This is a genomic window from Paenibacillus sp. FSL L8-0502 (assembly GCF_038593055.1).
Lineage (GTDB): Bacteria > Bacillota > Bacilli > Paenibacillales > Paenibacillaceae > Paenibacillus > Paenibacillus polymyxa_D.
Map to the genome: position 1 here is coordinate 4498504 of NZ_CP151958.1, position 115343 is coordinate 4613846.

113 protein-coding genes, 1 pseudogene and 2 riboswitches (2 of these 116 only partly in view) are annotated in these 115343 nt (G+C 46.4%); of the genes and pseudogenes, 35 read left to right on the top strand and 79 right to left on the bottom strand.

The features are described 5' to 3' along the window. The 13 genes from wecB to NSQ57_RS19665 all read right to left on the bottom strand — a co-directional run. A protein-coding gene (wecB, locus tag NSQ57_RS19605) for a UDP-N-acetylglucosamine 2-epimerase (non-hydrolyzing) (protein ID WP_340933052.1) crosses the window boundary here: on the bottom strand, positions 1-800 show its 5' portion. 292 nt of this gene lie to the left of the window's left edge; only the first 800 of its 1092 coding nucleotides appear in the window; its start codon is at positions 798-800; its stop codon lies off the left edge, out of view. Between the two features lie 121 nt (positions 801-921). Next, entirely contained in the window at positions 922-2583 is a 1662-nt protein-coding gene (locus NSQ57_RS19610) for a glycosyltransferase (RefSeq protein WP_340933054.1), read from the bottom strand. Between the two features lie 60 nt (positions 2584-2643). Continuing rightward, positions 2644-3777, bottom strand: coding sequence for a glycosyltransferase (locus tag NSQ57_RS19615; protein ID WP_029518281.1), 1134 nt, complete (start codon positions 3775-3777; stop codon positions 2644-2646). 33 nt (positions 3778-3810) lie between these two features. Beyond that, positions 3811-4902 (bottom strand): DUF3880 domain-containing protein, encoded by a 1092-nt coding sequence (locus NSQ57_RS19620; protein ID WP_029518280.1) that lies wholly within the window; start codon positions 4900-4902, stop codon positions 3811-3813. 181 nt (positions 4903-5083) lie between these two features. After that, positions 5084-5443: a hypothetical protein gene (locus NSQ57_RS19625; RefSeq protein WP_039272662.1), complete on the bottom strand. Its 360-nt coding sequence runs from the start codon at positions 5441-5443 to the stop codon at positions 5084-5086. Further along, positions 5391-5741, bottom strand: a complete 351-nt coding sequence (locus NSQ57_RS19630; protein ID WP_039272663.1) for a hypothetical protein — start codon at positions 5739-5741, stop codon at positions 5391-5393. Before NSQ57_RS19630 ends, NSQ57_RS19625 begins: the two co-directional genes overlap by 53 nt. After that, positions 5741-6073: a hypothetical protein gene (locus tag NSQ57_RS19635; RefSeq protein ID WP_029518277.1), complete on the bottom strand. Its 333-nt coding sequence runs from the start codon at positions 6071-6073 to the stop codon at positions 5741-5743. Before NSQ57_RS19635 ends, NSQ57_RS19630 begins: the two co-directional genes overlap by 1 nt. A 29-nt stretch (positions 6074-6102) precedes the next feature. Next, positions 6103-6390 carry a nucleoside-diphosphate sugar epimerase gene (locus NSQ57_RS19640; protein ID WP_340933056.1) on the bottom strand — a complete coding sequence of 96 codons (288 nt, stop codon included), beginning with the start codon at positions 6388-6390 and terminating at the stop codon, positions 6103-6105. 118 nt (positions 6391-6508) lie between these two features. After that, positions 6509-7969: a glycosyltransferase gene (locus NSQ57_RS19645; RefSeq protein WP_340933058.1), complete on the bottom strand. Its 1461-nt coding sequence runs from the start codon at positions 7967-7969 to the stop codon at positions 6509-6511. A 72-nt stretch (positions 7970-8041) separates the two neighbouring features. Further along, positions 8042-8773 carry a sugar phosphate nucleotidyltransferase gene (locus tag NSQ57_RS19650; RefSeq protein ID WP_029518275.1) on the bottom strand — a complete coding sequence of 244 codons (732 nt, stop codon included), beginning with the start codon at positions 8771-8773 and terminating at the stop codon, positions 8042-8044. Further along, positions 8770-9570 (bottom strand): glycosyltransferase family 2 protein, encoded by an 801-nt coding sequence (locus tag NSQ57_RS19655; protein WP_342425187.1) that lies wholly within the window; start codon positions 9568-9570, stop codon positions 8770-8772. The genes NSQ57_RS19650 and NSQ57_RS19655 overlap by 4 nt, the downstream gene beginning before the upstream one ends. Continuing rightward, positions 9567-10502: a glycosyltransferase gene (locus NSQ57_RS19660; RefSeq protein ID WP_340886309.1), complete on the bottom strand. Its 936-nt coding sequence runs from the start codon at positions 10500-10502 to the stop codon at positions 9567-9569. The genes NSQ57_RS19655 and NSQ57_RS19660 overlap by 4 nt, the downstream gene beginning before the upstream one ends. Next, positions 10499-11428, bottom strand: a complete 930-nt coding sequence (locus NSQ57_RS19665; protein WP_069012640.1) for a glycosyltransferase — start codon at positions 11426-11428, stop codon at positions 10499-10501. Before NSQ57_RS19665 ends, NSQ57_RS19660 begins: the two co-directional genes overlap by 4 nt. A gap of 559 nt (positions 11429-11987) precedes the next feature. Here NSQ57_RS19665 and NSQ57_RS19670 point away from each other — a divergent pair. Beyond that, on the top strand, positions 11988-13766 hold the full coding sequence (locus NSQ57_RS19670; protein ID WP_340933060.1) for a M4 family metallopeptidase: 1779 nt from the start codon (positions 11988-11990) through the stop codon (positions 13764-13766). Positions 13767-14210: 444 nt separating this feature from the next. Beyond that, entirely contained in the window at positions 14211-16010 is a 1800-nt protein-coding gene (locus NSQ57_RS19675) for a M4 family metallopeptidase (RefSeq protein ID WP_342425188.1), read from the top strand. A 130-nt stretch (positions 16011-16140) separates the two neighbouring features. Here the strand turns inward: NSQ57_RS19675 and NSQ57_RS19680 are convergent, their stop codons facing one another. Both NSQ57_RS19680 and NSQ57_RS19685 read right to left on the bottom strand, forming a co-directional pair. Beyond that, entirely contained in the window at positions 16141-16920 is a 780-nt protein-coding gene (locus NSQ57_RS19680) for a WIAG-tail domain (protein WP_342425189.1), read from the bottom strand. A 113-nt stretch (positions 16921-17033) separates the two neighbouring features. After that, on the bottom strand, positions 17034-18197 hold the full coding sequence (locus NSQ57_RS19685) for a glycosyltransferase family 4 protein (RefSeq protein ID WP_340956725.1): 1164 nt from the start codon (positions 18195-18197) through the stop codon (positions 17034-17036). Positions 18198-18401: 204 nt separating this feature from the next. Here NSQ57_RS19685 and NSQ57_RS19690 point away from each other — a divergent pair, with 204 nt between their 5' ends. Next, positions 18402-19529: a YheC/YheD family protein gene (locus tag NSQ57_RS19690; RefSeq protein WP_029518268.1), complete on the top strand. Its 1128-nt coding sequence runs from the start codon at positions 18402-18404 to the stop codon at positions 19527-19529. Between the two features lie 88 nt (positions 19530-19617). Then, a complete protein-coding gene (gene asd / locus NSQ57_RS19695; RefSeq protein ID WP_029518267.1) occupies positions 19618-20415 on the top strand; it encodes an archaetidylserine decarboxylase in 798 nt (265 codons plus the stop codon). 187 nt (positions 20416-20602) lie between these two features. On the opposite strand, the gene NSQ57_RS19700 is transcribed toward asd, so the two are convergent. Then, entirely contained in the window at positions 20603-21388 is a 786-nt protein-coding gene (locus tag NSQ57_RS19700; RefSeq protein WP_069012637.1) for an AraC family transcriptional regulator, read from the bottom strand. A 180-nt stretch (positions 21389-21568) separates the two neighbouring features. Between NSQ57_RS19700 and NSQ57_RS19705 the strand changes: the two genes are divergently transcribed. Continuing rightward, positions 21569-22867, top strand: coding sequence for an aminotransferase class I/II-fold pyridoxal phosphate-dependent enzyme (locus NSQ57_RS19705; protein ID WP_342425190.1), 1299 nt, complete (start codon positions 21569-21571; stop codon positions 22865-22867). Between the two features lie 101 nt (positions 22868-22968). Here the strand turns inward: NSQ57_RS19705 and NSQ57_RS19710 are convergent, their stop codons facing one another. Beyond that, positions 22969-24246, bottom strand: coding sequence for a HAMP domain-containing sensor histidine kinase (locus tag NSQ57_RS19710; protein ID WP_029518264.1), 1278 nt, complete (start codon positions 24244-24246; stop codon positions 22969-22971). 206 nt (positions 24247-24452) lie between these two features. Between NSQ57_RS19710 and NSQ57_RS19715 the strand changes: the two genes are divergently transcribed. Beyond that, positions 24453-24569, top strand: a complete 117-nt coding sequence (locus tag NSQ57_RS19715; protein ID WP_023990126.1) for a hypothetical protein — start codon at positions 24453-24455, stop codon at positions 24567-24569. 111 nt (positions 24570-24680) lie between these two features. Here NSQ57_RS19715 and NSQ57_RS19720 read toward each other — a convergent pair whose 3' ends face one another. The 5 genes from NSQ57_RS19720 to NSQ57_RS19740 all read right to left on the bottom strand — a co-directional run bounded on the left by NSQ57_RS19720 (position 24681) and on the right by NSQ57_RS19740 (position 29463). Further along, positions 24681-25904, bottom strand: a complete 1224-nt coding sequence (locus tag NSQ57_RS19720) for an ABC transporter permease (protein ID WP_342425191.1) — start codon at positions 25902-25904, stop codon at positions 24681-24683. A gap of 2 nt (positions 25905-25906) precedes the next feature. Next, on the bottom strand, positions 25907-26653 hold the full coding sequence (locus tag NSQ57_RS19725) for an ABC transporter ATP-binding protein (RefSeq protein ID WP_013311782.1): 747 nt from the start codon (positions 26651-26653) through the stop codon (positions 25907-25909). A gap of 18 nt (positions 26654-26671) precedes the next feature. Further along, positions 26672-28063 (bottom strand): DEAD/DEAH box helicase, encoded by a 1392-nt coding sequence (locus tag NSQ57_RS19730; RefSeq protein ID WP_029518262.1) that lies wholly within the window; start codon positions 28061-28063, stop codon positions 26672-26674. 122 nt (positions 28064-28185) lie between these two features. Beyond that, positions 28186-28965, bottom strand: a complete 780-nt coding sequence (locus NSQ57_RS19735; RefSeq protein ID WP_318628014.1) for an SDR family oxidoreductase — start codon at positions 28963-28965, stop codon at positions 28186-28188. 39 nt (positions 28966-29004) lie between these two features. Further along, positions 29005-29463, bottom strand: a complete 459-nt coding sequence (locus NSQ57_RS19740) for a chemotaxis protein CheX (protein ID WP_342425192.1) — start codon at positions 29461-29463, stop codon at positions 29005-29007. A gap of 429 nt (positions 29464-29892) precedes the next feature. Here NSQ57_RS19740 and NSQ57_RS19745 point away from each other — a divergent pair, with 429 nt between their 5' ends. The 3 genes from NSQ57_RS19745 (at position 29893) to NSQ57_RS19755 (ending at position 32561) form a co-directional block, all read left to right on the top strand. Then, a complete protein-coding gene (locus NSQ57_RS19745) occupies positions 29893-30795 on the top strand; it encodes a LysR family transcriptional regulator (protein WP_023990132.1) in 903 nt (300 codons plus the stop codon). A gap of 60 nt (positions 30796-30855) precedes the next feature. Next, complete coding sequence (locus tag NSQ57_RS19750; RefSeq protein ID WP_029518259.1) at positions 30856-31665, top strand: histidinol-phosphatase; 810 nt, start codon at positions 30856-30858, stop codon at positions 31663-31665. Positions 31666-31820: 155 nt separating this feature from the next. Next, positions 31821-32561, top strand: coding sequence for a GTP pyrophosphokinase family protein (locus NSQ57_RS19755; RefSeq protein ID WP_165148567.1), 741 nt, complete (start codon positions 31821-31823; stop codon positions 32559-32561). 37 nt (positions 32562-32598) lie between these two features. Here the strand turns inward: NSQ57_RS19755 and NSQ57_RS19760 are convergent, their stop codons facing one another. Continuing rightward, positions 32599-32871 carry an alpha/beta hydrolase gene (locus NSQ57_RS19760; protein WP_238437842.1) on the bottom strand — a complete coding sequence of 91 codons (273 nt, stop codon included), beginning with the start codon at positions 32869-32871 and terminating at the stop codon, positions 32599-32601. A 264-nt stretch (positions 32872-33135) separates the two neighbouring features. Between NSQ57_RS19760 and NSQ57_RS19765 the strand changes: the two genes are divergently transcribed. Further along, positions 33136-34014 carry an NAD-dependent epimerase/dehydratase family protein gene (locus NSQ57_RS19765; RefSeq protein WP_342425193.1) on the top strand — a complete coding sequence of 293 codons (879 nt, stop codon included), beginning with the start codon at positions 33136-33138 and terminating at the stop codon, positions 34012-34014. Positions 34015-34367: 353 nt separating this feature from the next. Here the strand turns inward: NSQ57_RS19765 and NSQ57_RS19770 are convergent, their stop codons facing one another. The 7 genes from NSQ57_RS19770 to NSQ57_RS19800 all read right to left on the bottom strand — a co-directional run bounded on the left by NSQ57_RS19770 (position 34368) and on the right by NSQ57_RS19800 (position 41163). Further along, entirely contained in the window at positions 34368-34976 is a 609-nt protein-coding gene (locus NSQ57_RS19770; protein ID WP_342425194.1) for a GNAT family N-acetyltransferase, read from the bottom strand. 51 nt (positions 34977-35027) lie between these two features. Beyond that, positions 35028-35768 carry a metallophosphoesterase family protein gene (locus tag NSQ57_RS19775; RefSeq protein ID WP_029518256.1) on the bottom strand — a complete coding sequence of 247 codons (741 nt, stop codon included), beginning with the start codon at positions 35766-35768 and terminating at the stop codon, positions 35028-35030. A gap of 104 nt (positions 35769-35872) precedes the next feature. Then, on the bottom strand, positions 35873-36817 hold the full coding sequence (locus NSQ57_RS19780) for a metallophosphoesterase (protein WP_342425195.1): 945 nt from the start codon (positions 36815-36817) through the stop codon (positions 35873-35875). A gap of 64 nt (positions 36818-36881) precedes the next feature. Next, a complete protein-coding gene (locus NSQ57_RS19785) occupies positions 36882-37691 on the bottom strand; it encodes an AAC(3) family N-acetyltransferase (protein ID WP_069012665.1) in 810 nt (269 codons plus the stop codon). A 171-nt stretch (positions 37692-37862) separates the two neighbouring features. Continuing rightward, positions 37863-38630, bottom strand: a complete 768-nt coding sequence (gene sdhB / locus NSQ57_RS19790; protein WP_039272681.1) for a succinate dehydrogenase iron-sulfur subunit — start codon at positions 38628-38630, stop codon at positions 37863-37865. An 18-nt stretch (positions 38631-38648) separates the two neighbouring features. Then, complete coding sequence (sdhA, locus tag NSQ57_RS19795; RefSeq protein ID WP_039272682.1) at positions 38649-40394, bottom strand: succinate dehydrogenase flavoprotein subunit; 1746 nt, start codon at positions 40392-40394, stop codon at positions 38649-38651. 94 nt (positions 40395-40488) lie between these two features. Further along, positions 40489-41163 (bottom strand): succinate dehydrogenase cytochrome b558 subunit, encoded by a 675-nt coding sequence (locus NSQ57_RS19800; protein ID WP_069012627.1) that lies wholly within the window; start codon positions 41161-41163, stop codon positions 40489-40491. A 226-nt stretch (positions 41164-41389) separates the two neighbouring features. Between NSQ57_RS19800 and NSQ57_RS19805 the strand changes: the two genes are divergently transcribed. After that, on the top strand, positions 41390-42295 hold the full coding sequence (locus tag NSQ57_RS19805; protein WP_341039966.1) for a LysR family transcriptional regulator: 906 nt from the start codon (positions 41390-41392) through the stop codon (positions 42293-42295). A gap of 5 nt (positions 42296-42300) precedes the next feature. Here the strand turns inward: NSQ57_RS19805 and NSQ57_RS19810 are convergent, their stop codons facing one another. Together NSQ57_RS19810 and NSQ57_RS19815 are read right to left on the bottom strand one after the other, a co-directional pair. Next, a complete protein-coding gene (locus tag NSQ57_RS19810; protein WP_023990146.1) occupies positions 42301-42978 on the bottom strand; it encodes a TrkA family potassium uptake protein in 678 nt (225 codons plus the stop codon). 18 nt (positions 42979-42996) lie between these two features. Next, on the bottom strand, positions 42997-44337 hold the full coding sequence (locus NSQ57_RS19815) for a TrkH family potassium uptake protein (protein ID WP_342425196.1): 1341 nt from the start codon (positions 44335-44337) through the stop codon (positions 42997-42999). Between the two features lie 413 nt (positions 44338-44750). After that, positions 44751-44904, bottom strand: a riboswitch (cyclic di-AMP (ydaO/yuaA leader). Positions 44905-45165: 261 nt separating this feature from the next. Between NSQ57_RS19815 and NSQ57_RS19820 the strand changes: the two genes are divergently transcribed. Beyond that, positions 45166-46896, top strand: a complete 1731-nt coding sequence (locus tag NSQ57_RS19820) for a type II CAAX endopeptidase family protein (protein ID WP_342425197.1) — start codon at positions 45166-45168, stop codon at positions 46894-46896. Here NSQ57_RS19820 and uvrC read toward each other — a convergent pair. The 4 genes from uvrC to NSQ57_RS19840 form a co-directional block, all read right to left on the bottom strand. Then, positions 46865-48949 (bottom strand): excinuclease ABC subunit UvrC, encoded by a 2085-nt coding sequence (uvrC, locus tag NSQ57_RS19825; protein ID WP_342425198.1) that lies wholly within the window; start codon positions 48947-48949, stop codon positions 46865-46867. The two genes, NSQ57_RS19820 and uvrC, sit on opposite strands and share 32 nt — an antisense overlap. Before the next feature lie 161 nt (positions 48950-49110). Then, a complete protein-coding gene (gene trxA, locus NSQ57_RS19830; RefSeq protein WP_010347861.1) occupies positions 49111-49428 on the bottom strand; it encodes a thioredoxin in 318 nt (105 codons plus the stop codon). Between the two features lie 125 nt (positions 49429-49553). Beyond that, a complete protein-coding gene (gene dnaI / locus NSQ57_RS19835; protein ID WP_029518246.1) occupies positions 49554-50501 on the bottom strand; it encodes a primosomal protein DnaI in 948 nt (315 codons plus the stop codon). Positions 50502-50554: 53 nt separating this feature from the next. After that, positions 50555-52072, bottom strand: a complete 1518-nt coding sequence (locus NSQ57_RS19840) for a DnaD domain protein (RefSeq protein ID WP_069012623.1) — start codon at positions 52070-52072, stop codon at positions 50555-50557. Positions 52073-52417: 345 nt separating this feature from the next. On the opposite strand from NSQ57_RS19840, the gene hemQ reads away from it, so the two are divergent. After that, positions 52418-53197 (top strand): hydrogen peroxide-dependent heme synthase, encoded by a 780-nt coding sequence (gene hemQ / locus NSQ57_RS19845; RefSeq protein WP_051718004.1) that lies wholly within the window; start codon positions 52418-52420, stop codon positions 53195-53197. 81 nt (positions 53198-53278) lie between these two features. Here hemQ and NSQ57_RS19850 read toward each other — a convergent pair whose 3' ends face one another. The 4 genes from NSQ57_RS19850 to NSQ57_RS19865 all read right to left on the bottom strand — a co-directional run bounded on the left by NSQ57_RS19850 (position 53279) and on the right by NSQ57_RS19865 (position 57725). Next, positions 53279-54445, bottom strand: coding sequence for an ABC transporter permease (locus NSQ57_RS19850; RefSeq protein WP_342425199.1), 1167 nt, complete (start codon positions 54443-54445; stop codon positions 53279-53281). Then, complete coding sequence (locus NSQ57_RS19855) at positions 54442-55779, bottom strand: biotin/lipoyl-binding protein (protein ID WP_340956750.1); 1338 nt, start codon at positions 55777-55779, stop codon at positions 54442-54444. The genes NSQ57_RS19850 and NSQ57_RS19855 overlap by 4 nt, the downstream gene beginning before the upstream one ends. A 114-nt stretch (positions 55780-55893) precedes the next feature. Continuing rightward, positions 55894-56400, bottom strand: coding sequence for a MarR family transcriptional regulator (locus NSQ57_RS19860; RefSeq protein WP_318628002.1), 507 nt, complete (start codon positions 56398-56400; stop codon positions 55894-55896). Positions 56401-56534: 134 nt separating this feature from the next. Then, positions 56535-57725: an NAD(P)/FAD-dependent oxidoreductase gene (locus NSQ57_RS19865; RefSeq protein WP_025724040.1), complete on the bottom strand. Its 1191-nt coding sequence runs from the start codon at positions 57723-57725 to the stop codon at positions 56535-56537. Positions 57726-57956: 231 nt separating this feature from the next. On the opposite strand from NSQ57_RS19865, the gene NSQ57_RS19870 reads away from it, so the two are divergent. Further along, entirely contained in the window at positions 57957-58961 is a 1005-nt protein-coding gene (locus NSQ57_RS19870; protein ID WP_165148522.1) for an NAD(P)/FAD-dependent oxidoreductase, read from the top strand. 160 nt (positions 58962-59121) lie between these two features. On the opposite strand, the gene sda is transcribed toward NSQ57_RS19870, so the two are convergent. Beyond that, entirely contained in the window at positions 59122-59265 is a 144-nt protein-coding gene (sda, locus tag NSQ57_RS19875) for a sporulation histidine kinase inhibitor Sda (protein WP_007431918.1), read from the bottom strand. A 282-nt stretch (positions 59266-59547) separates the two neighbouring features. Continuing rightward, positions 59548-60204: a YheC/YheD family protein gene (locus tag NSQ57_RS19880; protein WP_165148519.1), complete on the bottom strand. Its 657-nt coding sequence runs from the start codon at positions 60202-60204 to the stop codon at positions 59548-59550. 216 nt (positions 60205-60420) lie between these two features. Here NSQ57_RS19880 and NSQ57_RS19885 point away from each other — a divergent pair, with 216 nt between their 5' ends. After that, positions 60421-61956 (top strand): Ppx/GppA phosphatase family protein, encoded by a 1536-nt coding sequence (locus NSQ57_RS19885; protein WP_029518238.1) that lies wholly within the window; start codon positions 60421-60423, stop codon positions 61954-61956. On the opposite strand, the gene ppk1 is transcribed toward NSQ57_RS19885, so the two are convergent. Next, the gene (ppk1, locus tag NSQ57_RS19890; protein ID WP_029518237.1) at positions 61916-64024 is read right to left on the bottom strand and encodes a polyphosphate kinase 1; all 2109 of its coding nucleotides are present in this window, start codon (positions 64022-64024) and stop codon (positions 61916-61918) included. The two genes, NSQ57_RS19885 and ppk1, sit on opposite strands and share 41 nt — an antisense overlap. Before the next feature lie 307 nt (positions 64025-64331). Between ppk1 and NSQ57_RS19895 the strand changes: the two genes are divergently transcribed. From NSQ57_RS19895 to NSQ57_RS19905, 3 genes are all read left to right on the top strand, one after another. Then, positions 64332-64577: a hypothetical protein gene (locus NSQ57_RS19895; RefSeq protein ID WP_029518236.1), complete on the top strand. Its 246-nt coding sequence runs from the start codon at positions 64332-64334 to the stop codon at positions 64575-64577. 200 nt (positions 64578-64777) lie between these two features. Continuing rightward, entirely contained in the window at positions 64778-65440 is a 663-nt protein-coding gene (locus NSQ57_RS19900) for a futalosine hydrolase (protein ID WP_069012617.1), read from the top strand. Further along, entirely contained in the window at positions 65441-66298 is an 858-nt protein-coding gene (locus NSQ57_RS19905) for a 1,4-dihydroxy-6-naphthoate synthase (RefSeq protein ID WP_029518234.1), read from the top strand. It begins immediately after the preceding gene. 156 nt (positions 66299-66454) lie between these two features. Here NSQ57_RS19905 and NSQ57_RS19910 read toward each other — a convergent pair whose 3' ends face one another. The 5 genes from NSQ57_RS19910 to NSQ57_RS19930 form a co-directional block, all read right to left on the bottom strand. Beyond that, positions 66455-66775: a hypothetical protein gene (locus NSQ57_RS19910; RefSeq protein ID WP_023990165.1), complete on the bottom strand. Its 321-nt coding sequence runs from the start codon at positions 66773-66775 to the stop codon at positions 66455-66457. A gap of 314 nt (positions 66776-67089) precedes the next feature. Continuing rightward, on the bottom strand, positions 67090-67380 hold the full coding sequence (locus NSQ57_RS19915; protein WP_069012616.1) for a hypothetical protein: 291 nt from the start codon (positions 67378-67380) through the stop codon (positions 67090-67092). A gap of 18 nt (positions 67381-67398) precedes the next feature. Then, positions 67399-67725, bottom strand: a complete 327-nt coding sequence (locus tag NSQ57_RS19920) for a hypothetical protein (protein ID WP_039272696.1) — start codon at positions 67723-67725, stop codon at positions 67399-67401. A gap of 57 nt (positions 67726-67782) precedes the next feature. Continuing rightward, positions 67783-68397, bottom strand: coding sequence for a hypothetical protein (locus NSQ57_RS19925; RefSeq protein ID WP_069012615.1), 615 nt, complete (start codon positions 68395-68397; stop codon positions 67783-67785). 84 nt (positions 68398-68481) lie between these two features. After that, positions 68482-69411, bottom strand: a complete 930-nt coding sequence (locus NSQ57_RS19930) for a DMT family transporter (RefSeq protein WP_069012614.1) — start codon at positions 69409-69411, stop codon at positions 68482-68484. 149 nt (positions 69412-69560) lie between these two features. On the opposite strand from NSQ57_RS19930, the gene NSQ57_RS19935 reads away from it, so the two are divergent. Continuing rightward, entirely contained in the window at positions 69561-70439 is an 879-nt protein-coding gene (locus NSQ57_RS19935) for a LysR family transcriptional regulator (protein WP_029518230.1), read from the top strand. A gap of 193 nt (positions 70440-70632) precedes the next feature. Beyond that, the gene (locus tag NSQ57_RS19940; RefSeq protein WP_069012613.1) at positions 70633-71340 is read left to right on the top strand and encodes a DUF421 domain-containing protein; all 708 of its coding nucleotides are present in this window, start codon (positions 70633-70635) and stop codon (positions 71338-71340) included. Between the two features lie 20 nt (positions 71341-71360). Here NSQ57_RS19940 and NSQ57_RS19945 read toward each other — a convergent pair whose 3' ends face one another. The 3 genes from NSQ57_RS19945 to NSQ57_RS19955 form a co-directional block, all read right to left on the bottom strand. After that, complete coding sequence (locus NSQ57_RS19945) at positions 71361-71843, bottom strand: ferritin-like domain-containing protein (protein WP_238437843.1); 483 nt, start codon at positions 71841-71843, stop codon at positions 71361-71363. A gap of 95 nt (positions 71844-71938) precedes the next feature. Continuing rightward, a complete protein-coding gene (locus tag NSQ57_RS19950; RefSeq protein WP_342425200.1) occupies positions 71939-73513 on the bottom strand; it encodes a sigma-70 family RNA polymerase sigma factor in 1575 nt (524 codons plus the stop codon). 94 nt (positions 73514-73607) lie between these two features. Beyond that, positions 73608-73973, bottom strand: a complete 366-nt coding sequence (locus NSQ57_RS19955; protein ID WP_165148504.1) for a hypothetical protein — start codon at positions 73971-73973, stop codon at positions 73608-73610. Positions 73974-74234: 261 nt separating this feature from the next. On the opposite strand from NSQ57_RS19955, the gene NSQ57_RS19960 reads away from it, so the two are divergent. Further along, a complete protein-coding gene (locus NSQ57_RS19960; protein ID WP_029518226.1) occupies positions 74235-74435 on the top strand; it encodes a hypothetical protein in 201 nt (66 codons plus the stop codon). Positions 74436-74584: 149 nt separating this feature from the next. Here the strand turns inward: NSQ57_RS19960 and NSQ57_RS19965 are convergent, their stop codons facing one another. Then, a complete protein-coding gene (locus NSQ57_RS19965; RefSeq protein WP_013311832.1) occupies positions 74585-74944 on the bottom strand; it encodes an iron-sulfur cluster assembly accessory protein in 360 nt (119 codons plus the stop codon). 371 nt (positions 74945-75315) lie between these two features. On the opposite strand from NSQ57_RS19965, the gene mqnE reads away from it, so the two are divergent. Next, positions 75316-76422, top strand: a complete 1107-nt coding sequence (mqnE, locus tag NSQ57_RS19970) for an aminofutalosine synthase MqnE (protein WP_029518225.1) — start codon at positions 75316-75318, stop codon at positions 76420-76422. A gap of 204 nt (positions 76423-76626) precedes the next feature. Next, positions 76627-77694 carry an NAD(P)/FAD-dependent oxidoreductase gene (locus NSQ57_RS19975; protein WP_029518224.1) on the top strand — a complete coding sequence of 356 codons (1068 nt, stop codon included), beginning with the start codon at positions 76627-76629 and terminating at the stop codon, positions 77692-77694. 84 nt (positions 77695-77778) lie between these two features. Here NSQ57_RS19975 and NSQ57_RS19980 read toward each other — a convergent pair whose 3' ends face one another. Beyond that, positions 77779-78036, bottom strand: a complete 258-nt coding sequence (locus NSQ57_RS19980; RefSeq protein ID WP_023990179.1) for a YuzB family protein — start codon at positions 78034-78036, stop codon at positions 77779-77781. Between the two features lie 87 nt (positions 78037-78123). Between NSQ57_RS19980 and NSQ57_RS19985 the strand changes: the two genes are divergently transcribed. Continuing rightward, complete coding sequence (locus NSQ57_RS19985) at positions 78124-78369, top strand: NifU family protein (protein WP_013311836.1); 246 nt, start codon at positions 78124-78126, stop codon at positions 78367-78369. A gap of 91 nt (positions 78370-78460) precedes the next feature. On the opposite strand, the gene NSQ57_RS19990 is transcribed toward NSQ57_RS19985, so the two are convergent. The 8 genes from NSQ57_RS19990 to NSQ57_RS20025 form a co-directional block, all read right to left on the bottom strand. Continuing rightward, a complete protein-coding gene (locus NSQ57_RS19990) occupies positions 78461-79225 on the bottom strand; it encodes an SDR family oxidoreductase (protein WP_029518222.1) in 765 nt (254 codons plus the stop codon). 142 nt (positions 79226-79367) lie between these two features. Continuing rightward, on the bottom strand, positions 79368-80210 hold the full coding sequence (locus tag NSQ57_RS19995) for a MetQ/NlpA family ABC transporter substrate-binding protein (protein WP_029518221.1): 843 nt from the start codon (positions 80208-80210) through the stop codon (positions 79368-79370). 74 nt (positions 80211-80284) lie between these two features. Continuing rightward, positions 80285-80953, bottom strand: a complete 669-nt coding sequence (locus NSQ57_RS20000; protein WP_025723588.1) for a methionine ABC transporter permease — start codon at positions 80951-80953, stop codon at positions 80285-80287. Further along, positions 80950-81972, bottom strand: coding sequence for an ATP-binding cassette domain-containing protein (locus NSQ57_RS20005; RefSeq protein WP_340886339.1), 1023 nt, complete (start codon positions 81970-81972; stop codon positions 80950-80952). The genes NSQ57_RS20000 and NSQ57_RS20005 overlap by 4 nt, the downstream gene beginning before the upstream one ends. Positions 81973-82108: 136 nt before the next feature. After that, positions 82109-82248: riboswitch (SAM riboswitch) on the bottom strand. A 125-nt stretch (positions 82249-82373) separates the two neighbouring features. Then, positions 82374-83099, bottom strand: a complete 726-nt coding sequence (locus NSQ57_RS20010) for a Cthe_2314 family HEPN domain-containing protein (RefSeq protein ID WP_069012609.1) — start codon at positions 83097-83099, stop codon at positions 82374-82376. 50 nt (positions 83100-83149) lie between these two features. Then, positions 83150-84916, bottom strand: a complete 1767-nt coding sequence (locus NSQ57_RS20015) for a UbiD family decarboxylase (protein WP_025723591.1) — start codon at positions 84914-84916, stop codon at positions 83150-83152. Between the two features lie 129 nt (positions 84917-85045). After that, complete coding sequence (locus NSQ57_RS20020) at positions 85046-85975, bottom strand: COX15/CtaA family protein (protein ID WP_029518217.1); 930 nt, start codon at positions 85973-85975, stop codon at positions 85046-85048. 219 nt (positions 85976-86194) lie between these two features. Then, on the bottom strand, positions 86195-86539 hold the full coding sequence (locus NSQ57_RS20025; protein ID WP_025723593.1) for a thioredoxin family protein: 345 nt from the start codon (positions 86537-86539) through the stop codon (positions 86195-86197). 236 nt (positions 86540-86775) lie between these two features. Here NSQ57_RS20025 and NSQ57_RS20030 point away from each other — a divergent pair, with 236 nt between their 5' ends. After that, a complete protein-coding gene (locus tag NSQ57_RS20030; protein WP_342425201.1) occupies positions 86776-88065 on the top strand; it encodes a DUF2515 family protein in 1290 nt (429 codons plus the stop codon). A gap of 17 nt (positions 88066-88082) precedes the next feature. Here the strand turns inward: NSQ57_RS20030 and NSQ57_RS20035 are convergent, their stop codons facing one another. The 5 genes from NSQ57_RS20035 to NSQ57_RS20055 all read right to left on the bottom strand — a co-directional run bounded on the left by NSQ57_RS20035 (position 88083) and on the right by NSQ57_RS20055 (position 95790). Next, positions 88083-89717, bottom strand: coding sequence for a polysaccharide biosynthesis protein (locus NSQ57_RS20035; protein ID WP_340886343.1), 1635 nt, complete (start codon positions 89715-89717; stop codon positions 88083-88085). 138 nt (positions 89718-89855) lie between these two features. Beyond that, a complete protein-coding gene (locus NSQ57_RS20040; RefSeq protein WP_250270232.1) occupies positions 89856-90335 on the bottom strand; it encodes a DUF456 family protein in 480 nt (159 codons plus the stop codon). Positions 90336-90386: 51 nt separating this feature from the next. Beyond that, on the bottom strand, positions 90387-91136 hold the full coding sequence (locus tag NSQ57_RS20045) for a Cof-type HAD-IIB family hydrolase (RefSeq protein ID WP_342425202.1): 750 nt from the start codon (positions 91134-91136) through the stop codon (positions 90387-90389). Between the two features lie 82 nt (positions 91137-91218). Continuing rightward, positions 91219-93297 (bottom strand): penicillin-binding transpeptidase domain-containing protein, encoded by a 2079-nt coding sequence (locus NSQ57_RS20050; protein ID WP_342425203.1) that lies wholly within the window; start codon positions 93295-93297, stop codon positions 91219-91221. Between the two features lie 198 nt (positions 93298-93495). After that, positions 93496-95790, bottom strand: coding sequence for a glycoside hydrolase domain-containing protein (locus tag NSQ57_RS20055; RefSeq protein WP_342425204.1), 2295 nt, complete (start codon positions 95788-95790; stop codon positions 93496-93498). 781 nt (positions 95791-96571) lie between these two features. Between NSQ57_RS20055 and NSQ57_RS20060 the strand changes: the two genes are divergently transcribed. Then, entirely contained in the window at positions 96572-96883 is a 312-nt protein-coding gene (locus NSQ57_RS20060) for a hypothetical protein (protein WP_342425205.1), read from the top strand. An 11-nt stretch (positions 96884-96894) separates the two neighbouring features. On the opposite strand, the gene NSQ57_RS20065 is transcribed toward NSQ57_RS20060, so the two are convergent. The 7 genes from NSQ57_RS20065 to NSQ57_RS20095 form a co-directional block, all read right to left on the bottom strand. Next, positions 96895-97062 (bottom strand): hypothetical protein, encoded by a 168-nt coding sequence (locus NSQ57_RS20065; protein WP_342425206.1) that lies wholly within the window; start codon positions 97060-97062, stop codon positions 96895-96897. 22 nt (positions 97063-97084) lie between these two features. Then, positions 97085-97459: a hypothetical protein gene (locus NSQ57_RS20070; RefSeq protein WP_342425207.1), complete on the bottom strand. Its 375-nt coding sequence runs from the start codon at positions 97457-97459 to the stop codon at positions 97085-97087. Between the two features lie 479 nt (positions 97460-97938). After that, positions 97939-98487, bottom strand: coding sequence for a hypothetical protein (locus NSQ57_RS20075; protein ID WP_342425208.1), 549 nt, complete (start codon positions 98485-98487; stop codon positions 97939-97941). Between the two features lie 463 nt (positions 98488-98950). Next, positions 98951-99400: a hypothetical protein gene (locus tag NSQ57_RS20080; protein WP_342425209.1), complete on the bottom strand. Its 450-nt coding sequence runs from the start codon at positions 99398-99400 to the stop codon at positions 98951-98953. A 531-nt stretch (positions 99401-99931) separates the two neighbouring features. Then, positions 99932-101977 (bottom strand): penicillin-binding transpeptidase domain-containing protein, encoded by a 2046-nt coding sequence (locus NSQ57_RS20085; protein WP_342425210.1) that lies wholly within the window; start codon positions 101975-101977, stop codon positions 99932-99934. A gap of 20 nt (positions 101978-101997) precedes the next feature. Further along, positions 101998-103149: a transglutaminase domain-containing protein gene (locus NSQ57_RS20090; RefSeq protein WP_342425211.1), complete on the bottom strand. Its 1152-nt coding sequence runs from the start codon at positions 103147-103149 to the stop codon at positions 101998-102000. Positions 103150-103165: 16 nt separating this feature from the next. Beyond that, positions 103166-103648 carry a hypothetical protein gene (locus NSQ57_RS20095; RefSeq protein ID WP_029518209.1) on the bottom strand — a complete coding sequence of 161 codons (483 nt, stop codon included), beginning with the start codon at positions 103646-103648 and terminating at the stop codon, positions 103166-103168. Between the two features lie 223 nt (positions 103649-103871). Between NSQ57_RS20095 and NSQ57_RS20100 the strand changes: the two genes are divergently transcribed. The 3 genes and pseudogenes from NSQ57_RS20100 to NSQ57_RS20110 all read left to right on the top strand — a co-directional run bounded on the left by NSQ57_RS20100 (position 103872) and on the right by NSQ57_RS20110 (position 105805). After that, positions 103872-105041, top strand: coding sequence for an MFS transporter (locus NSQ57_RS20100; protein WP_029518208.1), 1170 nt, complete (start codon positions 103872-103874; stop codon positions 105039-105041). Between the two features lie 178 nt (positions 105042-105219). After that, positions 105220-105294: pseudogene (locus tag NSQ57_RS20105) on the top strand (sporulation protein YjcZ); the annotation flags it as partial. 166 nt (positions 105295-105460) lie between these two features. Continuing rightward, the gene (locus NSQ57_RS20110) at positions 105461-105805 is read left to right on the top strand and encodes a toprim domain-containing protein (protein WP_029518206.1); all 345 of its coding nucleotides are present in this window, start codon (positions 105461-105463) and stop codon (positions 105803-105805) included. 88 nt (positions 105806-105893) lie between these two features. On the opposite strand, the gene cyoE is transcribed toward NSQ57_RS20110, so the two are convergent. Further along, positions 105894-106838 carry a heme o synthase gene (gene cyoE / locus NSQ57_RS20115; RefSeq protein WP_013311855.1) on the bottom strand — a complete coding sequence of 315 codons (945 nt, stop codon included), beginning with the start codon at positions 106836-106838 and terminating at the stop codon, positions 105894-105896. Between the two features lie 203 nt (positions 106839-107041). On the opposite strand from cyoE, the gene NSQ57_RS20120 reads away from it, so the two are divergent. Next, complete coding sequence (locus NSQ57_RS20120) at positions 107042-108025, top strand: metal-dependent hydrolase (protein WP_039272715.1); 984 nt, start codon at positions 107042-107044, stop codon at positions 108023-108025. Between the two features lie 255 nt (positions 108026-108280). On the opposite strand, the gene NSQ57_RS20125 is transcribed toward NSQ57_RS20120, so the two are convergent. Then, the gene (locus tag NSQ57_RS20125; RefSeq protein WP_013311857.1) at positions 108281-108502 is read right to left on the bottom strand and encodes an alpha/beta-type small acid-soluble spore protein; all 222 of its coding nucleotides are present in this window, start codon (positions 108500-108502) and stop codon (positions 108281-108283) included. A gap of 121 nt (positions 108503-108623) precedes the next feature. Here NSQ57_RS20125 and NSQ57_RS20130 point away from each other — a divergent pair, with 121 nt between their 5' ends. Continuing rightward, positions 108624-108791, top strand: a complete 168-nt coding sequence (locus tag NSQ57_RS20130; RefSeq protein ID WP_007431986.1) for a hypothetical protein — start codon at positions 108624-108626, stop codon at positions 108789-108791. 43 nt (positions 108792-108834) lie between these two features. Here the strand turns inward: NSQ57_RS20130 and trpS are convergent, their stop codons facing one another. Beyond that, a complete protein-coding gene (gene trpS, locus NSQ57_RS20135) occupies positions 108835-109824 on the bottom strand; it encodes a tryptophan--tRNA ligase (RefSeq protein WP_340886354.1) in 990 nt (329 codons plus the stop codon). A 454-nt stretch (positions 109825-110278) separates the two neighbouring features. Between trpS and NSQ57_RS20140 the strand changes: the two genes are divergently transcribed. Both NSQ57_RS20140 and NSQ57_RS20145 read left to right on the top strand, forming a co-directional pair. Beyond that, a complete protein-coding gene (locus tag NSQ57_RS20140; RefSeq protein ID WP_342425212.1) occupies positions 110279-111244 on the top strand; it encodes an aldose 1-epimerase in 966 nt (321 codons plus the stop codon). A gap of 90 nt (positions 111245-111334) precedes the next feature. Beyond that, positions 111335-111571: an alpha/beta-type small acid-soluble spore protein gene (locus NSQ57_RS20145; RefSeq protein ID WP_013311861.1), complete on the top strand. Its 237-nt coding sequence runs from the start codon at positions 111335-111337 to the stop codon at positions 111569-111571. Positions 111572-111715: 144 nt separating this feature from the next. On the opposite strand, the gene NSQ57_RS20150 is transcribed toward NSQ57_RS20145, so the two are convergent. After that, on the bottom strand, positions 111716-112117 hold the full coding sequence (locus NSQ57_RS20150; protein ID WP_013311862.1) for a hypothetical protein: 402 nt from the start codon (positions 112115-112117) through the stop codon (positions 111716-111718). 261 nt (positions 112118-112378) lie between these two features. Then, positions 112379-114166, bottom strand: a complete 1788-nt coding sequence (locus NSQ57_RS20155; RefSeq protein WP_342425213.1) for a M3 family oligoendopeptidase — start codon at positions 114164-114166, stop codon at positions 112379-112381. A 97-nt stretch (positions 114167-114263) separates the two neighbouring features. On the opposite strand from NSQ57_RS20155, the gene NSQ57_RS20160 reads away from it, so the two are divergent. Together NSQ57_RS20160 and NSQ57_RS20165 are read left to right on the top strand one after the other, a co-directional pair. Then, positions 114264-114434, top strand: a complete 171-nt coding sequence (locus NSQ57_RS20160) for a YycC family protein (protein WP_014277894.1) — start codon at positions 114264-114266, stop codon at positions 114432-114434. After that, on the top strand, positions 114431-114667 hold the full coding sequence (locus NSQ57_RS20165) for a hypothetical protein (protein ID WP_029518200.1): 237 nt from the start codon (positions 114431-114433) through the stop codon (positions 114665-114667). Before NSQ57_RS20160 ends, NSQ57_RS20165 begins: the two co-directional genes overlap by 4 nt. 88 nt (positions 114668-114755) lie before the next feature. On the opposite strand, the gene NSQ57_RS20170 is transcribed toward NSQ57_RS20165, so the two are convergent. Further along, positions 114756-115343, bottom strand: the 3' portion of a protein-coding gene (locus NSQ57_RS20170; protein ID WP_049817024.1) for a DUF2225 domain-containing protein. 144 nt of this gene lie beyond the right edge of the window; only the last 588 of its 732 coding nucleotides appear in the window; its start codon lies off the right edge, out of view; its stop codon occupies positions 114756-114758.

Genomic DNA, 115343 nt, shown 5'->3' on the forward strand with positions numbered 1-115343 from the left:
AAGTCAAAAAAACCGAACGGTTCGTGAAATTCCACTAGCGGATCAAGCTGGATCGGCGGATGGCTTGCGATCCGGGCGGCAGTCCGGGGATGAATACTGCAAATGACCCGCTGCCCGAACTGCTGGGCTACCCGGTTAAGACCATCTAAAATAGCCAGCAAATGCGGTGGATGGTCGACATTTTCGGCTCTGTGGGCAGTGACCAGGAAATATTCTCCCGGCGACAGTCCCAACTTTTTCAAAATCCCACTACCGGTTACTTCTTTCTCATAGTGCTGCATTACTTCGTAGATCGGATTTCCAGTCAGTATGATTCGTTGGCTTGGGAAGCCTTCGCGTAGTAGGTGCTGCTTGCTTTGCTCCGTATAAGGCATATTAATGGTAGATATCGTATCAATGACACGCCGGTTCTTCTCCTCCGGCACATCCAGATCATAACAGCGGTTCCCCGCCTCCATATGCACGACCGGATAACCCATACGTTCCGCAAGTAAGGCACATAGAGCGCTGTTCGTATCACCGAGCAATAGCACATGATCGGGGCGTTCCTTGTTTAAAATATCCTCCATCTGCGAGTACATGGCGGACAACTGTTTGCCCAGTGTCCCCGCTTTCTCCTGAAGTACATAATCCGGGGCACGCAGTCCCAGTTCGCGAAAGAACTGCCCGCTCAGGCTTTCGGTGTAATTTTGGCCCGTATGCACAAGCACATGTTCATCTGCATGGCGGTCTAGCTTCGGAATGATCAGGCTGAGCCGTATAATCTCCGGTCTTGTGCCGAGCACGGTCAATATTTTCATGGTTTTGGAACCCACCTTTGCTGTCGTTGTTTCATTGAATTGTGGCGTTCAATGAAGGATAGCCATCCAGCAGACTGGCTGTGCTCCAGCTTAACGTTCATCTCAAAGGTCCGGCGTAGGTTCACCCGGACCGTTGTTTTGTATGCTGTCCAGCCTTGAGTGTGACTCGCTTCGGTTTGTGCGCGTTGTGTCGCCGTGACCGGTGCTTGATTTTCCGCTTGAGCTTCTGTCTGGACTTGGTTTTCGGATAAAGTCCCTTCGACAACGGGAACCCGTGAATTTTCTTAAGGCGACTCTTGCCGCCGCTTCTCTTATACCTGCGATTCCGAAGTCTGGTACGCTTGCGGCCCTTTGGCCATCTCGCCCGAATACTACGCTTGCCGCGGGGCAATTCGGGTGGTGACTCAGGTAAAGGGGGTGCTGGTTGTGGCAAGCCCTGAATGGCTGCATATTCGATTGGCGGCAGACCCAGCACAGGCAGCTGACACACCACCGATTCAGGAAATTCTCGAATCGTGCTGGTATAACCCTCCGGTATAGCGGTGACCTGACGCAGCCCTTCGCCTTCCCTCGTCCATACAGGTCCACCCGGCTGCTGAATCAACGGGAACCAATGCGGATGATGACATACCCATTGACTGACCATGAGGTGCATACTGCTTCGGTAGGAATCAGGTCCGTATACACGTGTAGCTGCACTGTTGTTACGGACACCAATCCGTTCCAATTCCTCGGGATGATCGAGCAGATAACCCACTTTTTGCGCCAGCATGTCGCTGTTGCCCGGCTCTACCAAAAAATCTGTATTTCCGGTAGCCTCCATCAATTCCACAAGTCCACCCTGCGCAAAGGCTACTACGGGCTTACCGTAAACTAGCCCTTCCAGGGCGGTCAGACCAAAGCCTTCTTCCACCATACTTGGGATCACAACAATATCCATTGCGCTATAGGCCGTTGACACGGATTCCTCGAAAGAATTGAACTGGAAGCGGCGGCTATAACGAGATTGGCGGATTAAAGAGACACATTTTACGTAATATTCCGAGTCCACCGAGCTGCCGATGATCCAGAAACGACACCGCGAATTGGTTTCGCACAGCTTTAGAGCCATTTGGACAAAAGGTAACAGCCCTTTGGCTTCGTAGATAAAGGAAGAAATATAACCAATGCAAATATGAAAATCCCGCAGCCCCAGTTTTTCACGTTTCCTTTTCCGTTCCAGCACATGCTCTCTGGGAGACGGCATATCCATATCCCGGCAGGGAGACAACACCGTATGCGGACGTGTCAGTCCCCCACCATGCAAAGGACGCATTACAGCTTGAGAAATGCCGATGACCCATTGGCTATAGCGCTCAATGATAGAAACAGAAACTGGCGTATGCGCATTCTGGTTAATGACTTCGGTAATTTTCCAGATCACCGGAATATTAAGCTCATGGGCAGCCATTGCAGGCATGACGTTCACACAGGTATTGACCAGCACCACATCAGGTCGAGCATGCCGAAGCATCTGGAACAACGGTGCATACGCCACATGGGTCCGCAAATTCTCCGCATCCTGCGCCAATCCCTCATATGGGGTATACATGCCATGCAGCATGAACAGATTCTGTGTCAGAACGGTGATTCCGCGCTTGCGGGCCATTGAGGTCAGCCGCCCTTCACCAGGCGTTACGAGAATACAATCGAAGTACGTACGCATATCTAGACAAAATTGCAATAGCAGCTTCTCGGCCCCCGTAATACTGCGGACGTTGCTAACATGGCTGAATAACATCATTTTCGGCTTGATCGGAGTTCACCTCCTTTAAAATAGCAACCACCGGACGTGTGAATCACCTTATGGAAATATGACCGACAACAGTTGGTCAATCCGGTGACCATACGTGTGCTCCCGCAGGGTTCGTTCCAGAGCACGCAGAGCAATCTCACGACGCTCCTTTTCATGCGTCAAATAAAACTCAACCTTCTCCAGCAGTTCCTGCTGAGAGCTGTAGGTCTCTATCTCTTCCCCTGGCTTGTAAAAACGAGCCAGATCATCTCTTGTATCTGTCAGTTGCAACGTGCCACTGGCAGAAATTTCAAACGTACGCGGATTGGGCGAAGCCCCCGGAATTTTCAGTGAGTTGTTGTTCACCGAATCATCCTGATGGGAACGATGAAGATTAATTACGATTTTGCTGCCGTTGTACGAATCATTGGTCTCGCCCGGAGACATCCAGCGACCCAGCTCAATTTTGTCGCCATACGACTGATAATCTGGGAGACGATCCCACCAGATTCCGTTGATTTTAATGTTACGAGCCATGAGCTGCGGCATAATCGGATTAAAGAAATAGATGCGGTTCCAGTAGGCTGAGCCTGTAAACCCAATCTCACGTCGTACCGAAGCGGGCGAGCTGAGGGGGAAATAGTGAGTCAGAAATGCTCCAAAGGGCAAATAGTGCACAGACGTGCAACCCAACTGACGGTACAGCTCCATGCAGTTCATTTCTAACGTGAACACATAATCATAATTCGTAACGATTTTGGTCGTCGTGTCGGTGTAATACGGATCGTCCGTTAGCCAGATGGCGGTGGGGATGCCCAACTGGCGTACCGCAGTAACCTGCTCCAACGGAAGATCCATTCCATCCAGTGCCAGCATCAGATTCGGACGGAGCTGAGCGGCAATATCTCCTACCGGCTGACGTGGGTCTGTTACGGTAACCTGAGCCGTCATGCTCTGCAATGTGGTAATGACCGCCTCATCCAGCGGAGAATACGGAAGGCCTTTGCCTGAGACGACATACAGTACATGGATTTGTCGAAAAGGGAAAACTGCTTTCATCCGCGCAACAATTGCGTTAGCACGGCCGCGCAGATATCCTTCGTCGTATCCGTCATGCAATCCCGCAGTTCTCCCCTTTTCCCAGGAGGCTGCCGCCGTCTGGTGAACAGCCGGGTCATACGGTCCTGTCGTAGATATCGTCATCACTTTCACTCCTCACTGTTTATGGTGTTTACTTTAGGCCATCGCCTTGTCCAGCAGTTCTTCCATGCGATTGGAGTACATATGCTTTTGCATAGTCGTGTACAATGCGCGCCAGGCCATGCGTTCGCGTTCCCAATCATGCTTGAGATAGTAGTCCAGCTTCACTTTCAATTCATCTGCTCCAGAGAAAGTTTCAATGTCATAGCCTGGTCGGTAATAACGGCTCAAATCCTTCCGAACATCCGTCATTTGAAGCGTGCCACAAGCAGAAATTTCATATGTCCGAGGATTGATGGACTCCGCTGAAAGCTGGTGTGTATTCCGATTATCCAGTCCGGGGTCTGTCGGGCGGTGCATATTGATGACAATTTTGGAGCCGTTATAATATTGAGCGGTCTCTTCCGGCTCCATAAAGCCCGGACGGATAAAGCGTTCCAGCACATCCCGCCGGGTCAGCCGATCCCAGTGCCCACCTACGATCAGCACTCTTTTGTCCGCCAAGAAGGGAGCTAGGTGGTCGAATAGCTTCACACGGTTCCAGAAGGCATTTCCAATGAAACAAATATCATGCTGATGCTCCCGCTCTACCCGCCGAGGATAAAAGATACGAGCTGACGCAGCCAGCGGCAAATAGTGAACCCTCGTTACTCCCTGATCGCGATAAAACGGCAGGCAAGAAATTTCGTGCGTAAATACGACATCGTAGGATTGACAGATCAACGCCGTATCCTCCGTAAAGTAAGGATCATCTACAAACCATATGGCCGTCCGAATGCCTAGGGCTCGTATTTGCTGTACCTGCTCCAGATGATCCGCCGGAAAAACATGCAGCCCGTTCATGACCAGCACGAGGTCTGGACGTTGAGCCTCGGCGTCAGCTAGCATCGTAGCAGGCGTACCGATGGCGCATGAGCTGCATATTTGGCCTAATGCTTCTTGCACACCTGTGTCTATAGCTGCGAAACCTTGCGGAATATACAACACTTTCAAATGACGAACAGCAGGCTGTATGGCCACGACCTGTGACAGAGCAGCCGTGCAACCGCCCATTCTGCGTCCTTCCCGATAGCCGCATCGGTACGCTTCGCGTTCATTTCCGCTTTGTTGATCGTTCACATCCTTCACCCTGTCCTGTTGTAGGATAAACTTCTGTCACTCCTAAACTATATGCGGAGGGGTCAAACGCATCATGGACGACTGCCACTGCCCGGACAAAATTGGCGTTTGCCCGTCCAACTGCCGAACCGCAAATAACCCCGAAGCTGTGTAGCTTCGGGGGTTAGCTGTCATGGATGTTCTGCATAGTTTACTGAGCCTTGTAAGCGACCTGGTGTCCATCTTCATAACCTTTGGCAAAGCCTGAATTGAAACCCTCGTTGTAAGCTGCATCATACCCCTGCTGAAATGCCTGCGGATCATGCTCCAATGCAACAGTCCCGGGCTGTGGATTCTCCGCAGAAGGGACTGCCACCGGGTTAGCTTGAGGTTTTTTTCGCCGCCGCAAAAGAGGATGTCTTCTACGTGCAGAATGATGTCCTCTTTTACGGCGTCTTAGAGCAAGCAGACGTCTTCTTCTCCGTTTTAATCTGCGAATGCTGGAACGCCGGGCATCTTTACGTCTTTTGCGGGCTTTTTCCCGAGTGGCGCGTTCCCACCTTGTGCTCATTTTCATTCCTCCTTTGCTTTCTCGTGGTGGTTTCATTTTTCTGAACAGGCACATGGAGCCACGGCTTCGTCGGTTTTCCATATACCTGTCGTCTTAATGGAATACCCGCCAACATTTGCGTGATTTCGCCCTGGTAGTTGCTGAGTATACGAATGGTTTCTTCCAGACGGGTAGCCGACATATCCGCATGGGGCGTCAAGTCCGCAAGACTGGTCAGCATCCGGGCAACGGCGTGCTGGCTGGCAGCAATAGACTCCATTATATCCAGCTTGATCTCACGTTCACGCCTCATGCTCATTAGTTCATATCCCCCGAGCCCATGCCTCCCATCATCCCTTCCATGCCGCCACCCTGCTGCTCATCCTGATCCAGCAATGCTTTGAGATTGCTGCAAAGACCAGTCTGAAGCCGCGTTAATCCCTCCAGCATTTCCACCATTTGCTCGTGAATCTCCAAAGGTCGCCCCAGCTGTTCTTCATCGGTGTCAAAGGCGTGGGGCGCCAGATGGTTCAGCGCCCAATTACGCACTTTTTCTGCTTCGACCGCCTTGGCCTCCAGGATCATAGACACATTCCGCTGCATTTTGGAGGCCGCGTCCAGCATGTGAATCATTGCTTGTTCCCTACTCATGTGTTCACTCCCTGCCCTCGGTTGTTACGTTACTCCTCTTCCGGGTATGCCGTTTCCTTCACGACACGAACGAGCATTTCAGCCATTGCTTCCTGAAGATCGGCAATGCCGTTCAGATAGGCCACAATGCTTTTGTTTACTTGTCCCGAGCTGTCGAGAATGCCCGGAATTCCGTCAAAACGCGGCTCCTCATCTGGCAGTTCATGTATGATCTGCGCCATGCGCACAACCACCTGCCGTTCCGCATCCAACAACCTCGACATCTGCTGCTGCGAGTGCGAAATGTGGATCAGCAAATTATCTAACTCGTTATGCATAAGCCCCTCCTTTATGTGCTCCGCCGTGCGGAACGCACGAATTACCTACGGGCTTTCCGCTACTACAGCGTATGCCGCAGCGAGTAGTCGGTTCCGCCTAAAAGCGCCTATTCGATCATCACAAATGCCCTCGCAACACTGGTGGAGCAATAATAGGCTGCTTCTCCGTCAATGCCGACAATTCTTCGGAGGACAAAAATTGAATTGGATAGTCCTCAGCCCGCCAGCTCATCACAGCGTAGAGGGTAAGGAATGGTCTTTTCCAGCCGTTGCCGATTTGGTACAGTTGCCCACCTTCAGCATACAGTAACTCGATCCAGCGCTTACGTTGAGCTGGGATATGAAGTGTGGGCAACATGGACATGTTCCCCAGCTCAGGAGCCGCCAGCACAGGCAAGGGTTCCTCTGGCGACTCAGCTACAGGTGCATCAGTGCTGCCGGAAACTGTGACCTCCGGCTTCCCTACCAAGGGAAGTGCCAACAAGTCCAGCTGAGACAATCTGACAGGTTGCACGTTTTCACCTCCCGCAGCACTGACTCCATGCAGATACCGCCTTCTTCCCGGCTCTAACCGAAATACTACACCGGACGGTCCCTGAACAATCGCTCCGATGGGGTAAAAGCTTGCCGCTGATACGTGTGTTTCCTTACCTGTTGAGATCTGGCCGTCCGTCTCCGCTGTACTGAATTTCAGGTTGTGGAACAGCTTATCCGCATCCCCCCACTTTTGTACAAAAAAGGATCGGTTCCGGCTGCTTTCCTCCATTGAACCGCTTGTTTCGGTCGTTAGAGGAAAACCATACACCGTATCCCGATCTCTTTCTTCATAATGGATAAAAGCATCTCCGGCAATTGCCATACGTATCCCCAACAAACGCACACGCAGTAGCCAATCTGCATGGGCCTCCTCAATACTGTGGCAGCCTTCGTCCCAGTAGCCCGTTTTTTTCAGTGTCTCTCTGCGCAGCAATAAACAAAATCCAGCCAAGCTTTCGGTCTCTCGCCATGCATCCGGTTTGGGAACATTGAAGGTCATGGCAAATTGACGTGCTCCATTATCGTTCATATCAGGAACCTCGATCTGCTGTTCTTTGAATGGACCATTCGTTACAGGCCCAACAACACCCATACACGGATCGCTGTGTAAACACCCTAACAACCGATCCAACCAGCCGGGGGTCACCATGGAGTTTTGATCCAGTACCACAATAGTAGTGCCTTTTGCCATCATCAGCCCCTGATTCAGGCTACCTATCATTTGCACATCCTTTTTTAACAGCGCATAACGCACAGCGATGCTTTTACGGAGCAAATAGGTGGATGTCCCGTCCGTCGAGCCGCAGTCCACTACAATAATTTCGTGAGGATGGCTCGTATTCTCCTCAATACGGTGAATGCATGCACGGAGCTGTTGAAGCTGATTGCAGGACGGAATGATAATACTGACGCCTTCAAATACTTTGCCGAACGAAGCCTGACCCAACCTGTTACCTTGCTCCTGGCCCCTTTTATATCCTGACCAATAGCCTTTCTTTCCGAGCCGCTTGCTGTGTTTCCTTTGCATATTCAGGCGTTTCATGCCGTTCACTCCTCCGGGTGGCATTATGCCTATACTATATGCCTGGCCCGGTAGGATGGTGTTTCATTGAGATCAAGGTAGAAGTCCTTTCATTTTCAATCCAGCTTCCTGAAGGGAATCGAAGGTTCCTGCGTCGCTCCAATAACGCCGTAAAATATCATATTCCAGCTTGCCTTCAGCGGCATAACAGTTGTTAACATCCGTGATCTCAAGCTCACCACGTGCCGAAGGTGTAATTTGCCGGATCTTATCGAACACGGCAGTATCGTACATATAGATACCCGTAACGCAGTATTTGGATTGGGGATGCTGTGGCTTTTCTTCAATCCGCGTAATGCTCTCCGGACGCTCAGGATCAAACACGGGTACCCCGTAACGACGAGCATCTGCCACCTTTTTCAACAACACTCTGGCGCTCCCCGGGGGCTGTTGCTTGAATCGTTCGATCACAGGTCCCAAGTCTTCCTTGAACAAATTATCACCTAACAAAACAGTGAATTTCTCTTCTGCCTGCATATAGCTTCTTGCCAGTTCGAGTGCTTCTGCAATGCCGCCCGCCTTTTCTTGAATCCGGTAGGTCAGTTGGACACCATAATCACTGCCACTGCCCAAAAAATCGGTATACAGTCCGGCCGATTGTTTACCAATAATAATAAGCATATCCGTAATCCCAGCCTGTCGCAGCCTCTCGATACCATATACGATCATGGGATACTTGCCGACCGGAAGCAGATGCTTGTTGAGTAATGTAGTCAACGGATGAAGGCGCGATCCGGTTCCTCCTGCGAGAATAACCCCTTTCATATCTTCCTTCCTCCTTCGACAGCATGTTCAGTGCATACACCCCCAGCGTTTCCAGTTTCGATGAACATTCTGGGATCTATGCTCCATTTCTCTATAAATAAACGATAGTTCCGCTCGATCAGCTCTTCGATCCAGGAAGTTTCCGAGCGTGAGAAGCTCGCATTCCCCTCGTGATAGACAAAACAGTCGTTGCACATGAGCAGCTTGTAGCCATGCACACGTGCGCGCAGACAATAATCGTCATCCTCATAATGTCCGGGACTGAACCGTTCATCCAGCAATCCGATCCGTTCCATCAGATCACGCCGGAATAACAAACAAAATCCGACCAACCGCTTAACCTCCTGCCACCTGGAGGGATTACTTACATTATTCTGCTCCGCATATCTCAGACAGCTGGCCAAATCTCCTTCCAAGCCGTGTATCTGCTGAATACCGCTGACGCAATTCGTCACCGGTCCCACCAATCCCACGATGCTTTCGCTCTGCAATGCGGCCAACATATTCGATAGCCATCCCCGCGTAACCGTCACATCATTGTTTAAAATAACGAACTGATCACCCGAAGCCAGCCGGAGCCCCATATTACATGCTGCTGGAAAGCCCCTGTTTTCAGGAAGACGTATGCTGATCAGCCGCTCGGATGCGCAAAAATCATCCGTTCCGTCATTCGAAGCGTTGTCCACAACAATGATTTCATACGGTACATCTATCGTATGTGTCCGAATCGCCTCAATACACGGCTTTAACAGATGCAGGCCGTTATAAGTCGGAATAATGATGCTCGTCAGACTCATTGTGCATTCCTCCCTTTGGCAACGTCTACCCGTGTTGGAACAGGCCCGAGCGGGGAATACCCGGCTACCTGAAACACAGCCGTCAGTGCCTCTGCATGATCACCGACGATCAACTGTTCCATAGCGTTCCCTTTGCCAACATTGAAGGTCCGCTTACGGTTTGTTTTAATGACATCGACAGCATGTACTGCCGCCACGATCATGCCATACAGAATTGCCATGGCGTGGGCTTTTGGCGGTACGGCAAGCACGGCTGAGCCAAGCTGATCCAGTAAACGCCGAGATAATGCATGCGGTACGGCGGTCAATGAGCTTGCTCCCAGATCCGGCCTGCGCAGTACGCGATTCAGGAATGCTTTGCACCGTGTCACGCTGTCTTGCTGGGCATAGGGGGGCAAATGTCTGCCCAGATCATTAAGCGCAACATCCGTTCCCTGATCCACCGCGTGGAGAAAAGGCAGCAAATCAGATGCTGAAATCGGCAAATCTCCGTCCACGAACAGCACAATATCAGCCTGCGTCATACGCGCGCCTACTGCACGGCCAACATCATGCCCCAGTCGATCGGGCACGTTGACGAGAGTCACATTAGGATGATGTTTGGCTACGGTGGAGCGCGTGCCGTCCGTGCAGCCGTTCAATACGACAATGATATCCGTAAGCGGAAGTTTTTCCAGCTCGCTCAGCACCCGGTCAATCGTTGACTCTTCATTACAGGCGCTGACCACGGCCGCTGCGGTTCCCTGTAATACAATATCTCCCGGAACTTCGCGTTCCACAGGCGGAGTCACTTTGGTCATTCCTGTTGCCCGAGGTGTGGGCTTTCTCACCCTACGGCTATGCATTGAAGTCGTCGTTCCTCGTTTTCGCTGAACACGTCTGATCCCCCAGCTCGGTTCTTCACGCTTCCCTCTGCGATACGGTCTACTCACAGTTTCACCTCGTCTCTGATCCGTTTGCGCTCCAAATCCGTAAAGCCCGCACGCGTTCCCAGATGCGATGTAAGCCAGGCAATGGCATCCAGATGATCCTGAACAATTACACCTGCCAGCGGGTCCTTGCCGTTCTGTTTTTTACGTGTCGCATTTATTTTACCGACAGCTATTCCATATACAGTCACCACTCGTAACCCGGAAGCGATGGACATAGCTTGAAATAAAGGAGGTTTCTCCAAGGGCTTTGGACCTATTTTGTTTAGAGCCTTTTGACTAATGGCGTGTGGAATGCCAGTCATAGATGCCCCCCCTAAATCAGCACGATTCGACAAGATATTCAATACATGCTTTGCCTCCACTACAGGATGTACGGGCGTATGATTCACAGGTCCATGGTAATCATTCAGCACCACATCCGCTCCTGCACATATGGCGTGTATAAACGGCCGGAGTCTAACGCAGGGAATGACGATATCCCCATCCAGGAAAAGCAGGATCTGTCCGGATGCCGCCTCCGCTCCAACACGACGGCCAACATCATGTCCGAGCGGTTCCGGGAAAGAAAGTACACGAGCTCCCGCCGCTGCTGCCACCTTCGCCGTTCTATCGTGTGATCCGTTCTCAACGACGATAACCTCTGTATGTGGATGGACACGGCGCGCCTCGCGAATCACAGCTCCGATTGTTTTTTGCTCATTCATGGCCGGAATAATGACAGATACGAAAAACTTTCCCACTGATGACGGTCCAGATGGTCGCTCTTCGCCGATCTGTGCCCCTCTCTCCGTGTCGAGTACCTCCCTCATGGCAGGGGTCTTATGCATGTTCGGCATTCGTAACGGCAGCCACATCTTAGAATGATAGTATGCGCCGGAATGCCGCCTCCGTTTGATCTTGTATCCAGCTCTTCCCTGCTTCTTCATGCTCCCGTCTCACCTCCCTTCCTGCTGTATAGATGGACAGCATGATTAGGACAGTTCAACATAACCTATGCGGTCCAAAAGCCGTGTGTAACGGCAAGCGTGGAGTCTTTTCGACATAGCAATTTTCGACTTTATTTTACATAACTTATTAATCCTATTAAATAAGTGAGTTATTAGGGTCTAAAGATTCATTTTGGATAAATTTGTGACATAGATCTTCTCGTCCGTCATTCTCTGTGCTAATATCAGAGCCAGATGATGGGAGTTCAAAAAATCAACATTAGTTTTTTTTGCATAAGTCATTTTTTTCCATTATCCACCATTATTCTATTTTCTTTATATACGACAGGAAAGGAGGAGTTTGTCACCTTTTTAGGCCACATGCTTCATACTGCAGTACCCTCTTTTCACGTACGCTTCATGAAAAACACTTCGGTATTTCTCTTCATGTTCCATTTTCTTCTATTCCAGACGACAACACGACCTACATAAATGGCGCAATGCCTTATTCAAGACAGGATGATTCATCCTGACATTAATCGAGGAGAGTGAATTTTTAATGAAAAAAGTATGGGTTTCGCTTCTTGGAGGAGCTATGTTGTTAGGGTCTGTCGCGTCTGGTGCATCAGCGGAGAGTTCCGTTTCGGGGCCAACTCAGCTTACACCGACCTTTCACGCCGAGCAATGGAAAGCCCCTTCCTCGGTATCGGGTGACGACATTGTATGGAGCTATTTGAATCGGCAAAAGAAATCGTTATTGGGTGCGGACGACTCTAGTGTACGTGAACAATTCCGAATCGTTGATCGCACAAGCGACAAGTCCGGTGTGAGCCATTATCGGCTGAAACAGTATGTAAACGGGATTCCCGTATATGGAGCTGAACAGACTATTCATGTGGGCAAATCTGGTGAGGTCACCTCTTACTTAGGAGCGGTGGTTAGTGAGGATCAGCAAGCTGAAGCTACGCAAGGTACAACTCCAAAAATCAGCGCTTCTGAAGCGGTCTACACTGCATATAAAGAAGCAGCTGCACGAATTGAAGCCCTCCCTACCTCCGACGATACCATCTCTAAAGATGCTGAGGAGCAAACCAGTGTAAGCAAAGACACTTACTCCGAAGCAGCTAACAACGGAAAAACGATATCCACCGATAAGGACGAGCTGAGTCTTGATAAAGCATCTGTCCTGAAAGATAGCAAAATTGAAGCGGTGGAGACAGAAAAAAGTTCCATTGCCAAAATCGCTAATCTGCAGCCAGAAGTAGATCCTAAAGCCGATCTGTACTTCTATCCTAAAGGGGATGACCTGCAGCTGGTTTATGTAACAGAAGTCAATGTTTTAGAACCTGCCCCACTGCGTACTCGCTACATTATTGATGCCAATGATGGCAGCATCGTATTCCAGTATGACATCATTAATGAAGCGACAGGTACAGGTAAAGGTGTGCTTGGTGATACCAAATCATTCACCACGGCTGCTTCGGGCAGTAGCTACCAGTTAAAGGATACAACACGCGGTAACGGTATCGTGACTTACACGGCCTCCAACCGTCAAAGCATCCCAGGTACCCTCCTGACCGATGCCGATAATGTATGGAATGATCCAGCTGGCGTGGATGCCCATGCATATGCTGCCAAAACATATGATTACTATAAGTCCAAATTCGGACGCAACAGTATTGACGGACGCGGGCTGCAACTCCGTTCGACAGTCCATTACGGTAGCCGCTACAACAACGCCTTCTGGAATGGCTCCCAAATGACTTATGGAGATGGAGACGGTAGCACATTTATCGCCTTCAGCGGGGACCCCGATGTAGTGGGGCATGAACTTACGCACGGTGTCACAGAGTATACTTCGAATTTGGAATATTACGGAGAGTCCGGTGCATTGAATGAAGCTTTCTCAGACGTCATCGGCAATGACATTCAGCGTAAAAACTGGCTTGTAGGCGATGATATTTATACGCCAAACATTGCAGGCGATGCTCTGCGCTCTATGTCCAATCCTACGCTGTATGATCAACCAGATCACTATTCCGACTTGTATAAAGGCAGCTCCGATAACGGTGGCGTTCATACGAACAGTGGTATTATCAATAAAGCCTACTATCTGTTGGCAGAAGGTGGTACTTTCCATGGTGTAACTGTAAATGGAATTGGTCGCGATGCAGCGGTCCAAATTTACTACAGCGCCTTTACGAACTACCTGACTTCTTCTTCCGACTTCTCCAACGCACGCGCTGCTGTGATCCAAGCGGCAAATGATCTGTACGGCGCGAACTCGGCACAAGCAACTGCAGCTGCCAAATCTTTTGATGCTGTAGGCGTAAACTAAATCATATACGCTATAATCCTCATATTCTCGTCCATAGACCGTTGCCGTTGTGCAACTGTCATGTGGTCATAGGGGTGCAGTGTACAAGTCTGCGCCCCTTCCCCCCTTATTTATGGCGTCCCCTCAAAGGGGCGCTCTTTTCATATTCATTGAGTCCCTCCGATCATTTTCGACTAAATAATACAAATAAACAGTAAATCAGGGACTAAAGATTCATCTTGGGGTATTTTGTGAAATTAATCTTCTCGTTCGACAACCTCTGTGCTAATATCAGAGCCGAGACGATGAAATTGCAAAAAAATAAACCTTAATATTTTACATAAGGTCATTTTTATCCAGCCTCTTCACGTTTCAAAGGAGCAACAAGACTTACATATATGACCCGAGGCTTCTGCAAACAGGGTGTTTTTTACCCCAACATTAATTAGGGAGAGTGAGTATGAATTGAAAAAAGTATGGGTTTCACTTCTAGGAGGAGCTATGTTATTAGGATCTATTGCGCCTGGAGCCTCCGCAGCTGAAAATTCTGTTCCCGATCCGACTCAGTTTACGCCAACATTCCAAACGGTGAACTGGAAGTCTCCTTCAACGGTAACAGGCGACAATCTGGTCTGGAGCTTTTTAAATCGACAACAAAAAACATTATTGAGTCTGGACGATACCCACATCGGTTCCCATGTGCGCGAGCAATTTCGTATCGTGGATCGCACCAGTGACAAATTTGGTACAAAGCATTATCGGTTAAAACAATATGTAGACGGAATTCCCGTATTTGGAGCCGAACAGACCCTTCATGTGAACAAATCTGGCTTAGTCACCTCTTATTTGGGAGCTGTCATTTCAGAAGATCAACAAGCCAATGCCAAAGAAAATACAACTCCAAAAATCAGTGCTACTGAGGCTGTATATACCGCTTATAAAGATGCAGCTATACGGGTTCAGTCTCTCCCTTCCTCCGCCCCAATCGTTCCTGAACCTTACGAGGGTACAAGTAGTGTAAGTAAAGACACTTACGGAACAGCATCTAACAATGAATTTTCAATCTCTGTTGATAAGGACTCCTTGGATTTGGATAAAGCAGCTGAACTGGAGAACAGTACATTGGAAGTGGTAGAGCCTGCATCCTCTATTCCCAAGATTGCCAATCTGGAACCAAGCGTGGACCCTACAGCAGAACTGTACATCTATCCCGATGGAGACTCCACACGTCTCGTCTATGTAACCGAAGTTAATACTCTACAGCCCACTCTGCTGCGCACACGTTACTTTATTGACGCTAATGACGGAAAAATCGTATTCAAGTATGACATTCTTAACGAAGTGATCGGCACAGGGCGCGGTGTATTCGGCGATACCAAAACATTTGAAACCACAGCCTCGGGCAAGAAGTATCAACTAAAAGATACGACTCGTGGTAAAGGAATCCTAACTTATAACGTCCACAACACCGAGACGCTCCCCGGCACCCTGTATACAGATTCCGATAATGTATGGGAAGATCCGGCTGCGGTGGATGCCCACGCTTACGCTATCCGCACTTACGATTATTACAAGGATAGATTTGGACGCGACAGCATTGACGGGCATGGCATGGCCATCGCTTCGGCAGTCCATTACGGCGCAAAAAACTACAATAATGCCCACTGGGGTGGCACTCACATGCTTTACGGAGACGGAGACGGCACGTTATTTGCCCCTTTTAGCAGCGATCTTGAAATTGTTGCCCATGAGCTGACACACGGTGTAACCGAGCATTCATCAGGGCTCGTGTATTTCGCTGAATCTGGTGCATTAAGTGAAGCCATCTCAGATATTATAGGCAACGACATTGATCGCACCAATTGGGATTTCGGCAAAGTCGCTTATACTCCTAATATTAAGGGCGACGCCATTCGCTCCCTTTCCGATCCTGCCAAATACGGTCAAGTCGATCACTACAGCAATCTCTATCCTGATCCTAACAACGAGGATTATGGTGGAGCCCATATTAATAGTGGCATTATTAATAAAGCCTACTATCTACTGGCACAAGGAGGCACCTTCCATGGTGTCAAGGTAGATGGAATCGGACGTGATGCAGCCGTATATATTTATTATAATGCCTTCACCAATTATCTGACTTCTACGTCTAACTTCTCCACCGCGCGTGCCGCTGTTATCCAAGCGGCCAAAGATAGTTATGGTGAAAATTCAATAGCCGTAACCTCTGCTATGAAGTCTTTTGACGCTGTAGGTGTGAGATAAGTAAAATAATACAAACTTCCCCGATATTACAAGTCTTCCCCCTTCCCTCTTATGTATACGGCGTCCCACTATGGGACGCCTTTTTTCTACTATAAAGTTGATTATGGGCACTTATATTCCTGGCTTCTTATTATTGCCCCATCGCAATCCAAAGGACCAACCCTTCACATATCGGTCCCGAGTGTATGCGTTCCACAGTAAGTACTGCCGAATACCTCTGACGTTGTGTGACGGATACCATCACTCCCGGTACACTCGCATTGGCGGTGATTACATATTGTGTATCTACAAAAGGGTTCTCAAATACAACGCTCACTTCGCCCCTATCTGCCCGTGCGGGGAGGTGAAAAGAAATGCTCCCATATTGAGGTGAAGCTATATGATCGTCAGAAGCCTCGTCACTGGTCGCTGATCCGTCGCGAATGGCATTCAAGTCTAATTCTTTCTCCGTATCGAAAGCTAGATCGATATCTTGCTCAGGCAAGACCACGCGCTGCTTTGGGCGGTGTCTTCCTTCCGCAATGTGAATACTGGTTATGGAACAATCCAGTAATGAATCTTGCTCTGCCTGATCTTCCATCGTAATAGACGGTTTATCGTTATCCATCCTGCATTCCGTATCTGACTCAGGCACAGACAACAGCAGTACAGATGCTCGATTCATCTGCATCGCTTCCTCTAGCGTTTTGGGAAGCTTATGCTTCTTCCATGCCGCTTCCTCTACAGCTTGAACCGAGGTATCCTTCTCTACAGGGGCAGGGACCGTTGCCGTCCCGCGCTGGCTCGGTCTATGACTGCCGGAAGTCGAAGCCGCTTTCTCCTTGTTAACACGGGGGGAGGGAACCGCATGGGAAAGGTTACGCCGTGCTGTTCTTTTATCCTTAGGGCTATGGTTCGTACGATGGTTCATGGTGACCGCTCCTTTGGCACAGGAGTGAACCAGCGGTCGCTCCGCTTCATTCACCCGGCTGGGAATCATGGCTAATGCCTATAAGATAGCCTATGCGCGTAACAGCGCCTACGTCACTCCGTTACGCAGTCCGTTATGATTTGTGCCCAGCGTTGTGCTGAGTGCTGCCACAAAAATCGTCTCCGTACCTCGCCAAGTCCGGCTTCTCCCATCCGTCGTCGCAAGTCAGGTTGCTGGAGCAGCCTGATGATGGCATCGGCCATTTCCTGCTCACCGTGAGACGGATACACAAGCCAGCCTGTCTCGCCGTGTTGTACTACCTCTGGAATACCGCCGATTCGTGAAGCGACCACCGGCACTCCTGCTGCCATAGCTTCCAGATTGACCAGCCCGAAGGCCTCATCCTTCACTGAAGGAACAACAGTCACATCGGCTAGCTGATATAGCGAGGCCAATGCTGGATGCGGAACATAGTCTAGGAATTGCACATGCTTCCCCAACCTTAGTTTACGCACCTGCCGATGCAACGACGCCGTATACGGCGTGAGGCGGTCATGCCCGTAATAGGCACTACCTGCAATGAGCAGCAGTACGCCCGGGCAGGCGCGGACGACATGCCGCAGGGCCTTGAGCAGCCGGTGAACGCCCTTCCCTGGCATCAGTCTGCCCGCAAATAATACGATTTGGCGGCCTGACCAGCCGAAATCGTCCAATCGCGCCGACCTGGCCGCTTCTGCTGCTGGAGTCCACCGTGGCAGGAAATCGCCAGGATGGATACCCAGCTTGTTTACGACGATGCGTTTCCTGACTGCTTCGGAACAGTCAGAAGCTACGATTGCTCCCAAATACGCACTGTTCACAATAATGCGATCCATTGATGCCAGTAGCCTACCCATGTCCTTCCGTTCAAGGTGAGGCTCCCGGATGAACGTGGTCGAATGCAAAGTCAGCACAACTCGGCTATTGGGCAAAGCCTCGCGAATGGCATACGCAACTGCCGGGCGGTTGTGTACATCTACTACCGCTGGTGACCATCTCTTTAAATCGGCAATCACCTCAGAAATATAACCTGCTCCCCGCGTAAAACGCATACAGGGAATTCCGTCGACATCGCCATGATCCGATGCCTCTGCTCCCTTTATGCCATAGATCTGCGCCTGAAGCTCATGACTAGCCAGCGGTACCATGCGGGCAATTACCCGCTCCACAGAACTGCTGCGGGGCGAAGGTATAACAAAGGAGCCCGGTGTAACAACTGCTACCTTCGGCCTCTGCATCACCACACCTACTTTCTGACCTTATTCCAACACTCTGCAACACTCATCTTGTATCATATCGTCTGCCTCCCTGAAAGGTGCCTCGCTTCTAACTTTGGGCTTACCGCAAGGCTAGCGTCCATGCCTGGCCGATCTTTGATACATATGATGGACTACAATCACAGTATGATCAGTTGGAGTGCTACAAGGAGGGCGGACATACTCATGTTGCATGTCGGCGTCATGCTCAACCCGGCAACCTACCGGGGCATTCCCGCCATGAGGACGCGATATGAATCCATCGCCAATTACGAGGACGCCGGGTTAAGCTACGAGCTCATCCCCTGCTTTCTTCGTCTGGAGGATATTCATATAGCGACCGGAACATGCCGGGCTTTTGTTAAACACGGCAACGAGTATCGGCAAATGACTCTTCCGTTGCCGCCGGTCATCCACAATCGGACTCTCTATCGGCAAAATGAAAATGCTAGAGATATCAACAAGCTTGTACAAAAGGGATACTATATTTTTAATGAACAAAACCGTTTCCCCAAAGACCATATACATGCAATTCTGCAGGAAGACCCTCTGCTACGCATCCACCTCCCCAAAACCTTGCAAGGCAACCTTTCCTCCATCCATACCTTAATGGAGGAAACCGGAGATGTTGTCATTAAACCCAGTAGCGGTAGCGTGGGTAGAGGAATTATGCGTCTGCGGCATTCCCGCGGAGGCTGGACTTTGCAATGTGCACATCCTTCTATACCTGAGCGTTGGTCCACACTACGTTTGCATGTCGGAGAACTCCCGTTATTTCTACACAAACGACTGCTGCATGTGCCTCATATCGTACAGGAAACCATACCGCTTGCTTTGTACAACAATCGTCCGTTTGATATCCGTGTGACGGTTCAGCGCGGATATGGCGGTATCTGGGGTGTGACAGGCATGTTCGCTAAAATTGCTCCTTCCCACACCTTTGTCTCCAATGTGGCACAGGGGGGTACGGCCCGTTCCTTACTGGAGGTGTTATCACAAACAGAGACGGTTCAGACTTCGAACGCAGTCCGGTTAATGAATGAACTAGAGCGGCTCTCGTTACAAATCGTGCACCGACTGGCACAAACCCTTCCTCGTCTCGCCGATGTCGGTCTGGATCTGGGAATTACCCGTGAAGGCAAGATTGTTTTTATCGAATGCAACGGTCGTGACCAGCGCTATGGCTTCAGCCAGGCTGGCATGCACAATGTCTGGAAAGAAACATACACTCAGCCGATGGCTTACGCTCGTTGGCTTCTCGAACGGATGCCTTCGTCAGACACCGAACGTTCACCAGGCCGTCCACTGTATTGATTTACGTCACATTCTGTGTCAATATAGTTCAGAGCGGCCGGACAGGTTCCGGCCAAGACGGCTCGGAAATGAACAAGGGGGATCTGTAATGGCAAAACAGTGGCTGCGGCTCATGACGGAGCTATCATCGCGCAAGTGGGTGTGCCGGATTGTGGGCTCCTTCGCGCAAAGCGGTGCAAGCCGACTTTTTATCCCCACCTTTATACGTACGTACCAGATCCAGACGCATGAGGCTGAACAGGAATGGAAGGAATACCGTTCTCTGAACGCCTATTTTACACGCAAATTAAAAGCGGGCATGCGCCCGATTGATACGAACGCCGAGGTGATGACCAGTCCGGTGGATGCACGGATTACTTTCACTGGCCCAATTACGTCCGGCACTCTTTTGAATGTCAAAGGGCAGGACTATACGCTGGAAGAGCTTCTTAACCGCTCTCCGCGTCTTGAAAAATACACACACGGCTATGCTTTTGTACTCTATCTCAGCCCGACGGATTATCATCGCATTCATGCACCAGTATCCGGTACGCTGGTAGAAAAAGAGCATCTGCGCGGCAAGGTATACCCAGTGAATGACTTCGGCTTGCAGCATATGCGAGCAGTTCTTAGCCGCAATGAACGACAGATTACGTACATCGCCCACGAATACGGTGAGGTGGCGGTCGTTAAGGTTGGCGCAATGAATGTGAGTAGCATCAAATATACGGATGATAAAGCCGTCTCATGGACAAAAGGAGACGATCTCGCCTATTTCGAATTTGGGTCAACCGTCGTTTTGCTAACTGAGAACGGTACGTTTGAGCCAGACCCCGCATTGAAGCTGGGGGATGTGGTGAAAATGGGACAACGTCTGGGTTGCTTTCGACATGATCCCAAAGCATAAGTGAATATATCATAACAGGATTATAGCTACACATATGAGCATTGGGATCGAATGATATAAATTGCTCATATAAAAAAGGACCCGGCGTAATGGCTCGGGTCCTTTTTTTGGAATTTATCCTTTATATTTGTCATGCGTTACTCCCATTATGCCTAAATCCGAAACAGCTTGTCCACCGTCTATAACATTACCGGATCTCAGACGGACTTTTCCCCGTGTATTGCTTGAATTGGCGGCTGAAAAAAAAGATGTCACGATACCCCAAAGCCTCTGCCACCTCGGTCACATTCATTCCCGCATGCAGCAGTAGATGCTGTGCACGCTCAATCCGCATGCTGATAATATGAGATTGCGCGGAAACACCTAGCAGCTCCTTGAATTTAATCGAAAAATAACGCGGTGACAGCCCTGCCCGTGCAGCTAAATCCTCGACGCGATGAGGAAGTCCCGGATGCTGACGCACGTAGTTGGCCGTTTCCCGAATGACCTCGGTGAGCTGGTTACTGGCCTGTTGCTCCTGCGGCTCCTTACGGTCCGCACGCAGCAGATGAATCATCAGTTGTTTTAGAATCAGCTTGCCTTCCTCGTCAGCTCCGTAAGCACGCTCCAGGCGCAGTCGAACGTACCTGGCAAGCATATGCTCTACCTCGAACGTTTCCTCCAGCATACGGTAGCTTGCAGGGACTAGCTCTGGTTGTTCGATGAGATCAAAATGAATATAGGTAAGTATGAGCGGCTTTTGCGGGTTATGTGTGGCACGGGTATCATCCCCCGGCTTGAACAGGAAGCAACTCCCCTTGCTCACCGGATACGATGTTCCGTTTAAGACCACTGTTCCTTCTCCGCTCCATACATAGAATAAATCATAGTTTGGCATCGGCTTCTCGCGTACCTGCCATTTCCAGCCCGGCTCGCACACAATTTTGGCGAAGGCCGACAACAGGATAAACGATGACGCAGATGTATCCAGCAAAATCTGCACCTCCTCTTGTTAATCTTTGGTTGTCCTCTATCCCGTTAATTTATAATATAAGCTCAGCGCCTTCATTAAGCAAAAAAATGCGTTTTTATGCGCCCAGATGCTTTTGCGTGACGCTTACCGTGTGTGATGCTATAATATGTAATCAAAATGACTTGGAAGGATGAAACGGGAATGAATCCACTGGCAGCGCAGTTAAACCAAAACATTCAGACAGGCAACGAGCATGTATATCAAATGCTTTCTCTTTTAGGGAAAGAAATTTATTTCCCAAAAGAGGGGATTTTGAGTCAATCCGCAGAAGCCGGGAAGCTTGCTAAAAAGTACAACGCCACGATTGGTATTGCTACGGAAGGTAATGGTCCTATGCATTTGGAGGTCATTCAGGAGAAGCTGTCCGCTTACAATCCCAAGGATTTATACCCTTACGCACCCCCTGCGGGCAAACCTGAACTTCGTAGTGTATGGCGTGACAAAATGCTGAAGGAAAACCCTTCATTGGCTGGAAAAGGTTATGGCCTTCCCGTAGTTACGAACGCGCTGACCCATGGTTTGAGCATCGTTGCCGACCTGTTCACGGATGAAGGGGACGCTGTCATTTACCCAGACAAAAACTGGGAAAACTATGAGCTGACTTTCGGTATTCGCCGTCATGGACGTTTGGTGAATTTCCCGTTGTTCACAGAGGATCAACGTTTTAATAGTGAAGGATTACGCGAGGCGCTACTGGCACAGAAAGAATACGGCAAAGCAATCGTTGTGCTGAACTTCCCGAATAACCCGACGGGCTACACACCGGGAGTCGAAGAGGGTAAAGCGATTGTTGCTGCCATTCAGGAAGCCGCAGAAGCAGGCATCAATGTCGTAGTTGTGACGGATGACGCTTATTTTGGTCTGTTCTTCGAGGACTCCCTGCATGAATCACTATTCGGTCAGTTAGCTGGACTTCATCCGAGAATTCTACCCGTCAAAATTGACGGAGCTACCAAAGAAGAATTCGTTTGGGGCTTCCGTGTCGGATTTATTACCTTTGCTTCGAAACATCAGGATGTACTGAGCGCACTGGAACAAAAAACATTAGGGATTATTCGGGCAACGATTTCGAGCGGTCCTCACCCATCTCAAACCTTCGTCCTGGATGCCCTCAAATCACCCGATTTTGAACAACAGAAAAATGAAAAGTTCCAAATTATGAAGGGGCGGGCTAATAAAGTCAAAGCGTTGCTCGATAGTGGAAAATACGGAGATGTATGGAGCTACTATCCTTTCAATTCGGGTTATTTTATGTGCCTTAAGCTGAACGGCTTGTCCGCTGAACGACTGCGCACACATTTGCTGGAACAATATGGGGTAGGAACAATTGCGCTGGGTGAATATGATCTCCGAATCGCATTCTCATGTATCGAGGAAGAGTATCTGGAAGACCTGTATGACATTGTTTACCGTGGCGCACAAGATTTGTTGAACGCATAATATGTAACAGATTCAATATAGCATCATTAGCGGTATGCCGGATGTTGTGGCATACCGCTTTTTAATGGGCTGAACCATTGTAAGTCACACTTCGAAACAAACTATCCTTCAGCAGCGAGCATTGATTCTTGTGCGAGTGGCAGCAGGATGACTACCTCCGTTCCGACTCCGGGCTCACTCTCATAGTGTATACTTCCGTTCATGGCTTCAATGATTCGAAAGGAGACGACCGTTCCCAGTCCCGTTCCTACCTCTTTGGTTGAAAAAAACAAAGTACCCACTCGCTCCAGATGCTCCTGACTCATGCCTTTTCCTGTATCCCTAATATGCAGACATGCCTTCTCTTCCTGAATCGCCAGCTTTATGTATACCCTGCCTCCATCATCCGCAGCTTCGATCGCATTTTTCGTCACATGTATTAACGCCTGTAACAGCTGATTACGATCCATATGTACGTATATTTCATTCCTTAGCTCAGTATACAGTCTTACGCCTTGCTTGGTCGCCATCGGTTTCAAAAGCAAAACAATCTGTTGAACCATGCCAGACAGATCCATCAGCTCTGTGTTCCCAATCTGCGGTCTGGATAAGTTCAGATAGTCGCTAATAATTCTTTCAGCCCGATCGACCTCTGCTAGTGCCAAAGCAATATATCTGCGATTTTTCCCTTCTAGCCCTGACTGAACCATTTGCAAGAACCCTTTAATAACGGTCAATGGATTCCGTACTTCATGAGCCATAGAGGCAGCCAGTTCACCTAACGTATTCAGATGCTCAGCATATTTAATCTTTCTTCTCATTTCTTCCCGTTCCAAACTAAACTCCATCCAGAAAGAGGAGGCTCCAATGCTTAGGAATTGAATCATACCGAACCAGAGTATTGCCCGGATCAGCTCGATCTCATCCTTATCTAGCCTTCCATTGACCCAGGAATGTATTAACAGAAATATAAACATGGCAATACTAGTCCATATACTCATTAGCATATTCATGCCCACCCGAAGCAATATACTATTGAGCTGCATAAACTTTTTTCTCACCAAGAGAGGTCCCAAATAACACAACATCATGCTGGGAAAACTCACCACTATAGACTCAGGATCTATATACATACGAGCCATCACCATCAACGTTATATTCAGAAGCCCTGCCTTAGGACCAAAATATAAAACAGAAAGGATCAGAGGAACATATCGAAGATCCCAAAATAGTCCATACCAAATATACGAAAACATAAGGCAAAGCACAGAAGACACACCCAGCACCCCTCCCATAAGCAACGGGGTATGTTTCATATGCCGATGATCTGACAAAGCGCTATATACCAATAACGGTACAAACACAAGAAATATGTTCACGAGCAGCTTATCTATCAGCATCTCGTCTTTCCCACTTTCCAAGTGATAATGATTACGTACTTCTTCTATTCTCGACAATACGTGTCTTTTCCTCTCTCCTCCCCTACATCTGATGAAAAATATAAGGCGATTCAGCAACATACCTGAGCAATGGCCCACGCAATCTGAAAATCCACTTCATAAGATACGATGTATCCTTTATCACAATGACCGAGAGGAGAATGAGCATGGGAGCAGAAGAAACAAGAGGCGGTTACGGTGGTTACGGCGCATTCACAAGCACAGGAACAATTCTGGTACTGTTCATTTTATTAGTTATCATCAGCAAAACGATCTTTATATAAGCTGACGGATATCTGCACCCACGGCTATGATAGCAGTACAAAAAAAGGCTAATTCGCAAGCAGCAAGTGCTGCCTGCGAATTAGCCTTTACTTTATTCACATAGATACAAATCACACTTCTTCTTCATCCTGACCGTCCAAACGCCATTTTTTGGCTTGAGCGCCTCGTAGCAGGAACACTACTGCAACTCCCCCAAGCAACGTGAGCAGTGTAGACAGTAGATCTTCCGTTCCCTTTGCCAGAAAAGGAAGCCACAGAACCACAGCAGCCGGCAACGTCAACCGAACAACAAAGTCGAGAAAAGACGCACGACGACTATGCGCAGGAATCGGATACAACTGAAGCCATAACGAATCCTTGTGATACTGCCTTAGTGAAGTGACCTGTACACCAATGAGGAATATGAAAAATAAATATACTGCAATACCAATCCAACTAGCATGGGTGATATATATAATTAACAACCCCAGAATCCCGAGCCGAATGACAATACCTGCTGGCTCTGTGCGCAGGAACGTCTTAAACAGCAGATAACGATACGCTCCCCTTCTGTTCCAAGGTATGTTACCTCCCAACCAGGATAGCCAACGGCGCGGCGTCACTCTCTGCGTAAGGGCGGGCACATCGACAAACCAGCCCAAAGTGCGCATCACCCGAGCAGCCTGCATACCCTCTGTACGAATCAGCTTTTCCCAAGCCACTAGCAGCTTGACCGGAAAACGCAGAACAAGCACGTACACCACACCGACCAATATGATAAATGGTAGGCTGTGTAGTGGAGGCTGCCATAGCCATGCGGCTACCATCAGCACAGCCAACACCCACCGAAGCAGACGATAGCCTATACTCCCGCCAATCGATACCATACGAAGCTCTTGCCAGCCGCCGTAGCTGAATAGCAGCTTTAATAGCACGAACAGTAGCAGGGTCAGTAGCAACGGCTTAGGCGCGGAATCACTGCGAATATACAGCGGCCACACGATAATAGACAGCAATAGCAAACCGAATATTTTATACACCACACCCCGAATCAGGCTCGCCTTAAAATAATAGTGCATTGCGTGCTCCTGTGGACGGAGAAAAACAATATCCGCTGCGTTTAAATACGTACGAAAGCTCGCATGAGCAATCGGAATAGCCACAATAAGCATGATCCAGCGGATGGGCAAATCCGGTGGAGTATGCATTAGTAGCGACGTGTACCATGCGGCAAAGGCAATCAGTGCAAAGCCGAACACCACCGCCAGACCGCTCTGAATGACATAGCCCAGATAAGGCAACACCTGTCCCCAGAACGCTACACGTCTTTCTTTATGCAGACGTTGCAAATCCATGCTCATTCCCTGCCCTGTACCAGCTCATAAAATGCATCTTCCAGCGGCATGCCCGGCTTACCCGCCTGTGCTGTCACTTCGTCCAGCGTACCCTGCGCAATGATGGCACCCTGATGAAGTACAATGAAACGATCGCAATAATTTTCAATCGTGGACAAAATATGAGAACTGAGTAGAATGGACGAACCCGAACGCTTCATCTCTAACATAAAGTCAAGCAGGGAACGAATACCAAGCGGGTCCAAACCCAAAAAAGGTTCATCTATGACATACAACGGCGGTCCCGCTAAAAATGCACACATAATCATCACTTTCTGGCGCATCCCTTTAGACAGGTGCATCGACATACTTCCACTTTTATCCCGCATACGGAACAAGTCCAGCATTTGATCACTGCGTGTGCGGAAATCTGCTTCGCTAACTCCGTACGCTCTGGCCGTGAATTCCATATGCTCCATCACCGTCATTTCAGGATACAGCTCTGGAGATTCAGGTACAAAAGCAATGGCTCCCTGATATTCCTCGGGATTTTCATCCTGCTTATGCCCCTGCACACGAATTTCTCCGGCCTGCGGTGTCATCAGGCCCAAAATATGCTTCATGGTCGTACTTTTCCCGGCCCCGTTCAGACCAATCAGTCCTACCATTTCGCCCGGTTTCACATCCAGCGAAATCTGATGCAACACCGGGCGCTTGGCGCTATATCCGCCGGTCAGTCCGTTAATTTGCAACACAGGCTGTTGTTCCATGGCTCCCCCTCTTCTCCCTTACTCGTTCGGTTTTGATCCTTTTTCCTTCAGCCATCTTGGTGCACCCTTGTTTTTGCGATCACGCTCGCGCTGTGCTTTTCCTGCTTTGGACAAGGCTGCACCTTTGCTCTTGCCTGGAGCTGAACCGTTCGCGGAATTCCTGCCAGGACGTCCGTTTTCGGCACGAACAGGTGCCTTTCGGTCCTCCGCCGATGCTCCGTTAGATAAGGATCTAGCCTCGGAGGGTCTTACAGGTGCACGCTTGGCATCCGCCGGACGCGGCACAACTACTCGACCTCCATGCAACGCACGCTCTGCGATGTCAATGCCCAGTTCACGGGAGAACTTACGCATGATGAACGTTTCACGGTCAGTGACAACCGATGCCACCAATCCTTTGCGTCCCATCCGTCCTGTCCGTCCTGCACGGTGAACATAAGCTTGACTATCCGTAGCCGGATCAAAATGAATAACCATTTCAAGGCCCTCAATATCCAGACCACGGGCTGCCACATCCGAAGCGACCAGCACTTTGAGCTTGTCCTCACGGAATCGGGCCAACACATTGCTACGCGTGACTTTATCCGCATCTCCATACAAGGATGCCGTAGTCAGCCCCATATGCTTGAGCTTGGCCTCAATCTCCCCGATGGCATTGGTTGTATTCACGAACACCAGCGCTTTTCTCGGATTAAAATGACGTACCAGACGGCGCAGCATATCCACCTTATCCCGTTCTTCAGATACAAAGTAATAGTGTTCCAGTCCACTGGCCGTCTTCTGGTCGGGATCAATCCCAATTTCTACGTATTCACGCATCTCCCGTTTCGCCAGCGACTGAATCTCGTCGTTCAGCGTTGCGGACAGGAATACCAATTGACGATCGCGTTGGGCGGTGCCCAATATATTGGTTACATCGCCTGCTCCGCCGAGCTGGAACATCTGATCCACCTCATCGATAACAATGGCTGTAATATTGTGCATTTTCAACTTTTTTGAAGCGATGAGTTCCCGTACACGTCCTGGTGTGCCCACGACAAGCTGTGGATGATCCTTGAGCTTTTCGATTTGACGTTTGATAGCCGCCCCACCAATCAGACCGAGTACACGGATTCCGCGATGCTCACCGTAGCGCTGACCCTCACGTACAATTTGCATGGCCAGTTCCTGGCTTGGAGCTAGTATCAGCTTTTGCGTAGCCTTTTTCTGCGGATCAATCGCTTGCAACAGCGGCAGCAAATAAGCCAGTGTCTTGCCTGTGCCAGTTTGTGAGCGCGCCAATACATGCTTTCCCTTCATTATTTCCGGTATAGCCTCTGCCTGAACTGGCGAAGGCTGTGTAATTTCATGCTCAGTCAGTTTGTCCAACAGATCTTGTTCAACGCCGAGCGATTCAAAATTCAATGTCATGAAAAGGTCCAACCCCTATACGTAAATTCGTTACTCTCCATTATATGCGAAAATAGCCCTGTTACCAAATCACAAAAATAAAAGATGTCCCTCACCATAGCTAATGGCTTACGGGACATCTTTTATTTCTTATTCATCACCCCATGACCCAGCCTGTCGGTCAGTCTGGGAGCTAACTGATACAGCTTGAGAAAAGGAGATACCCACCGTGGCAGATTAACCTCCTCCTTGCGAAGCTCCATCGCTCTTACGATATGCCGTGCTACCTTATCTGGTTGTAGCATAAACCAGCTTACATTTCGAACATATCCTCCTGAAGGATCTGCCAGCTCAAAAAAGGGTGTGTCGATCGGTCCGGGGTTAATCGTCGTTACAGTCACTCCACTCCCGCGCAGCTCTTGCCGGAGCGCATTGCTGAAACCGAGCAACGCATGCTTCGTCGCCGTGTAAGAAGACGATTTGGCTGTCCCGATTTTCCCGGCCATTGATGCTACATTGACAATCTGTCCATGGCCCCGCTCTGTCATTTGCGGCAGAAACGCCTTGATGCAGCGAACAACACCCATGTAGTTCACGTCCATCATTTGTTCAAACTCCGTCAGGTCGGTTTCATTAAAATACTCAAACTTTCCGTAGCCCGCATTGTTAAGTAATATATCGACCCGTCCGTACTGTTCCAATACTCGTGCAGCAACAGCCTCTACCTGCTCCTGGCGGGTGACGTCCAGTTGGATAAGCTCATGTCTGCCGCTGATTCCAGCAGATACTTGCTTCAGTCGCTCCTGCGAGCGTGCTGTTAAAATAGGAATCGCGCCCTTTTCGCTTAACAACTGAGCGCAAAGGGCGCCAATCCCACTAGATGCACCTGTAATCACAACTATCTTGTCCTGTAGTATACTCACGCTCATCCCTCCACATTAAAGAAACTTGCTCCTTTAATATTAAGAGATCATCACCTGAATATCCAGCTCACCGATTCCTTCCACCGTGAGCGGAATATAAAGGGCACGCTGAGGCACAAAAGTGGTCAAGTTTTCTGATTTCATGACCTGCGGAGGCGTAATATCCACGACAATTCCCTGACTGGACAAAATCGTACTGGCATTACCACTAATCATATTGCCCAATTCTGAAATTGCGCTTTTTCCCATCTCATCAATTTCAGTCAACACAAATCCGCCCATCATCGCTGATACCATACGTAGCGCCACCTGTTCATTCAGGCCGAACACAATATTTCCGCTAAGCTGTCCGGTCATCCCGATCATAATCCAGATGTGGTCGTCCACCAGCTCGACATTTTTCACACCAAGATTTCCGGATGAAGGAGATACTTGGATCAATTGTTCAATGACCCGTTGCGCCGACTCCAAAAAAGGATTTATCACTTCTGCCTTCACGATCAAAGCGCCCCTTTACGATGGGCTTTTAGACACACAACAAAAGTCCCATTTAAATTAGAATTTTTTAATTAAATATTACTGTAAAACGAATCGATCCTCATTAAAATGCTCTCTATATCACTTATCGACAGCTACCCGGTAATTTTTTATAGCTAAACCACAAAAAATGTGAATAATGTCCTATATCTTTACTTCTTACCGGTTTTAGATTGATTATTTTTGAAGGATATCAGGACTTTAGTCTTTATTTCCCAATATACCACACTTTAAGGTGCTCTGCTTCGATTCATTGCCCTTCCTGCTCGAATAACCTATAATTTAATGAAATAAAGCATAACGACGGTTTTACATATGAACCTATGGATTGGCTAAAAATATTCATTCTATACAGCTGCGATAAGATTAAGAAAAGAGAGGAGGAACTTCATGAACATCAGTCAACTCGAAACACTTATCATGATTTCCAAAACGATGAGCTTCCGCAAAGCCGGAGAACTTCTCAATTTGACGCAGCCGGCGGTGTCCGCCCAAATTAAAAGTCTAGAGGATGAGTTCAAAACCATCCTGATTGACCGCAACCAGCCTGTCACCCTGACCGACCGGGGAGCTGTTTTTTTGGAACATGCCGAGCGCATATTAGAGGTTGTTGAGGAATTAAGACAAAAATTGTACGATCTAAACGAAACACCACAGGGTCACATTGCGCTGGGTACCACAACATCCATCGCTATTCAAATTTTACCGCGCGTGCTTTCCTACTTTCAGGATCAGTTCCCTCTCATCAAAACCTCCATTCAATCCATGGCTTCCTCCATGATTTATCAGCAGGTGGAGAACGGACTTATTGATGTTGGCATCGGCTATCTGATCGAACGTAATCCTAATTTAAGCACTTCGGTTCTGTATTACGATTCCTTTGAGCTAGTCGTGTCTCCTACTCATCCGCTGGCTTCACAACCACATGCTACCATTGAAGCCCTTCGGGAAATTCCGCTGATTCTGCTCTCTCCTGATACGGTGGGACGAAAATTCGTAGACGATGTATTTAAAAAGCACCAAATCGTGCCTCATGTCGTGATTGAGTTGTCCAGCAGTGAGGAAGTCAAACGGATGGTCGAAATTAATCTCGGTGCGGCCATTATTTCCAGACTATCGGTCACTTCTGAACTGCGTGCAGGCACATTAAAAATGATCCATATTCCTGAGCTGGAAGTTAGTCATCCGGTAGGAGTGATTTATAAATCCGGCCGATATCTAAACTCAGCCATGCAGCAATTTTTAAGTGATCTGAAGGGGATGCCGGAGACGAATTTCACCAGTTCTGAATAACGTAATTCGCTATGAACAACATACGCAATATAAACCCTGATTACGAAAGGAAGACAGGCTATGAAATTTGATCTGCACACCCATCATTTCCGCTGCGGTCATGCAGACGGAAACATTCGAGATTACATTGAAGCAGGCATTCAGTCGGGCTTACAAGCGATTGGTATTTCGGACCATTCCCCTTTCCTGGGCAGCGAACAGGATCAGGCTTTTCCTAAAATTTATATGGCCAAATCACAGCTTGCTGAATACGTAGAAGAGGTACAACAGCTTAAAAAAGAATACGAAGGCCGTATTGACGTGCTCCTCGGATTGGAAACGGATTATTTTCCTGATTTTGCTGAATTATATCGTTCCACTCTGGCTCCTTATCCATTTGATTATCTCATTGGGTCGATTCACAATGTCGAAGGGGACAGCATTTTTAACCGTAACCGTTGGAACAAATTAAGCGACGCTCGTAAAATCGAGGTCAAACAAGCCTACTATGCGCTCATTCAGGAATCTGCGCGAAGCGGCATGTTTCAGATTTTAGGCCATATTGACGCAATGAAGGGGAACTTTCCAGCCTTTTCAGACATTCCTGCTGATGAAGCCATTGATGAAACCTTGCAGGTAATTGCGGAATCCAATGTGGCAATTGAAATTAACACTTCGGGTAAAACCAAACTGAGTGGCGGATGGTACCCGTCTGCTTCTATTTTAGAAAGAGCGCACCATTTTGGTGTGGAGGTTACTTTTGGTTCGGATGCCCATAAACCTTCGCGGGTAGGCGATGACTGGGAAGAAGTAAAGGCAATGCTGAAGGATATCGGCTTCCGGGAATGGGTCTATTTTAAAGAAAAACGTAAAATTTCTGTGGCGCTTTAAAATTCAAGGTGGGAATTGCCTCTCCGCAAATCATTTGATCTTACGAACGCTGCTGCAATGGAATTGTTGGGGATTGTAATTTATAAGGTAATAATTCCATTGCAAAGGCGAATGCTTAGCAAGATTATGACATCTATGTGTGAGGAGAATTACATATGCACTTGGAAGATCCTATGGACAAATTTAAAAAGCTAAAGCATGACATCACGCGATTTATGCTAATCTATAAATTTGCGCTCGACGAAATGGAAACCAAGATTGAAATATTAAAGCAGGAATTTCAGGCATTACACGATTACAGCCCTATTGAGCATACCAAATCACGCCTTAAATCTCCTGAGAGCATCATGAATAAAATGATTCGTAAACATAGCGAGTTATCGCTGGATGCTATCAAAGATCATATCAAGGATATCGCCGGCTTGCGTATTACTTGCTCTTTTATTTCTGATATTTATGATGTCAGTAACATGCTTCAGAGACAAAGTGACTTGAAGGTGCTGGAAATTAAGGATTACATCAAGAACCCCAAGCCGAACGGTTACCAGAGCCTGCATTTGCTGGTTCAAGTTCCTGTATTCATGTCGGATTGTGAGGAGCTAGTCTGCGTAGAGGTGCAAATTCGAACCATTGCGATGGATTTCTGGGCCAGCCTGGAGCATAAAATATTTTATAAGTACAACCAGTCCGTTCCCGAAAGTCTGACACGTGAATTAAAGAACGCAGCAGACTCCGCTAATGCGCTAGATCTCCAAATGGAGCGACTGCATCGTGAAATTAAGGAGATTAAAGACGCTAGAGGTGAAGAGGACTCCATGGAGGAGCTTCGGAAGATTATGATTAATAATCAGCAAATTACGGTGCCGGCCAATTTCTTGAAGCTTCTAGGAGAGTAGGATTAGGCGGTGCTCCACCGCTATGCGAATGATTGGTTCAACGAATCGCATGTTTGTTCAAAAATGAAAGAATAGAATCATTGATTAAGATCGGCTTCTCTCTAAGCATGTGCGGTCGATGACTACAACCCGGAACAATTAGATAACGTGAGTCTTGGGCCCCTGAGCATAATTCCAGGAGTTGCTCTTCTGTGGCGAAATCGTCATGTTCACCCGCGATAAATAATGCAGGGCACGTAATGCTACTTAACTCACTACGTGTCAATTGCGGATATTGGCGCCAATCCTGTGCGCTCTGACGCATAATCAAATTCATCTGCCCCCTCAGGACATGCGACTCCACTACAGCCTATGGTCGTAACGGTCGCAAACATTTGAGGGTGCTTCACCGCACAATATAAAGCCACATTGCCTCGCAGCTGTACCCATTTTTTCGTAATACATTTCTAAATCCTGAATCTCTACGTATGGCATATGATCCTCCTTTTTTTTCATTGCGTCCTGTATCTTTTACATTCATTAGTCCGTCTATCTTAATATAAATGAAAACCATTTCAGAAGGAGTGATGTAAGTATGAAAAAGATACTTGTACTGGGTGGAACGCGCTTTTTTGGCAAGAGACTGGTGGAACGTCTGCTGGAGAGTTCCGAGAACTCCGTTACCATCCTCACACGAGGCCAAACAAGCGATTCGTTCGGTGACCGCGTTCAGCGGATCTGTGCAGATCGTACCGACCAGCAAGCGCTCGCTAAGGCAGTAGGCGAGCAAGTGTGGGACGTTGTTTATGATAATATTTGCTTTTCTCCTGATGAAGCCAGCGAAGCCTGCCGCATTTTTGATGCTAAAGCCAAGAGGTATATCGTGACCTCCAGCCTATCCGTCTATGATTCGAGACCGGAAGTGCTGACAGAGAGCATCTTTGACCCTCAAGCTTACCCGGTTCGCAAGGGCGGGAAAGACGATTTTACATATCAGGAGGCTAAACGGCAGGCAGAAGCAGTTTTTATGCAGCAAGCTACATTTCCTGTAGTTGCTGTTCGTTTTCCAATTGTATTGGGGACAGACGATTATACGAAAAGACTTCATTTTCATATCGAGCATGTTCGTGAAGGAACAGAAATCGGAGTACCTAATGCCGCAGCACAAATCTCATTTATTCGTTCCGATGAAGCCGCAGATTTTCTGTTTTGGCTTGGTCACACTCCTTTAACAGGGCCTGTAAATGCTTGCTCCGACGGTACAGTGAGGATTGGGGAGATCATTTCGATCATTGAGCAGGTAACTGGAAAACAAGCTGTGATGAAAGAAAAAACAGCAGACGAGCACATGTCTCCATTTGGTATTACACAATCGTGGTACATGGATACGTCCAAAGCCCAGTCAGAGGGGTACTCATTTCTCTCCCTAAATGAATGGCTTCCAGAGCTGATAACCAGCCTGACCCGTTCCTAAAAATCATAAAAAAAAGGGGACCCGAAGCTCCGGGTCCCAGCAATATATATATATGATTCAAAGGGGGTCATGTTTATGTTGTACCCACTCTATGTTAAAGTAACTTTGCAGTTATATTTCATTTTTGTAACAAATTGAAATATAACTGAGCACAGCCAAGGCAAGAAGGCTACTCGCTTCCGCAGAAATAGAGAAGGCCCTACTATAGGATAACAAAAAAAGAGGACCCGAATCGTCGGGCCCAGCAACATATATTATTCAAAAGGGGGTCATGTCTGTATTGTACCCGTCCTGTGTTAGAGTTGTTTTGCAGTTATATTTCATCTTTGTAACAAAATATTCCAATGCCATTTCTATGCATAATCCCCTTGGGTCATCGAAAATACCAATACACTCGGTACCACTCCTGAGGGATCATAAGCACCAATGGTACGCAGCAGGCGCATCTTATTTTTAATAAGCACGCGCATAGAAGCCTGATTATCCTCTTGGCAACGACTTTCGATCCGATGGAGCTTCAAAGATCCGAAACCAAAATTCAACATTTCTCCCACCACTTCTGTACCCAGCCCCTGTCCCCAAAAAGGACGATCCAGAATATAGCCCAATTGCGCCTCCCCCGTTCTTTCATTCCATTGCTGAAAAGAGACGATACCGAGCAACGGTGAAGAGGTAAGCTCATTGGATTCACTAAGTAGATTGCTTTCTTCTGTATTTCTCGGATGCCATTCCACCGCAAAATGCAGGGAATCTAGTGAATCGGAAGAAATTTTAATTTGCGCAACCAGACGCCGCATTCGTGCATAGACTGGCTTGCGAATTCGATTCACATATTGGATCACCAATGGATCGGATAGGATCCGTTCCAGCGTGGGATAATCCTCCGTTCTTAGCTGGCGCAATCGGACTCGACGGGTGTAAAGCTCTGGTAGCCCAAGACGAAGCATTTCTCTGGTCAGCACAATGTTCCCTCCTGCGGATGGATTGGCTTTTAGAAATGAATGTTTCCATACTTAATCCAGGTCCTGAATCCCGCGGTAAATTCCTGTACGCAGCTCTCGAATATAATACGGCAAAGAAGGCACATCAGCTTCCTCCGCTTGTTTTACCGCCAGTTCTATATCATAAGGTACACGTACAAAATGAATGGAGAAGGACGTAGGCTGCTCCTCTCCCATCTCCCCCTCTAAAATGCAGTAGGAAGCCTGCGTAACATCCAACGGATTCCCGACACTGCCGACGTTAAAAAGTGTTTTCCCCTGAAAATGCTGGATAAAAGCATTGTGCACATCACCATATCCCACAACATCCGGAGCAAAAGCAACTTTTCCATTTTCTTCTGCTAACGGATCGAACATGGCAAGCCGTTTTTCCGGCTCATCCCATGGCTGCACACGGTGATACACACTTTGCGGCGAGGCATGCACCAGACGGATACGGCGTCCGCTCATTCTGAAATCATAATGAAACGGTAACTGTGCCAAATACTGCACTCGTTCTGCCCCCAAGCGCTCGGCTTGCCAGCTAAAATTGAGATCATCCGTAATACTGACCAGCTCATCCCAATTCCCCCGCACGACCACTTCACAACGTTGACGGACAGCATCCAGAACCTCGCTCGGGCTAGGCCCTTTGCCGATCAGATCCCCCAAACAAAACACACGGCTAATGCCTCGGGAAGCAATATCCTCCAGCACCGCCTCACAGGCAGGCCAATTGCCATGAATATCTGAAATGACAGCAATACGATCCATCTGAACCTCACTCCTTTGTCCGAAACGACTACATCTCTACACTACATTCAAGCCATCTTTATGTAGTTCCAAACTATATGACGAAGATGAAAAAAAATCATGGCCTATTGGCCGGATTTTAGTGTAATGACACTAAGCTCCGGCCTGCACAGCACGCGAATCGGCAGATGTGTCATGCCAATGCCTCGGCTAACATATAGCGGCATTCTCTCCGTTCCCACATGAAATAATCCCTGGATGTACTTGCGTCCACCCGGAGGCGGCATTGGCGCTCCAATGACCGGCAAGCGAACCTGTCCTCCATGCGTATGCCCCGACAATTGAAGATCAAAGGACATTTGCGCCGCCACATCTGCATAGTCCGGCTCATGCATCAGCAGGAGCTTGCACATCTCATCAGGTAGTCCGTGGATGGCACGCTGCGGATTGGGCTTGCCCATAATGTTATCCTCTAAACCGACCATGGCTACACGCTGCCCCGCGCGCTCTACAATCGCATGCTCGTTTCTCAGCAACGTAAACCCGGTTTTCGGATACAATTCCTGTACTCCGGCGGGTAAGCCTCTATAATCATGATTGCCCAGAATAGCAAATTTGCCAAGTGTGGCGTACATAGAAGCCATAACTGGAACAGCAGCCTTCATGGATACTGCATAGTCATCCACAATATCGCCTGTAAAACAGAGCAAATCTGGCTTCAGACCTGCTATCCGGTCCGCAAGCTCGCGTAGATCCTGCTCATCCATGTGAAAACCCAAGTGCACATCACTGAAATGTACGACCCTGATTCCGTCAAAAGCAGACGGAAGACGAGGGATAGACAAGTTGAAGCGTGTAATTTCCAAATGATTAGGCTCCCATAAGGAAGCATATCCTCCAGCCAGAAGCGCGGTTCCGGCTGTGGATAAAGCCGCTTTTTTCAAAAAATGGCGGCGCGAAGGATTGGCTGGTTCATTTGAAACGGAACGCCGCGAAGAACCGGGAGGGATAGCGGCCCCCTGATGCGGGCCATCCTGACTCTCGCGGCGGGTGTGCGGCGTCTTCTCCATATGCGTTCCCCCTTGCGATCTATTCCTTGATCTCACTTATTCGAATTCTTACCGTCCAGAAGCTTTAGCGATGGGTGGACAACCACTGCTCCGCATAGTCTACCAAATCACGTTGCCTCGCGAAAAAACATGAAGCCTCCCCAATGTTCACCCGCGTAAAAGCTGAGGGACAGTCCCGTTCAAAATCAAGTCCCAGCTTCTCAAAGTCATCTGAGGTAATATTAAAATCCTGAAAAGATACCCACGCTTTTGCTCCATCCACCATCATAGGAGCTTGATGGGTGATCACTTCACGTCCATTGTAGGCTGTTCGATATTCCGCCAAATGCAGGGACGTGTTGCTGTCATGTCCGCAGCCCAACAGCACTACATAAGCATCTGCCTCGTACAGCTTCGCCAAGGGCGAATGCTCACCCAGTCCAAAGTCGAGCTCATGAGCTGCCAGTAATTCCGAAGCTGTGGGTCCACGTGCCGCCAGAGAAACATGCGGATGCCCGCTGCGCTTGGTTCCCGGCAGGCCACGGAACGTTTCTACAATGACGCCCATCCCTCCGGTCAGCGTCCAGGCCGGATCATAAGCGGGCATTTCCTCGCGTACCAGTTCCCACCATGACTCATCCAGAGGCGGGTTCATCCAAGTCGAGGGATCAGTCAAGTCATGTGACTGTGTCGGCATCACCAGCGTCCCTTCCGGGCCAACTGCTTCGGTTAGTGCGGCAAGAATGACCGAGGCCCCGCCTGGAACAAAGCGTCCAAAGCTGCGCATCGACGAGTGAGCAAGCAATGTCATGCCGCTCCGAACCCCCAGATCCTCTAATCCCTTCAATACATCCGACCTAGTGACAGGTCGATTCGTTATCGGTTGCACAGTCACCTGTCCAGCCTCCTTTTCTCCAAAAACGATACACAATACCATAATTATACCATAACTGCTATCCCGCGCTCCTTCCTCCATGTTACCCTCCATCATTCCTAAGCGCAAAAAACAGGCTTTCTCCAGTTTGAGAAAAAGCCTGTTTGGGCATAACCTATTCGCTGTCTAGTGCTATACAGTCAGCCAGCGCTTGAACATATGCTTGGTCGTTTCCTTGTTCATTTCGGCAATAGAAGTGGTCAACGGAATGCCTTTCGGACAAGAGCGTACGCAGTTTTGCGAGTTCCCGCACCCTTCCAGCCCGTCGTCTGTCATCAACGCCTCTAGCCGCTCTTCCTGATTCATTTCCCCTGTCGGATGGCTGTTAAACAGGCGAACCTGAGATATCGCCGCAGGTCCGATGAACGTCGTCTTCTCGTTGACGTTCGGACAAGCTTCCAGACAGACACCACAGGTCATGCACTTGGACAGCTCATACGCCCACTGACGCTTTTTCTCAGCCATTCTAGGACCAGGGCCCAGATCGTAGGTACCGTCAATCGGAATCCACGCTTTGACCTTCTTGAGCGCATTAAACATCCGGCTGCGGTCGATGACCAAATCCCGAACTACCGGGAATGTGTTCATCGGCGCGATCGTAATCGGCTGCTCCAGCTTATCGACGAGCGCTGCACAGGCCTGACGCGGCTTGCCGTTAATCACCATGGAGCATGCTCCGCATACTTCCTCCAGGCAATTCGACTCCCAGCACACCGGAGCCGTCTCTTTACCGTGGCTGTCCACCGGATTACGCTGAATTTCCATCAGCGCGCTAATCACATTCATTCCCGGACGATAAGCCAATTCGAATTCTTCCGTATAGGGACTGGCTTTAGGATCAGCTTGACGGGTCACAACGAACTTCACCGTTTTATTCGACTTCACTGCTTGCTCCGACATCTAATACACTCCCTTCCGTTATTTGTTCTTGGAATAATCCCGAATGCGTGGCTTGATCAGCGAAACATCCACCGCTTCATACGAGATTTGTGGTCCTTCCGGTGTCCAGTCCGCAATCGTCGTTTTCAGGAAATCCTCATCGTTGCGATCCGGGAAATCTGGTTTGTAATGAGCCCCGCGGCTTTCGTTGCGCAGCAGCGCACCTTTGGTCATCGCTTCAGCCAGCTCCATCATATTCCACAGTTGCCGTGTAAATGCCGCACCCGCATTGTTCCAGCGCGAAGCGTCATTGATGTTAATGTTAGAATAACGCTCCTTCAGCTCCTTGATCTTGTGGATCGTAGCTTCCAGCTTGTCATTATAACGAACCACAGTCATGTTGTTCGTCATCCACTCGCCCAGCTCTTTATGAAGAACATAGGCATTTTCTTTTCCGTCCATATGCAAAATACGCTCATACTTCTCCGTCTGCTGATTGACTGCGGCATCAAATACGGAGGACGCTGTATCCTGTGCAGATTTTTTCAAGCCTTTGATATATTCCACAGCCTTAGGTCCAGCCACCATCCCGCCGTAAATGGCTGACAGCAACGAGTTCGCACCCAAACGGTTCGCTCCGTGGTATTGGAATTCACACTCACCAGCCGCGAACAGGCCTGGTATATTGGTCATCTGATTGTAATCGACCCACATGCCGCCCATTGAATAATGAACAGCCGGGAATATTTTCATCGGAATTTTGCGCGGATCATCACCGACGAATTTCTCATAAATTTCAATAATGCCGCCCAGTTTTACATCCAGCTCTTTCGGGTCCTTGTGGGACAGATCGAGGTAGACCATGTTCTCGCCATTAATACCCAGTCCATCATCAACGCATACACTGAATATTTCACGTGTCGCAATATCGCGAGGGACCAGATTTCCGTAAGCTGGATACTTTTCTTCGAGAAAATACCATGGCTTACCGTCCTTATACGTCCAAATACGACCGCCCTCTCCCCGTGCCGACTCGGACATGAGACGCAGCTTGTCATCACCTGGTATAGCCGTCGGATGAATCTGGATAAACTCACCGTTCGCATAGCGTACGCCTTGCTGATACACCGCACCGGCAGCTGTGCCCGTATTAATGACGGAATTCGTGGTTTTACCGAAAATAATCCCGGGCCCACCAGATGCCAAAATAACTGCATCCGCCGCAAAAGTCTTCACTTCCATCGTACGCAAATCCTGCCCGCAAATCCCTCGACAGATGCCTTCATCATCCAGTACAGCCTGTAAAAACTCCCAGTTTTCATACTTGGTCACCAAACCCGCAGATTCCCAGCGCCGTACCTGCTCATCGAGAGCGTACAGAAGCTGCTGTCCTGTCGTCGCACCAGCAAAGGCGGTCCGATGATGCTGGGTACCGCCGAAGCGGCGGAAGTCCAGCAGTCCTTCCGGTGTCCGGTTAAACATGACGCCCATGCGGTCCATGAGATGAATGATCCCCGGAGCCGCTTCGCACATCGCTTTTACCGGAGGCTGGTTGGCCAGAAAATCCCCGCCATAGACCGAATCATCAAAGTGAATCCAGGGGGAGTCTCCCTCACCCTTGGTATTTACCGCACCATTGATGCCACCTTGAGCACAAACGGAGTGGGACCTTTTGACCGGAACCAAAGAAAATAAATGAACGTGAACTCCCGCCTCTGCCGCCTTGATCGTAGCCATTAGACCTGCCAGACCGCCGCCCACGACAATAATGTTGGATGCTGCCATTTCTGCTCACTCCTTTTTTTCAGGATTTTTAACCAAATCCCCTTTTACGTTTGAAAATAGAATTTCAACACAATGTATAATGGATATGACTCATTTACAGTAGTTGTTTAAAAGTACTGCATTGCACCAAGGCAGTTGCTGTTTCCTGAAATTCCGCGCTGCGGAATGCAAGCAGGGAAGCGATGAAGCCGATAGACACCACCACGAATAGGGTCATACAGATATAAGAAGATACTTTTTGCGCACGTGGTCCCACAGTAATCCCCCAACTGACCATAAATGCCCACAGTCCGTTAGCAAAGTGAAAGGATGCCGAAACGACACTGATTAAATACAAAATAAAATAAACCGGGTTTGTCACGATGCCATGCATGACGCCGCCTAGCTCCTCATGGGTTACATTACCCAGAGCGACCTGAAAGCGTGTGTCGTATACGTGCCAGATAATAAATACAAACGTAATGACGCCGGAAATACGCTGGAACAGAAAGCGCCAGTTACGTGAATAGCCGAACCTTTTTACATTCGGGTCAGCCTGATAAGCGATATACAAGCCATAAATTCCGTGGAACAGTAATGGCAAGTAGATGAATAAAGTTTCTAGCACAATAACCAGCGGCAAACCATTCAGGAAGGCCACGCTGCGATTAAATCCTTCCTTGCCGCCCTCCACCGCTGTGAAGTTCGTCACCAAATGCTCAACAAAAAATAGAGCCAACGGAATGACGCCAAGAAGCGAATGCAGCTTTCTGGAATAAAATCCTCTCATCTAGGTCATGCTCCCTTCTCCCAATAATAGCGTTTTCAATAGTAATATAACATATAAAATGACAGTTCCCGACAGGAAATGTCCAACAAGGTGTCCCTTATTAGGAAAAACAAAAGTGTGAACATCTTGTGTCGCTTTCATGTTACTCCTTTTCGGCTTATAATGGAATTGCAATATACGTATTAATTATTATGTCTTTTTTGCATATAGAGAGGAAGTGGATGATTTGTTTGAGGATTTGAACGCTTTTGCCGTCATTGTCGAGCAGTCCAGCCTGAATAAAGCCTCCAAACTGCTGAATCTGTCCCAACCCGCCCTGTCCCGCAAAATTGCCAAGCTGGAGGAAGAGCTGGGTGTGAATCTCTTTGATCGTCGGGGCAAACGGCTCGAAATTACGTCCACTGGCCGATTTGTTTATACATTCGCACTAGAGCAACGGCAACGACAGCTTCGCTTCTTACAAAAGCTCTCCCAGCACAAAAATGAAGCCCAGAGTATGCTTACACTCGGCGCAAGTCTCACGACACTCCAGACAACGCTGCCTACCCTTGTCGAAGCTTTTATGAGCAAGCATCCTCAAACCGAGCTGAAGCTGCTCACCGGTAAAACCCATGAAATCGTCGCCTTTGTACGTGACAAAAAAGCAGACGCCGGTATTGTCGGATCTGCCATTCATGAAGTCGGACTGCGTTGCATTCCGCTATTTGATGATCATTTGGAGCTCGTTGTTTCCATTGGACATGAATTAACCGTCAAGACAGGAACGGCCTCGATGAAAGATCTGCAAGGACTGCCGATGATTATTTTCTCCAAAGGAACCTGGTATCGCAGTCTGACGGATGACTTGTTCCAGCGCAGCGGCATCATGCCGGATATCCGCATGGAAATCGACTCCTTCGAGGCAATTGTACGCCTGCTTCCAACCTGTAAGGCTTCTGCCTTGCTACCCAAATCCTATTTGCGCAGCGAACTATTACGGGATAATGGACTCACTGCACTGTACTTGCCCGATTTGAAGGAGACACGCCGAACGACCTCCCTCATTTACTCGGAGACGACCGATCTCGGTCCGACAGCACGACGCTGGATTAGCGAGACACGTGCGTCGTTTGCAGGCTACCGTATGGTGTAAAGGGTTTAGCCCTCTTCATTAACATTAACAACCTCATCCTCAAAGCGGCCGATATTATCATTCGAGCCGATGATGACCATAATATCGTCGGCTTTTAATCGATCCATAGCCGTCGGTGCGATCAGGATACCATTCGCCGTATGAAGCGCCACGACGCTACAACCAAAGCGGGTACGGGCATTTAGCTCTGCTAGCGTTTTGCCATTCAGACATGCAGGTACATTGAGTTCCACAATACTATATTCCTTAGACAACTCCAAATAATCGAGCAAATTAGGCGTGACTAGCTGGTGAGCCACCCGGATACCCATATCCCGTTCTGGATAAATAATCCGGTCCACACCGAGCTTTTCTAACGCACGCCCGTGCAGCACAGATATGGCTTTGGCTACGACTTTTTTCACACCCAGCTCCTTCAGCAAAATGGCGGTGAGGATGCTTACCTGAATGTCATCACCAATAGCAACAATGCCACAATCGAAATTACGGATGCCCAGTGATCGCAACGAGTCTTCATCGGTAGCGTCCGCCACGACAGTATGTGTCAACATCTCACTCATACTGTCCACAACATCCTCATTCCGGTCAATGCCTAGCACCTCGCACCCCATATCCACCAATTGCAAAGCCAGGCTTGAGCCAAACCGCCCCAAGCCAATAACTACAAACTGCTGCGTCTTCATATCTACTCGAAAACTCCCTTATCCTATAATCATTTTACCTTCCGGATGACGATATAATTCTTTACCCTTTTTCGGCCCCAGTGCATAAGCTAGCGTGAGTGGCCCCAGTCTACCTGCAAACATCGTCAGGGTAATCACCAGCTTGCCTATGACTGTCAAATCAGGTGTAAGCCCCATCGACAGCCCCACCGTACCAAACGCAGATACCGTCTCGAACAAGATCATCAGAAAATGATGATCTTCGGTTGCCGACAAAATCATCGTCACCCCGATCACGAACAGCAACCCCAGCAGTGTAATGGTCAAAGCCTTGTAAATTCGTCCCTGCGCAAGTCGGTACTTGAACAGTACAATATCTTCCCGCCCCCGCAGCATCGAAATCACCGCTCCAATGAGCAGGGCGAATGTTGTGGTCTTAATCCCGCCTCCAGTAGAGCCAGGAGAAGCCCCGATAAACATGAGTATGATGATAAAAAACTGCGTAGCCTGCCGCAAGCCTGCAATGTCCAAGGTATTGGCACCTGCGGTACGGGGAGTAACGGACTGGAATAAAGATCCCAATAGCTTACCACCCCAATCAAGCGAGCCGAGAGTCTTCGGATTCGTAAACTCAAATACAAAAATCACGAGCGTGCCGACTACAATCATAGCGCCCGTCATGCTGAGTACCACCTTGGTATGCAAGGACAGTCTCTTGCGCTTGCGATATTCTGCCAGGTCTGACATCACTACAAAACCAATGCCGCCTAAAATAATCAAAAACATGGCTGTAAAATTAACAATCGGATCATATACATAACCTGTCAAGCTGCGAAATTCACCGAATAAATCAAAACCAGCATTGTTAAACATGGAGATGGCATGCCAGATTCCAAAATAAATCGCCCTGCCTACGGGCATATCAAAGGACCAGCGAACCGAGAATATCGTAGCGCATACGCCTTCAATAACCAGTGAGTACAGTAATACCTTACGGATTAACCCGACAATTCCCTCTACAGAAGTCTGATTCATCGCTTCCTGCAAAATGAGACGCTCCCGCAGGGAAATCCGACGCTTGAACACCAGTGCAATCAAGGTAGCCATGGTCATAAAGCCTAGGCCGCCGATCTGAATGAGCGCCACGATAACAACTTGACCAAAGGTTGTAAAAAAGGTCCCCGTATCCTTTACGACAAGCCCTGTAACACAGGTCGCGGAAGCGGCAGTAAACAAAGCGTCTATAAACGCAAGTGGCTTTCCTGTTGTATTGGAGATCGGCAGCATTAACAATAAACTACCTATTAGAATGATAATGGCAAAGCCCGCAACGAATATCTGCGGTGGAGAAAGCCGGAGCCAGCTTGCATTGGGATTCATCTATTCATCACTTCTCTCCTAATCCTTAAAACTATAAAAACAGTGATTTAATACGGTGTAAGCTCGCTACGCGTTCCATTTGATCTTCCGATCGTCGTTGCCCCTGAATTTTTTGATTTTTCCAAACCTTAGTTAACTATAATTAGCATTCCCTGAATACAGGAAGAATGCATGTCAAGCACTACTCGGCCCCCTATGCTATTGGCGGGCAGTAGCGAAGGGGGCAGAATTGTTCTGAAGAAGCGAAGCGTTTGCCTTTATCTCCGGATTTTAACCATTAAAGGGGATATACAATCAAAAAATCCGGGGATAACAGCAATCGGAAGAATAATCTGCACCCGCAGCGGTCTATCTAACCAATCCAAACACTTTTATACGCACAAAAAAAGACACCGGAAAACCGAGTGCCTGACTTGGTTCCTGCTCATAGCCTACGAGGTTAGCTGACGGATTCGGGCAGCACAGTATGCCCTATTTACACTTCCGATCCACCAGTGATCGGCTGTAAAATTCACCCCAGTAACATGGTTCCCCCGTTTTCCCATAGAAATTCGGCTCAACTGTATATCATTACCTATGTATTTTATAGGCATTGCCTCAAGATTATAATCCTTCTATATCCAGATCACAAAACCGATTTCGTCGAAAAAACGTGAAATTGGCTTTATTTTGCGAATGGGCATCGTTTAATCGCAGCTTATCTTATTTTATTGGAACTTTAAAGTGCTTTCACTCTATTTTCATGAATATCGCTGGTCTGTTGGCGGGAACCTGTGCAGTATGATATCTTTAATGGATGTTCTTATTTACAGATTAAGGAGGAAACTTATGAATCCTATCGGGAAACCGGTCGTGCTCACGGCCAACTTCAAAAAATTAGGCTTGCTGGGCGGGATTGGCCTGATTTGCTTTTTTATCTTTCAATTGCTTATTCCCTCGCTTAGCAATCCAAGTCCAGAATCAGTAATGAATGCAAAGGTCATCAGCAAACAAGAAGCGGTTATACACGCATTGGACTTCGCCCGCTCCGAGCTGGGATATACTGAATCACAGCCAGAGAAGCCTCTGGTGACCTATCAGGCCGAAACAGATTTGTACGGTTATTTATCTAGAGAAAAACTGCTTCAACAGTACGACCGTACATGGAAGAAAAATTACCCTTACGAAACCTTTCGGGTCGATCTGCCTGAATCCTCAGCGAAGAGCAAGCTGCAAATTCATGTAGATTTATCCACTGGGAAGGTCGTTAGTTTTAAACGGATCACCTCCAGCACCAATTACACGCAGGCTGATATTTCTACGGATGAACAAGCACGTAACAGGCTTGTACGTGTGGCTGAGGACGGCATGACGCTTGAAGCCAAGGAGCAGGCGGCCGCTGTATGGGTGAAGCGCTTTGGCTTTAAGCCGGCGGATTTAAAGCTCGCGACCACTGAACAAGAAGGCGGATTAAAGTATACCATAGACGATAAAAAAATCGGCGCCTCGGTACTTACACTGGCTTTTACTTTTGAAAACGGTGATGTTCGCTCCTTCACTCAAAGCTTTTCGGCCCCGTCGTCCTATACCGATTATATCGAAAAGCAAACATTTTGGGCGAATTGGATGACCTATGCGGGTTATGCCCTGTTTAGCTTTGCGCTGGGTGTACTTGCCATTGTGTATGCATCACTCACCCGACGACATACTTCATTTGTACGCGGCATTGTTCTATCCGTTATATACTTTATTGCTAGTATAGCTGGGACCATGAACATGCTGCCTTTATTGCAAGCAGAAGCAGGCGGTAAGGGCATGCTTATATTTCTTATGGTTTTCCAGATTGGTGTTACCTTCGTCATGGCTGTAGCGCTCTACTTCTCCTTGGTCGGCGGTGACGGACTTATGCGTCAGGTTGGACTGAATGCATGGCCACGTGCGAAAGAGCCGGGCTACGGGCTGTATGTGCTTCGCAGTATGTATGTTGGCTACTTGTGGGCCTTTATTTTGCTCGGGGTACAATCCATTTTATTCTTTATACTGGAGCGCACATTTAATACATTCTCCACAACAGATGCCACGCAATCCCCTTACAATATGGCTTATCCATGGCTACTGCCGATTATGGCCTGGATGGCAGGTATTGGTGAAGAGACTGTCTACCGTCTGTTTGGTATTCCGATGGTCAAAAAAATAGTAAAAAATACTTTTGTTGCTTGTCTGATCACCACGCTGATTTGGGCACTGGGACATACACTTTATCCGATCTATCCAGTGATTTCCAGACCTGTTGAGCTGACTTTTCTTGGTTTGCTGTTCAGTTTTGTGTTCCTGCGTTACGGCTTTATTGCCGCTATGTTCAGCCACGTTATTTTTGACAGCATTCTAATGGGACTTAGTGTGATGAGTCTGGGAGACACTGTGAATGTGAGCGCTGGTCTATTCTGGATCTTACTTCCAGCCATCGTGGGTTACATCATTTATTGGTTTAGTCCTAAAAAACCAAATCGAATGATGTTTGAACCTATACAAAAAGAGGAGTCGCATTCTACGACTCCTCCTCCCGAAGGGCAGCTATAATCTGACGCGCAAGCTTATCCCCAATAGAGAGAGGCCGGAAGTCTTCGACACTGGCCTCTCTTATTTTTTTGAGCGATCCAAAATGCTTAAGCAGTAACTTACGCCGTTTCTCGCCAATGCCTGGAATAGAGTCCAGCCGGGAAGTTACCATAGATTTGCCGCGTTGCTCGCGGTGGAACGTGATGGCAAAACGGTGAACCTCGTCCTGAATCCGTTGCAGCAGGTAAAATTCTTCGCTATTACGTGCAAGTGTCACGGCCTCAGAGGATTCTCCCACCAATAGTTGGGATGTTCTATGTTTGGCATCCTTCACCAAACCACATACAGGAATGAACAAACCCAGCTCATTTTGCAATACATCGGTCGCCGCCTTAATTTGTCCACGTCCACCATCGACAACGATCAAGTCGGGACGTTCCAAATTTTCCTTAAGCACACGTTCATATCGACGCCGGATAACCTCACGCATTGTTTCATAATCATCGGGTCCCTGCACAGAACGGATTTTATATTTTCGATACTCCTTCTTGGCAGGTTTGCCATCAATAAACACGATCATGGCTGAGACTGGATCGGAACCCTGGATGTTGGAGTTATCAAACGCCTCCACCCGGTGCAAGCTATCCAGCCCAATGGCACGTCCGAGATTGCTTGCAGCTTTGGATGTTCGTTCCTCATCCCGCTCGATCAGCTTAAACTTCTCATCCAAAGCTACACGTGCATTTTCCGTCGCCATGCCTGTCATTTGCTTTTTCAGTCCACGCTGCGGTACAAGTACCTTTACATCCAACCATTCAGCCAGAGCGAGAGCCGCCGTACTTGGGTCCTCCAGTCCACCGGATAGTTGAGTTTCTGTTTCCTTTATCTCGGCATCTTGGTCACCAGCTTGATCTTGATTCGTTGCCGCTGCATAAGTTGCCTGTTCTTCAGCCACCAGTAGTGAGTCAGCAGAACGCTCTGTCTCCGTTTGTATCGCTTTCTCATCTGTCTGTCCGGTAACATCGGCTGTAGGTGCACTGTAGAGTGCAGTTTCTGCCGCAACCGGTTGATCGACATTGACCTGTTCCGCCTGCATCAGCTTAGGAGAATCCGGCAACAATATTTCCTGCGGCACTGCTGGGTTGTCACTATAATATTGCGTCACATAGGACATAAAATCACTGTAAGCCTCACCGTAGAAAGGAAAAGTCGACATATGGCGCTCGATCATTTTACCTTTGCGGACATATAGGATCTGTACACACATCCAGCCCTTATCTACTGAAAAACCGAATACATCTCGATCTTTCGCATCCGATGTGGTGATTTTCTGCTTTTCCATCATCGCGTCGATGCTGATAATCTGATCTCGCAACTCCTTGGCCCGCTCAAAGTACAATTCCTCTGCGGCCTCCTGCATTTTACGCTGAAGATCCTTTTTAATTTCCTCATGTCCCCCGCTCAAAAAGGAACCAATTTCCTGACCAATCTGGTCATACGTTTCCTTCTCGACCTCTTTCACACAAGGCCCCAAACATTGATGCATGTGATAATACAGACACACTTCCTTGGGCATCACACCACACTTGCGTAACGGATACATACGGTCCAGCAACTTCTTCGTCTGATGTGCCGCGTAGGAATTGGGGTACGGTCCAAAATATTTTGCTTTATCTTTCAGAACGCGACGGGTCACCTCCAGCTTGGGGTGTGCCTCGTTCGTAATTTTCAAATACGGAAAGGTTTTATCATCCTTCAATAGCACGTTATAGCGTGGCTGGTACTTTTTAATGAGGTTGCACTCCAAAATGAGTGCCTCCATATTACTGCCTGTAACGATATATTCAAAATCACGAATATCGGAAACCAGTCGCTGCGTCTTGCCGTTATGGCTACCTGTAAAATAGGAACGGACCCGGTTTTTCAACACTTTGGCCTTGCCGACATAAATAATGGTGCCTTCGCTATTCTTCATCAGGTAACAGCCTGATGCATCCGGCAGTAACGCTAATTTGTGCCGTATGTTCTCCAGCGCCTTCTCCTGATTCTGCAAGTCCTCCGCATAAGGTTTCATTTGCCCGGTTCCTCCTTCCATTCTTAATGACTACTCAACTAACTACTTATAATATAATAGGAATAATACACAAAAACGCCCCCGGTATTTACAACCGGAGGCATTGACCTTTCATGGCCGCTCCACCAAGCCCCCGCGGGAGCATGGGTCACATGCAATGATTATTGGTGTTTAGTAAGCATGCTTTTCAGCGCTTCTTTGGAGTTCAGACCTACCACTTTATCAACAGGCTGTCCGTCTTTGAAAACGATCAGGGTCGGAATACTCATCACGCCGAAACGGGAAGCAGACTCTGGATTTTCATCCACGTTCACCTTCGCGATTTTGACGCTGTCGCCAACTTCTGTGGACAGATCCTCCAGAATAGGAGCGATCATTTTGCAAGGACCGCACCATGGCGCCCAAAAATCAACCAAAACGGTTCCTGTGCCTTCGACTTCTGCGTTGAAGGATTGATCGGACACGTTAACAATTGCCATTGTATGTTCCTCCTTTATAGAAAAGTCAAGATTATTATAACCTGTAATGTCTGTTTCGACACCTTTTAATTATATCACAATAGTCTTTTAATTGTAAGATATCGAAATAGCAGACGGATAAACGCTTACCCCCGCTGATTTTTTCCCTTTACGGTAATGACATCTACAAAAGGACGAATCCGGTCCATCAAGCGTTGTCCTTTATACATTTCCTCTCCATCCTTGCTCGTAAAGCTGAGATGCTTCTCCAGTCCCTGCAACGAATAATTGGAAGTATAAAAAGTAGGTTTGCGGTTCATTCGGTAATTCAAAATAGAGCCCATCACGTGGTCCCGTACCCACGGGCTTAAATTTTCGGCACCAATATCGTCAAATACGAGCAGATCACAATTTTTGAGCATTTCGGTCGTTTCCTTCAGCTTCTGCCCATCCTGGATCATGGACTTTAAGTCCTCCACAAAATCAGGCATATACACGATCACACCGTTCAGACCCGACAGGGCCAACTCGTGCAATAAATAGCCCATCAAAAAAGTTTTACCCGTACCAAACGTACCTTCCAGATACAGTCCTTTTTTGGATAGACCCTGACTTTTCGTTTCTTCAATGTAACGGAATAGCTGTGTGACGGCAGGCATGCGTTGTGAATCTTTGCGCGCAATTTCAAGGGCGTTATATCCCTCCAGAAGTGCGCGTTCATCCACATAGAAGCTTTTAATTCGCTCACGCACCCGTTGCTCATGTTGGGAAGCAATCTGCTTCGCACATGGGGTCCGAATGTCTACAATTTCAGCAGTTCCATTCGGATATTCCACGCCCAGCTTGCAAAAGTGGCCCTGAAAATCGTTAGGACACCGTTCCAGTCCCGGACAATTGTCGCAATTTCGACGATCTCGGGCATACTGAAAGAGCATGCTCATGTTGAGTCGCAATTGTGTTTCGTCCACATCAGGATGCGCAGCACAAAACTCCTGCACGAGCGGATCATTTAGAACCTGATCGGCTACATTGCGAGTGCGCTGGCGAAACGAAGGGTTCTGCATCTGCTGCAGCAAATCGCCCAGTGATTCCAAGAACGCTCCTCCTTTCTTAAAAAGTGCAGAGTTATGGATACCTTAAAATCTACCTACACCTTTTTCTGTTTACCGGATTGCATTCGTTCGGCCAGACGCAGCAGTTCATCCAATTCTTCCTCAGATACAGACTCCTCGGAAGGTTGATCTTGAACGATTGGAATGGATGGCTTGGCTGGCCCGTTATTTTTGGCATACGCGCGGGATCGACCGCCGGAAGGAGAAGCAGAGGACTGTTTTCCTTTTACCTTAGCTTGATCCCTTATATATTGAACGGCTTTCTCGTAAGTGTTTACCTGCTTAAGCAGCATATTGGAAGCAACGGCCTCGACAAAGTTGCGGTTAATCCGCTGATCGCTCCCGGATACGAGCAGTGACATCAAATAATGGATCAGCACGTTGATGACTTCGCCTGGCAGCTTATAGCTGATATCAATTTTCTCGAATATATCCAGCAGGTTACCGGGAACCGTGCCGGGGAAAAAGGTTTGCAGCAAACGGCGATAAGGCTCGTTGCGCAACATCATATTATATTGGTGAATGTCACACTTGGCTGTGAATTGTGGGGGAACCTCCACATAAAATTCCATTTCCACAGCTTGCTCTGCAGGCGGCTCTTCAGATGTGGAAGCTTCCCTTTGGCGCAAAGCAACTACCTTGGCGGCTTGAACCTGCTGCTCCTCCTGACGCTTGCGATCCTGTCTGGAGTGCTGGCTAGCCCGAAGCTGAAGCTCGTCGAGCAACAAGTCGCCTGCTTCGGTAAAAATACCGTCCTCATCCAGCAAGCGGCTAATATCCTGTACAGAAAGATCAAATTTGCGAACAACGTAATTGACCATGCCTAACTGCTCGTGCTCAAACCGAAGACGCTCCACGTGCTTACGATTGGCAGATTCACGCGGAAAACGGAGAATAATATCTGCATAATTCAATGCTTCCTCCGATTCTGACGCAAGTGGTCCAGTCTGACGGCTAGTAGACACCTCGGACAACGCCTGCTCCAATTCATAATCTATAACATGGGTATTCAGTTCAAATAACTCATAAAATGGAATCGAAATATTCTCTTTATTATAGGAAGATTGCGACCATTCGCTAGATTCTCTGCTCCACAATGATTCTCTCAGAGAAAGCACTGCAAACTTACCGATTTTGTCTCTCAACAAAAGGGTGAGATGCTGTGTTCTGAAAAATTCAGCAGGTGCGAGCGGCGGCTGCATCTCATATTCATACATATAGTCGTCCGTTTCGGGTGCATACAGCCTGGACGTCTGTAACAGACCGACGGCCTCCAGTTTGGAGGTCTGTTCAATCAAATACTTGCGTCCCTTCTCACTCGGCTCCAGTCCCAGTGTCAGAAAAAGGCGACGCTGCTGTTCCAACGGCGAATAACCGATTTGTCCGACTGGCACATGCTGGAACAACAGTCGATACAGACTGACCGCAAATGCGCCTACCATCGGCTGATAGACGCTTCCCAGCATCAATTCATCCAGTGCGCTCAAGCCAAATTCCCGATAAACGCAGTAGCGGTGGTTCTCAGTATAGTGCAGCAGGTTTTTCATCCGCATTCCAACATTCTTCCTTTCCTGACATAACGGTCTCCAAGATGTTTTTCTATTCTATCATACTTGCCTTCTGGTGGGACCAACAAAATAAGGGCAATTGTTCTCCTTTTTGGCAGCCGTATTCGTCTGAGTTCTACTTTTTTCGAGAATACTAACTATTTTATGACTTTGTGACCTGCATCATGGTAAAAATAAAATTCTTCACACTTCTTTCATTGGTGAAAAGCTTTACTTTGAGCTACAATATAATGGTTAAGTATCACGTATTGGATACAGGAATGATATTAGGAAGTACACATATTTCGGCTAAGCCGATTACCATTTACAGATCGTAAAGGAGTGTAGATCGTGAGTCAACATCAACCTCAACAAACCCCAGCAACACCTAACGAAGTAGCCTCCACACTGGAAGGCTGGTATGCGCTTCACGATTTTCGGTCCATCAACTGGACAGCATGGAAGACCGCAGACGATGAAGAGCGCGCCGGAGCACTGGACGAGCTTCAAGAGTTTATGAAGGAATGGAACGTTACCGAGGAAGCGGGTCTGGGCAGCTCAGCTGTCTATACTGTAGTCGGACAAAAGGCTGATTTTGTCATGATGCACCTGCGCGAAACGCTGGAAGACCTCAATAAACTGGAAAATGATTTTAACAAAACAACCTTCGCCAAATATACAACTAAAACCTACTCTTATGTGAGTGTGGTGGAACTGAGCAATTATTTGAGCAAAGATGAAGATCCTATGCAAAATCCACAAATTGTCGCACGCTTGAAGCCTGTATTAAACAAGGCCCGTTATATTTGTTTCTATCCAATGAACAAAAAACGTGATCTAGATGACAACTGGTACATGCTTTCAATGGACGAGCGTCGCACCTTGATGCGCAGCCACGGTTTAATTGGACGCAGCTATGCTGGCAAAGTAAAGCAAATCATTTCCGGTTCTGTCGGCTTTGACGATTGGGAGTGGGGCGTAACACTGTTCTCCGATGACGCACTTCAGTTCAAGAAGCTAATCTACGAAATGCGTTTTGATGAAGTCAGTGCCCGTTACGGTGAATTTGGCTCCTTCTATGTCGGCAGCGTGTTGAATGAGGAATCATTTGAAGACATGTTGAAGCTGTAAAGCACAACCGTCAGTACCATATCGCAGCATACAATTAAGGATTCCGCGAACTCCCACTTTCGGGACGGCGGAATCCTTTTTTTATTGCAGCACAGGCTCGACCCCTACGGATGTATCCTCACTTTTCGCCAGCTTTCTTTTCTCCAAAGCGATCTGAATAAAGATAACAAGCATTAGACCACTTAATAGGATCAAAAAGCCGCCAAGCTCAGGAATAAAATATTTTAAGCTCCCACCTTTGAAGCCCATCCCTCTCAAAAACTTGAAATGCCAGGTCAATGGAAGAATATTACTAATATATTGCAGCGATGTAGGCAGCATAGCTACTGGCAATTGAGCGCCGCTCAGTAAAAACGAAGGCAGTATAATTAGCATGAGGCGTGGGGAAGCTTTTCCCGGATTCGCCGCATTCCACCCTAAAGCCATCGCAAACAAACTCAACGTAACCGTGTACAGGAGAAATGGAATACTGAGCTGCCATACATTCGCTTCAAAGCGTAGTCCGCCAATTTGCTTAAGTAAACCAATGGACAGGTAAAAGGAGACACATCCTACTAACGCATACGGTAACACCCTAAGAATCAATCCATACGAAAACTGAAGCTCCTCTTTTAATCTTCCTTGCTCCCGCAATCGCGGGACAATTGTCAGTACAGTAGCACCCATCAGTGAAATCATGACCGTATTAATGAACCCCATAACTGAGGTCATCAAAGTAGCATTGGTAGGATTATATAACAGGCGCTGCTGAAGCAGCATATTGGAAGTAAGCCCTGTAACCTGGCTGTCACTCATTCCCATACCCTTTAATCCACCACCAGCCAGCATCGCATTTTCCGTCGCCATGATCTCTGTGACTGCCGAGCGTAGATTTCCAGTAGCCTGACCTACCGTATTATCTACATAGAAACCGATGTTGCTCTGAACTCCTTTGATCCTATTTTCCTCCAACCCAGCTGGAAGGTAAATCACCGCAAAAAACTTTTCATTATATAAAAGTAAATTCGGATCGGCTTCATTCTCTTGCACATGGCGTACATCAATATACTGCGATGCATCCAATTTATTAATAAGCTGTCGGCTATAACTGCTATGATCTAAATCGACTACAGCTACAGAGGCATCGTTAAGCTGATTATTTTTAAAAACAAATCCAAAGGCTACAGCTACTACGATAGGAACGAGCAGCATGATAAAAACCATCTTACCACTGATCATCAGCTTCCATTCTTCTATAAACGCCTTCATTTCGTCACAACCTCTACCGTCATTCCAGGTAATAATTCAGATGTTCGCTGGACATCCACCCGCACTTGGAAGGAGCTTATATCCGACAGACCTTTGTCCCGACTCATTCTCATGTTGGTATACTGAGGGGCAGAAGTAATGTACCTCACCTTGCCTTGGACATCTTTATCTAAAGCTACGACGTGCGTATTCACATTTCCCCCAGCTTTAAACTGTGACATGGAATCCTCGCCCACATAAATATCGTAGTATAGCTGATTGGTTTCAATAACGACGCCCGTTGCCCCCGTAGAAACGATCTCTCCCATTTTAGGTACAATACGCGACACCTTACCATCTGCGGATGCCTTCAGCACCATACGTCCGCGCTGCAATTCCAAAGTTTTGAGTTGAACACTTAATGCCTGCTTTTGTTGAGCCAGAAGATCCACATTGTATTCGCTATTCTTAACATCTTTTCGTGTTTGCGAGGTTTGAGTCAAGGCTTCCTTGGCTTTTTCTGTTTTGATACGAGCCTGCTGGCGTTCCTCAGCCGTTGCGCCAGCCTCCATTTTATCCAAAGCGGTTTGCTGCTGAGCGATCCCATTTTTAGCAATGTCCGATTGTTTGCTAGCCGCTATAATCTGGTTTTTGGCAACTTCAACCTGATCTGTAGCTGTATCTAACGCGATTTGGGCATTATCCAGTTGGTTTTTGGCGTTATCCAGTTCTGCTTTGGTTCCAGCTCCAGCATCATATAACGCTTTGATACGGTTGTAATTCACATTAGCCAAGTCCAGAGCCTGTTGTCTGGATGATACTGTTTTTTGCGCGATTTCCGCATTTCTTTTGGCTGTCTCTACTCCTGTCAGAGCTGCGTCCAACGATTGCTGTGCTGCTTCAATAGCCAGCTTTTGTCTTAGAATATCTTCCGCACGTGTTCCTTGATTTAATAAGGACTCTCCTGCTTGCGCGGCTTGAATGTCCAATTGTCCCTGTTTTTCTGAAGTTGAAATTTTCTCCGACTGATTTTGCAGTCCGTCTTTAGCCTGTTTTATTTTCACATCAGCCTGTGCGATATCCGTTTTTAATTTCTCAATTTGCAAATCAAGGTCTACAGGATCGAGGGTCATGAGCACATCCCCTTTTTTCACCTGTTGTTCTTCCTTCACCTCAATCGTGTTTACTCTTCCCCCTACGCCCTGAAAAGCAACATTTACGGTATCTGCCGTAAGCAGTGTGTTTTTTTGTTGGGCTGCCATACTCACAGCATCCTTGCCGCTCATTGCCATCAGCGTACCTCCGGTACCTAATGCAACAACAAGTAGCACGTACACAATGATCTTTTTATTCATTGCAATAAACTCTCCTTCATGATGATTTAGCCAATGATAGTTAAAAAATAATAGTCAAAAACAAATAAGGAACCTGATAGTACGACGTCTAACTATTTAAGCCGGGAAATTTGATTACTCCCGTTTTATCCGTTCAAGTCCTGAGGAAAACTTATTTAATAACGTAGCAAATAGAATATGATCTTCCTTTGTAAATTCATTCATTAAATCCGAAAAAAGCTGGATGAACATCGGAATTTTTTCCGTCATTAACTGTTTTCCTTCATCAGTCAAGGAGATCGCGGTCATACGTCGATCCGTCAGCGTACTTCTTCGGATGATGCCGTCCCGTTCCAGCTTATCAATTACGCTGGTTACTGTTGAACGAGTAACCCCTGAATATTCAGCCAGCTCTGATGGAGTCAATGCACGTTCATGTAAAAACAATGGCATTAAAATTTTCAGGTTGCCTACAGATAGCCCATATTCCGAGAGTCTGGAAGACACTCCATTGTACACTTCATGTGCTGCCTGCACGAAAAGTACCCACGTATTCAACGATTGGGAGTCCACATTTGGAAACTTTTCAGTCAATAAATGTATTCTCTTGGGATCGGCATTGATTTTAAAATCAGAATTCAATGTGAAGCTCCCCCTCTGTAATTAGTAATCATACTATACGACGTCAAATAGTTATGAGTCAATATCTTTTTTTGTTCATTGAAATAAAAAAGGCCTCCAAGCTCCTTTCAAGGAGTCATGGAAACCTTCTGGCCTTAGAAAAACCGTCCTTTTTTCAGTACCAGTGGAATTCCGCCTATGATGAACAGATAGCGGAGATCCACAATTTTTTTCAATTGTGCGGCCACCCAACCTTTTATTTTGCGTTTGCCCACCACGGCGACGGCTTCGCCTTTTCCAAGCGAAGCAACCGTCCCTTTATTGGAAAATACGAACTTGTGCAGCTCCTTTTTGCGAAGAGTAGCGGCCAGATTCTTGGCACAAAGGACCCCTTGCTGCATCGCAATTTGGGCCGTCGGTGGATAAGGGCGTCCTTCGGGATTAAACATCAAGGAGCTGTCCCCGATAATAAAAATATCATCGTGGCCCGGTGCACGCAGAAAATCGTCGATTTTCACCCTTCCACGCATCACTTCGAATCCAGCTTTCTCAATTAATCCGTTTCCACGAATCCCTCCCGTCCAGACCACCGTGCAGGCTTCGATTTTCTCACCCTCACCAACGATTACACCATCCTGCAAGCATTCCTTAATCGGAATTCCAATGCGGAAGGTGACCCCTTTACGCTTAAGGACATCCATCGCATACTCCACCAGTTCAGGATCAAACCCCGGCAGTGCCGTAGGAGCTGCCTCGACGTTAATGATTTGAATCCGGTTAAAGTCGATGTCATAAGCTCTAGCTAGCTGTGGCAAACGATCCGCCAACTCCGCTACAAACTCAATGCCGCTAAAACCAGCGCCCCCTACGACGAAATTGAGGCGACCTGGTTTACCATCATTTTTATACAGGGCCAGCTGGTATTCAATATGCTCCCGAATCAGGCGAACGGAGTTAATACTGCGAATCGTCAGCGCAAACTTATCCATCCCCGGAATGCCAAATGTTTCTGGCTCCCCGCCTAGTCCAATGACCAAATAATCATAGGACAGCGAGCCGTCCTCCAGCACGATTTTTTTCTCCTTTGGTATGATTTCCTTAACCGTTCCTTTGACTAAATCCACCTTGAACTCATCGATCAGTTGGGCAATCGGAATCCTTGAATGCTCAATCGTATCCGTACCTGCCGCAGGCATATGAAGATGTGTCGTAATATAGTGGTAATCATGACGGTTGATCAGCGTGACATCCGCCTCATTGTGCTTGAGCTCCTTTTGCAATTGCTGAGCCGTCAATATACCGCCATATCCGGCGCCCACAATGACAATTTTGGGAATACTGCTCATGCTTCTACCCCTTCCGATATACATAATTATTCAAAGCTGTTCTCTCAAAACGGTTAATTTACACTCACAAAAAAGTCTTCATCAAATATTAATAGCTTTAACTTTGCAAGCGGAACCTGGCAGTTTATAATGATAAACAGTGAATCATGCGTTCGGCGGCTATCTGAACCTCTATGCGGCTGATTCAATAATTACAAATTCCATACTATCCCTTTCGGAGGTGTTTTTAGAGTGACAACTCAATCCACAGGCGCGGAGATCCGCGATCTGATCATTATTGGAGGCGGTCCAGCCGGTATTTTCGCCGCTTTTTACGGAGGAATGCGTCAGGCATCCGTCACCTTAATTGAAAGTATGCCCCAACTGGGCGGCCAGCTTGCAGCCCTTTATCCTGAAAAATATATTTATGACGTTGCTGGCTTTCCTAAAGTAACTGCACAGGAACTGGTCAACAATTTGGTTCAACAAATGAACCACTTTAATCCAGAAGTGCAGCTAGAAGAGAAAGTCGTATCGTTAGAGAAAAAAGAAGAACGCCACTTCATCGTAAAAACAGACAAAGGTGGCGAGTATCATGGTAAGGCGGTTATTATTACCGCTGGTGTTGGTGCTTTCGAGCCGCGCAGACTGGAGCTTCCAGGTGCCGAACATTTTGAAAAAACGAACCTGCATTACTTTGTTAGCGACCTGAGCAAATTTGCAGGCCGAAAAGTGCTAATCAGTGGTGGCGGTGACTCTGCCGTAGACTGGGCACTCATGCTGGAACCAATTGCAGAACAGGTTACATTGATTCACCGCCGCGACAAATTCCGTGCGCATGAACACAGTGTCGAAAACCTCCTCGCATCCAAAGTAAATGTTATTACACCAACGGAAATTACAGAATTGCATGGAGAAGACACGATTACGAAAGTCACTCTTGCTCATGTAAAAACCAAAGAAACACAGGAAATCGAAGTGGACGATGTGATCGTTAACTTTGGATTTGTATCCACACTTGGCCCGATTGCTGAATGGGGAATTGAAATCGAAAGTAATTCCATCGTGGTCGATTCTCGCCAGGAAACCAATATTCCCGGCATTTTCGCCGCAGGGGATATTACAACCTATCCAGGCAAGCTCAAGCTGATTGCGGTCGGCTTTGGTGAAGCCCCTACGGCAGTCAACAACGCCAAGGTCTATGTAGATCCAGATGCCAAGTTGTCTCCTGGTCACAGCAGTAACATGAAAATGTAGTTTAGTTTAGACTATGACAAAAAAGGGTATTTTACTCCAAATTTGAATGTTTGGAGTGAAATACCCTTTTTTACGGTGTGCCTATTCGTTGCAGTGATTGTCCGTAAAGCCATTCGAACCCTGAATGACTTTACAGTCGCAGTACGAGAGCTTGTCCGGTCTAATGAAGGACTACGGCTGTATTCATCTCTAGATTTCTTTTGTGAATTTCAGCCAGCAACAGTGCAATGAAGTCACATTCAAGTTTAAGCTCGATTGCCATCTGATAGGAATCCAAAAGCATCTCATCCGTCAGCATAGCCATCCTCGACACAACCTTTCCTTTTATTTCAAAATCTATTCTATCAAAATACCAAAAACGGAACAAGCGTTCTGTTATCCACAGCCAATTGTGGAAATCCTGTGTATAAATTGTTGGTAAGTGTCGTTAACCCTTATATGTGACAGGGGATAATGTGGACAATATTTATACACAGAATTTTGAAGCTTGAACACAAAAAAAATATTTTTATTATTTATACAAATATATTATATTTAGCGTCTTGTTAATAGATTAAATTGGGATTTTATTGAAGAAAACAGAAATTTATTGAGGTCTTGTATTAACCTCTAAAATCCATACCCTTCCATTCTGATCAAGCCCGTAATCAAATCCTAGTTGTCCAATCCCAGGAAACCTTTTTTCCAGCACAGGAATACAGCGCTGTGTAAGTTCAATGATCTCTCGCCGCTTTCGCGTAGCAAGCCGCCGGGGATATATCATTCGAAGCGCATCTGTTCCCTTCAGCAAAGTTCCCCCTCTGCACAGATTCGTAATGACCAGTCCGGGACGAGCATGACGTGCAACTACCGCACGAAAATCCCATCTCTGCCCTTCCTTCACAACTTTGACTCGATAGTCGACAGGTCTACCTTGAATACTTGCCAGTTGGATCCCTTGTTGAATGAGATATGGGCGTTGGATTCGGAGCTTATGGATTCCGATTACAAGTGCTCTAAAATGACTGAACCGGTGCGTGTGCTCCATACGCGTGCAGGTGTATCCCCTACGCTCCTTTGCCACACGCATGACTCCGATTCCTCCGCCTCCTTTTACAGGTTTTATAAACACAAAAGCATGCCGCCGCAGCATCATGCGCAATTGATCTTCACTATATAGACAGGTTTCCGGTATATAAACGGCGGTATGTGGATGGTGGAGCAGCGCCTTCGTCTTTAGCCATTTGCTTGCAAGTTGTCTCATCTAACCCTCTCCTTTCGCCGTCAGGTATACTTATACATACTCAACAGGAATATTCTATTCTTGGATGATTGTCCGCGGCATGTGTCTATTTCGACAAGATCATGGCGAACGGTAGCATGCACCGAATATCACTGGTACAATGACAATAATCTACTACCATTTGCACGGAACAGCGGAATTTACCGCCAAATCGTTTTTCAACAAGGAGGTCAACTCATGAATAGCAAAATTGGCATCATGGACATTGGCTCAAACTCCATACGTCTGGTGATCTATGAAATGACAGAGACAGGAGCCTATCGCATTGTGCAGGAATGCAAAGAAGCTGCCCGACTGAGCGAAAAGGTTGGGGCCAACGGCCGTATGGAACGGGAGGCGATTCGAAGCATCGCTCCATTGTTGCGCCAATTTATGGCGGTATGCCATATGCACGGGGTTGTCCGTATGCGTGCAGCAGCAACAGCAGCCATCCGCAATGCCACGAATTCGGACGAAATCGTCCAATGGATTGCGGAGGAGACAAATTTAACACTGGAAATACTGAGCGGAGAGCAAGAAGGCTATGCCGGTTTTCTGGGTGTAGTGAACACTATGAATGTGAGTGATGGAATCATCATTGACATCGGGGGTGGCAGTACCGAAATTACGCTGTTCCGCGATCGAAAGCGACTGCATACGGTGTCATTTCCCTTTGGCGCCGTCAATATGAACTGGCGCTTTGGACGTGAGGTCAAGAATGGCGAATGGTCTCCTCAGCAGATTGAGGAAATGGAGAGCTTTGTCCGTTCTTCACTGCAAAATCATGATTGGATCTTCTCCAATCCGGATCTGCCATTCATCGGGCTAGGTGGGACCCTGCGTACTTTGGCTAAAATCAATCAGAAGCGGCAGGATTACTCACTTCCTGTGACGCACCATTACGAAATGACGATAGAAGATGTCGATTACTTCTATGGCAGTCTGCCCCATCTTCCCTATGAAAAACGCAAAAAAACAGCCGGCCTGTCCAAGGACAGAGCCGACATCATTGTACCGGGTCTTATTATATTGAAAACGATATTTGAAGCTGCTCAAGGCTCCGCGTATCTGGTCAGTGGAGCGGGTCTGCGAGACGGCCTATTTCATGAGCTGGTCAACGCTGAACAGCCCGTGGTAGCTAATCCGCTTATCACATCCATTCGCAATATCCTTTCGTTTGCTGTCCCGGTTAGCGAAGCGCATGTCAAGCGGGTTAACGAGTACGCCGTCCGGCTCTATGACACATTAGCTAGCGGAACCTCAGCTGCTATGGACAAACGTTTGTTACTGACCGCAGCAACTCTTTACAAAACGGGAGCTGCCTTGAATTACTATCATTTTCGCCAGAATTCCGTGTTCTGGATCTTACATGCAGGCATTGGCGGTCTATCCCATAGGGAAACGGTACTAGCCGCGTTGATCGCGGATTACCATCCCAAGAACCGGACCCCCCGTTTGCTACGCACACATGCGGATATTTTGGAGCCTTCCGACGAGGAACGTGTACATCGGCTCGGCTCGCTGCTCCAGCTCGCGATTGGCATGGATCGGAGTGAGTCCGGAATGATTACCAGCATCAATCCTACTACAGGGGATGACGCAATGCATCTTCGTTTGGAAAGCAAGAGTGAACCCATATTAGAACAACGAGAACTAGAATCCGTTGCGAAAGATTTCCAAAAGGCGTGGAACCTCACATTGTCGTGGTCCATTCTACCTTCTTCCAATTTCTAACCTTCATCGCTTCAGATTGGCTCCTGATGGGAGCCTCTTTGTCGTTTCTGGACACAAATTGATAGCTGCCATTAGGCAAAAGCTGGCGCGCCTTCACATTATCCCTTAACGATAAATGCAGAATATCTGCCAGCATTTCTTTGATCCCGTCATCATAAATCGGGCACATCAGTTCAATTCGGCGGGTCAAATTGCGCGTCATCCAATCCGCACTGGACAGAAATAACTCGGATTTCCCTCCATTTTCAAAATAAAACAATCTGGAATGCTCCAGGAAGCGGTCTACAATACTGATGACACGTATGTTCTCGCTGAATCCTTCCACACCGGGACGCAAACAACAAACCCCTCTAATGATAAGATCAATCTTCACACCTGCTTGGGAAGCCGCATATAGTTCATCGATCATCTCCTGATTGGATAAGGAGTTGATCTTGGCAATAATCCGGGCGGGCTTACCTGCCAATGCTTGCTCTGCTTCCCTACGGATGAGTTCAAACAGCTTGTTCTTCATTCCCGTTGGAGCCACCGTAAAAGCTTGCAAAGTCTTGAGCGCAGAGAATCCCGTGATTTCATTAAACAGTTCGGAGGCATCCTCACCAAGTACTGGATCCGACGTAAACAATCCGATATCCGTATACACACGCGCCGTGCTTTCATTATAATTGCCTGTACCTACATGCACATATCGTTTGAGTGCGTTGCGCTCATGGCGTATGACAAGAATGATTTTGGCGTGCGTCTTCAAGCCAACCAACCCATACACTACGTGACAGCCTGCTTTTTCAAGCGTACGCGCCCAGGCAATATTACGTTCCTCGTCAAAACGGGCTTTCAGCTCCACCACCACTGTTACCTGCTTGCCCGATTCGGCCGCACGTGCCAATGCCGGAATCAGCTTCGATTCCCCGTTGACACGGTACAGGGTCATTTTGATTGCCATCACATCCGGGTCCTCTGATGCCTCAATGATAAAATCAGTTACCGCATCGAATGATTCATACGGATGATACACGAGCACGTCCCGTTTGCGAAGTACGTTGAAAATATCCTCCTGCGGGGGCAATTCTTCCGGATACAGTGGTTTGATTGCCGGGAATTTCAAATGCGAATACCCTTCCAAATGATCGGCAAAAGACGATAAAAATGTCAGATCCAACGGCCCGTCCACCTCAAAAACATGGTCGAACAGCTTGAATTCGCGTTGAAGCTCCATCAGGGCATAGGGATGAATCCCTTTTTCTACTTCCAATCTTACTGGCGCGCCCCGTCGTCTTCGACGCAGCTCTTTTTCAATCTCTTCGAGCAAATCTTCGATTTCTTCTTCATTAATGGATAAATCGGAGTTACGTGTCACACGAAAAGCATGAACGGCCTCTGGGATATACCCAGTGAACAGCGTTTGGATATGATGCTTGATCAGTTCCTCAATTAAAATAAATGATTTCTTCTTGCTATTGGAACGTAACGGCACTGTAACCACACGTGGAATATTCGAAGGCACCTGCACAATGGCAAAAAGCGGTTTATCCTCCTCCGTATCCCCCGGACGTCTCAAAACGACCGCTAAATATACGTATTTATTGTGAACGAGTGGAAAAGGACGGCTCTGATCGACCGCCATCGGCGTGAGCACCGGAAATATAATTTCATGAAAATATGCATCCAGCGACTTGCGCTGTGTCGTATTTAAGTCTTCATATTCGAGCAGTAAAAGACCTTTTTTCGTCAAGAGGCGAGAAATATCACGATAGGTCCGGTATTGTTCCGATACCATCGAGACAGTACGCTTGATCAGGCGTTTGTACAAACCGGAGGGGGTATATCCCGTAAAATCCTTTTGCATAAAACCCGCCTTGATTTTCTCGCGCGTCTCTGCAACACGAACAGCCATAAACTCATCCAAATTGCTAGATACAATCGCCAAAAATTTGGCTCTCTCCAGCAACGGTGTATCTGCATCCTGAGCTTCCTGAAGCACACGGCGATTAAATTCAATCCAGCTTAAATCTCGGTTAAAGTAACGTTCTGACCCGGCTTTATCCTTATTCTGACTCTCTATCAACATATGGCCTCCATCAATTCATGCAGTATAGTTACCCTTTATTGTACTATTAGATGAAACGCACTAGCATCACAGTAGTGTAAACGCAATGTAAAATGTGTGTAAACACAAACTGGATATTTGAAAAGGTCATTCGGATGCTTTACAAAAATAGCATTAAGCGGTACAGTGTTTACGTCTGTTTCATAGAGTAGATTGAAGAACCGTTTCTTTTTCAGTTGTTTATGTTCGTTATGATGTGTAGTAACCACTTAGAAGCCACGTTCAATTGCTGATTTTCAAATGGCATGATATAGGGAGGATTTACGTTATGGAACCCAAGAAAACGCCACGCGTACTGCAAAAAAACATCGAATTTTTCACCGCAGCGCTGTCTCAACACCTCGTTACGGTCTGGCAAGAGGACCCTACAGGTGTATACTGTGAGATTGGCTGTGGATATATCGAGTTATTCAGTAGCGAGATGATTCGGGTGCGCAATCAAGATGGAACCCCAAGCCATTATGACCGCAATATTACCATGTTTCAGCTAATCACAAAGGATCAGCCGATATAATTATTATATGCTATGCCTGCGCTGTTCTTCCAGATTAGAATTGCTTTATGTTTACAACTACCGATTTTCATATCTGCTGAATCTTGCAGTTTTTCAAAAAGCGCCTCAGAGCGCTTTTTTTGTCGACCTTTTTTGAACATCGTTTCGAAAAGCAGTATGATAAGGGAGCATATTACCTAAATTTAAAGGGGAATCAACCGATGGAGCATACAACATCAGATGAGCGCATCCTGGTTATGACCGCGGTTGAAGGCGAACGGGAAGCTGTACTGCGGGGCCTGAAAGGCGACACCCGTTTTGTGGTCGAGCTAGCTGGCGTGGGCGCACCGTCCGCGGCGGCTTCAACCGCGCTAGCACTGGCGGCGGCTGGTGACTACCGTCTGGTCATCAGCGCCGGAATTGGTGGCGGCTTCGCGGAGGTCGCTGCATTGGAGAGCGTCGTTGTTGCTGACGCGATCATTGCCGCCGACCTGGGGGCCGAGACGGCAGAGGGCTTCAGCAGCGTGGACGAGCTGGGGTTCGGCTCAAGCAAAATTGCCGTGAACGTTGCCACCGCGCAGCGATTGGTTCAGGCGTTGCGTGCCGCCGGACAGACGGCTGTCGCGGGGCCGATCCTGACCGTCTCTACGGCCACCGGTACGGCGGCAACAGCGGAACGGCTGGCCAAACGCGTTCCTGGAGCTGCTGCCGAAGCGATGGAAGGCTACGGCGTGGCCGTGGCGGCAAATAGGCTAGAACTGCCGACGATGGAAATCCGCACGATTTCCAATGCTGTCGGTCCACGTGACCGTGCAGCCTGGCGAATCAAAGAGGCTTTGCAAGCATTGGAAGCCGCATTTTCTACATTAACGGAGGTTATATAGATGCAAATTGCTTTTTCACCTTGTCCCAACGACACTTTTGTCTTCCATGCCCTGGCGCATGGTTTGATTCCGGGCGCACCCGCGCTGGACATTACATTCGCCGATATCGACATCACCAACAATCTGGCGATCACACCAGACGGACTGGATATCATGAAAATTTCGTATGCTGCACTCCCTTGGGTACTGGATGAATATGCCCTGCTGCCTTGTGGGGGCGCACTGGGCCGGGGTTGTGGGCCACTCGTGCTGACCAAGGAAGGTTCCACCGTCAAAGGCCCGGAAGCCCTGTCCGGCAAGCGTGTAGCCGTTCCGAGTGAACGTTCCACTGCCTATCTGCTGTTCCGCCTGTGGGCGGCCAAGCATGTGCCTGGGGGTGTCGGCGAGATCGTCGTGATGCCGTTCGACCAAATTATGCCTGCTGTCCGTGACGGGAAGATAGATGCCGGACTAGTTATTCATGAAGCACGGTTCACGTATCCGTCCTACGGGCTTAGTAAGCAAGTCGATCTGGGGAACTGGTGGGAAGAAGATACAGGACTGCCGATCCCGCTCGGAGCTATTATTGCCCGCCGTACGCTGGATCTGGATGCGATCACAAACTGGATACGCGCCTCTGTCGAATACGCTTGGCAGCATCCCGAAGCTTCGCGTGAATATGTATTGTCTCATGCGCAGGAGCTTTCACCTGATGTCGCCCAATCGCATATCGACCTGTACGTTAACGATTTTACCGCCAATCTGGGCGACAGTGGATATGCCGCCATCGAAGCTTTGCTCGGTCGTGCCGCGCAGGAAGGGCTGGTACCTTCGTTTGATTTAGCCCAACTGCGCCCTACATCCACAACAATACGTTAAAAGGGAGAGACATGCCTTGCATGTTTTCCTACTGAATAGAGTAGTTTAAACATATAAAACCTCCCGAACGAGCACATGGCCTAGCCATGCGCCCCATTCGGGAGGTTTTATCATTTCATATGGCGAATCTTCATTCGACTCGCTTGATCCCTATACTTAGTTCTGTTCCTGCTCCACAACCTCGGTCTTAAATACGTTATCCAGTTTGGTACCCAATCTTTTGACCAGCGGCACCTTGATATCCCGGCTCAGCTCCTTGAAAAAAGCGTCCATGTCACAATTAATCTTATCCAACACGACCTTCACGGTACCCTCCTCCAAGATCTGCTCATTCAGATCCTCCGGTACGGTAACCGAGATATCATACTTCTTGCTTAACGTTTTAATGTAGCGGGTAAAGATTTCGATAAGCTCCTCATTGTTGAACTTCTCAACTGCAACTTGCCCTTTGTTGGTAAATTTCAAATTCACTCTCACGTTAGCATTTCCCCTTTTCCTTTTGACCATTTATTTTGGATAAACGTTGAACCTTTCAGAGGCTCTTCAAAGAAAGGGCCTTACCGGTCGTTTTAGACTCTTGTCCTTTGATATACTAAGTATAACACATTAAGGCCGTTTTCATTTCCCAACTTGTCGTTTTATGATAAAAAATGATAAAATTTGCGCATTTTCAGCATAAATTCTTTCTTTTCATGCCAATCATTAGGAATACCCCCTACACAAATACACAAAAAAAACGCCTATCTCGCAAAAGAAAGACGTTTCCGTATAGATGCCTAAGTGGTATGCATTTACAGAGGTTTCGTACATTCCCAACCATGTGAACGATACTCACGCACAGCGTCTCGTATATCCTCAATATCATCAGTATGCAGCAAAACGGCAGGTAGAATAACCCAATATTCATTCTCCGCTAGATCAATAAATACGTCCTCGACATCGTAATATTGCATATCGCCAAATGCCGTGTCCCTGATCTTCTGTCCAACTAAAGGTGTAAACGGAGAATCAAATGTTTTCATCACCTTCGTATATTCCTTCACGCCCGTTGCCGAGATTTGCTGTGAAATAATGACGCTCAATGCTGTTACCTCCCTGACCTAATAATGCTCATTATACCCTTCTCTCAGACCCTCTACAAAACCTTGCGTAAAAAAAATCATAAAAATCAATAGACCGATGCCAATAGCAACGGAGCTGATTACAATAATGAAGATGCCCTGCGTGTTTCTTTGTTCCATTCGTTTCGTCAAAATTCCAAAAACCAAACCTAAGACACCCAACAATCCTCCAAAGACAAAAAAACTAAATATGAACCCCAAACCTGCAAAAATCCAGCCAAAGAAAGCGAGCAGCCATCCCTGCTGCTGCGGCTCGCTCTGTTTCATCTGCCAACGTTCCCTCGCTGTAGGTGTATATCTGTCCATTTCTTAACTCCCCCGCTTCATCTGCAAAACCCAACATCGGAATACATTAGGTTCCTCCTACTGCTGACCGGTGAGTTTAAAAGTGCCGCCTTCCCGCTTCCCAAGCGGATAATTTTGAACCGTCATTTCCACCCTCGTATTCTTATCCCATACCGGAAGCTTGTCAGATGTACCGTACTCTTTCATAGCTATGTTTATGACTTCCTCCGCCTTCTTCGTCAATGCAGCTGAGGACATATTATATTTACCATAACCTTGATAAGCACCGCCAAAACCAAGATTAGGTTGATTGTTCACATTCAGTAGCACACCCTTCAACGTGCCATCCTCTGTTACATCAAAAGTCACTTTTTCCAATACAAAATCATCGGTAACGACAGATGTCTGCTCTAACATATGCGTTATGGCTGACAGGTTAGCTGTTAATCTAACTCGTCCCAGTAGCGCCTCTGTATCGTTGTGTTGCTTCGTTAACGCTTGTGTTGTTTTATTTAGTGAAGCGTTCGCACTAGTTAAAGTATTGACCTTCGTATTCAGATTATAATTCCACACCGCCAAGGCTATACATCCTAGTACAGCTACTCCTGAAATGACTGTTGCTACAACTGCGAGCTTACGAACAGAATGTGCTTGCGGCTCCACAGACTGAGCATGACTGCTTAATTCTCCCATACCAAACTTCCTCTCTACTTATATAGTCATATTTTACTATTCCCTCCTCTGATAATCTAGTATATTTTTCCTAATTCCATATTTCTATGCATTTGTACAGGAATTCGTTTCATCAGCCCTGGAGTTTCGGTTCTTTCGTTTTCTAGGAGATGCTGTATTTACCAGATACACACTGCCTGCAATCAGCACCAGCCCCACAACAAACGTCAAAGTAAGCGATTCCTTGAGCATTACCATACTAAAGACTGTGGACAACACCGGAATCATAAACGTATATGAGCCGACGGTTCCTGCATCTCCATTGTCGATCAGTTTAAAATAAATTATCCAGCCCATCGCAATCACGAATATCGAAATAAACAATAGAATTGCGATAAAGGAGGTCGTCCAGTGAATATCGCTCCATTTCTCGGTCGTAAATCCAATCCCATTGAGTATAATCCCTCCCAATACGAGCTGCATCGTCACCGCCCAAATGGAGTCCAGCTGCTGACTTTTTTTCTTCATATAAATCGTTCCGAGCGCCCAGCACAATCCTGAAGCTAGCCCCAACACAATACCCAGTACCGATAAATGCCCTGCCATTCCACCAGAGCTAATCACGATCACCCCGCCAAAACCCAGTACCAGTCCAATGACCTTCAGGGGAAACATGCGCTCCCCTAACCACATCCAGGAGAATAATCCCAACAGGATCGGCTGAAGGAATACTAAAGTGGAAAATAACCCAGCAGGCAAATAACGCAGCCCTACCGTCTGCAAGCCATAGTAGCCTGCAATATTAAATATGGACAGCACAAGATAAGTCCACGCATTTTGTCTAAAACGCAAGGTTTCCCGGTGACGTATAGCGAACAATAGCAGAATCACACCACCCAGCAGGGTACGGATTCCTGAAAAAAATATCGGCGGCGTATCTGGCAAAGCCAGCTTGGTCAACGGCCAGTTGATCCCCCATACCATCACTAATATCAAGACAAGCCACAACGTAGCTTTAGGTGTTAATTTTTTCATAGATGTCTTCTCTCCCTTAGATTTTTCATCGCTCATTGCTACCGACTAAAATCTGAATAGCCGTTTGCAAAGTTTTGCTTTACTAGCGTATACTGTGGTCACTAATAAATAAAATGAATGTTTTCAATAAGGGAGATAACTTTTCACTTATGACCATTACTCAGATTATGATCTTCGTTCGTGTAGCTGAAACGCTAAACTTCACCCAAACTGCCCATGAGCTGCATATGACGCAGCCCGCGGTCAGCCATGCCATCGCCAGCATCGAAAACGAGCTGGGTGTCCAGCTATTGCTGCGCGACCGAAAAAAAGGAGTGCTGCTGACAAATATCGGGCACAAGGTACTGCTGCAATTCCGTATGATGCTGCAAAGCATGGAAAAGGTACAGCAGCAGGTGGCTGCTGAAAAAGGTCTAGACGTGGGCACGATCACGATCGGTGCCTTTCCTTCTGCCTCAGCCTATTTTCTGCCCCCGATTATTCATCATATTCGTCAGCATTATCCGAACCTTGTTTTCGATCTACATGAAGGCTCCACGAATGAAGTCAAGGAGTGGGTGCATACCAGAGAAATCGAAGTCGGTATCATCCTGTTACCAGACCCTCAGGTAGATATCATCCCATTATGTCAGGATGACATGGTTATTCTCCTGCCAGACGGTCACCCTCTACAATCGCACAATAAAATTGCCATCCGTGACTTGAATGAGCAGGATATGATCTTTTGTAAAGGTGGACATGAGGTCGCCATTATGGAAGGTTTTGAACGCGAACAAAGTCAGTTGCAGGCACAATTCATTACTCACAATGTCAGCACCTTGGTCAGCATGGTTCGACAAGGACTGGGTATGGGCATTGTTTCTTCACTCGCCTTGTCCACGTTCCCCCATGATCTGACCGTCAAGGAGACTTCACCTCTGATCACACGTCAAATCGGTATCGCTGTACCATCCCTGCACAATGCTTCTCTGGCTGTACAGTTATTTGTGCGTACTGCGCAGGAGCTGTTTACGGATATGAAGCAGTAGAAGCATTGGATTATGAACATAAGGAGGTCTATTCATATGCAGAGAAATCAAATCATTCGACCAAATAGCTAAATTTCTAACCTATAAGCTTATACATCACATATAATGCATTAATTACATTGGTATATTATCCCATCCCAGCGGGTAACCTATATGCTGAATACCTGCAATTTTCAAACTAGGAGGGTTTTGCATTGATCATCTCGTTATTTTGATCAGAAGTTTTTCTGCATTCGTTATCCTCATGCTAATTGGGAGAATATTGGGGAAGCAAACCCTTTCCAATATGAACTTTCACGAATTCGTAACGGCAGTTATATTAGGAGCTATGGCTGCTAATTTTGCATTTAACCAAAAAATAGAAGTTGTCCACCTATTAATAGCCCTGTCTGTTTTTACAATTACTTCTTATGTTTTATCCAAGTTTTTTTTGAAATTCAGAAACTTTAAGATGTGGACAGAGGGAGCACCCACCGTTCTCATAGAAGGAGGGTTCATTCTCGAAGATAACCTAAAAAAAAATAATATGACATTGGATTCTTTAAACCAACAACTTCGCCAGAAAGAAATTTTTAATATAGAAGAAGTGCAGTACGCCCTCCTTGAGATTAACGGAAAACTATCTGTTCAAAAGAAAAAGGAACTGCAAGCCGTGACATTAAAAGACCTGCAGTTGAATGCAGGTAATGCCACACAGTTCCCAATTGAGCTTGTAATCGACGGACAGCTTTTGCATGGCAATTTAAACTCCAATCATATTCCCGAATCATGGCTGCTGTCTCAACTGAAGGCCCGCGACAAAAAGTTAGAGGACGTATTCTATGCCGTTAAAGGCAGCAACGGCCAACTCTATGTGGATGAATATAAGGATAAAATCCAGCATCCAATTGATGTGGAGTAGTATTGACTTTCGGTCAATAGTTACCTGAGATTCAACGTAATCAGATAATTGTATTTGGCAGCGTGCTTAAGCTCATCCAAAATGATACCGTACACCGTGTCCTTATAGATACCGGCAGGCAAACCAAACCAGATGTTGCGATATCGTTCCACCGCACCCAACTCTCCCATCAAGGCGCGCTGTAGACCTTCTGTATAAGATTGCACCCTCTCATATTGCTCACTACTGATGCCTGCAATTTCCTGTCCTGTCAAAGCCCGATACATCTCTCTGAACATTTTATTGTGACCGCGCTCATCATTACGGATGCTTTCAATAATAGCCACCTGCTCTTGTGAGGGTGCCAAATTGATCAATTCATCGTAGAACAACTCATCGTTACGCTCCCCTTGTACCGCTTCCTTTATCATTTGTACTGCTTTCGGAAATCCTGTGTTCCAGATCGGTACAAAATCGGCCCGCATATAGTATGAATTTCCCCAGTAAGAAGGTACTTGATACAAGTTTATTCCTCCTAATGTTAGTTTTTAGAAAGTATATGCGCATCTGCCCATGTCGGTTCCTAACATTAGGAGAATATACTGATGATAGCTATCCTTCAATGTCGGATCAAACCTCCAGCTACATCATCCCAGCGCCAAGAAACCTCATGTCCATGGAGATGCAGCCCCCCAAACCACTCATCGATCCCTTGAACTGCAATGCGGTCCGCTGATCCATTCAGTACCTCTTTACCCAACTCTGTCAGAATTACCTTTCGGTTCAGAAAATCCGGAATTTGTCTGAAATCCAAGCCCGCCTCAATCCCGTCAATGATCAGCAAAGGATGTTCGCCTTGCGCCAAAGCACGAATAAATTTCCAGTATTCGAGATCACCCATGCCAAGCACATGCAGAACGTCAGTTACCTGACGAAACAATTCCAATGCCGTATTCACTTCATTATGAACGGCCTGAAGCGTGGTCTGTTCCACAATGCCAAGACCATTCTGCTCCGAGGGCAGCCGCTTGAGATGCGCTGTGAAAGCTTCATAGGCAAAAGGCAGGCCGGATGCTGCCAATTCTGCCTTCTTGTCTTCCAGCAGATTAGCCATTTGAACAGGATCAGGAGAAGCATACGCCTTCCAAAGCTCGCTTCCGAGTTCCATTTCTTGCCGCCCAATAGTCCGCCAGGTCCCAGATAATGTCTGAAGCTGTGCCGGAGTGAGCTGTCCCAAGCCATGAAAGCGTTCGATTCCCGGAAACTCCCCAATGCAGAGCAAGCTCAGCTTCGTGCGGCCCAGTTTCTGTCTTTTGAACCAGTGGAGCAGATAGGCGAGCATGCTCTGATCAAACAGGTCATGCTCAAACCACAATACGATTTCATCATACTTAATAAACTCACGAAGTTTCTGCTCCTGTTCCTCACAACCCATAATATATTCGCTGGTCGGAATACCCATCGATTCTTCTAGGACCCTGGCCCGCAATGCCCGTTCTTCCGCCCCCGCTGGATTTAAAAATATCGGTCCTGCCGGATATACCTCTCTCCATACAAGCACATCACCCTGTACAACACCCTGCTTCAACATCTCGCCTACAACATCACCGTTAACAATATGTAGCATGTTTTGCCCTCCCTCATACAAATGATTGAACACAGAAACGAGATCAGCTACCGGGAGTGTACCTTTCAGCTTTCGGCGAGCATCGTGCAACCGCTTCTTAAGCGTCGGGACCGGAGTGCCCAGATAATCGGAAATTTCCTGAAGAGAATAGCCGTAAAAATAAAACAGCCGCAGAGGCACGCGCAGCTTGGCAGACAGTGCCTTCACCGATTGTTGCAGAACTTGGCTCTCCTCCCTACGCTCCGCAATTTCTGCTACACCCGGTACTCCTCCCGATATCTGCATAGCCTCATCCAGAGGAAGCATCGAATGATGCTTGCGCCGCAGCATCCGCTGGCACTGTCTTACGACAATGGTCTTGAACCAGCCTGGAAAAGCGGACGCGTTCTGCAGCTTCTCCAGATTCTGATAAGCTTCTATGAGCGCATCCTGCACGGCATCTTCCGCGAGATGAACATCCTTCAGCATGTCATAGGACACCGCATAGGCCATCCCGCGAAAATGCAGCATTAGCTGCCCGAACGCTTCTTCATCCCCCTGCCGTGCCTTTTCAACCCACTCCTTCATACATCCCTAGCCTCTTTTCTCTCGTGTTCTTAGTCTTAAGTGCCAACTCCGTGGAGGAAGGTTACAAATCAGCTAGTTTCTCAACAGAAATATATCATCCTTTATTTTTTACGAGGTTAAGTTCAATATGACTTCGACCATGTAGCCATAGCAGTTCGTCCAGTAAAAACGTCAATCCATCCTTACTACGCAAACGCTCGATCAGTTCTGTAACGACTTCCATAATCCCACGCTGTACATTCTTCGCTAGTTGGAGGCCCCCACTTTCCCCATCCACATAAAGATGTGGATGGTCCGGTTGTTCTACCTTTCTTACATGTCGCAGACACAGTATCCCATGTTCAAGATAAAAGAAATAACTACGATCATACAGAACTCCCTCAAATAATTCATACATATGAGGATCATCATCAAGTCCATATGTCATGGTAGCCATTTTTAAACTAACTGGATTGCTCATATATTCTTTCACTCCCTCAGAATTCAAATTGTAAGTTCCTATACTGAAATTCTAGTGAAGTAAAACTCTAATTAAAATAATGTGAATTTTTTATTTGATAAGTCCTGAATGTTTGTATGCAATACTGTAATTTATGTATAAGAAGTCGTTCATTAAATACATTCGCAATATGGTATATATACCAAGTTAACTTCTATTTTGTTAATGAGGTACTTATACTATATGTTTTGAATTCTTATAATCAAATTGGAGAGTGATACAATGAATTTTATAAAATCTATTTATACAAAACAAAACGTAAATAGCTCAGTACTCTTTTTTGCATTTTTAGTTTTATATAGTGTTTTTTCTAAGATTGAAATTAAACCCGTAGCTCTTTTGCTTTTTACAGTTGCATTTGCCTTTTTTAATGCCCTGAGTAAATTTGTCCAATCCACACGTAGTGATAATGATCCTAAGTAAGTAATCTCTACATATTAAAAAAGACCTCCAGGACGAATATAGTACGTGACTATACCGTTCTGGAGGTCTTGATTTACATTTTCGAATTGTTAACACCCCATCATGCAGGTTTGCAGACAATTCATTTCATTGTACCCTTTTAAACTACCTTAACAAGGCTCTTCGTTCGGTTTCCCGGCATCCGTAGCCGTACGGAAGCTTGAACCACAGCCGCATGTAGCTACAGCATTCGGGTTATGAATCGTGAAGCCGCCTGACATTCCAGACTCTTCAAAGTCGATTTCCAGACCGTCCAGGTAGCGGATGCTTTCCTTTTCCACTACAATCTTCATATCCTGTACGTTCATATATATATCCTGATCCGTCTCGTTGTCGTCAAAGCCCATTGCATACGAGAATCCGGTGCAACCACCTGGCGTAACACCCAGACGTAAAAACATATTCGGCGTTTCCTGCTGCTCCAGCATATCCTTCAAACGCTCAGCAGCGGAATCGGTGATGTTAATCATAGCTCCATCCTCCTCTTTTACTTCATGTTCTCCTTCAGTATACTCCACTATTTGCAGGTGCTCAAGTCATGGAATGTCCTTCCCTTACAGGCTTCAAGACCTGTTTTTCTATTCGTTTGTATTGAACACCGGTGGTGTGAGGTTTATAATAGGTGAAGAGTGTGTAAAAGAAACTGTCGGAAATTTGTCATTTCAAAGGCGATATTTTGAGATATTCATCATTGTAGCCTGGCATTGTAACATTTTTCACATATCGTATATCCGCGCTGCCGGATTTTACCGACGGAACGGGACATCCTGTGCGCATCAAGCGCTTGTGCCGCTGATTTGGCGGACAGCCTCGCACAGAGCAACTTGAAGGAGGAATAGGCATGTCCACATTAGTTACACCTTTTACAGACCGCAGAATGGCGGAAATTGTAGAAAAGGTACAGAACGGGATTCGTTTGAACCTCGAAGATGGTATATATTTGTATGAAACTGACGATATCCTCACACTGGGTCAGTTGGCTAACGAAGCTAATTTACGCAAGAACGGAAAAAAGGTTTATTTTATCGAAAACATGAGCCTGTACTTCACCAATGTATGCGAAGCGCGCTGCGCGTTCTGCAATTTCCGCAAGGATCAGGGGGAGGACGGCTCTTATACGTTGTCCGGGCAGGAAATGATTGATTATGTAGAGCAACACATCCATCCGGGGGTAAGAGAATTTCATATCGTCGGTGGTCATAATAATCATGTGCCTTTCCAATACTATGTAGACTCATTGAAGGCGCTGAATGAAAAATATCCCCACGTTACACTGAAAGCCTACACAGCAGCGGAAATTGACTTTTTCACACGCATAAGCGGCTTGAGTATTAAAGAAGTGCTTGAGGAGCTGCAAAAGGCTGGACTTCAATCCCTGACTGGTGGTGGCGCAGAAATCTTGTCCGACGAATATCGCAAGAAGATGCGTGTTACCAAAGCCAACGTGGACCGCTATCTCGAAGTACATCGCACGGCCCACAATCTCGGCATGAAAACTCATACGACTATGCTGTACGGTTCGGTCGAATCGTATCAGGATCGTATTGAACATATGCTGCAAATTCGCGAATTGCAGGACGAAACGAACGGATTTATGGTATTTATTCCACTGTCCATGCAGCCGAAAAGCAAAAACGCCAACATTATGCGTCGTAACTCCGCTTACGAAGATCTCAAAACCATTGCGATCAGCCGCCTGATGCTGGACAATATCGACCATGTCAAAGCTTACTTCATTAATATTGGCCCGCAATTGACGCAGGTCGCTCTCACCTTTGGCGCATCAGACGTCCATGGCACGATTGTGCGCGAGCAGATCAGCCATGCCGCAGGTGCGTTGACCCCTGCCGGATTGACCCGTAAAGAGCTGATCTGGCTGGTCAAAGGTGCAGGACGCATACCTGTAGAACGAGACACCTTCTATAACGAAATTGAAGTTTTCGAATAAATGTAATATCGGATTCAGATTTCCCGCGAGCATATCATCCCCATTACTCACATCATGCAGCATCATGCTGCCCCGGAATACGCTGGTCTGTCTGCCACAGGCAGGCCCGATTCTCGGGTTTTATAACAACAAAAACTTGTGTTAGATCGACGAGACACCAGACCATTTGCCGGGGACACGGTAGCGAAAGGAAGGCGGATTTTGATGAAAAATTTCGTTATTCTGGGGGGCGGCTATGGCGGCCTTACCATTGCCAAAGAATTGCTGGATAAACACATTCCCGACGATGTTCAAGTTATTTTAGTGGATCGAATGCCCTTTCAGGGCTTGAAAACAGAGTACTATGCCCTCGCAGCAGGTACGGTTTCTGATTTTGATTTGCGGGTGCATTTTCCAGATGAGCAACGTCTTATTCGCAAATACGGAGAGGTCACCTCGATGGATCTGGAGAATAAAATGGTCCATTTTCAAGACGGTGAACCCTTGCCCTATGATCAGCTTGTCATTGCGTTGGGTTGTACCGACCGCTTTCACAATACACCGGGGGCTGAAGAACACAGCTGTACGATCCAGTCGTTTAACCATACCCGCCAAACCTATCTGCGCTTGAACGAAATCAAGCCATATGGACATGTCCATATTGTAGGCGGCGGTCTTAGCGGTGTTGAGATTGCAGCGGAGTTACGTGAAAGCCGCACGGATTTGAATATTACCATTATGGATCGGGGCGAGCGGGTGCTGTCAGCATTCCCGCAACGTTTGTCTGCCTATGTACATGCTTGGTTCAAGGAGCATCAGGTTAATGCCCTGAACCATGTTGCGGTTTCTCGTATTGAGCCGGGGGCTATTTATAACCGTGACGAGCAAATTGTAACGGATGCAGTGGTATGGACGGCCGGAATTCAGCCAGTAAAAATCGTGCAGGATTTAGCTGTCCCTAAAGACCCTCAGGGTCGTATCGTGCTCAACGATTACTACCAAATACCAGATCATCCAGAGGTATATGTGGTCGGAGACTGTGCGAGCCTTCCCTACTCTCCAAGCGCTCAGGCAGCAGAGGTGCAAGGGGAACAAATCGCACATATTGTACGTGATCTATGGAAAGGTCAAACGCCTCACCCGCATCCTTTAAAGCTGCGCGGTACATTAGGCGCACTTGGCAAGAAGGCCGGGTTCGGCTATGGCTTTATGGGCAGCACTTCATTGCGCGGCCGTGTACCACGCCTGCTTAAAAGCGGTGTGCTCTGGAAGTCCAAACGCCATTTTGGCTGATCATGCTAAACAAACAAAGAAGACCCGCTCCCAAAGCAGGTCTTCTTTGTATATTGCGTGTATGGGCTAACAGAGCATTATATTTCAATCCAAGTCTAGGTTATCCCATGCTTCAGCTTCCTTAATTTTGTTCATAATCACTTCGTACAGAAGCTCTGCTGAATCTGCGGATACAATCTCACCATTGACCATCGCATAGGGTTCCGCGTTACACTGACCGCAATTGCTTAGGCAGCCGTATTCAATCACATCATAATCTGGATTCTGTTCCAGCTTGGACATGATTTCATCAGTGCCCCAATGCATATTACTGGTGCAAAACTCAATAATAGGTCTTAACATTTTTTCACCTGCTTTGGATGACGGGCATTTTAATTTGGCCCGCTTTGTAATATAATAATAAAGGTATAGGAAAGGAGTTGAATTCTAATGAGCGAAACACAAAGCGTTCAAATGTATGATGAAGTAGCAGATGTACTGGATAAGCTCCGTCCGTTCCTGCAACGCGATGGCGGCGACGTTGAGCTGGTTGACGTAGAAGACGGCATCGTTAAGCTGAAGCTGGTAGGCGCTTGCGGCAGTTGCCCAAGTTCCACAATCACGCTGAAAGCAGGGATTGAACGCGCTCTTCTCGAAGAAGTCGACGGCGTCCAAGAAGTGGTACAAGTATTCTAATGCTTGATGCATAAGATCATGAGAGTCTTGACTTCGGTAACGAAGCTCAAGACTCTTTTTTGTGTTACAGCGTCTGAGGGATCACTCAAGCTTATATGGTTGGCCGAATGGGGTCCAATCCTCCCGATACATCCATAATATTGCCTGTTATAAAATCCGAATGCTCCTCACACAAATAGGCGATCACTCGCGCAATGTCCTCTCCGCTCCCCGGACGCCCACGCGGTGTCTCTTTATCCTGCATGCCGATGACATCGGCAATTGACATTTCCTTATTTGCTCCTCGAATATCCCCTGGACAGATCATATTGACCGTGATGCCATAAGGAGCCTCCTCCACAGCCAGTGACTTCGTAAAAGACACCAGCCCCACCTTGGCGGCTGCGTAGACGGCGCGATGCGGCCAAGCCCTCGCTTCTCCAGCATGACCAAAGCCAAAATGAATAATACGTCCCCATTGCTGGCTACGCATGTGAGGCAATACCAAATGATCCAGCAACATGGTACCGACCAGATTCCCTTGTATCATGGTATGAATCTCAGCTACACTGTAATCCGCAAACAGACGGCGTTCCCGGATGAACGGTCCAGCATTGTTCACCATAATATCGACTCCGCCTAGCCGATCCTGGACTTCACCAATCAGCCTCGTGATATCTTTCTGAACAGTGATATCCCCTTGTAAAGACAGGCAGCGTACTCCCTTAGACTCAATCACCCGCTTAAGCGCTTCGGCTTCTGCTTGGCTATGCACATAATTCAGCGCAATATTACAGCCTTCATTCGCCAGACGCAGAGCGGTCGTTTTACCTAAACCTTTGGCACTACCCGTTATGAATGCGACTTTATCTCTCAACAATTTTCCTCCTGTTCACAGAGAACGGTCACCCCCAAGTATAAAATATTTAAGCTTCCCCTACAACTCTATCCAAAAGAAACCCCAGTCCTCTTGTTCAAGAGAATCTGGGGTTTGCGTGCAATGTGTTCTCGTTCCCTACTTAAAATGCCGGGATAATTGCGCCTTGGTATTTATCTTCAATGAATTTTTTAGTTTCTGGAGATTGCAAAGCTTTAAGCAGCTTCTGAATCGCTTCAGAATCTTTATTATCAGGACGAGCTACCAGAACGTTAGCATATGGAGAATCTTTATCTTCCAGTGCCAGTGCATCCTTCGTCGGGTTCAGCTTAGCTTCCAGAGCGTAGTTCGTGTTGATCAACGCAATGTCCACTTCAGGCAACTGACGTGGCAGCATAGCCGCTTCCAGCTCCTTGAATTTCAGGTTTTTCTTATTTTCAGTAATATCTTTTACGGTAGCTTCAATGTTGCTTGCGTCTTTCAGCTTGATCAGACCTTGTTTTTCCAACAACAACAATGCACGGCCTCCGTTTGTTGCATCGTTCGGAATGGCTACCGTTGCGCCATCTGGGAGTTCATCAAGCTTTTTATATTTTTGGGAGTAGATGCCGAAAGGCTCCAGGTGAACCGCGCCCACAGAAACCAAATTCATTTTGCGCTCTTTGTTCATAACATTCAAGTAAGGTACATGTTGATAGAAGTTAGCATCCAACTGCTTGTCAAACAATTGAACGTTCGGCTGTACATAGTCGTTAAACTGAACGACTTGAAGACGAACCCCTTCCTTTTCCAACTGAGGTTTGATTGCTTCCAAAATTTCCGCATGCGGCACAGGAGAAGCTCCAACTTTCAGCTCCACTTCACGTGGTGATCCGCCTGTATTTTCGGCCGCATTGTTTGTATCCGATGTTGTGCTCTTTGTGCCGCAAGCAGCCAGCACCGCAATTAATGTCAAGCTTAATACAGCCAATACCCATTTCTTCATGTTATTACCCCTCCAATAATTTGTAATATTCAGGAGCAGACGTCCTGATCAATAAGGATATCTATATGTTTTCCCTATTTTCGAGTATAATGCCGCACGAGACGGTCTCCCGCCATTTGCAGCAATTGAACCAATACGACCATCAGCACGACCGCAACGATCATTACAGCCGTTTCATAACGATAATAGCCGTAGTTGATAGCCAGTGTACCCAGTCCACCGCCCCCGATCATCCCGGACATTGCCGTGTAGGATACGAGTGTAACGACGGTAATGGTTAATGCGGCTAGCAGTCCCGGAAGTGCCTCACGTAACAGCACACGCCGGATAATTTGTCCTGTCGAGGCCCCCATTGCTTGTGCGGCTTCAATGACACCCTTGTCCACTTCACGCAGAGACGTTTCGACAAGACGTGCGAAGAATGGGGCAGCCCCGATAACCAATGGTGGGATGGTTCCCAACACCCCGGTCGAGGTACCTACCAGCGATCGTGTAAAAGGAATAAGTGCAACGATCAAAATGATAAATGGCACGGAACGTAAAATGTTAACGATGAATGATAATACAATGTATATCACCTTCATCAGAGTCAACGAGGAGCGGCTCGCCAGAAACAATAATATGCCGAGCGGCAAACCAATAATGAGGGTGAACAATGCGGATGCACCGAGCATCTGAAGGGTTTCCAGCGTAGAATTCCCTAGCTCTTCCCAACTCACTTGTGAAAAATCAAGTTCGCTCATTGTCCGATCACCTCCACATCAAGTCCTTGCCCAGACACTTCGCGCAGCGTATGCTCTATATCCTCATGATTCCCTTCAAAACGAACGATTAGCTGACCATAGGGTACATTTTTAATCGTAGATATGGTTCCCTGCAAGATCGCAAAATCCACCCCAGTGCTTCGAGCCGTACGCGACAGAATCGCATCATATGTTTTGCTGCCCAAGAAGGAGATACGTACCACCTGCGCCGACTCGCCCTCACCTGCTGCCGCAATCGCTGCTTGCAACTCCTCGGGATGTTCTGACTCCCGCTGGATAAAGTCCTTGGTTACCTGGTGCTGCGGCTTCAAAAATACTTCCGCCACCGGACCTTGCTCCACGATGTCGCCCTGATGAATGACGCCAACTTTATCACAAATGCTTTGAATGACATGCATTTCATGTGTAATCAACACGATGGTTAAATTAAAACGCTGATTAATATCCAGCAGCAATTTCAGGATAGACCCCGTCGTCTGCGGATCAAGCGCCGAAGTCGCTTCGTCACACAGCAATACATGAGGATCACTAGCCAGCGCCCGTGCAATTCCTACCCGTTGCTTCTGTCCACCTGAGAGCTGTGACGGATATTTTCCACTGTGTTCTTCGAGACCCACCAATTCCAGCAGTTCACGAACCTTCTGGTCCAACTTCTGCTTGGGCGTGTTTACCAGCCGCAACGGAAATGCAATATTGTCATATACCGTCGCCGAAGACAACAAATTAAAATGCTGAAAAATCATTCCGATTTTTCGGCGCTGCATTTGTAACTGGGATTGACTCACAGTAGTGAGGTTTACCCCGTCTACCCATACTTCACCTGAAGTAGGGCGTTCCAATAAATTAATACAGCGGATCAATGTACTTTTCCCTGCCCCGGAGTGACCAATCACTCCGAATATTTCTCCACGCTGTATAGAAAGATTCAACCCAGACAGCGCATTAACGCGTCGGTTGCCTTTGCCATAATGCTTGGTTAACTGCTTAAGCTCTATCAACGTGCTGCGACCCCCTTCACTTCTTCCTTACCCTTTTTACCAGTTGTCATCTCTCAGGATTGTATAAAATCGCTATTTATTTATACAAAAAAGAGCCCCTTTCACAGAATGAAAAGGGCCCCACCTTGCGATCCTTTTCTCATCTGCCAAAATCGCTATAACTCTAGCGGTTTTGTAGGAATTAGCACCATCATGTTCCCTCCCAGTGTATTACACCGGGAAAGAACGGGTTGCCGGGCTTCATCGGGCCAGTCCCTCCACCTCTCTGGATAAGAAAAATATGTTAAACTCCAGCTTTAGCTGTCCGTTAAGTTTATATAAAAAAACATAATTCAAGCATTTTTCTGAAACTAGGTTTCAGTATAGATAGTTTACATTGCTTTGTCAAAGGATATTTTCTATCATATTTTTGGGCGTACTGCCCGGTTCTCCCATTGTTTCGCAGTATAAGTAAAGGCGATTGACAACGACCGACACACCATTTCCAAGCCCTGCTGCAAATCTTCCAAATGGTGATCGAGGTCCTCCAATTGGATTTTTCCATACAAAGCTCGGTGTCGTTGCCAGAGATCATCCTGCATTTCCGTATTCATATAGTGTATCTCCGTATTCCGCCGCTTACGCAGCCGATTGATGGCATCGTTGTATGTATCCTTGATATCATTTAAATTATCGGTCAATACAGGATGCATTTTGAGATACTTGAGTTGCCGCAACACGGTAAAATACGAATAATGCGCCTTATACTGCCCTGTTTTTAAATCATACAGATCATTCAGCCAGTTGCCCAGCTTATCCAAAATGGAAAATACCCTCACAAACCCATCCTTATAAAAGAAAACATACAATGCATAGTCGGATTTTTCATCCTCACTCATATCTTCAGCATATCCGGCTTTCACTTTCATACGGAAAAAGGCGGCAGCATGATGGCTCTGCTCCAGTTCATCCAAGGATGACATTAGACCGCGTGTCAAAATATCCGCCTTCCGAAAATCGTGGGTCGGATCTCCACCAGCCTGAATTTGCCGCTCCAGCAGGTTCAACATATCTGACATGCTATTCATGGCATCTAGCAGGATGCCCTTGTTCACACGTGGCGGCTCACCCAGTAGCTTGCGTATCATGCTTACGCCTCCTTATAAATGTAAAATCCGGCTGTAGGTTAATTAGGGCGTCAAGCGAAATAACTTGTCCATCGTTGATCTACAAGCTTAACAATATCCTCACGCGGTAACACCTCATCCGGATACCCCGGCTTCATACGCGCATCCACTACAATCGGCAGCTTATAGTTCAGGTGATGCAAACGCACTTCGCTGTCCGCGTACATATCCGTAGCCGGGTTAAAGCGAGTGAATACCGTCCACAGGAACGAGGCTTGAGAACGAACGACTTCTTTGGCATCGTCCACAATGAAAACGAGCGGCCACTCTTGCTCACCCGCAGCTAATCGCTCCAAAACACGTGCCGCCAGCTCAGGCTCTTGCTCAAAAGACGCACCCGATACGACGAGGCAACCTCCGCAATAGGGTTCAATTTCACGAATCCCCGGCAGATCGCCTCCCTCATAGGCACGAGGCAATTCACGTACAGGCTCACCTATTCCCATCAGGATCGCCTTACTGCCATGATTCAGCTTGCGGCCTGTGTAATCGAGTGTATCGTGTGACGTGTGATTGAAAATAAATAAATCCCTTGCTGGATTAAATCGCTCCAGAATGGTTTCCAGCAGCAGGTTAAAGTCAGATAAATCAATGACTCGATCTGTCAGCATCAGGAACTTGGTCAATGACAATTGACCTTGACCCAAAATGGTAAAACCGGATACAAGCGCTTCACGGGAGTAGCTTTCACGTACGACTGCCGCTGCCAGCGCATGTACGCCCGTTTCCGCATACGCCCACAGGGACTTGACGGAAGGCATCACAAGCGGATAGGCAGGCGACAGCAGACGTTGCAAAAACTCACCGAGGTAGTAGTCTTCTTGCCGAGGCTTACCTACAATGGTTGCCGGATAAATGGCATCCTTGCGGTGATGCATATGTTTGACATGAAATACAGGGAAATCATGCTGTAATGAATAATATCCAAAATGATCGCCAAACGGGCCTTCCGGACGGCGTTCATGAGGTGGCACATAACCGCTGATTGCAAATTCTGCTTCTGCTGGAATCCGATGACCCCCAAGCGGGTCCTCTGTCATGGGCAGCTTGCCTCCCATAATAAGCGAAGCCAGCAACAGCTCAGGCAAGTTTTCCGGTGCTGGAGCAATGGCAGACGCAATCAGAGCAGGCGGGCCACCGATGATAATCGTCGTAGGCAACGGCTCATTACGCAGCTCCGCTTCATGATAATGGAAACCGCCGCCTTTATGAATTTGCCAGTGAATGCCCGTCGTCTGATCATCATAAATCTGAATGCGGTACATCCCCAGATTATGATCCTTGGGCTGACCTGGCTTCTCGGTATACACGAGTGGAAGGGTAATAAACGGTCCTCCATCCTCATGCCAACTGGTCACTTTAGGCAGTGGTGCCAGCGGAGCCTCTGTACGGCGAACTCCCAATACAGGAGCCTCGCTATGAGATACTGTTTTTAGGCCTACTTTTAGCATGTCCTTAATCAGGCCACGTTCATTCCACAATGCTTTGGGTGTAGGTGGAAACAATGTTTTGGTTGCTCCTACAATCGCATCCATCAGTTGCTCTGGGCGCGGGCCAAAAGCCATGTCCACACGGCGATTCGTGCCAAACAGATTACTGGCTACAGGAAACGGAGTTCCTTTTACATTCGTGAACAGCAGTGCCGGCCCTTCTTCCTCAATGACTCTTCGATGAATCTCAGCCAGCTCCAAGTAAGGATCGACAGGTGCCTCTATAATTTTAAGATGATTTTCTTTACGCAGTGCTTCAATAAATTGGCGCAAATTCTGGTAGATCAACTGGACGATTCCTCCTAAGCAAATCAAGCCCTCGAGAAACTCGTGGGCCTGGTTTGTTTCTTATATGCTATTATACGTGTTTAAACGCCACTTGGGCAAAAATCCGCTTCACTATGATCTATGAAATGCTTAGGTACGTTGTGCTTGGGTCGGAACAAGCTTGCGATCCGGTGACAATTGCCATACACGATAGCTCAGATAAGCCAAGATGGAGAACAACGATGCAATCACCAGCATATGCCCCAGCACGATAAACATGTAGATTTCAGGTCTGTTGACGTACAGCAAGATAATTCCAATCACCACTTGAAGCAGGATTAACAAGACCGATACAACACCCAATATACGGATGTCCCGGTGATTCGGGTGATAACGGTATGCGTAGTGACCCACAGCCAAGATAATGACGAACAGCAGACCGGCTGAAATCTGATGAAGCAACAGTGGAGATATGAAGCCTCCAATATTTACAACCTTCTGGATGACCGAGTGACTAAGCAACGCCCCTGAATAGACAGCAATATAGGTATAGATCGTCGATAGCCATATAAAATTACGAAAGCCCCGACTGACAGGCCCAGGAATCAGACGCGGAGTGTGGCGTGAGTCCGCATGCTCCTGCCAGGCCCCCAGCGTCATCATAGTCGCACTGGCAAAAGCGATAAGCGCAAAGCCAAAATGCAGTCCCATGACCGCAGCTGATTGGGAGAATATGACAGCCAACGCCCCCATTGCACCTTGTATGATCACAAACAAGAGCGTGAGCAGCGAGAATAGCTGTAAATCCTTTCGATGCTTCATAAACAGCAAAAAGCCAACAAATGAGGCGATAGAAAGAATCCCGGCCATGGCACTGACGGAGCGGTGAGAGAACTCAATAAGGGATGCGATCGTATGTGCCGGAACCAGCTTACCATTGCACAGCGGGAATTCCCGGCCACAGCCCAGACCCGAATCCGTCCGCGTCACAACACCTCCACCGAAGGTAGCCAAAAACATGACAATACATGTTACGAGTGCCAGCCATTTTAATATTCTAATTTTGTTATTCAAATTCACCCGTATCCTTCCAAATATAATATTTATTCACTTTATATGTTGTGAAATGATCACTTATAGTAATTATAACTGATATATCGTTCCTTGACATACGAGCTTTGTTGACAAAATGTGAACGTGTTCGTGAGAAAGCCGCCCCCTTGAAAGGAAGCGGCTTTCTGAATATCTTGATGTTTAAAATTCAATTTGGAACCTTCATGTATGCATGTACAGCATTCATTATTTTGCCAAGCTCGCGTGGACTTCAACAGCCCGATCCAAAAATTGCTCGATTTCCTCGCGGGATTTGCGCAATCTGTTTACAAGACGTACCAGTTCTCGCCCTTCACTGTAAGCGATAAAGCTAGGAATCCCCAATACATTCTGTTCTTGACTGACGCTTTCAGCCTGTTCTACATCAATCTCAATTAATGTAAGCTTATCTGCATATTGTTGTTCCACATCAGGCATGAACGGATCAATAAAATGACAATCCCCACACCAGTCCGCCTTAAACACAGCCACCGTAACGCCCGGAGTGGATATTGCCTTATTAAAGTCTTCATGAGAGACGATTTTTTGCATGGATGATTCCTCCTTAAATTCTTTTTATACTGAAAAGATTGCACTTTCTATTGTAACGCCAAGTGAAACTTTTGCACACTCCCCCATTCTGCCTACATACCGATTGGAAGCCCTCTCATTGAGGCATACTAAAGATATACTTAAGAATCCACATAAGCGACGACATCCTAACAGCATACCCAACATACTTAGCAGGATACGGGGATCTTTGCAGTTGGAAAGGAGGTTATTTAGTCATGTCTCTTACCGAATGGCTCCACACAGCATCTCGACAGCTTCAAGGAGGGCTAAAGTTACTGGGTTCCGTTCCCCGTGTTGCTGAGGAAGCTTGGGAAGGCAAACGGGCAGCCTGGACCGAATCCCGCAAATTACGCTACCCTTTGCGTGAACTAGCGTGGGATTATCATACAGCACAGGCCGCTATGAATGAAGCTGAAGCGTTAATGTTGGTGAACGGGCCCGCTACGCGTCCCTCTTCTCTGAATATGCCCTTATGCGAAACAGACTGTGAGCTGCTGGAGCGGATCAAGAACGATACGGCACAGGAAAATCGAAGTAACGTCACTCGGACTGCCGCATACCTTGAATGCTATCGTGGCTACCCGGAGTTACACTGGGCATTACTGGCCCACCTGGTTTCTCGTAATGGCGGCTATAATATGACCGATCTGAAAGGGGGACTGATTAGCAACCTGTTCGGCGAACAGGAAAAGGAATGGCTGTATCGGCTACTGGAGCGCTGTAACGCCCTTATTTTTCAGGACGCTTATCCGCAGTTGCAACTCTACATGCACAGCCGCCATTTGGGTCGGAGTTGCTTTCATTTGTTGCCTTATTTTCACGTTTCGCCATTCATGAAGCCCTTTTGGGAACGCTTCTGGGCTTGGCGGGATAGCTCTCTGTTGACTGTTGCGCTCATCATTAATGAACAAAACTATATTGAAGGACGTGTGGTAAGAGATCCGTATTTTCAGAAATTTGTGACACACAAGCCGGGCTTTTATTTGCATGACTGGCTCCAGCTTAATCAGGTTATATTTCCACTTGGGCTGAATGGTGGACTTGCTGGACTAGTGATGGAGCGTTTTGGCCATTTGGACGAGCGGATCGGCTTTGGCAAAAGTCTCTATGCTATGCTCTTCGGCCATCAGCAGGTGCTGGACCAGGTATCAGCATTCGCTAACAGTGTGCCGCATACGGGTTCACGCAGCGACTATTGGCCCGGACTATTCACCCCGAATGAACAAAAAGCGTTGCACTCTCCAGATGAAAGTGCAACGCTTTTAGCACATGAATGGCTACCGCCAGGACAACGTCTGTACAGCCCGGAGCTGAACGCCGTCTGGTCCGATACAGCTTATGATCCAATTCCCCGGTATGACTGGTTTCAGGACGGCTCCACACTCGGGCATCTCAGCGAACCAAGGCGACCGCTGTTATTTGCCATGCGCCACGAGCATCGCCACAGCATCCAAAAAACAGCGATGGCCCACGTTGCCCATAACAGCCTGCAACCTTTCCACTGAAAGACTCGAGGACTCTTTTAGCCTCGTTGTCCTGTGGACTCACCCTGTAGGCGCATTAACGGACGTAGTACCTTTTGCAACATACGTGGGTAGTTGCCCAGCTCGTCCCTGCGCAATACGCGCAATACAACCAGCAACACCAAGTAGCATACCAGTACAGTCGCTCCGGCAATGCAGCATGCGATGAAGAAGGCTACACGCGCAGGCATCAGATGCACCAGCAGAATACAGGCTTCATTTACGCCGTATCCGATAGCTCCCGAGACGACGACTGCGGTTAAGAACCCTGCCCAGCGACGGCCCATGATGGAAAAGGAGACGATCCCTTTAAGCACACGCAAATTCAGCAACGTGATCACGAGGAAACATAATCCGGTTGCGGCAATGATCCCGTAAATCCCAAGCCAACCAGCCAGCAGCCAGCTCGCTGCAAACTTGACGACGATCCCGACCATGACATTAACCATTGAAATACGCGGCTTGCCCATACCGATCAATATCGAATTAGAAGTCATCATTGTAATCTGGAATATCGTTCCGAGTGTCAGAACAGCGATGATACCACTGCCTCCAAGCGAGCTAAACAGTAAACCATTAATAGAATAGGCGGTTACACATAAAGCCAGCACAATCGGCATTCCAGTCAAAATAGAGATACGCAAAGCCAGCGTCATCTGATTTTGTAAATGCTGCTCATCCTTACGGGCAAATGCCGCTGAAATGATCGGAATAAGCGATTGACTGAGCGCAATGGCCAAAATCGGCGGAATTCCCGCCACACTCTGTGCCCGAGAGCCTAGATAACCCAACTGAGTAGTCGCCTGATCCAATCCGACTTGACCAGATAGCAGTCTCACCACAATCGACGTATCAATAAAGTTAACCGCCGGAACGGTCAGAGACGACAATACAATCGGAATGGAAAGCTTGAAAATATCTTTGTAGATGCGCATCATCGGTAGCGCGGAGCTTTCCTCTTGGAATTGATCTTGACGATCCTGGCGATCCTGACGACGCAATTTCACCGTGTAGTACAACATGACCGCCAGAGCGCCAAGACTTCCCATGACACCCCCAAAGGAGGCCCCAGCTGCAACCTCGCGATCTCCATAACCCAGCTTCAAAATAATAAAAGCGAGTATAATAGCGGTCGCTACCCGTGCAACCTGCTCCACAATTTGTGAAATACCGCCTGCGGTCATATTACCGCGCCCTTGGAAGTATCCACGCATCATAGCAATGGCAGGGAACAGCAGTAATGCTGGTGCCAAAGCCTGAATGGCCAAAGCGGATTGCGGAACCCCTGCTACATGCTCGGCAAAATAAGGCGCTCCAAAATACAGCAGCGCTGTAATGATAATGCCTGCCGCAGCCGCGAATATCAAAGCCGCACGATACACACGTCGCGCTTCCGAAGGCCGATCCAGTGCATAACGTTCTGAAACCATTTTGCTCAACGTGCTTGGAATGCCGGCCGTAGCCACCGTGAGCAGCATCAAGTAAGCGTTGTTCGCAATGGTAAACGAGGCGTTCCCTACGGAACCTAGCAGATGCTCCAATGGAACACGCTGTACCAGACCAAGCACTCTGGCCACCAAGGCGGCAGCAGCTAAAATAAGCGTACCTTTAAGGAATGTTTCTTTATTGGACAAAATGCGTTCCCTTCTTTCTTGCTGTTCACACGCATGCAAAAGCCCCGCACAAACAGTCATGGCCTGAGCCATCACCGGTGCGGAGCCGCATGTCGATTCTGTCTCTGCAAAACATAATAAATGATAACGAATCTCGAGTTATAGCACCCAAATCAAGAATACAATAATCATGGCAAGCTGCAAAATCACTTTCATCACGGTGCTGGTAAAAAGGCCTAATACAGAGCCAAAGCCCACTTTAATAGCTCGGTCCAGCGGGGCTTTGCTTATCAGTTCACCTAGCACAGCTCCAATAAATGGTCCCAAAATCAGGCCAAATGCCGGAATAACGAAGGGGCCAATAATAATCCCGATGGTACTCAGTATCGCTGACAGGCGCGAGCCACCAAATCGCTTAACTCCCCAGGCATTCACAGCGTAATCCGCGATAAAAAGGGCAACGACGATTAGCGTCTGAATGATCCAGAACAATGCATTGTATGGAGCAAACGAGAAAAACCAGCCGTATACAAAAAATGCAAAATAGATGGCGAGCGCCCCCGGCAATACGGGATATACCGCCCCGGCCATGCCCACAATGAATAGCACAATAACAACAATCCAGCCTACAACGTCCATGGGCCTCCTCCTTCTCGTCCATTCATCCTGCTAGCTGCATCATTCGTTTTATTACACAAGCACATAATCACGGATCACTTCTACAATGCCGTCGTCATTGTTCGAAGCCACGACCACATCAGCGGCTTCTTTAACCGTATCCTGAGCATTCCCCATGGCTACGCCCAGTCCAACCGCTTGAATCACAGCCAGGTCATTCAGACTGTCGCCAACGGCAACCACCTGCTCCAGGGTAATGCCAAGCAGATCGCACACTTCAGTTATGCCACTGGCTTTGGATATACCAGCCGGGTTAATTTCCAGATTTGTCATCGAAGAATTGGAAATCTCAAGTCCACCCATGTCCTGAAGCTTCAGCAAAATTTGGTGGCGAATTTCGTCATTTTCCGTATTATAACCGAATTTGAGCCACTCCTGTGTGTCCAATGTATCCGGCCAACGATCCCTATTATATAATTCCTCGGTTGAGTAAGCCCAGAACCAAGAGCCTGTTTCTACGGCAATCTGGTGCATCTTGCGAACGAGCTCCTTATCAAGTAAATACCGGCGCCACAACTCGTGGGGTGATTTCCACACCTCACTGCCGTTTACGGTTACCATGGGTGTCTCCAGGCCGAGTTGCTGACCGTAAGGCAGAGCATGCATGGCAGCACGTCCGGTGGATAAGCATACATGAATCCCTTCCTGAATCGCCTTGTTAATCCAGTTAATCGTTTCCAAGGAAATTTCATGATCATCGTTCAGTAAAGTTCCATCCATGTCGAGCGCAAGCAGTTTGTATTTATATTGGTTTTCTCCCATAGTCTCTCTTCCTCCTGTATGTCCCTTATGTCCAACGACATTTTACCATGAAAAAGAGAAGCCCACAAAAGTATTCAAGTCCTTACTTTGCTGCCAGAGGCTTTTTAGGAGTACCATCTAGCCCGTAAACTTCGTCATACGCATCGAATATTTTACGCGCAACCGGTCCCGCGCTCGTCGCACCAAAGCCCCCTTCAGGAATGATGACCGCTACTGCCAGCTTCGGATTTTGACGGGGAGCAAAAGCGATGAACACCCCGTTATCTTTAACCGTACGTCCCACCACCTGCTCGGAAGTCCCCGTTTTACGGGCATAATCATAAGGAAATCCATTAAAGGCTTTAACATCCGTAGCCATACCTCGAATCACTGTATTCCAGTGCGTATCTGAAAAAGCGACCTCATTCAGCACCTTCGGCTTAAATTCACGTACAAGATTCCCCTGATCATCTACAATTTTGCTGACCAAATGAGGCTGCATACGCTTGCCCTTTGTTGCCAGCACAGTTGTATACTGGGCTAACTGCATGGCCGTATACTTTCCCTGCTGACCAAAGGATGCCTGTACCAAACGTGTCAACGCACTTTCCTTTTTGCTCGTATACTCGAGTCTGCCTGCCCACTCGCCCGGCAGATCTACTTCTGTCGGTACGCCTAATCCAAATTCCTTCATATACTTGTCCCATACGTCAATTCCCTGATGCACCCCTGCATTACTTCCGTATTTGCCATATAGCGGCTTGCCGATCATATCCACCATAAACGTATTTGACGAGACCTCAATTGCCCTGCTAGGTGTCAAAGAACCATACACATGTCCGCTAGAGTTCCCAACCCGGCTGGAGCGATTTTTGCCGTAGTACGCACTTCCCGTATCCAGATAAGTTTGTCCGGGAGAAAAAAAGTTTTCCTTCAACCCGATCAGCACGGTCAGTGGTTTAATGGTTGAACCCAAAAGCACCGAGGATTCTGGATGTGGACCCGCTTTTCCGCTAGGTACAGATTTAATGGTCCCATTTCCCATTTTATGCTGGATTTCGTCATATACCGAAGGCGAGGTACTCCCACTTTTCCATACATTAGAGTCATAATCCGGCATACTGGCCATTGCTACGATATTTCCGGTCTCTACCTCCATCGCTACAGCGAAGCCAGTGGTCGCGTCTTGATGAAGCTTCCCCGATACGGCATGAGTATGAAGCCAGCGAAGCTGATCCATAATGGCCTGTTCGGTTTTCTGCTGAATTTCCTTGTTGAGGGTGGAATATAGATGATGTCCTTTTTCCGGTGGAGTAATGGATTCAATGCCCTCCGGCATGCTGCGCGGATTGACCTCTACCGTTTTATATCCGTTTTTTCCTCTCAGCTCGTCCTGATACTGAAGCTCCAAGCCATCATATCCAACCGTTTCACTTTCCGAATACACCTGTTCCGGTCTTAGGACCTCCGAATTCGCTTCATAGAGCTCTTTATATTTGGGTCGGTTCGTTCGAGCTCCTTTGAACTTGTACATATATCCAATCGTTTGTACCGCCACCCGATCCGGGTCATAATGGCGTACACTTTCTTCTACAACCTCTACACCAGGGAATTCTGTCCGATGCTCCAGAAAATAAGCGATTTCCTCCCGACTCAAGTCGGATTTGACCAATCGCGGGGTAAATCCCCTATATTGATTATAGTCCGGGTCCAGTCGCTTTTTTATTTCCTCTGCATTAAGTTGCTCCCCTTCGGTATGACCCAGTTCGTTTAATTTGGCAGCAAGTTTGGTAGCAAAAGCATCGAGCTCAGGGAGCAGCTTTCCCCCCGGCTTGCGGTCTTTCTCCGTACGTTTGCTATAATCCTTAGATAAAGTTACATACAAGGACTGTACTGAAGTCGAATACGCCAGCTTAACCGTACCTGTAGAGTCATAAATCGTGCCGCGACTCGGGGCTAACGGGACATTTTTCGTATTTACGGATTGCTGCTGGCCTTTCAGCTCCTCCGATTGTACAAACTGCAATACAGCTAGTCTGGTAATGATCAGGGCAAACAGCACAAAAGCACTAAAAAACAGCAGGTTGGTTCGTAAAACCGTCCGTTTTTTTCGTGACTCTTCATTCTCTTCAACATTTTTCTTTTTGAATGAAAACTTTTTATCCAAACTTCTTCTGTCCATATTAGCTGCATTACTCCTTCCAATAGGTTTCATATTCCCTGATCCTACCATATCTAAAACAATAAACGATGAATTCTAAGATGACAATTTTGTAAGAAAACGTAGAAAAAACATAAAAAAGCTTCCCTCAGCCCAAAGGCTAAGAGAAGCTTACCTGAAATAATAATACGTAGTACAATATTATAGTCGATGAGATAGTTAAGCATTCATCATAGATGCTAGAGCATCCTTAAATCCACGTGCAATTTCTTTACCTTCTTCATCAGTATAACTAATTGTTTCCTTGTATATATTCTTAAACATGGTTTTGAATACCTTTCTAGTTGCACTAAAAGTCAAAGGGAGCTCACTAATTAGAATGTTCTCTGCTTGGGTCTGAGCATTTTCTAATGTCCCAAATTTATTTTTTACAAAGAAAGAAATTTTATCTTTTATTTGTACTGCTGTAGAGTATCGATCACGCATCTCTTCATTTAATTTAGAGTAGGAGGAACCCTTAATTAATTTTGAAACGAGATAAACTGCATCTACATCAGCAACTAAATCCATTAGGTCAAACGTTGACTTGTTTTTCGTAGTACCTATAATTTCAAGAGAAGCAGAATAGGCAGTAGGGTACACATTCCGTTTTACTGAGCCACTCACGTCACCAGCTGCAGTAAGAAGATCCCCAGCCCATCCTCCTAACTCTGCGATAACCGAATTATCTGCTAATGTAGTATATGAGTTAACTGTAGCAAGCATATGGGGAACATCCATCATATTTTCTGTTCCAAGATCGTAGAGTACTTCCATTCTAAAATCAGGTATTTTCTCATTTATAAGTTTCACAAATTTTTCATCAACTGGATTTGCAGTTATATCCCAGAGAATGCCATCGTATATACGGCTTCTATAGTACTCAAGAACTCTTTGGTTAGCTTGATAGATATCATTTGAAGTATATTCAAGAGCATATTTATAAATCTCGTCCATCTGTTTAAAAAACAAATTATTTTGAGTTACTAGCGTATTATTAATCCCGGTATTAATGGAACTAACACCTTGATCTCTTCCCGAAGCAATATTATTATCTATCTCAATTCTATTTTCTGATTCATTTCCAACAGAAATAGTAGAAATTTGGTCAAAGGCCCAGTCTTTCGGCAGAGGATAACCTAAATTACCACTAAAACCTGTGGACATATCACATATAAAACTACTTACTGAATATCCAGCTGCAGCAACACGACTACAAACATTACGCGGCCCATAAATCCCTACTTTATATTTAGAGCCAAGTGAAGTTAATTTGTCATGTATGGCTTTAAAGTGTGGTAGAATATTGCTCGTTACTTGATAGTCAACTGCATCAAAGTCCACAGAAAAATAAATTATAGTATCGTCTTTAAATCCAAATTTATTAGCAGCATGATGTGCCTCAATGGCATCCTTCATGCCCTGCCCTGGTTTGAAGTAGTCTACCCCGTTACCTGATGTTTGATAAATTGGGAATACCCTCAACCCAGAAGATAAAATAACATTAAGTTCCTCCTGCTTTAGCCTCTTCCAATCTCCCCCAACAATGTATCTGCCTACAGTCGTATACCCATTAGTTTTAAGCGCCTTCGCCCTCGCAGGTGTAATCTCAGTTACACAGTCACAAGCTGTTCCTTTTCTATTTCGGTCACCTGTACTAACAAGGAGAGAGGCCCAAGTTTGTTTGCCTGCAATACCGTCAGATGATAACGCACAGAAGCGTTGGAACTCAGCAACAACACTTTTCGTTTGAGTATCATATACACCATTCAGAGTTATACTTTTAAAATCATTCACATACAGTGCATATTTCAAAAGAGAGATGAAATTCGATTTGGTATTCCCTACATTAAGCGTGGGGCAAAGAGACAATGTTGTGGTCCCGAATACACCGTCTGGATTGGTGTTCCCCTGTTCTACTTGCAGTCCATAAATTAAAGCGCGATTAGTTTTACTTGAATACAGACCATCACAAGGAATCAATCCAAGCTTTGGAGTTATATATTTATAGTATTTACTATTTAGAACTTGCTGCATTGCGCGAATATTGGAATCCCCTACATTTACGAATGCATCCATATTTAATAAAGCTTTCATAATTATAGGTGTTGCAATGCCATCTGGATTAGGTAGCCCTGCATCAGCCTGAAGCCTGGAGACTGCCGAGCGAGTCCCATTACCGTATTGCCCGTCCATACCATTTGTACTGTATCCTTTGCAATATAATGCTCCTTGAAGAATAAGTACTAAATTGCCTACTGGAGAACTAGAAGATAGAGTTGGGCAAGCAGCCAATGTCGCAGGACCAAAATCACCATCTGCAGGGGATACTCCAAGTTCAAATTGTAAACCTTGAATGAGAGCCTTAATAGTCCCCCATCCTGTGTTTCCGTCCGCAGTAACCATTTTGTATCCTGGCTTTGTAGAGTATGTTACATTAACAAAATTTTGAACTTTCCTCACCATTTCATCCATGTATAAAAACCTCCCATTTATTTTACTAATGTAAACACAGCAATTCATCTTCTAATAGACTGTCTCTTAATGACTACCTCCTGCTTCTAGTTGGTTATAATAACCTGTCTATCGGGACTAAAGATCATAGGAATTTACCCTAACACAACGACTTACATTCTAAATTTTAAGATAACTGTCATAGTCGAAAATAAAAGTTGATGCGCAGCTAATATCTAAAAGAATAATTTCTGTTAACCTCCTTTTAGACACTTTCATTTTAGTTATAGATTATTCGCTCAGATATCCTATAACTAGATGTATCTGGCATCTAATTATTGAAAACAAATAATCTATTCATCAATATTATATTATATAGCGTAGCGTTACGCAATATAATATAATCCACTTTACAAAATATTTTTCTATACATTACGGAAACACAACAACATAAGATAAAGCTAGTTACTTAGCCTTCAATAATGTTAATCAAGAATATAGCTTAGGAAGGCACAAGTGCACCAACATGATTTTAGAAGCCTACAAATTGCTATTATTACACTTTCTCAGAAAACAGAGAAAATACTAAATTCATTCACTTACTATTGATTGAATTGACCCATATATCTCTTTACATGCAACTACTGTAATAAAACTTGCTGAAAAATTACACACCACTTTTCTTGATATCAAACGCATGTTCGTATATAATTAAATAAATAGGATTTTTTAGCATGTTGTATAAATCTATGCAATGGAATACATCAAATAAAAGGTAATGATTGGGGGGTTGAATTTAGAAATGGAATATATTACGCTCAAAGAAGGCTTTCTTATACTTCAAAATTTGATGGCTACTCCACTTTTGGCACATGTCCGTGAAATTATTAGTACTGAGCAATCAGATTCTAAAATTGTATTAGAAATTTTAGATGAACCGGAGCTTTTCAGCTTACTTCTAATAATATCTAATGCAAAAGAAGATTATTGGAATATGCACCTTTTTTATATGGACCAAGTCGAGAGAAATAACGACCAATATCGCTACCATTCTTTTTCTATCACCGAGAGCCTTCACCTACATAACTGTTTTACTAGACTATTTAAAGCATAGAGAAGCAGGACTCATTTAGAGTCCTGCCCTGTCCCTTTCACTCTTTGATATTCCTCTTCTATAATTCTAATAAGCAATTCGGTAGCGGTAAGCCCCAGCTTTTTTGCCGTCTCCGCTAACTCCTTCTTAATATATGCAGGTACATCATAATGGAATTTCACTTTATTTCCATAAGCCATGTTACTTTTCTCCTTATTTCCCTTAGTTGTTATTCATCACTTCATGATACTTCTGGTCAATTAAGCGAATTAACAACTGGGTTGCTGAAGTTTCCTGTATATTCGCACATTCAATAAGTTTTTCTTTCGTTTCAGGTGCAAATTCATATGGCAATTTAAGCTTTGGCTCGGACATTCGGCTACCTATATTTTTTTCAACTTGGACAGCTTTAGTGACCATTAATTCTAACGAACTTTTCTCTGATATATTTACTTCCGTGTATTTCTGGAGCACCCTGGATAAATACGATTTGATTGCCTTTTGATTGTCCTCATCCAATGTAATGGACAAGTCATTATCTTGTACATGCAATTCGCAATCAAAGTTACTTCCAAATAGATTAATATTGTATTTCACAATTACACTCCTTTTTCTAAATATTAGAGTTTTATTCTTATAATATAATTTGTTTCGTTAGGTTACGCAATATTTTATATAATATATTAACACACTTCTTGATTAACTAAAAAGAAGTAAGGGTTTAAGAAGAAGACGATAAAAGTCCGAAAGAGTTACCCATATTCTGCATTTTCGGTTGTACCAAACAGCATTGGAATAATTAAATAGTGCTTAATTCAATGAAAGAAGACGTCAGTCGCCACCGATCTTCATATTTTTTACATTCTATGATTCTAAATTTTTTTAATATCCCACGCGGTTAACGACGAGATAAATTTTGAACATTTCTGACTGGAGAGATTATTTTTTTGAGTGACTTTCCTTCTCTTGGATCTACACTACTTATGTTAAACTCCTTTACCCTAGTTTTTTACATTTTACCCAATTCTCCATGCCAACTTTTCTTAGTTTTAGCATCACGTAACTACTTTCTCTGACTAATCCATGATAAATCTTCTTGGTCCCTCTATTGTATGGAATATTACTGTATTTTCTCCCCTCCATTCTGGCGCTTCGTAATCAAATATTTCTTTTTGAGAAGGATCAAGGGTATATGGATAATCAATAACTATTTCTTTTTTAGTAAGTTGTTTTGTAAATACAACAAATTTCACTTGATAGATCCTGTAAAACGAAACCTTTCCATCAAGTAGAGATTTTCGATATTCAGTAAGAATAACCTTGTTATTTATAGGGGATGTTACATGTTCGTAGCTGTAAGGATGAAATAATTGGGTAAACAAAGCCTTAAGTAGTAATAACAAAAGCAATCCTATTATTATTACTAAAGTTACCAAGAAATTTCCGCTACTTATAGTAGAAAGTAAAATTAAAGCAATAATATTAATAAAGATAGGTATTAGATAACTACTTTTTTTAAAAAGTAACACATCATAATTAATGGAATAGAGGAATAATAAGAACAAGTTCATAAATAACACGATAAAAACCAGGTAGTATATTATCTTTTTATTGTTGGCAGTCATAAAGTCAGCTCCCATCACTTATAGCTCAATTTAATTTTTATGTAAAATAGTAATAGTTAAATTGTTACAACAAACTTTTGTATTATTAAAATTGAAGACTATATTGCGTTTTACAGAGAGTTTTCACAACAAACTCGGCGACCTCTCCCCAGTTGAATCCGGGGAAAGATCGCCGCTTAATTAATTTTTTTTTATTTTTAATATCAACTTTTACTGCTTCTTATGGCAGCATGGCGACAATGAGAATTCAAATGATCCCTTACGCGATTTACCTAATGGTAAGGAGTTTGCCAAAGTCAAAAGTGGAAGTTGGAACATATCCTCCTTCTGATCAAAACCATCCACGAAATTGTCTAGTAAATGAAAAACGGCTCATAAATCATCTACAGAAGCTCTCTTGCACTTGACTTGACAATCCGCAAAAAAGTTTCAACATCCTCTAATTCCAATATCTCAAAACTTGTTAGTATTCAACATAGAAAGTTCCTTTTGCAGTATCATTATTCGGACCAACTGTTACTTTAAAATAGCCATAAAGCCCTTTGAAAGAAACATTATTATTGTATTTACCACCGTCTTGTAAGGTATAACTATCCCAGGATCTAGGGTCTCCTGGTTGCCAAACGTCTACAGTAAGTACATCAGAATAATGTCCACTTGGAAAAGTATGCACAGTTATTCTACCATTACAATAAATTGCATCACTACTGTCTCCCCAATTATATGTTTTTGAAGTTCCTGTTGTGCTGATTAACCTATTTTCATGGGCAAAGGCATCCGCATAAGTTGAAGATGTTACAGAAGCATTCGCATGAGCTGAAGATGTTGCGGAAACATCCGCATAAGCTGAGGATGTTACTGTTAAAAATAAGAGACACGACACTCCTGAGACTTTCATTTTTTTATTTAGCATATAAAAACCTCCTTGTTTTATTAACTACAACCTGATTTTATAACTAAATGCCACAAAAAGGATTTATGTATATATATCATTTTATGTTAATATTATCATTTTAATTTTTTCTATTAATCACTAAATATAAATTTTCCTTCCAGTTCAGAAGTAGCGAATCTTAAGATTCGACTTAATAATTTCAAGAAAATATTACTATATATATATTTTCAGCTCTATAAGTCTCCTTGTCAGGAATAGCACATGTGATATATAGTATATAGCTTTCTTTAAAATATCCAGCGGCCCATCATTTTGAAACAAATGATGGGCCGCCATTAATGAAAGAACTAAGCTATCTGCTTTTATTGATCAAATCTCACGCTCATTGTTTTTCTCCAGATTTTCCTTTCATCAGACAAACCCTACGACTGTTGAACTAATGCTCATTGGGATACTTAGATACGATGACTTTTATTCAATCTATACGCATAGACCACGAATTGCTTAATTTACTTCTACAGTATTACTTTCCATCATTATCGGTTGAATCTATTTTTTCTTTGGAACACCGTCCAGACCGTACACTTCATCGTAAGCATCAAAGATTTTGCGTGCAACAGGCCCAGCACTCCAGGCCCCAAAGCCCCCTTCAGGAATAACAACCGCTACTGCAAGTTTGGGGTTCTGACGTGGAGCAAAGGCGATAAATACCCCGTTATCTTTTAGTTCTCTGCCCACACTTTGCTGCGATGTCCCCGTTTTGCGAGCAAAGTCATAAGGGAAACCTTTAAATGCGCTGACATCTGTTGCCATCCCGCGTATGACCTCATTCCAGTATGCATCCGGGAATTTCACTTCATTCAGCACCTTCGGCTTAATCGTTTGAACTACATTGCCGTTAGTATCTTTAATCTGACTGACCAAATGCGGCTCCATCCGTTTGCCCTTGGTAGCCAATACTGCTGTATATTGCGCAAGCTGAAGCGTTGTATATTTACCCTGCTGACCAAAAGAAGCATATGCCAGTTTTGACAATGAGGACTCTTTAGAATTATGAGCATACTCTCTGCGCCCAGGCCATTCACTTGGTAAATCTACACCCGTAGACACACCTAGCCCAAATTCCTTCATGTAGCGGTCCCATACATTCACACCTTGATCTTCCTTGGCATTATTAATGTACTTATTGTACAATCTCTTACCCACCATATCGACCATGAATGCATTGGAGGAATGCCGAATGGCAGAAGCGGGGTCCAACCCCCCGTACACATGACCCGAAGAGTTTCGAACTCGTGACGAATTGTTACGCCCAAAATAAGCCGCTCCTGTATCCTGGTAGTAGGATGAGGTACTAAATAGATTTTCCTCCAGACCTATCAACACAGAAAGAGGTTTAATGGTGGAGCCAAGTAGGACAACCGACTCTGGATGTTGACCTGATTGGCCCGATCCGAAGGAGCGAATAGTACCATTCAAGTATACATTTTGTATTTTCTTGTAATTATCACTGGATATATTTCCGGTCTGCCAGTAATTCGCATCATAATCGGGCATACTGGCCATCGCTACCACATTTCCTGTGTCCACTTCCATGGCTACAGCAAAGCCTGTTTTCGCATAAGGATGAGTCTTGCCAGATACAGCATGTGAATGGAGCCATCTCAATTGATCCATAATGGCATTTTCAGTCTTCACCTGAATTTCTTTGTTAATCGTAGAATAAATATTATTCCCTTTTTGCGGAGGAGTAACAGAATCTACACCCTCCGGCATATTGCGCGGATCAATGGGAACCGTTTTATAGCCATTTTTCCCCCGTAATTGTTCCTGATATTGATATTCCAGTCCATCAAAGCCAACTGATTCGTTATCCATATAAATGAGGCCCGGGTCATCTTCAGCTGACATGGATTTTTGAATATTCTTATATTTATCCAACGTTTCACGTGCACTTTTGTAGCTTTTAATATAACCGACCGTTTGAACAGCTACTGTATCAGGATCATAATGGCGTACGGTTTCCTCGACCACATCTATTCCGGGAAACTCGCTCTTATGCTGCATAAAATAGGCGACTTCTTCTTTGCTGAGATTCGTTTTAATCAGACGAGGCGTAAAGCCGCTAAGCCGTTGATAGTTCCGGTCCATAGCATCCATAATTTGTTCTGCTGTCATTTTTGGCTCGTTTTTATCGCCATATTCAGCAAACCGATTAGCCAGCTTTTGCGTCATATTTTCCAACTCAGGCAACAATTTTTTATCTGGATTACGCTTTTCTTCCACGCTGTCACTATAGTTCTTGGAGAGCGTGATATACAGCGATTGTACAGGTGTAGAATACGCCAGTCTGTTCTGCCCGGTGGAATCATAAATCGTTCCGCGAATCGGCGTAAGTGGTACATTTTTGGTAACATTGCTGGCCTCCTGCTGCTTGAGCTGAGGTCCATCCACGAATTGAAGTATCGCCAATCTTACAATGATGACTGTAAATATAATGAACGAGCTGAAAAAGAACAGATTGATCCGGAAGCTAAATCTTTTTCGGTCGGATGTCTCATTGTCTTTTCCTTGCTCGTTGTCCATCTTTCTCATGTGCCCTTTTCCACTCCTTCTTAAATCACTTTATCCTTGATATGTGTTTGGGCAAAACCAGGCGGATTAAACCAGTCCCCACTTTGCGCCCAGGTCGGATCTAACGGTACCCACTGATCCTGTCCGCTCAAATATACCTCATTCCAGGCATGGGACCCGTATCCTCCCTGTCCGTTGTACCCAAGGCCTGTTACAACCTTGACCTGTAGCCCCTGCGAACGAGCCATCATTGAGTAAAGGCGGGCATAATCAATGCACACTCCTTTACGTGTATCAAACGTATCTCTGGGAGTCTGTTCATGCCAGTCACCACGTTGCTCATAGGCTTCGACCTTACTGTAATCATAGCTAATACGGGTGCCTACCCATTCATACAACGCTCTAGCTTTTTGCTCGTCACCGCTAGCCCCTTCTGTAATCTTGGCCGCTGCCTGAACGATTTCGCTTGGAATGTCCCGGTCGATTATTTCATATTTGCGCTGCATGATACCATTCAATTCCTTGGTAACGGCCTGCGTAAATACGGGCAGCTTATCCTTAATCAGAGTCCCGGACAACGGCTCAATGACCGATTGCGCACCTTGCTTATAAATCGGCGAAGCTTGTACGTAGCTGCTAAACCCGCTGTCTGGGTACAGACTAACGCCTATGAACAGCAGGGCTATGATCATCATGGCGCGAGCTCCACCAATAAGGGTACCTATTCCGGCCCCTGCCACCCTGCTGAAAAAGCCCGATTTTTTTGGATGCTCATGGAGGGAGGAATCTGATTTTCCACCTACCATCAACACATAAATGGCACGCAGTATAAACTGGGCAATAGCATAACTGAGCATGAACAATACGGCGAATCGCAGCAGCGGAAAACCCTCTATCCCCGCCACAAGCGTATAATAAAATTGCTCAATCCCGCTTAGTTTTCGCTGTGGCAAATGCTCCATGTAAGCTGCCAGCCATTGTTGCACCTTCGGTGAAAGCCACATGGCTAATCCGAGCGAGCACAAAATACCCGCTACAGTCAGTATGCCATCCACAATAAGACTAAACAGCGCCCCTACAGATCTGGAAGCTCCTCGTCTCCAGCCCTGAATCAACGACAGCAGTACAATGACAATTAAAAACACCGTCACGCCATTCCAATGAAGAATAGGCTCCAGCCAGGATGGTTTCATTGTGTTCCTCCTGTCTCTACGGCGACTGTGGCGACTGTGTTACAGCCGAGCCTTTCGCACCTTCGATATATTTCTTGACGGTATCGCCCATACTCCACTCGCCCAGCGACATCCCCTGAAACCATACCTTGACCTTGTCACCATCAAATGGACCTTTCACTTCCAAGTTGGAGCTGGTTACCGAAAACGTACCATCCGCGTTGGATGTGTATTGGGCATCCCGTCCCTCTTTGATCATCATGTTCAAGGCCTCGCTCTGAACCTTGTTAATCGCATCATCCTTTGCCTGAGTAACGACCTTGCCGACCTGTTCAAAGGAAATGCCACTGTAGATAAGCAAGCCTGCAATTACGACGATGACAATCAGCCATTTTATGAGAGTTCTTACAACCTTCAATATGACTAACAATAGGACAAGCCCAATTAATATATACAGCCAATTATCTTGAACAATCTGCCAATTATGTTCCAAAAACTCTCTCCAGACGCCCTTATCCATTTCGCTACACTCCCGTTTTCAACTACATGATTCGAATTGCAAAATTGTCTCTGTAATTATACATGATTACGCAATGTCCTGTCAGCTTAGGTCTTATACATACCTTGTCTTTCAATTCTTGTCCATACAAAGTGGTCTATGTTCGTTCAATCCAGCGTACAACTTAGGAAGGGCCAATACGAAGTAACATGAAAGTTTACATTAGGGAAAGGGGGTCATTCACATGAAAACAGCCCTCTGGCTGTATCTCTTTTTGTTCATTGCCTTTTTTGATCTGCATGCGCAATATCCTATTTTGACGCCATTCGCCATCTCTCTGGGGGCAGCTCCTACCTTTATCGGTTGGATGATGGGGATTTACTCTCTGACTCACCTGCCTGGCAATTTGATGGCAGGTCCCAAAGTCGACAAACACGGCAGTCGCCGATATATTATGTTCAGCCTGACAGCTGCAGGCCTGATCCTGATCATTCAATCGTACATCCATACACCGTGGGAATTACTTTTTCTGCGTGCGATTAGTGGCTATGTGTTGGCTTTTTTATCTCCAGCCTGTCTGGCCATGCTGGCGCAACTGTCTGATCATCCGGTTACGCAGGGTAAATATATGTCGGGGCATGGTGTCGTCCATACGTTGGCCTCTGTTCTGTCTCCAGCCGCAGGCGCATTTATCGTAGCCAGTTTTGGCTTTAGCGAGACATTTAGTTCCCTTGGCATCATTCTCGTAATCACGGGGCTTATGGCTTATTTCACCTTACCCAAAAAAGCACCCGCTCCGCAGGCCCAATTATCTGATGGTCATACGACACCTGCTCCACTCTCGGCAGCACAGACGCGGTTACCATTCAATTGGCGTTACCTGCTTTTACCTTTTGTTTTGGCGTGCGCACAAGGCATTTTATTTTATGAGATCCCATTACGAAATAACGGTTCTGCGTCCATGATGTCCACCGGATTGCTTTTTTCCATCATCAGTTTGGGAGCACTCTGTACGCTTAGTTTGCTTTTTCTGAACAAATATTCACCGATGGTCAGGCTACTTTGTGGCATTATTCTGATGTCTTTAAGCTTCTATGCACTCGCCACCACGCCCGAAGCGACAATAGGCATCATCCTGTTTATTTTGGGAACAGCCAAAGGCATCATTTTTCCAGCGCTGGCCTCTCTCTTCATACGAATTGGAGGTGCTCGATTGGGCAAAACCTTTGCCCTGCAATCCATTGCAACGTCAATCGGCTCCTTTGCCGGGCCTGTACTGGCGGGTCAGCTTCCGGATCACATATCCCCTTTTTTTATCGCATTTCTGATTCTGATGGCTGGCCTGCTATTCGTTCCCGTTAAGCGCATATCTCCGACGCCGCCACTGTCTGCCACAGGACCTTATCATTCCTAGCTAGTCTGAGGCAGTGGGTATGCTAAAATGCTATCTTTAAAGCCCAAAATGCCGTTCCAGAGGGCAGATGCACAGTACACTATACCCCTATCCACATAGACTATTTTGACTGAACATTCACTAATAAAGGGAGGTGCAGCCTGTGAGCCACTGTCATCCTGTAAGCCCTTGCCCTGTTTTTGGAACTTCAACTGGCACCATTCTTGTTCTTTATATTCTGCTCGTCATCATTCTCCGTACTTGCTGGTTTTAATGTCTAAATTGCCCTAACATGTTGTCCCTTGTACCCATGCCTGCCACTTCTGGCAGGCTATTTTGTTATTTTTTGCATGAGAACCCTATTTGGAGCTACACTATACTCATATTCTTCATTTCCCGGGGAATTTCGAGCATATGTATCAGACAAGGGGTGAGCTTAAATGGCGATAACCGTGATCGTCGAAGGGAAAAATGACCGCAGCAAACTTCGCCGATTACTTGACCCGGAGGTTCACATTTTATGCACCTTCGGCACACTAAACTCTATAAAACTGGAATCCCTCCACAAGCGAGCCAAGCACGACGAAATATATTTATTTATGGACAATGACAGCTCAGGGAAAAAAATAAGGGGTGTGCTTGCAGACTCTTTTCCAGATGCCTACCATATGTATACCCGCAAAGGATACGCTGGCGTAGAAGGGACTCCAGACGAATATGTGATCGCTCAATTGGAAAAAGCAGGATTAGAAGAATACATTATATACCCGCCACCTGTTCTTTAGTCTTGAATAACAAAAAAGCTGTCCTCAGGCCGCTTTCATGCCTGTTGGACAGCTATATGGTGTACTATAAAATGCCTCTAAAATGACATTAGAATTTATGAACCGTATCGACGATCATCAGCAAGAAGCTGAGTGTCAGATGGTTAATGGAAAAGAAAAATACTTTTTTGGCCCAGGAATCCGTTTCTTCTTCCTTAATCGTAAAACCTTTAAAGGCATAGAATGCCCACAGCACGGACAGTAACACGGACACGATCATAAAAATCATACCGGCATATCCATAAGCATACATAAGGATGGGTACCGGAATCAGCAATACAATATAAGGAATCATCTGAATTTTGGTCCGATGGATACCTTTTACGACTGGCAACAACGGAAATCCTGCTGCGCGATATTCCTCAACTCTGCGAATAGCAAGTGCCCAGAAGTGAGGCGGCTGCCATAAGAACAGGAGAGCGAATAAAAGCCAAGCGCCCATATCAATACGACCCGAAGCGGCCACATAACCAATTACAGGAGGCATTGCACCAGAAATACCGCCGATGGATGTACTCCATGTAGATGAACGTTTTAACCAAAGTGTATAAATACCGACGTAGACGAACATACCAAGTAATCCCAGTAATCCTGCCTTTACACCAGAGAAGAAGAATAGAACAGCTAACCCGACAACACCCAAAATAATAGCGTATGACAACACCGTTGTAGGGGTCAGACGCCCTGTTGGCAGTGAGCGATTACGTGTACGTTCCATTTTCAAATCCAGCTCACGGTCAAAATAGTTGTTAAAAACACATGAAGATGCCATAACCAGCATTGTACCTAAAAGTGTAAGAATTAGCTTTATATAGTCAACGTCCCATTGCGATGCTAACCAAAAACCACCAAAGGCTGCAACCAGATTGGTACGAAGGATGCCTGGCTTGGTAACTGTAATAAAATCTTTCCAAGTGCCCGCTTTGCCGGGTGGTTTAGATTTTACAGAATAGGTAGCCGCATCCGAAGAAGTCTTATAACTTATATTATCCATTGTGAGTAACTCCCCCTTAGAGATGTATGAATTCGGGAGTAAGTTGAACTCCGATATAAATTTTATCATATACCTACCCCAAAAAGTTTGACAGAAAACGCACAAAACGTTCACAATTCCGATGGCAAATCGCCCCTGCTGATCGTTTACAGTAAATTTGGGTAGTAATAAGTACAGGAAACAATACAAAAGGAGCGACAGATATGGATACAGCCACACACTTTGTCATGGGAATCGGATTGGCCGGTCTGGCCTACACTGACCCTGTCGTCGCCGGAGATCCAAAGTTGGCCGCAGTGGTGCTGCTCGCTACAGTTGTAGGGTCACAAGCTCCGGATTTTGACACTTTGCTTCGGTTGAAAAATAATGCAGCCTACATTCGCAATCACCGTGGACTGTCGCATTCAATTCCCTTCTGGTTGATATGGATCTTGTCCATAACAGGGCTAATTTGCCTGATCTTCAGAGATGTGCCCCCAGGTCATGTAGCATTATGGGTAACGATTGCCGTCTGCCTGCATGTATTCACAGATTTATTTAATACGTACGGAACACAGGCATTCCGGCCGTTTACAAACAAGTGGATATCTTGGAATATCATCCATATTTTCGATCCCTTTATTTTTGGCACCCATGTTGCTGCGATTATGCTGTGGATCACCGGATTGATTCCACCCGCTCCCTTATTTATTACGCTGTACGTCATTATTGGCCTGTATTACATTTGGCGAACCTGGAGTCATTTTATAACCAGAAAAGCGGTACGTAATATGGACAACGAGCGTCAGGAGGGCGACAATTATTATATCATTCCCACCGTATCATGGAACCGGTGGCATGTGGTAAAAGCTCATCAGAATGGAAGTTATGACATTGGCGGATTAAATGGCTCGCACTTATTTTGGACGAAACACGCAATTCCATCCACACATCCTGCCGTAGAAGCATCCAAATCCTATCGCGATGTGCAGGCATTTCGCTATTTCTCCTCCTTTGCTGTTGCCGAGGTGGAAGAACTGGAATGGGGCTACATTGTGCGATGGGGAGACGTGAGGTATCGACACCGGAGGCAATATCCATTCGTGGCTGTGGTCGCGATGGATAAGCAGTTCGGGCTGATCAACAGTTATATCGGATGGCTCAGTGACGAAAAGATGCAAAAACGCCTTTCCCTGCATACGAATTAAAATCTGCTTACAAGCTAACAACCAGCCGTATGAACAAGAGACAGCAAGTTCCCCTTTAATCTGGGAGCTTGCTGTTTTTTTGGCCATTCGCGCCAAAAATCACATCTCATGAAAGCGCCCTCTTGACGAAGCGGACTTGCGTGATTCACAATGGTCATAAGCCATGCGTAAAAAAAATCCGGAGCATGATCGCTCCGGATTTTCTTCATGACAGTTGCTCATAATACAGCTTCCAAGATGGAGTGTTTATGTGTATTACTGCAAACGGCTGCTGCCCGACAAGGATTGTTCTGCTTGTTGGACTAGCTTTTTCGTAATATATCCCCCAAGAGAACCTGTTTCGCGGGAAACAACATTACCGAAGTAACCGTCCTGAGGGATGGTGATGCCAAGTTCTTGAGCTGCCTCATATTTTAATTGTTGTAAAGCGGCGTTGGCCTGCGGTACTTGCAGGTTGTTTGAACGACGTCTGCTCATATTTGAATCTCCTTTCAGTTCTTTGTGAGTGAGGTTCATTGCAAGCTTGCAAGATTATTATGGCTCGCTTACAACTACTTATTCCTGAAATTCAACATTCGAACACTGGAGGTTTTTACCAATGAGCAAAGGTTTATCCCTATGGTTCGCCGTTTCATCCATTGTCCTGCTGACCGCAGCCGCTATATCCATCAGTTATTCCGCATGGCTTGCCATTCTACTGGGGCTATTATCTGTCGGCAATATTGGCTGGGGTTTCGTGGTCAAAGCCCGACAACGCCGCTCCTAATCCAATCCTATAAAAGGCCTAATTCGTTTCGCCTCAATATGCTTTAGCGTAGACGTGGCAGAAAGCCCATGCGCTCTTTGACCGCAGACAGCGTGACTTCAGCAGCTTCTTGTGCACGCTCTGCGGATTGGGCCAAAATATGTCCAATTTCACCGGATTCCCGGATATCGCGATAGCGCTGCTGAATCGGTTCAAGCATAGCCACAACCGTCTCTGCCAGTTCTTTTTTAAATGTCCCGTACATTTGGCCTTCATAACGATCCTGCACTTCTTGGAGCGACAAACCGGAACACTGGCTGTAAATGCTCATTAGATTACTAATTTCAGGTTTATTGACCAGATCATATCTAACCTCACTGCCAGAATCGGTCGTAGCGCGGCTGATTTTCTTGCGTATGACTTTCGGTTCGTCCAGTAGCGCAATAAAACTGCCTGCATTCGGATTACTCTTGCTCATTTTTTTGGATGCATCATCCAGGGACATAATTCTTGCCCCTACTTCAGGGATATACGGCTCGGGAATTGTAAAATAATCTCCATAACGATGATTAAAGCGGCCAGCCAAATCCCGTGTCAGTTCCAGATGCTGTTTCTGATCTTCGCCCACCGGGACGAGATCCGCGTTGTAGAGCAAAATGTCAGCTGCCATCAACGACGGATATACGAACAACCCTGCTCCTACGGAATCCTTGCCAGCAGCCTTGTCCTTAAACTGAGTCATACGTTCCAGCTCGCCCATATTCGTCAGTGTTGTCATCAACCATCCCAGCTCAGCGTGCTGAGGAACATGGGATTGTAAAAAGACGTTGGATTTCTCTGGGTTAATACCCGCTGCAATAAATAATGCCGCTACCGCCTCCGACTGCTCGCGTAATTGAGCTGGTTCCTGCGGTACGGTAATCGCATGAAGATCTGGAACCATAAAGTAACATTGGTGATCCTCTTGCAATTTGACAAAGTTTTTCATTGCACCAATGTAGTTGCCCAAAGTAAGTTGTCCGCTAGGCTGAATACCTGAAAGTACAGTTTTCATATTCTTCCTCCTCCGATTATTTCAATATTTTAGAACGCAAAAAGGCCCCGCATCCTCAAGGGACGCGAGACCGTGGTACCACCCTTATTCATTGCCGTCAGCCTTTGCTTGTCGGAGCTATGCCCCATGACTGATTGCAATCTTAAAGCTCCGTTAACGGGGAGCAATCGGCCGTCATACTGAGGACTGTAAAATCCTGTTCTGTGCGGCACTCCAAGGTCCATTCAGCAATGCAGGCTCACCGGTTCCCATCCACCACCGGCTTTCTGAAGAGCTTATGCGAAAGCTTACTTGTCCTCATCATCGCGTTATCCATGTCATTACTTTCTAAACTACATTAATGATAATTCCGCATAATGTTATTGTCAAATGACGATTGTGCCCTACGATCAAAAATCTGTTATCATAATGACACGAAGCTTCAACCGATTATAGTGGACAAAGGAGCATGGATATGAAACAAGTGACCAAAGAACACTGGAACGGTTACGACACGTATGTTTTACATAGTGGTGAACTGGAAGTTACGATGATCCCTCGCCTCGGGAATAATATTATCTCAGTGCGTGATCTGAAGCTCGACAGGGATATCGTACGTCGGCCCGGTGAGGAAGAATTGGCTTTTTATTTACAAAAGCCTTATCATTTTGGCTTGCCCATTTTGATTCCTCCTGGCCGAATTCGCAAAGGACAATTTGAGTTTGACGGTGTTCCTTACCAGTTCGACCGAAATACAGCCAATGACAACCATATACACGGTCTGCATCGTAATCAATCCTGGCGCTGCAGTGATATTGAAGAGGATGAAGAAGGTTGCAGTGTCACTACCGAGCTTTTGACAGAAAGTGATCCGCACTGGATGGAACAATTCCCCATTCCTTTGCGTCTGGAGATGACGTATCGCTTGCAGGGTGCTATATTAAGTCAAACACTGCGCGTAACCAATTTGGGTGAAAAAGCAGCCCCATTTGGCTTGGGATATCACACTTGGTTTATGGTGGACGGAGAACCTGAGCGCTGGCGCCTAAAGCTACCTGTAAACGGCGTATATGAACAGGATGCTGAACAGCTACCTACAGGTATCATTACTTCGTTGAATGACTTGGAACAGCTCTCTTCGGGTCTTTCTCTGAAAGGAACGAATCTAGATACGTTCCTGCGGGCAACGGAAGGCCCTGCTGTAGCTCTTTTGACTCGTGATGATGGTTATCAAATCCGCTACACAGCAGATGAGCAATACTTTAAGTATTGGGTGTTATACACCAAAGGTGAATGCAATCAGTATCTTTGCATTGAGCCTTATACCTGGCTGTCAGATGCTCCTAATTTACCTGATCCTGTTGAAGGAGGCGGGCTGATCCGTCTGGAGCCTAAGCAATCCATCGATCTCAAAACTCAGATTCATATCATATATCCGTAATTTCCCTCTAGTCACTTTCCTTCCTTCGGCGCATATTTTCATAACTCTGTCGCATACTAACCTCATCACAGCCGAAGGAGGTGACTACACATGAATGAAGCTAATCAAGGCAGAAGTCGTCGCAGTAACAACCTTGTTGTTCCTCAAGCCAACAACGCACTGCAACAATTGAAATATGAAGCTGCACAAGAGCTGGGCATCACCATTCCGGCAGACGGTTACTACGGTGACATGCCATCCCGTGAAGCTGGTTCTCTGGGAGGCTATATCACTAAACGCTTGGTACAGCTGGCCGAACAGCAATTATCAGGACGTTCAGGTCAATAAGCGTCATTATTCCACATGAGCATTCCGTTCATCGTAATTTACCAAAATGCGTTATAACGGGCATATAACATAGGCGGTCTTCCCTAGGAAGGCCGCCTTTTCTCTTTTTTAAATTAGGATTTTGCAAAATCCTCATATTGATGATTATTCCGAATTAGCCGCTCGGTATGTAGGCTTGTTGTAGCGGATCATGAGATTCGCCATGTTGTAGTTGGACTCCAGTGTTGCATCTACCAAAATCGTTCCTTGTCTGATAGCAAAATCGAAAGCAATCTCACCATGAGTCCAGCTACGCTTATGATTTAGCGTTTCTAGGGCCATACGCCGAAAATCCTCCCGATGCTTTGCTGATAACCCCGGTTCTACTGCTGCAAACGTGCCACCCTTACCTGCAAGCGGATTATGGCGAATCCCAAACTTCCCAACTACATTGTTACGTATTTGTACAAATACGATGCCTGACGACAAACCCGCCAGTTCATTATCCAGTTCTTTTAAAACGATATCCATCTGCCTTGCCAACGACAATTGACCTACTTCATCCATTACAAAAACCCTCCTATATACCTTGTCCGAAAATAATTAATAGGTCTTACGGCTCAATTATATGCGAAGATTTTTAACCTTACAATCAAAACCAACATAATTGGGTATTTATAACTATTTTCTAAGTATATCCATCATTTTAAATTTCGCCAACAGGTAATGTTAATTACACTTCGACATTTTGCGACTTTGTTCATCATCTTCTGTAAAAATTACAAAAAAGGCCTCCCTTATAGGAGACCTTTCAAAAGTGTAAATCCGTTATTTTGTCATTTGTAAAAATTGCTCAATATCCTGAACAGTAACTTGCGCAGCATTACGCCAGAAGTCAGCCTGTGTTAAATCGGTACCTAAGTGCTTGGAAGCCAATTCTTCGACTGTCATGCGACCTGTATCACGCAGCAAGGCATCATATTGGTCGGCGAAGCCGTCAGGGTTTTCCTTCGCAAAAGCGTAAATTCCTGCACTGAACATATACCCGAATGTGTACGGGAAGTTGTAGAAAGGAGTGTCCGTAATATAGAAATGCAGCTTGGATGCCCAAAAATGAGGATGAGCCTCATCCAGGATACCACTAAACGCTTCACGCTGCGCTTGTTCCATCAACTCGCTTAATTGTTGTGCTCCTACGACTCCTTTTTTCCGCAACTCGTAAAAACGGGTTTCAAATAGGAAACGGGCATGAATGTTCATAAAGAAGGCTACACCACGCTGAATTTTATCCTCCAGCAAAGCTACCTTCTCCTGACCCTCGGCAGCTTCCAGCAAAGCATCTGATACAATAAGTTCTGCCAGCGTCGACGCCGTCTCAGCTACGTTCATGGCATAATTCTGATTCAATGGGTGCAATTCATTCATCACATGCTGGTGATAACCGTGTCCGAGCTCATGGGCCAGTGTCGAAACGTTGGATGGTGATCCGGCATAGGTCATAAAAATACGGGTCTCTTTGCTTAGACGCAGAGATGTACAGAAACCACCCGGACGTTTGCCAGGACGATCCTCTGCTTCAATCCAACTTTTCTCAAAAGCCATTTGGGCAAAGTCAGCCATTCTCGAGCTAAATTTACCAAATTGCTCAACAATCGTTACAGCAGCATCGTCGTATGGGATTTTAGTGGTTGATGTTCCCAGCGGAGCTTCAACGTCATGCCAGGACAGCTTCTCTAAGCCCAGCAGCTTTGCTTTCCGCTCCAAGTATTTAACTACAATAGGCTTTGTTTCATTAATAACCTGCCACATCGTATCCAGCGTTTGTGCGGACATACGGCTGATTTCCAGCGGTTCTTTAAGCACATCTGTCCAGCCTCGTTTTTCATATAGCTTCAGACGGAAGCCTGCCAAATGATTCAATGTATCCGCGCAATAGTCCTCTACCTGAGCCCATGCCTCTTCCCAACGTGCAAACACATCTTTACGTACGCTGCGATCTGCTTCATCCAGCTTATTAGCTGCTTGACCTACAGACAGGTTTACGATCTCGCCATTTTCTGGTACAGGGATCGTCATATTTTTGACAATGGTATCATAGAAGTCGCCCCATCCATGGTAGCCATCCACTGCCAGATCCAATGCAAGGCTTTCCAGCTCAGGAGCCATTTTTTCACGTGCTTCGTTCCGATATTCGTTCAGGACAAAAGAAATCGGCTGGATAGCTTCGCGCTCCATCCATTTCTGCCAAATGTCTTCACTGGTTTGTGCCAGCAAGTTCTGGAAAGATACTAAAGCACTTTTCCCTTGGGCATACAGCGTGTTGACACGCGCCCCCAGTTGAACAGCCAGCTTGTCGTGCTGGTTTTGAGCAGTTAGACAAGAGACAAAGGAACCCGCCTGCGACGCGCCATTAAACAGGTCCTGGATGCTACTCAATACACTATCCAGACGCTCGGTATCCAATACCGTTTGTGGTACTTTAGCTGCTTTAAGCTGGGACTGCAGCTGTTGGACCTTGCTTTCCAATTCTTCCAAAAATGCATGGAATGAGGCAGAGGAAGACCCTCCGCTAAAAATAGATTCCAGATCCCATGTTTGCTTTAACGGTGTTTTCATAATAGTTCCACCTTTCTTTTTTGGCGAATTCATGTGGTTTCATATACAATAAAGCTACATCGTGATAGTAAATCACTACAATTGGGAGGAAAACAGAATGAGACCCTTACAAATTTCGCCGGAAACGGCTGTGAAATTATCCGAAAAGCTCGGTATTCCGCTGGAACACCTTATGCATACACCCCAGCACATTTTGATGCAAAAGCTGGCCGAACTGGCTAAAGAAGAAACCGCTGACCCGAACGGCGGAGAATCGGACAAATCATGATCCCTTTTCATAAAACCTGGCCTTATGACATCGTCATGGGAGACGTTTATGTACAGTCTTGTCCGTTTTGCGACCAGGATAATGTATTGCTGCCCCTGAAGCCTAAAGAACTTAAGCTCATACACGAAGGTATGAAAAAGCTGCTTGTGTTTCCATGTTGCCATAACAAGGTTACTTTAGTGGATTGTGATGACGATTATTTGCTGTCAGATACCACATTGCGTCATCATTAATTCATGAGTTGTAAGAGAATATAACCCGTTTTACAAACAAGGTGTGAACCATGAGCCTAAATCGGCCATAGTGCACACCTTTATTTCTTCAGGAGGAGCTTGCGTCTTGCATTTCCTCCGGCAGTTGGAAATTTTTAGCCATCATTTGTTCTCGCAGTACAGACCACTGTTCGCGGGAAGCCCGGATCATGGCTGCATCCATAATCTTTTTGTCATTAATGACACGCGAAAACCAGCGTACCGCTTCGTTAAAGTTCCCTGTACGTCGATGCAATTCACCAATCAGATACAGCAGTTTGGCATTATTCGCCCCGACACCCTCCAGCTCATAAACCCGAACGTAAGAATCCAGACTAAATTTGAGAAAGCGAAGCTCCTGCTCCTCATTTCCCTGGTATCTGTACATCCATGCGATATGCTGTAATAGACTGGCTACTACGCGTTCCTTTTCTCCGATGACCTGGGCACAGAGTAAACCCAGTTTATACGTTTCTAATGCCTCTTCCCAGCTACGATGCCCGCCATATTCGCGAGACTGCCAGCGATTACCGATTTTATCTCTAAAAATCTTGGTTTGCTGATCGCTTAACTGAACGGTAGAGTGCTCTGTCGAGGTAAACCCACAATGAGGACAGACCCTTACGACATAAAAATCCGGATTTTCATTCTTATAATA

Excerpts from the sequence above, each read along its gene's own strand:
- NSQ57_RS20045 (WP_342425202.1), bottom strand. The coding sequence starts at position 91,136 with ATGGGAGAAAACCAATATAAATACAAACTGCTTGCGCTCGACATGGAT.
- cyoE (WP_013311855.1), bottom strand. The coding sequence starts at position 106,838 with ATGGATAATATAAGTTATAAGACTTCTTCGGATGCGGCTACCTATTCT.
- NSQ57_RS19665 (WP_069012640.1), bottom strand. The coding sequence starts at position 11,428 with ATGAAGAAGCAGGGAAGAGCTGGATACAAGATCAAACGGAGGCGGCAT.
- NSQ57_RS19725 (WP_013311782.1), bottom strand. The coding sequence starts at position 26,653 with ATGGAACAACAGCCTGTGTTGCAAATTAACGGACTGACCGGCGGATAT.
- NSQ57_RS19730 (WP_029518262.1), bottom strand. The coding sequence starts at position 28,063 with ATGACATTGAATTTTGAATCGCTCGGCGTTGAACAAGATCTGTTGGAC.
- NSQ57_RS20110 (WP_029518206.1), top strand. The coding sequence starts at position 105,461 with ATGGCGATAACCGTGATCGTCGAAGGGAAAAATGACCGCAGCAAACTT.
- NSQ57_RS19685 (WP_340956725.1), bottom strand. The coding sequence starts at position 18,197 with ATGCAGAGGCCGAAGGTAGCAGTTGTTACACCGGGCTCCTTTGTTATA.
- NSQ57_RS19855 (WP_340956750.1), bottom strand. The coding sequence starts at position 55,779 with ATGAATAAAAAGATCATTGTGTACGTGCTACTTGTTGTTGCATTAGGT.
- NSQ57_RS20030 (WP_342425201.1), top strand. The coding sequence starts at position 86,776 with ATGTCTCTTACCGAATGGCTCCACACAGCATCTCGACAGCTTCAAGGA.
- NSQ57_RS20140 (WP_342425212.1), top strand. The coding sequence starts at position 110,279 with ATGAAACAAGTGACCAAAGAACACTGGAACGGTTACGACACGTATGTT.
- NSQ57_RS19610 (WP_340933054.1), bottom strand. The coding sequence starts at position 2,583 with ATGATGTTATTCAGCCATGTTAGCAACGTCCGCAGTATTACGGGGGCC.
- NSQ57_RS20075 (WP_342425208.1), bottom strand. The coding sequence starts at position 98,487 with ATGACTGCCAACAATAAAAAGATAATATACTACCTGGTTTTTATCGTG.
- NSQ57_RS20080 (WP_342425209.1), bottom strand. The coding sequence starts at position 99,400 with ATGCTAAATAAAAAAATGAAAGTCTCAGGAGTGTCGTGTCTCTTATTT.
- NSQ57_RS19930 (WP_069012614.1), bottom strand. The coding sequence starts at position 69,411 with ATGAAAAAATTAACACCTAAAGCTACGTTGTGGCTTGTCTTGATATTA.
- NSQ57_RS19765 (WP_342425193.1), top strand. The coding sequence starts at position 33,136 with ATGAAAAAGATACTTGTACTGGGTGGAACGCGCTTTTTTGGCAAGAGA.
- sdhB (WP_039272681.1), bottom strand. The coding sequence starts at position 38,630 with ATGTCGGAGCAAGCAGTGAAGTCGAATAAAACGGTGAAGTTCGTTGTG.
- NSQ57_RS19885 (WP_029518238.1), top strand. The coding sequence starts at position 60,421 with ATGAATAGCAAAATTGGCATCATGGACATTGGCTCAAACTCCATACGT.
- NSQ57_RS19645 (WP_340933058.1), bottom strand. The coding sequence starts at position 7,969 with ATGAAACGCCTGAATATGCAAAGGAAACACAGCAAGCGGCTCGGAAAG.
- NSQ57_RS19635 (WP_029518277.1), bottom strand. The coding sequence starts at position 6,073 with ATGAGTAGGGAACAAGCAATGATTCACATGCTGGACGCGGCCTCCAAA.
- NSQ57_RS20055 (WP_342425204.1), bottom strand. The coding sequence starts at position 95,790 with ATGGATGAAATGGTGAGGAAAGTTCAAAATTTTGTTAATGTAACATAC.
- NSQ57_RS19950 (WP_342425200.1), bottom strand. The coding sequence starts at position 73,513 with ATGAAGGAGTGGGTTGAAAAGGCACGGCAGGGGGATGAAGAAGCGTTC.
- NSQ57_RS20010 (WP_069012609.1), bottom strand. The coding sequence starts at position 83,099 with ATGATACGCAAGCTACTGGGTGAGCCGCCACGTGTGAACAAGGGCATC.
- NSQ57_RS19630 (WP_039272663.1), bottom strand. The coding sequence starts at position 5,741 with ATGAGCATGAGGCGTGAACGTGAGATCAAGCTGGATATAATGGAGTCT.
- sdhA (WP_039272682.1), bottom strand. The coding sequence starts at position 40,394 with ATGGCAGCATCCAACATTATTGTCGTGGGCGGCGGTCTGGCAGGTCTA.
- NSQ57_RS19960 (WP_029518226.1), top strand. The coding sequence starts at position 74,235 with ATGAATTTTATAAAATCTATTTATACAAAACAAAACGTAAATAGCTCA.
- NSQ57_RS19850 (WP_342425199.1), bottom strand. The coding sequence starts at position 54,445 with ATGAAGGCGTTTATAGAAGAATGGAAGCTGATGATCAGTGGTAAGATG.
- trxA (WP_010347861.1), bottom strand. The coding sequence starts at position 49,428 with ATGGCAATTGTTAACGTGTCCGATCAATCCTTCAACGCAGAAGTCGAA.
- NSQ57_RS19775 (WP_029518256.1), bottom strand. The coding sequence starts at position 35,768 with ATGGATCGTATTGCTGTCATTTCAGATATTCATGGCAATTGGCCTGCC.
- NSQ57_RS20000 (WP_025723588.1), bottom strand. The coding sequence starts at position 80,953 with ATGAGCGAACTTGATTTTTCACAAGTGAGTTGGGAAGAGCTAGGGAAT.
- NSQ57_RS19615 (WP_029518281.1), bottom strand. The coding sequence starts at position 3,777 with ATGACGATATCTACGACAGGACCGTATGACCCGGCTGTTCACCAGACG.
- NSQ57_RS19710 (WP_029518264.1), bottom strand. The coding sequence starts at position 24,246 with ATGCTGATAGATAAGCTGCTCGTGAACATATTTCTTGTGTTTGTACCG.
- NSQ57_RS19865 (WP_025724040.1), bottom strand. The coding sequence starts at position 57,725 with ATGAGCAGTATTCCCAAAATTGTCATTGTGGGCGCCGGATATGGCGGT.
- NSQ57_RS19690 (WP_029518268.1), top strand. The coding sequence starts at position 18,402 with ATGTTGCATGTCGGCGTCATGCTCAACCCGGCAACCTACCGGGGCATT.
- NSQ57_RS19810 (WP_023990146.1), bottom strand. The coding sequence starts at position 42,978 with ATGAAGACGCAGCAGTTTGTAGTTATTGGCTTGGGGCGGTTTGGCTCA.
- NSQ57_RS20165 (WP_029518200.1), top strand. The coding sequence starts at position 114,431 with ATGATCCCTTTTCATAAAACCTGGCCTTATGACATCGTCATGGGAGAC.
- NSQ57_RS19965 (WP_013311832.1), bottom strand. The coding sequence starts at position 74,944 with ATGATTAACATCACCGATTCCGCTGCTGAGCGTTTGAAGGATATGCTG.
- NSQ57_RS20155 (WP_342425213.1), bottom strand. The coding sequence starts at position 114,166 with ATGAAAACACCGTTAAAGCAAACATGGGATCTGGAATCTATTTTTAGC.
- NSQ57_RS19655 (WP_342425187.1), bottom strand. The coding sequence starts at position 9,570 with ATGAGTCTGACGAGCATCATTATTCCGACTTATAACGGCCTGCATCTG.
- NSQ57_RS19755 (WP_165148567.1), top strand. The coding sequence starts at position 31,821 with ATGCACTTGGAAGATCCTATGGACAAATTTAAAAAGCTAAAGCATGAC.
- NSQ57_RS19985 (WP_013311836.1), top strand. The coding sequence starts at position 78,124 with ATGAGCGAAACACAAAGCGTTCAAATGTATGATGAAGTAGCAGATGTA.
- asd (WP_029518267.1), top strand. The coding sequence starts at position 19,618 with ATGGCAAAACAGTGGCTGCGGCTCATGACGGAGCTATCATCGCGCAAG.
- NSQ57_RS19715 (WP_023990126.1), top strand. The coding sequence starts at position 24,453 with ATGGGAGCAGAAGAAACAAGAGGCGGTTACGGTGGTTACGGCGCATTC.
- NSQ57_RS19780 (WP_342425195.1), bottom strand. The coding sequence starts at position 36,817 with ATGGAGAAGACGCCGCACACCCGCCGCGAGAGTCAGGATGGCCCGCAT.
- ppk1 (WP_029518237.1), bottom strand. The coding sequence starts at position 64,024 with ATGTTGATAGAGAGTCAGAATAAGGATAAAGCCGGGTCAGAACGTTAC.
- trpS (WP_340886354.1), bottom strand. The coding sequence starts at position 109,824 with ATGAAAACTGTACTTTCAGGTATTCAGCCTAGCGGACAACTTACTTTG.
- NSQ57_RS19995 (WP_029518221.1), bottom strand. The coding sequence starts at position 80,210 with ATGAAGAAATGGGTATTGGCTGTATTAAGCTTGACATTAATTGCGGTG.
- NSQ57_RS20050 (WP_342425203.1), bottom strand. The coding sequence starts at position 93,297 with ATGGACAGAAGAAGTTTGGATAAAAAGTTTTCATTCAAAAAGAAAAAT.
- NSQ57_RS19745 (WP_023990132.1), top strand. The coding sequence starts at position 29,893 with ATGAACATCAGTCAACTCGAAACACTTATCATGATTTCCAAAACGATG.
- NSQ57_RS19680 (WP_342425189.1), bottom strand. The coding sequence starts at position 16,920 with ATGAACCATCGTACGAACCATAGCCCTAAGGATAAAAGAACAGCACGG.
- NSQ57_RS20145 (WP_013311861.1), top strand. The coding sequence starts at position 111,335 with ATGAATGAAGCTAATCAAGGCAGAAGTCGTCGCAGTAACAACCTTGTT.
- NSQ57_RS19920 (WP_039272696.1), bottom strand. The coding sequence starts at position 67,725 with ATGGACAGATATACACCTACAGCGAGGGAACGTTGGCAGATGAAACAG.
- NSQ57_RS20060 (WP_342425205.1), top strand. The coding sequence starts at position 96,572 with ATGGAATATATTACGCTCAAAGAAGGCTTTCTTATACTTCAAAATTTG.
- NSQ57_RS20090 (WP_342425211.1), bottom strand. The coding sequence starts at position 103,149 with ATGAAACCATCCTGGCTGGAGCCTATTCTTCATTGGAATGGCGTGACG.
- NSQ57_RS19900 (WP_069012617.1), top strand. The coding sequence starts at position 64,778 with ATGGAGCATACAACATCAGATGAGCGCATCCTGGTTATGACCGCGGTT.
- NSQ57_RS19750 (WP_029518259.1), top strand. The coding sequence starts at position 30,856 with ATGAAATTTGATCTGCACACCCATCATTTCCGCTGCGGTCATGCAGAC.
- NSQ57_RS19720 (WP_342425191.1), bottom strand. The coding sequence starts at position 25,904 with ATGGATTTGCAACGTCTGCATAAAGAAAGACGTGTAGCGTTCTGGGGA.
- NSQ57_RS19895 (WP_029518236.1), top strand. The coding sequence starts at position 64,332 with ATGGAACCCAAGAAAACGCCACGCGTACTGCAAAAAAACATCGAATTT.
- uvrC (WP_342425198.1), bottom strand. The coding sequence starts at position 48,949 with ATGAAACCTTATGCGGAGGACTTGCAGAATCAGGAGAAGGCGCTGGAG.
- NSQ57_RS19975 (WP_029518224.1), top strand. The coding sequence starts at position 76,627 with ATGAAAAATTTCGTTATTCTGGGGGGCGGCTATGGCGGCCTTACCATT.
- NSQ57_RS19955 (WP_165148504.1), bottom strand. The coding sequence starts at position 73,973 with ATGAGCAATCCAGTTAGTTTAAAAATGGCTACCATGACATATGGACTT.
- NSQ57_RS20130 (WP_007431986.1), top strand. The coding sequence starts at position 108,624 with ATGAGCAAAGGTTTATCCCTATGGTTCGCCGTTTCATCCATTGTCCTG.
- NSQ57_RS20160 (WP_014277894.1), top strand. The coding sequence starts at position 114,264 with ATGAGACCCTTACAAATTTCGCCGGAAACGGCTGTGAAATTATCCGAA.
- NSQ57_RS20040 (WP_250270232.1), bottom strand. The coding sequence starts at position 90,335 with ATGGACGTTGTAGGCTGGATTGTTGTTATTGTGCTATTCATTGTGGGC.
- NSQ57_RS19980 (WP_023990179.1), bottom strand. The coding sequence starts at position 78,036 with ATGTTAAGACCTATTATTGAGTTTTGCACCAGTAATATGCATTGGGGC.
- NSQ57_RS20100 (WP_029518208.1), top strand. The coding sequence starts at position 103,872 with ATGAAAACAGCCCTCTGGCTGTATCTCTTTTTGTTCATTGCCTTTTTT.
- NSQ57_RS19925 (WP_069012615.1), bottom strand. The coding sequence starts at position 68,397 with ATGGGAGAATTAAGCAGTCATGCTCAGTCTGTGGAGCCGCAAGCACAT.
- NSQ57_RS20150 (WP_013311862.1), bottom strand. The coding sequence starts at position 112,117 with ATGGATGAAGTAGGTCAATTGTCGTTGGCAAGGCAGATGGATATCGTT.
- NSQ57_RS20025 (WP_025723593.1), bottom strand. The coding sequence starts at position 86,539 with ATGCAAAAAATCGTCTCTCATGAAGACTTTAATAAGGCAATATCCACT.
- NSQ57_RS19640 (WP_340933056.1), bottom strand. The coding sequence starts at position 6,390 with ATGCATAACGAGTTAGATAATTTGCTGATCCACATTTCGCACTCGCAG.
- NSQ57_RS19820 (WP_342425197.1), top strand. The coding sequence starts at position 45,166 with ATGAATCCTATCGGGAAACCGGTCGTGCTCACGGCCAACTTCAAAAAA.
- NSQ57_RS19905 (WP_029518234.1), top strand. The coding sequence starts at position 65,441 with ATGCAAATTGCTTTTTCACCTTGTCCCAACGACACTTTTGTCTTCCAT.
- NSQ57_RS19800 (WP_069012627.1), bottom strand. The coding sequence starts at position 41,163 with ATGAGAGGATTTTATTCCAGAAAGCTGCATTCGCTTCTTGGCGTCATT.
- NSQ57_RS20095 (WP_029518209.1), bottom strand. The coding sequence starts at position 103,648 with ATGGATAAGGGCGTCTGGAGAGAGTTTTTGGAACATAATTGGCAGATT.
- NSQ57_RS20125 (WP_013311857.1), bottom strand. The coding sequence starts at position 108,502 with ATGAGCAGACGTCGTTCAAACAACCTGCAAGTACCGCAGGCCAACGCC.
- NSQ57_RS20085 (WP_342425210.1), bottom strand. The coding sequence starts at position 101,977 with ATGAGAAAGATGGACAACGAGCAAGGAAAAGACAATGAGACATCCGAC.
- NSQ57_RS19815 (WP_342425196.1), bottom strand. The coding sequence starts at position 44,337 with ATGAATCCCAATGCAAGCTGGCTCCGGCTTTCTCCACCGCAGATATTC.
- NSQ57_RS19650 (WP_029518275.1), bottom strand. The coding sequence starts at position 8,773 with ATGAAAGGGGTTATTCTCGCAGGAGGAACCGGATCGCGCCTTCATCCG.
- NSQ57_RS20065 (WP_342425206.1), bottom strand. The coding sequence starts at position 97,062 with ATGGCTTATGGAAATAAAGTGAAATTCCATTATGATGTACCTGCATAT.
- mqnE (WP_029518225.1), top strand. The coding sequence starts at position 75,316 with ATGTCCACATTAGTTACACCTTTTACAGACCGCAGAATGGCGGAAATT.
- NSQ57_RS19840 (WP_069012623.1), bottom strand. The coding sequence starts at position 52,072 with ATGCGGATGAAAAACCTGCTGCACTATACTGAGAACCACCGCTACTGC.
- NSQ57_RS19935 (WP_029518230.1), top strand. The coding sequence starts at position 69,561 with ATGACCATTACTCAGATTATGATCTTCGTTCGTGTAGCTGAAACGCTA.
- sda (WP_007431918.1), bottom strand. The coding sequence starts at position 59,265 with ATGGCTATGCTGACGGATGAGATGCTTTTGGATTCCTATCAGATGGCA.
- NSQ57_RS19670 (WP_340933060.1), top strand. The coding sequence starts at position 11,988 with ATGAAAAAAGTATGGGTTTCGCTTCTTGGAGGAGCTATGTTGTTAGGG.
- NSQ57_RS19705 (WP_342425190.1), top strand. The coding sequence starts at position 21,569 with ATGAATCCACTGGCAGCGCAGTTAAACCAAAACATTCAGACAGGCAAC.
- NSQ57_RS20120 (WP_039272715.1), top strand. The coding sequence starts at position 107,042 with ATGGATACAGCCACACACTTTGTCATGGGAATCGGATTGGCCGGTCTG.
- NSQ57_RS19625 (WP_039272662.1), bottom strand. The coding sequence starts at position 5,443 with ATGAGCACAAGGTGGGAACGCGCCACTCGGGAAAAAGCCCGCAAAAGA.
- NSQ57_RS19880 (WP_165148519.1), bottom strand. The coding sequence starts at position 60,204 with ATGAGACAACTTGCAAGCAAATGGCTAAAGACGAAGGCGCTGCTCCAC.